The sequence below is a fragment of the Campylobacter sp. CNRCH_2014_0184h genome (assembly GCF_025772985.1).
In the GTDB taxonomy this organism is placed as follows: domain Bacteria; phylum Campylobacterota; class Campylobacteria; order Campylobacterales; family Campylobacteraceae; genus Campylobacter_D.
In genome coordinates this window covers 1-115,343 of the sequence record NZ_JAKMTB010000004.1, presented here as the reverse complement: position 1 = coordinate 115,343, position 115,343 = coordinate 1, and the positions used below count along the sequence as shown (strand labels likewise).

At 30.7% G+C, this 115,343-nt stretch carries 124 protein-coding genes, 3 tRNA genes and 1 pseudogene (1 of these 128 running past the window's edge); 51 read left to right on the top strand and 77 right to left on the bottom strand.

Annotated features, from left to right (window positions below; all coding sequences use genetic code 11):
- A protein-coding gene (locus L8X36_RS05400; RefSeq protein WP_412175673.1) for a cytochrome-c peroxidase crosses the window boundary here: on the top strand, positions 1 to 245 show its 3' end. Its footprint begins 679 nt before the window's first position; 245 of the gene's 924 nt are visible here — the last part of the coding sequence; its start codon lies off the left edge, out of view; it ends in the stop codon at positions 243 to 245.
- The gene (locus tag L8X36_RS05395) at positions 229 to 2,031 is read left to right on the top strand and encodes a methyl-accepting chemotaxis protein (RefSeq protein WP_263682905.1); all 1,803 of its coding nucleotides are present in this window, start codon (positions 229 to 231) and stop codon (positions 2,029 to 2,031) included. Before L8X36_RS05400 ends, L8X36_RS05395 begins: the two co-directional genes overlap by 17 nt.
- Before the next feature lie 16 nt (positions 2,032 to 2,047).
- Here the strand turns inward: L8X36_RS05395 and map are convergent, their stop codons facing one another.
- Positions 2,048 to 2,803, bottom strand: a complete 756-nt coding sequence (gene map, locus L8X36_RS05390; protein ID WP_263682904.1) for a type I methionyl aminopeptidase — start codon at positions 2,801 to 2,803, stop codon at positions 2,048 to 2,050.
- A gap of 171 nt (positions 2,804 to 2,974) precedes the next feature.
- Between map and L8X36_RS05385 the strand changes: the two genes are divergently transcribed.
- Positions 2,975 to 8,320, top strand: a complete 5,346-nt coding sequence (locus tag L8X36_RS05385) for a hypothetical protein (RefSeq protein ID WP_263682902.1) — start codon at positions 2,975 to 2,977, stop codon at positions 8,318 to 8,320.
- 30 nt (positions 8,321 to 8,350) lie between these two features.
- On the opposite strand, the gene L8X36_RS05380 is transcribed toward L8X36_RS05385, so the two are convergent.
- From L8X36_RS05380 to rpsJ, 29 genes are all read right to left on the bottom strand, one after another.
- Positions 8,351 to 9,718, bottom strand: coding sequence for an L-serine ammonia-lyase (locus L8X36_RS05380; protein WP_263682900.1), 1,368 nt, complete (start codon positions 9,716 to 9,718; stop codon positions 8,351 to 8,353).
- Between the two features lie 11 nt (positions 9,719 to 9,729).
- A complete protein-coding gene (locus L8X36_RS05375) occupies positions 9,730 to 11,013 on the bottom strand; it encodes an aromatic amino acid transport family protein (protein WP_412175027.1) in 1,284 nt (427 codons plus the stop codon).
- A gap of 99 nt (positions 11,014 to 11,112) precedes the next feature.
- Positions 11,113 to 12,141 (bottom strand): tRNA-dihydrouridine synthase, encoded by a 1,029-nt coding sequence (locus tag L8X36_RS05370; protein ID WP_263682896.1) that lies wholly within the window; start codon positions 12,139 to 12,141, stop codon positions 11,113 to 11,115.
- A gap of 226 nt (positions 12,142 to 12,367) precedes the next feature.
- On the bottom strand, positions 12,368 to 12,919 hold the full coding sequence (locus L8X36_RS05365) for a ribonuclease HII (protein ID WP_263682895.1): 552 nt from the start codon (positions 12,917 to 12,919) through the stop codon (positions 12,368 to 12,370).
- Positions 12,919 to 13,392, bottom strand: a complete 474-nt coding sequence (locus tag L8X36_RS05360; RefSeq protein ID WP_263679246.1) for a DNA-deoxyinosine glycosylase — start codon at positions 13,390 to 13,392, stop codon at positions 12,919 to 12,921. Before L8X36_RS05360 ends, L8X36_RS05365 begins: the two co-directional genes overlap by 1 nt.
- A gap of 54 nt (positions 13,393 to 13,446) precedes the next feature.
- Entirely contained in the window at positions 13,447 to 14,094 is a 648-nt protein-coding gene (locus L8X36_RS05355) for a ferritin family protein (RefSeq protein ID WP_012660833.1), read from the bottom strand.
- 83 nt (positions 14,095 to 14,177) lie between these two features.
- A complete protein-coding gene (locus tag L8X36_RS05350; RefSeq protein ID WP_256374651.1) occupies positions 14,178 to 15,209 on the bottom strand; it encodes a type II asparaginase in 1,032 nt (343 codons plus the stop codon).
- A gap of 115 nt (positions 15,210 to 15,324) precedes the next feature.
- Positions 15,325 to 16,065 (bottom strand): glutamate racemase, encoded by a 741-nt coding sequence (gene murI / locus L8X36_RS05345; RefSeq protein ID WP_263682894.1) that lies wholly within the window; start codon positions 16,063 to 16,065, stop codon positions 15,325 to 15,327.
- 41 nt (positions 16,066 to 16,106) lie between these two features.
- Positions 16,107 to 17,369 (bottom strand): preprotein translocase subunit SecY, encoded by a 1,263-nt coding sequence (secY, locus tag L8X36_RS05340; RefSeq protein ID WP_039667833.1) that lies wholly within the window; start codon positions 17,367 to 17,369, stop codon positions 16,107 to 16,109.
- Entirely contained in the window at positions 17,369 to 17,761 is a 393-nt protein-coding gene (gene rplO / locus L8X36_RS05335; RefSeq protein ID WP_039617163.1) for a 50S ribosomal protein L15, read from the bottom strand. The genes secY and rplO overlap by 1 nt, the downstream gene beginning before the upstream one ends.
- 3 nt (positions 17,762 to 17,764) lie before the next feature.
- Positions 17,765 to 18,208 carry a 30S ribosomal protein S5 gene (gene rpsE, locus L8X36_RS05330; protein ID WP_039617161.1) on the bottom strand — a complete coding sequence of 148 codons (444 nt, stop codon included), beginning with the start codon at positions 18,206 to 18,208 and terminating at the stop codon, positions 17,765 to 17,767.
- Positions 18,209 to 18,224: 16 nt separating this feature from the next.
- Positions 18,225 to 18,581, bottom strand: coding sequence for a 50S ribosomal protein L18 (gene rplR / locus L8X36_RS05325; protein ID WP_039617157.1), 357 nt, complete (start codon positions 18,579 to 18,581; stop codon positions 18,225 to 18,227).
- A 9-nt stretch (positions 18,582 to 18,590) separates the two neighbouring features.
- Positions 18,591 to 19,127 carry a 50S ribosomal protein L6 gene (rplF, locus tag L8X36_RS05320; RefSeq protein WP_039617154.1) on the bottom strand — a complete coding sequence of 179 codons (537 nt, stop codon included), beginning with the start codon at positions 19,125 to 19,127 and terminating at the stop codon, positions 18,591 to 18,593.
- 78 nt (positions 19,128 to 19,205) lie between these two features.
- Positions 19,206 to 19,601, bottom strand: coding sequence for a 30S ribosomal protein S8 (gene rpsH / locus L8X36_RS05315; RefSeq protein WP_039617152.1), 396 nt, complete (start codon positions 19,599 to 19,601; stop codon positions 19,206 to 19,208).
- A gap of 12 nt (positions 19,602 to 19,613) precedes the next feature.
- Positions 19,614 to 19,799: a type Z 30S ribosomal protein S14 gene (locus L8X36_RS05310; RefSeq protein WP_012660824.1), complete on the bottom strand. Its 186-nt coding sequence runs from the start codon at positions 19,797 to 19,799 to the stop codon at positions 19,614 to 19,616.
- Between the two features lies 1 nt (position 19,800).
- Positions 19,801 to 20,346: a 50S ribosomal protein L5 gene (rplE, locus tag L8X36_RS05305; RefSeq protein ID WP_012660823.1), complete on the bottom strand. Its 546-nt coding sequence runs from the start codon at positions 20,344 to 20,346 to the stop codon at positions 19,801 to 19,803.
- Between the two features lies 1 nt (position 20,347).
- A complete protein-coding gene (rplX, locus tag L8X36_RS05300) occupies positions 20,348 to 20,575 on the bottom strand; it encodes a 50S ribosomal protein L24 (protein ID WP_012660822.1) in 228 nt (75 codons plus the stop codon).
- A complete protein-coding gene (gene rplN / locus L8X36_RS05295; protein ID WP_012660821.1) occupies positions 20,575 to 20,943 on the bottom strand; it encodes a 50S ribosomal protein L14 in 369 nt (122 codons plus the stop codon). The genes rplX and rplN overlap by 1 nt, the downstream gene beginning before the upstream one ends.
- Positions 20,943 to 21,194, bottom strand: coding sequence for a 30S ribosomal protein S17 (gene rpsQ / locus L8X36_RS05290; protein ID WP_039617148.1), 252 nt, complete (start codon positions 21,192 to 21,194; stop codon positions 20,943 to 20,945). Before rpsQ ends, rplN begins: the two co-directional genes overlap by 1 nt.
- Before the next feature lie 9 nt (positions 21,195 to 21,203).
- Entirely contained in the window at positions 21,204 to 21,389 is a 186-nt protein-coding gene (gene rpmC / locus L8X36_RS05285; protein ID WP_012660819.1) for a 50S ribosomal protein L29, read from the bottom strand.
- The gene (rplP, locus tag L8X36_RS05280) at positions 21,376 to 21,801 is read right to left on the bottom strand and encodes a 50S ribosomal protein L16 (RefSeq protein ID WP_012660818.1); all 426 of its coding nucleotides are present in this window, start codon (positions 21,799 to 21,801) and stop codon (positions 21,376 to 21,378) included. The genes rpmC and rplP overlap by 14 nt, the downstream gene beginning before the upstream one ends.
- Positions 21,802 to 21,803: 2 nt before the next feature.
- Entirely contained in the window at positions 21,804 to 22,505 is a 702-nt protein-coding gene (gene rpsC, locus L8X36_RS05275) for a 30S ribosomal protein S3 (RefSeq protein WP_039617145.1), read from the bottom strand.
- A gap of 1 nt (position 22,506) precedes the next feature.
- A complete protein-coding gene (gene rplV / locus L8X36_RS05270; protein WP_039617143.1) occupies positions 22,507 to 22,881 on the bottom strand; it encodes a 50S ribosomal protein L22 in 375 nt (124 codons plus the stop codon).
- A gap of 9 nt (positions 22,882 to 22,890) precedes the next feature.
- Positions 22,891 to 23,172 (bottom strand): 30S ribosomal protein S19, encoded by a 282-nt coding sequence (gene rpsS / locus L8X36_RS05265; RefSeq protein ID WP_039617142.1) that lies wholly within the window; start codon positions 23,170 to 23,172, stop codon positions 22,891 to 22,893.
- Between the two features lies 1 nt (position 23,173).
- Entirely contained in the window at positions 23,174 to 24,004 is an 831-nt protein-coding gene (rplB, locus tag L8X36_RS05260; RefSeq protein ID WP_039617141.1) for a 50S ribosomal protein L2, read from the bottom strand.
- Position 24,005: 1 nt separating this feature from the next.
- On the bottom strand, positions 24,006 to 24,287 hold the full coding sequence (locus L8X36_RS05255) for a 50S ribosomal protein L23 (protein WP_039617139.1): 282 nt from the start codon (positions 24,285 to 24,287) through the stop codon (positions 24,006 to 24,008).
- A gap of 1 nt (position 24,288) precedes the next feature.
- On the bottom strand, positions 24,289 to 24,903 hold the full coding sequence (rplD, locus tag L8X36_RS05250) for a 50S ribosomal protein L4 (RefSeq protein ID WP_039617137.1): 615 nt from the start codon (positions 24,901 to 24,903) through the stop codon (positions 24,289 to 24,291).
- A complete protein-coding gene (gene rplC / locus L8X36_RS05245) occupies positions 24,900 to 25,475 on the bottom strand; it encodes a 50S ribosomal protein L3 (protein WP_012660811.1) in 576 nt (191 codons plus the stop codon). The genes rplD and rplC overlap by 4 nt, the downstream gene beginning before the upstream one ends.
- A 9-nt stretch (positions 25,476 to 25,484) precedes the next feature.
- Entirely contained in the window at positions 25,485 to 25,796 is a 312-nt protein-coding gene (gene rpsJ, locus L8X36_RS05240) for a 30S ribosomal protein S10 (RefSeq protein WP_012660810.1), read from the bottom strand.
- A 226-nt stretch (positions 25,797 to 26,022) separates the two neighbouring features.
- Between rpsJ and L8X36_RS05235 the strand changes: the two genes are divergently transcribed.
- Both L8X36_RS05235 and L8X36_RS05230 read left to right on the top strand, forming a co-directional pair.
- Positions 26,023 to 26,098 (top strand) — tRNA-Ala (locus L8X36_RS05235).
- Between the two features lie 18 nt (positions 26,099 to 26,116).
- A complete protein-coding gene (locus L8X36_RS05230; protein ID WP_263682892.1) occupies positions 26,117 to 27,178 on the top strand; it encodes an ATP-binding protein in 1,062 nt (353 codons plus the stop codon).
- On the opposite strand, the gene L8X36_RS05225 is transcribed toward L8X36_RS05230, so the two are convergent.
- From L8X36_RS05225 to coaE, 3 genes are read right to left on the bottom strand one after another with little or no spacing between them, the layout of a single operon-like run.
- Positions 27,175 to 27,882, bottom strand: coding sequence for a glucosaminidase domain-containing protein (locus L8X36_RS05225; RefSeq protein WP_263682890.1), 708 nt, complete (start codon positions 27,880 to 27,882; stop codon positions 27,175 to 27,177). The two genes, L8X36_RS05230 and L8X36_RS05225, sit on opposite strands and share 4 nt — an antisense overlap.
- Entirely contained in the window at positions 27,857 to 28,606 is a 750-nt protein-coding gene (gene dapF / locus L8X36_RS05220) for a diaminopimelate epimerase (protein WP_263663716.1), read from the bottom strand. Before dapF ends, L8X36_RS05225 begins: the two co-directional genes overlap by 26 nt.
- A complete protein-coding gene (gene coaE, locus L8X36_RS05215) occupies positions 28,603 to 29,196 on the bottom strand; it encodes a dephospho-CoA kinase (RefSeq protein WP_263682889.1) in 594 nt (197 codons plus the stop codon). The genes dapF and coaE overlap by 4 nt, the downstream gene beginning before the upstream one ends.
- Before the next feature lie 58 nt (positions 29,197 to 29,254).
- Between coaE and purM the strand changes: the two genes are divergently transcribed.
- Positions 29,255 to 30,244, top strand: coding sequence for a phosphoribosylformylglycinamidine cyclo-ligase (gene purM / locus L8X36_RS05210; protein ID WP_263682887.1), 990 nt, complete (start codon positions 29,255 to 29,257; stop codon positions 30,242 to 30,244).
- A gap of 25 nt (positions 30,245 to 30,269) precedes the next feature.
- Here the strand turns inward: purM and dcuC are convergent, their stop codons facing one another.
- From dcuC to L8X36_RS05175, 7 genes are all read right to left on the bottom strand, one after another.
- Positions 30,270 to 31,643 (bottom strand): C4-dicarboxylate transporter DcuC, encoded by a 1,374-nt coding sequence (gene dcuC / locus L8X36_RS05205; RefSeq protein WP_263682886.1) that lies wholly within the window; start codon positions 31,641 to 31,643, stop codon positions 30,270 to 30,272.
- Between the two features lie 59 nt (positions 31,644 to 31,702).
- Positions 31,703 to 32,356: a superoxide dismutase [Fe] gene (sodB, locus tag L8X36_RS05200; protein ID WP_263663712.1), complete on the bottom strand. Its 654-nt coding sequence runs from the start codon at positions 32,354 to 32,356 to the stop codon at positions 31,703 to 31,705.
- Between the two features lie 67 nt (positions 32,357 to 32,423).
- Positions 32,424 to 32,933, bottom strand: coding sequence for an anaerobic ribonucleoside-triphosphate reductase activating protein (gene nrdG, locus L8X36_RS05195; protein ID WP_263682884.1), 510 nt, complete (start codon positions 32,931 to 32,933; stop codon positions 32,424 to 32,426).
- The gene (locus L8X36_RS05190; RefSeq protein WP_263682882.1) at positions 32,905 to 35,184 is read right to left on the bottom strand and encodes an anaerobic ribonucleoside triphosphate reductase; all 2,280 of its coding nucleotides are present in this window, start codon (positions 35,182 to 35,184) and stop codon (positions 32,905 to 32,907) included. Before L8X36_RS05190 ends, nrdG begins: the two co-directional genes overlap by 29 nt.
- Before the next feature lie 131 nt (positions 35,185 to 35,315).
- Positions 35,316 to 35,930, bottom strand: coding sequence for a BspA family leucine-rich repeat surface protein (locus L8X36_RS05185; RefSeq protein WP_263682881.1), 615 nt, complete (start codon positions 35,928 to 35,930; stop codon positions 35,316 to 35,318).
- Positions 35,931 to 36,140: 210 nt separating this feature from the next.
- Positions 36,141 to 36,215: transfer RNA gene (locus tag L8X36_RS05180), tRNA-Glu, on the bottom strand.
- 69 nt (positions 36,216 to 36,284) lie between these two features.
- Positions 36,285 to 37,043, bottom strand: coding sequence for an exodeoxyribonuclease III (locus tag L8X36_RS05175; protein ID WP_263682879.1), 759 nt, complete (start codon positions 37,041 to 37,043; stop codon positions 36,285 to 36,287).
- A gap of 98 nt (positions 37,044 to 37,141) precedes the next feature.
- On the opposite strand from L8X36_RS05175, the gene L8X36_RS05170 reads away from it, so the two are divergent.
- The 4 genes from L8X36_RS05170 to pyrC are packed head-to-tail and all read left to right on the top strand — an operon-like array spanning position 37,142 to position 40,261.
- Complete coding sequence (locus tag L8X36_RS05170) at positions 37,142 to 38,674, top strand: phosphoethanolamine transferase (protein WP_263682877.1); 1,533 nt, start codon at positions 37,142 to 37,144, stop codon at positions 38,672 to 38,674.
- The gene (locus tag L8X36_RS05165; RefSeq protein WP_263682875.1) at positions 38,674 to 39,045 is read left to right on the top strand and encodes a diacylglycerol kinase; all 372 of its coding nucleotides are present in this window, start codon (positions 38,674 to 38,676) and stop codon (positions 39,043 to 39,045) included. Before L8X36_RS05170 ends, L8X36_RS05165 begins: the two co-directional genes overlap by 1 nt.
- A complete protein-coding gene (locus L8X36_RS05160) occupies positions 39,030 to 39,260 on the top strand; it encodes a helix-turn-helix domain-containing protein (RefSeq protein WP_263682873.1) in 231 nt (76 codons plus the stop codon). Before L8X36_RS05165 ends, L8X36_RS05160 begins: the two co-directional genes overlap by 16 nt.
- A gap of 8 nt (positions 39,261 to 39,268) precedes the next feature.
- Positions 39,269 to 40,261, top strand: coding sequence for a dihydroorotase (gene pyrC / locus L8X36_RS05155; RefSeq protein WP_263682871.1), 993 nt, complete (start codon positions 39,269 to 39,271; stop codon positions 40,259 to 40,261).
- 9 nt (positions 40,262 to 40,270) lie between these two features.
- On the opposite strand, the gene L8X36_RS05150 is transcribed toward pyrC, so the two are convergent.
- Positions 40,271 to 40,969 (bottom strand): class I SAM-dependent methyltransferase, encoded by a 699-nt coding sequence (locus L8X36_RS05150; RefSeq protein ID WP_263682869.1) that lies wholly within the window; start codon positions 40,967 to 40,969, stop codon positions 40,271 to 40,273.
- 60 nt (positions 40,970 to 41,029) lie between these two features.
- On the opposite strand from L8X36_RS05150, the gene L8X36_RS05145 reads away from it, so the two are divergent.
- The 3 genes from L8X36_RS05145 to L8X36_RS05135 are packed head-to-tail and all read left to right on the top strand — an operon-like array spanning position 41,030 to position 43,414.
- Complete coding sequence (locus tag L8X36_RS05145) at positions 41,030 to 41,866, top strand: metal ABC transporter solute-binding protein, Zn/Mn family (protein ID WP_263682867.1); 837 nt, start codon at positions 41,030 to 41,032, stop codon at positions 41,864 to 41,866.
- Positions 41,863 to 42,612, top strand: coding sequence for a metal ABC transporter ATP-binding protein (locus L8X36_RS05140; RefSeq protein ID WP_263682865.1), 750 nt, complete (start codon positions 41,863 to 41,865; stop codon positions 42,610 to 42,612). Before L8X36_RS05145 ends, L8X36_RS05140 begins: the two co-directional genes overlap by 4 nt.
- Positions 42,605 to 43,414: a metal ABC transporter permease gene (locus L8X36_RS05135; protein ID WP_263682864.1), complete on the top strand. Its 810-nt coding sequence runs from the start codon at positions 42,605 to 42,607 to the stop codon at positions 43,412 to 43,414. The genes L8X36_RS05140 and L8X36_RS05135 overlap by 8 nt, the downstream gene beginning before the upstream one ends.
- 9 nt (positions 43,415 to 43,423) lie before the next feature.
- Here the strand turns inward: L8X36_RS05135 and L8X36_RS05130 are convergent, their stop codons facing one another.
- The 3 genes from L8X36_RS05130 to rpmI form a co-directional block, all read right to left on the bottom strand.
- Positions 43,424 to 44,332, bottom strand: a complete 909-nt coding sequence (locus L8X36_RS05130; protein WP_263682863.1) for a DNA ligase — start codon at positions 44,330 to 44,332, stop codon at positions 43,424 to 43,426.
- The gene (rplT, locus tag L8X36_RS05125) at positions 44,310 to 44,663 is read right to left on the bottom strand and encodes a 50S ribosomal protein L20 (protein ID WP_039617097.1); all 354 of its coding nucleotides are present in this window, start codon (positions 44,661 to 44,663) and stop codon (positions 44,310 to 44,312) included. The genes L8X36_RS05130 and rplT overlap by 23 nt, the downstream gene beginning before the upstream one ends.
- Before the next feature lie 98 nt (positions 44,664 to 44,761).
- On the bottom strand, positions 44,762 to 44,953 hold the full coding sequence (gene rpmI, locus L8X36_RS05120) for a 50S ribosomal protein L35 (RefSeq protein ID WP_039617094.1): 192 nt from the start codon (positions 44,951 to 44,953) through the stop codon (positions 44,762 to 44,764).
- 142 nt (positions 44,954 to 45,095) lie between these two features.
- Between rpmI and L8X36_RS05115 the strand changes: the two are divergent.
- Both L8X36_RS05115 and L8X36_RS05110 read left to right on the top strand, forming a co-directional pair.
- Positions 45,096 to 45,389: pseudogene (locus L8X36_RS05115) on the top strand (ATP-binding protein); the annotation flags it as partial.
- Between the two features lie 124 nt (positions 45,390 to 45,513).
- A complete protein-coding gene (locus L8X36_RS05110; protein WP_263682862.1) occupies positions 45,514 to 46,686 on the top strand; it encodes an HP0729 family protein in 1,173 nt (390 codons plus the stop codon).
- Here the strand turns inward: L8X36_RS05110 and L8X36_RS05105 are convergent.
- Positions 46,617 to 46,904: a hypothetical protein gene (locus L8X36_RS05105; RefSeq protein WP_214118505.1), complete on the bottom strand. Its 288-nt coding sequence runs from the start codon at positions 46,902 to 46,904 to the stop codon at positions 46,617 to 46,619. The two genes, L8X36_RS05110 and L8X36_RS05105, sit on opposite strands and share 70 nt — an antisense overlap.
- Before the next feature lie 168 nt (positions 46,905 to 47,072).
- Here L8X36_RS05105 and L8X36_RS05100 point away from each other — a divergent pair, with 168 nt between their 5' ends.
- The 13 genes from L8X36_RS05100 (at position 47,073) to L8X36_RS05040 (ending at position 58,927) form a co-directional block, all read left to right on the top strand.
- Positions 47,073 to 48,287, top strand: coding sequence for a GTP pyrophosphokinase family protein (locus L8X36_RS05100; protein WP_263682861.1), 1,215 nt, complete (start codon positions 47,073 to 47,075; stop codon positions 48,285 to 48,287).
- Complete coding sequence (locus L8X36_RS05095; RefSeq protein WP_263682860.1) at positions 48,280 to 49,203, top strand: coiled-coil domain-containing protein; 924 nt, start codon at positions 48,280 to 48,282, stop codon at positions 49,201 to 49,203. The genes L8X36_RS05100 and L8X36_RS05095 overlap by 8 nt, the downstream gene beginning before the upstream one ends.
- A 20-nt stretch (positions 49,204 to 49,223) precedes the next feature.
- Positions 49,224 to 51,422: a hypothetical protein gene (locus L8X36_RS05090; protein ID WP_263666469.1), complete on the top strand. Its 2,199-nt coding sequence runs from the start codon at positions 49,224 to 49,226 to the stop codon at positions 51,420 to 51,422.
- A gap of 8 nt (positions 51,423 to 51,430) precedes the next feature.
- Positions 51,431 to 52,111: a hypothetical protein gene (locus L8X36_RS05085; RefSeq protein WP_263682859.1), complete on the top strand. Its 681-nt coding sequence runs from the start codon at positions 51,431 to 51,433 to the stop codon at positions 52,109 to 52,111.
- 29 nt (positions 52,112 to 52,140) lie between these two features.
- The gene (locus tag L8X36_RS05080; RefSeq protein WP_263682857.1) at positions 52,141 to 52,818 is read left to right on the top strand and encodes a hypothetical protein; all 678 of its coding nucleotides are present in this window, start codon (positions 52,141 to 52,143) and stop codon (positions 52,816 to 52,818) included.
- A gap of 16 nt (positions 52,819 to 52,834) precedes the next feature.
- Positions 52,835 to 53,116, top strand: coding sequence for a hypothetical protein (locus L8X36_RS05075; protein WP_263666472.1), 282 nt, complete (start codon positions 52,835 to 52,837; stop codon positions 53,114 to 53,116).
- A complete protein-coding gene (locus L8X36_RS05070; RefSeq protein WP_263682856.1) occupies positions 53,109 to 53,585 on the top strand; it encodes a hypothetical protein in 477 nt (158 codons plus the stop codon). Before L8X36_RS05075 ends, L8X36_RS05070 begins: the two co-directional genes overlap by 8 nt.
- Complete coding sequence (locus L8X36_RS05065; RefSeq protein WP_263682854.1) at positions 53,582 to 56,740, top strand: ATP-binding protein; 3,159 nt, start codon at positions 53,582 to 53,584, stop codon at positions 56,738 to 56,740. The genes L8X36_RS05070 and L8X36_RS05065 overlap by 4 nt, the downstream gene beginning before the upstream one ends.
- Positions 56,741 to 56,814: 74 nt before the next feature.
- A complete protein-coding gene (locus L8X36_RS05060) occupies positions 56,815 to 57,153 on the top strand; it encodes a hypothetical protein (RefSeq protein WP_263682852.1) in 339 nt (112 codons plus the stop codon).
- A gap of 48 nt (positions 57,154 to 57,201) precedes the next feature.
- Complete coding sequence (locus L8X36_RS05055; protein WP_263680350.1) at positions 57,202 to 57,396, top strand: hypothetical protein; 195 nt, start codon at positions 57,202 to 57,204, stop codon at positions 57,394 to 57,396.
- A gap of 71 nt (positions 57,397 to 57,467) precedes the next feature.
- Entirely contained in the window at positions 57,468 to 57,689 is a 222-nt protein-coding gene (locus tag L8X36_RS05050; protein ID WP_263682850.1) for a hypothetical protein, read from the top strand.
- Between the two features lie 38 nt (positions 57,690 to 57,727).
- Positions 57,728 to 58,039 (top strand): hypothetical protein, encoded by a 312-nt coding sequence (locus tag L8X36_RS05045; protein WP_263682849.1) that lies wholly within the window; start codon positions 57,728 to 57,730, stop codon positions 58,037 to 58,039.
- Positions 58,040 to 58,060: 21 nt separating this feature from the next.
- Complete coding sequence (locus L8X36_RS05040) at positions 58,061 to 58,927, top strand: helix-turn-helix transcriptional regulator (protein ID WP_263682847.1); 867 nt, start codon at positions 58,061 to 58,063, stop codon at positions 58,925 to 58,927.
- On the opposite strand, the gene L8X36_RS05035 is transcribed toward L8X36_RS05040, so the two are convergent.
- From L8X36_RS05035 to purB, 7 genes are all read right to left on the bottom strand, one after another.
- Positions 58,924 to 60,015 (bottom strand): DNA adenine methylase, encoded by a 1,092-nt coding sequence (locus L8X36_RS05035; RefSeq protein ID WP_263682845.1) that lies wholly within the window; start codon positions 60,013 to 60,015, stop codon positions 58,924 to 58,926. The two genes, L8X36_RS05040 and L8X36_RS05035, sit on opposite strands and share 4 nt — an antisense overlap.
- Positions 60,016 to 60,049: 34 nt before the next feature.
- Entirely contained in the window at positions 60,050 to 60,571 is a 522-nt protein-coding gene (gene infC / locus L8X36_RS05030; protein WP_039617082.1) for a translation initiation factor IF-3, read from the bottom strand.
- Positions 60,568 to 62,379, bottom strand: coding sequence for a threonine--tRNA ligase (gene thrS, locus L8X36_RS05025; RefSeq protein WP_263682843.1), 1,812 nt, complete (start codon positions 62,377 to 62,379; stop codon positions 60,568 to 60,570). The genes infC and thrS overlap by 4 nt, the downstream gene beginning before the upstream one ends.
- Before the next feature lie 106 nt (positions 62,380 to 62,485).
- Positions 62,486 to 63,292 (bottom strand): undecaprenyl-diphosphate phosphatase, encoded by an 807-nt coding sequence (locus L8X36_RS05020; RefSeq protein WP_263682842.1) that lies wholly within the window; start codon positions 63,290 to 63,292, stop codon positions 62,486 to 62,488.
- Positions 63,289 to 65,274 (bottom strand): OPT family oligopeptide transporter, encoded by a 1,986-nt coding sequence (locus L8X36_RS05015; RefSeq protein WP_263682840.1) that lies wholly within the window; start codon positions 65,272 to 65,274, stop codon positions 63,289 to 63,291. Before L8X36_RS05015 ends, L8X36_RS05020 begins: the two co-directional genes overlap by 4 nt.
- 15 nt (positions 65,275 to 65,289) lie before the next feature.
- The gene (locus L8X36_RS05010; RefSeq protein WP_263663691.1) at positions 65,290 to 67,665 is read right to left on the bottom strand and encodes a ribonucleoside-diphosphate reductase subunit alpha; all 2,376 of its coding nucleotides are present in this window, start codon (positions 67,663 to 67,665) and stop codon (positions 65,290 to 65,292) included.
- 17 nt (positions 67,666 to 67,682) lie between these two features.
- The gene (purB, locus tag L8X36_RS05005; RefSeq protein WP_263682838.1) at positions 67,683 to 69,011 is read right to left on the bottom strand and encodes an adenylosuccinate lyase; all 1,329 of its coding nucleotides are present in this window, start codon (positions 69,009 to 69,011) and stop codon (positions 67,683 to 67,685) included.
- 79 nt (positions 69,012 to 69,090) lie between these two features.
- Here purB and L8X36_RS05000 point away from each other — a divergent pair, with 79 nt between their 5' ends.
- A complete protein-coding gene (locus tag L8X36_RS05000; protein WP_263682837.1) occupies positions 69,091 to 69,993 on the top strand; it encodes an RluA family pseudouridine synthase in 903 nt (300 codons plus the stop codon).
- Here the strand turns inward: L8X36_RS05000 and L8X36_RS04995 are convergent.
- Genes L8X36_RS04995 through L8X36_RS04980 form a run of 4 tightly spaced genes read right to left on the bottom strand, consistent with a single transcriptional unit; the run spans position 69,990 to position 72,718 of the window.
- Positions 69,990 to 71,009, bottom strand: coding sequence for a radical SAM protein (locus L8X36_RS04995; RefSeq protein WP_263682836.1), 1,020 nt, complete (start codon positions 71,007 to 71,009; stop codon positions 69,990 to 69,992). The genes L8X36_RS05000 and L8X36_RS04995 overlap by 4 nt on opposite strands.
- Positions 70,999 to 71,109, bottom strand: coding sequence for a hypothetical protein (locus tag L8X36_RS04990; RefSeq protein WP_263671546.1), 111 nt, complete (start codon positions 71,107 to 71,109; stop codon positions 70,999 to 71,001). The genes L8X36_RS04995 and L8X36_RS04990 overlap by 11 nt, the downstream gene beginning before the upstream one ends.
- On the bottom strand, positions 71,106 to 72,176 hold the full coding sequence (gene rlmN / locus L8X36_RS04985) for a 23S rRNA (adenine(2503)-C(2))-methyltransferase RlmN (protein ID WP_263682834.1): 1,071 nt from the start codon (positions 72,174 to 72,176) through the stop codon (positions 71,106 to 71,108). The genes L8X36_RS04990 and rlmN overlap by 4 nt, the downstream gene beginning before the upstream one ends.
- Positions 72,177 to 72,184: 8 nt before the next feature.
- The gene (locus L8X36_RS04980) at positions 72,185 to 72,718 is read right to left on the bottom strand and encodes a purine-nucleoside phosphorylase (RefSeq protein WP_263682832.1); all 534 of its coding nucleotides are present in this window, start codon (positions 72,716 to 72,718) and stop codon (positions 72,185 to 72,187) included.
- 90 nt (positions 72,719 to 72,808) lie between these two features.
- On the opposite strand from L8X36_RS04980, the gene rsmA reads away from it, so the two are divergent.
- From rsmA to prfA, 6 genes are all read left to right on the top strand, one after another.
- Complete coding sequence (gene rsmA, locus L8X36_RS04975; RefSeq protein ID WP_263679292.1) at positions 72,809 to 73,636, top strand: 16S rRNA (adenine(1518)-N(6)/adenine(1519)-N(6))-dimethyltransferase RsmA; 828 nt, start codon at positions 72,809 to 72,811, stop codon at positions 73,634 to 73,636.
- A complete protein-coding gene (locus tag L8X36_RS04970) occupies positions 73,596 to 75,554 on the top strand; it encodes a ribonuclease J (protein WP_263682831.1) in 1,959 nt (652 codons plus the stop codon). The genes rsmA and L8X36_RS04970 overlap by 41 nt, the downstream gene beginning before the upstream one ends.
- A gap of 9 nt (positions 75,555 to 75,563) precedes the next feature.
- Entirely contained in the window at positions 75,564 to 76,325 is a 762-nt protein-coding gene (locus tag L8X36_RS04965; RefSeq protein WP_263682829.1) for a pseudouridine synthase, read from the top strand.
- 63 nt (positions 76,326 to 76,388) lie between these two features.
- The gene (locus L8X36_RS04960; RefSeq protein WP_187153653.1) at positions 76,389 to 76,529 is read left to right on the top strand and encodes a hypothetical protein; all 141 of its coding nucleotides are present in this window, start codon (positions 76,389 to 76,391) and stop codon (positions 76,527 to 76,529) included.
- A gap of 83 nt (positions 76,530 to 76,612) precedes the next feature.
- Positions 76,613 to 76,876, top strand: coding sequence for a 30S ribosomal protein S20 (gene rpsT / locus L8X36_RS04955; RefSeq protein WP_039617063.1), 264 nt, complete (start codon positions 76,613 to 76,615; stop codon positions 76,874 to 76,876).
- A gap of 6 nt (positions 76,877 to 76,882) precedes the next feature.
- On the top strand, positions 76,883 to 77,950 hold the full coding sequence (gene prfA, locus L8X36_RS04950; protein WP_263663683.1) for a peptide chain release factor 1: 1,068 nt from the start codon (positions 76,883 to 76,885) through the stop codon (positions 77,948 to 77,950).
- 9 nt (positions 77,951 to 77,959) lie between these two features.
- On the opposite strand, the gene L8X36_RS04945 is transcribed toward prfA, so the two are convergent.
- The 3 genes from L8X36_RS04945 to L8X36_RS04935 all read right to left on the bottom strand — a co-directional run bounded on the left by L8X36_RS04945 (position 77,960) and on the right by L8X36_RS04935 (position 81,805).
- Positions 77,960 to 78,538: a lytic transglycosylase domain-containing protein gene (locus tag L8X36_RS04945; protein WP_263682824.1), complete on the bottom strand. Its 579-nt coding sequence runs from the start codon at positions 78,536 to 78,538 to the stop codon at positions 77,960 to 77,962.
- A 68-nt stretch (positions 78,539 to 78,606) separates the two neighbouring features.
- Positions 78,607 to 80,178: a single-stranded-DNA-specific exonuclease RecJ gene (gene recJ / locus L8X36_RS04940; RefSeq protein WP_263682823.1), complete on the bottom strand. Its 1,572-nt coding sequence runs from the start codon at positions 80,176 to 80,178 to the stop codon at positions 78,607 to 78,609.
- Positions 80,168 to 81,805: a CTP synthase gene (locus L8X36_RS04935; protein WP_087699096.1), complete on the bottom strand. Its 1,638-nt coding sequence runs from the start codon at positions 81,803 to 81,805 to the stop codon at positions 80,168 to 80,170. The genes recJ and L8X36_RS04935 overlap by 11 nt, the downstream gene beginning before the upstream one ends.
- Before the next feature lie 100 nt (positions 81,806 to 81,905).
- On the opposite strand from L8X36_RS04935, the gene thyX reads away from it, so the two are divergent.
- Positions 81,906 to 82,538: an FAD-dependent thymidylate synthase gene (thyX, locus tag L8X36_RS04930; protein ID WP_039617054.1), complete on the top strand. Its 633-nt coding sequence runs from the start codon at positions 81,906 to 81,908 to the stop codon at positions 82,536 to 82,538.
- A 13-nt stretch (positions 82,539 to 82,551) separates the two neighbouring features.
- Here the strand turns inward: thyX and L8X36_RS04925 are convergent, their stop codons facing one another.
- From L8X36_RS04925 to dnaA, 7 genes are all read right to left on the bottom strand, one after another.
- A complete protein-coding gene (locus L8X36_RS04925; protein ID WP_039617052.1) occupies positions 82,552 to 82,761 on the bottom strand; it encodes an alkylphosphonate utilization protein in 210 nt (69 codons plus the stop codon).
- A gap of 9 nt (positions 82,762 to 82,770) precedes the next feature.
- Positions 82,771 to 83,418 (bottom strand): porin family protein, encoded by a 648-nt coding sequence (locus tag L8X36_RS04920; protein ID WP_263682822.1) that lies wholly within the window; start codon positions 83,416 to 83,418, stop codon positions 82,771 to 82,773.
- A gap of 53 nt (positions 83,419 to 83,471) precedes the next feature.
- The gene (gene queF, locus L8X36_RS04915; protein ID WP_263682821.1) at positions 83,472 to 83,858 is read right to left on the bottom strand and encodes a preQ(1) synthase; all 387 of its coding nucleotides are present in this window, start codon (positions 83,856 to 83,858) and stop codon (positions 83,472 to 83,474) included.
- A 16-nt stretch (positions 83,859 to 83,874) separates the two neighbouring features.
- Positions 83,875 to 84,867, bottom strand: coding sequence for an adenosine deaminase (locus L8X36_RS04910; RefSeq protein ID WP_263682820.1), 993 nt, complete (start codon positions 84,865 to 84,867; stop codon positions 83,875 to 83,877).
- Between the two features lie 8 nt (positions 84,868 to 84,875).
- Positions 84,876 to 87,194, bottom strand: a complete 2,319-nt coding sequence (gene gyrB, locus L8X36_RS04905) for a DNA topoisomerase (ATP-hydrolyzing) subunit B (protein ID WP_115644741.1) — start codon at positions 87,192 to 87,194, stop codon at positions 84,876 to 84,878.
- A gap of 9 nt (positions 87,195 to 87,203) precedes the next feature.
- The gene (gene dnaN, locus L8X36_RS04900) at positions 87,204 to 88,271 is read right to left on the bottom strand and encodes a DNA polymerase III subunit beta (protein ID WP_263682819.1); all 1,068 of its coding nucleotides are present in this window, start codon (positions 88,269 to 88,271) and stop codon (positions 87,204 to 87,206) included.
- 132 nt (positions 88,272 to 88,403) lie between these two features.
- Positions 88,404 to 89,732, bottom strand: coding sequence for a chromosomal replication initiator protein DnaA (gene dnaA, locus L8X36_RS04895; RefSeq protein ID WP_263682818.1), 1,329 nt, complete (start codon positions 89,730 to 89,732; stop codon positions 88,404 to 88,406).
- Between the two features lie 122 nt (positions 89,733 to 89,854).
- Here dnaA and ruvC point away from each other — a divergent pair, with 122 nt between their 5' ends.
- Positions 89,855 to 90,331, top strand: a complete 477-nt coding sequence (gene ruvC / locus L8X36_RS04890) for a crossover junction endodeoxyribonuclease RuvC (RefSeq protein WP_039619511.1) — start codon at positions 89,855 to 89,857, stop codon at positions 90,329 to 90,331.
- A 2-nt stretch (positions 90,332 to 90,333) separates the two neighbouring features.
- On the opposite strand, the gene L8X36_RS04885 is transcribed toward ruvC, so the two are convergent.
- Complete coding sequence (locus L8X36_RS04885; RefSeq protein ID WP_263682817.1) at positions 90,334 to 90,966, bottom strand: hypothetical protein; 633 nt, start codon at positions 90,964 to 90,966, stop codon at positions 90,334 to 90,336.
- Between the two features lie 120 nt (positions 90,967 to 91,086).
- Here L8X36_RS04885 and L8X36_RS04880 point away from each other — a divergent pair, with 120 nt between their 5' ends.
- Positions 91,087 to 91,707 carry a DUF305 domain-containing protein gene (locus tag L8X36_RS04880; protein WP_263682816.1) on the top strand — a complete coding sequence of 207 codons (621 nt, stop codon included), beginning with the start codon at positions 91,087 to 91,089 and terminating at the stop codon, positions 91,705 to 91,707.
- A gap of 34 nt (positions 91,708 to 91,741) precedes the next feature.
- Here the strand turns inward: L8X36_RS04880 and L8X36_RS04875 are convergent, their stop codons facing one another.
- From L8X36_RS04875 to L8X36_RS04860, 4 genes are all read right to left on the bottom strand, one after another.
- Positions 91,742 to 93,718 (bottom strand): DUF262 domain-containing protein, encoded by a 1,977-nt coding sequence (locus tag L8X36_RS04875; protein ID WP_263682815.1) that lies wholly within the window; start codon positions 93,716 to 93,718, stop codon positions 91,742 to 91,744.
- Positions 93,719 to 94,026: 308 nt separating this feature from the next.
- Positions 94,027 to 94,102: transfer RNA gene (locus tag L8X36_RS04870), tRNA-Val, on the bottom strand.
- Positions 94,103 to 94,147: 45 nt separating this feature from the next.
- Positions 94,148 to 95,338 (bottom strand): replication-associated recombination protein A, encoded by a 1,191-nt coding sequence (locus L8X36_RS04865; protein WP_263682814.1) that lies wholly within the window; start codon positions 95,336 to 95,338, stop codon positions 94,148 to 94,150.
- The gene (locus L8X36_RS04860; RefSeq protein WP_263682813.1) at positions 95,335 to 96,510 is read right to left on the bottom strand and encodes a YdgA family protein; all 1,176 of its coding nucleotides are present in this window, start codon (positions 96,508 to 96,510) and stop codon (positions 95,335 to 95,337) included. Before L8X36_RS04860 ends, L8X36_RS04865 begins: the two co-directional genes overlap by 4 nt.
- A gap of 131 nt (positions 96,511 to 96,641) precedes the next feature.
- Here L8X36_RS04860 and glmM point away from each other — a divergent pair, with 131 nt between their 5' ends.
- Genes glmM through hemJ form a run of 3 tightly spaced genes read left to right on the top strand, consistent with a single transcriptional unit; the run spans position 96,642 to position 98,870 of the window.
- Positions 96,642 to 97,979 (top strand): phosphoglucosamine mutase, encoded by a 1,338-nt coding sequence (gene glmM, locus L8X36_RS04855; protein ID WP_214116308.1) that lies wholly within the window; start codon positions 96,642 to 96,644, stop codon positions 97,977 to 97,979.
- Positions 97,972 to 98,427, top strand: a complete 456-nt coding sequence (lspA, locus tag L8X36_RS04850; RefSeq protein WP_263682812.1) for a signal peptidase II — start codon at positions 97,972 to 97,974, stop codon at positions 98,425 to 98,427. Before glmM ends, lspA begins: the two co-directional genes overlap by 8 nt.
- Positions 98,421 to 98,870: a protoporphyrinogen oxidase HemJ gene (gene hemJ, locus L8X36_RS04845; protein WP_263663669.1), complete on the top strand. Its 450-nt coding sequence runs from the start codon at positions 98,421 to 98,423 to the stop codon at positions 98,868 to 98,870. The genes lspA and hemJ overlap by 7 nt, the downstream gene beginning before the upstream one ends.
- 25 nt (positions 98,871 to 98,895) lie before the next feature.
- Here the strand turns inward: hemJ and L8X36_RS04840 are convergent, their stop codons facing one another.
- Positions 98,896 to 100,233, bottom strand: a complete 1,338-nt coding sequence (locus tag L8X36_RS04840) for a coproporphyrinogen III oxidase family protein (protein WP_263682811.1) — start codon at positions 100,231 to 100,233, stop codon at positions 98,896 to 98,898.
- A gap of 74 nt (positions 100,234 to 100,307) precedes the next feature.
- Here L8X36_RS04840 and L8X36_RS04835 point away from each other — a divergent pair, with 74 nt between their 5' ends.
- Positions 100,308 to 100,499: a mini-MOMP protein gene (locus L8X36_RS04835; protein WP_039627274.1), complete on the top strand. Its 192-nt coding sequence runs from the start codon at positions 100,308 to 100,310 to the stop codon at positions 100,497 to 100,499.
- An 18-nt stretch (positions 100,500 to 100,517) separates the two neighbouring features.
- Here the strand turns inward: L8X36_RS04835 and L8X36_RS04830 are convergent, their stop codons facing one another.
- The 5 genes from L8X36_RS04830 to ccoG form a co-directional block, all read right to left on the bottom strand.
- The gene (locus L8X36_RS04830) at positions 100,518 to 101,960 is read right to left on the bottom strand and encodes an efflux transporter outer membrane subunit (protein ID WP_263682810.1); all 1,443 of its coding nucleotides are present in this window, start codon (positions 101,958 to 101,960) and stop codon (positions 100,518 to 100,520) included.
- The gene (locus L8X36_RS04825) at positions 101,953 to 105,075 is read right to left on the bottom strand and encodes an efflux RND transporter permease subunit (protein WP_263682809.1); all 3,123 of its coding nucleotides are present in this window, start codon (positions 105,073 to 105,075) and stop codon (positions 101,953 to 101,955) included. The genes L8X36_RS04830 and L8X36_RS04825 overlap by 8 nt, the downstream gene beginning before the upstream one ends.
- Complete coding sequence (locus tag L8X36_RS04820) at positions 105,075 to 106,172, bottom strand: efflux RND transporter periplasmic adaptor subunit (protein WP_263682808.1); 1,098 nt, start codon at positions 106,170 to 106,172, stop codon at positions 105,075 to 105,077. The genes L8X36_RS04825 and L8X36_RS04820 overlap by 1 nt, the downstream gene beginning before the upstream one ends.
- Before the next feature lie 81 nt (positions 106,173 to 106,253).
- Entirely contained in the window at positions 106,254 to 106,880 is a 627-nt protein-coding gene (locus tag L8X36_RS04815) for a TetR/AcrR family transcriptional regulator (protein ID WP_263682807.1), read from the bottom strand.
- Positions 106,877 to 108,253 (bottom strand): cytochrome c oxidase accessory protein CcoG, encoded by a 1,377-nt coding sequence (ccoG, locus tag L8X36_RS04810; protein WP_263682806.1) that lies wholly within the window; start codon positions 108,251 to 108,253, stop codon positions 106,877 to 106,879. The genes L8X36_RS04815 and ccoG overlap by 4 nt, the downstream gene beginning before the upstream one ends.
- 185 nt (positions 108,254 to 108,438) lie before the next feature.
- On the opposite strand from ccoG, the gene rpsU reads away from it, so the two are divergent.
- From rpsU to L8X36_RS04765, 9 genes are all read left to right on the top strand, one after another.
- Positions 108,439 to 108,651: a 30S ribosomal protein S21 gene (rpsU, locus tag L8X36_RS04805; RefSeq protein WP_002780697.1), complete on the top strand. Its 213-nt coding sequence runs from the start codon at positions 108,439 to 108,441 to the stop codon at positions 108,649 to 108,651.
- Between the two features lie 41 nt (positions 108,652 to 108,692).
- Positions 108,693 to 109,298 (top strand): LysE family transporter, encoded by a 606-nt coding sequence (locus L8X36_RS04800; RefSeq protein WP_263682805.1) that lies wholly within the window; start codon positions 108,693 to 108,695, stop codon positions 109,296 to 109,298.
- A 72-nt stretch (positions 109,299 to 109,370) separates the two neighbouring features.
- Positions 109,371 to 109,988, top strand: coding sequence for a UPF0323 family lipoprotein (locus L8X36_RS04795; protein WP_263663661.1), 618 nt, complete (start codon positions 109,371 to 109,373; stop codon positions 109,986 to 109,988).
- 9 nt (positions 109,989 to 109,997) lie between these two features.
- A complete protein-coding gene (locus L8X36_RS04790; protein ID WP_039629230.1) occupies positions 109,998 to 111,170 on the top strand; it encodes a glutathionylspermidine synthase family protein in 1,173 nt (390 codons plus the stop codon).
- On the top strand, positions 111,170 to 112,102 hold the full coding sequence (locus tag L8X36_RS04785) for a D-2-hydroxyacid dehydrogenase (RefSeq protein WP_263682803.1): 933 nt from the start codon (positions 111,170 to 111,172) through the stop codon (positions 112,100 to 112,102). Before L8X36_RS04790 ends, L8X36_RS04785 begins: the two co-directional genes overlap by 1 nt.
- A complete protein-coding gene (locus tag L8X36_RS04780) occupies positions 112,092 to 112,583 on the top strand; it encodes a YajQ family cyclic di-GMP-binding protein (RefSeq protein WP_263682802.1) in 492 nt (163 codons plus the stop codon). Before L8X36_RS04785 ends, L8X36_RS04780 begins: the two co-directional genes overlap by 11 nt.
- A complete protein-coding gene (locus tag L8X36_RS04775) occupies positions 112,580 to 113,059 on the top strand; it encodes a hypothetical protein (RefSeq protein WP_263682800.1) in 480 nt (159 codons plus the stop codon). Before L8X36_RS04780 ends, L8X36_RS04775 begins: the two co-directional genes overlap by 4 nt.
- Before the next feature lie 8 nt (positions 113,060 to 113,067).
- Positions 113,068 to 114,780 carry an ATP-binding protein gene (locus L8X36_RS04770; RefSeq protein WP_263682799.1) on the top strand — a complete coding sequence of 571 codons (1,713 nt, stop codon included), beginning with the start codon at positions 113,068 to 113,070 and terminating at the stop codon, positions 114,778 to 114,780.
- 63 nt (positions 114,781 to 114,843) lie between these two features.
- On the top strand, positions 114,844 to 115,263 hold the full coding sequence (locus L8X36_RS04765; protein ID WP_263682797.1) for a PepSY-like domain-containing protein: 420 nt from the start codon (positions 114,844 to 114,846) through the stop codon (positions 115,261 to 115,263).
- Positions 115,264 to 115,343 lie beyond the last annotated feature (80 nt).

The following is a 115,343-nucleotide window of genomic DNA, read 5'->3' as shown; positions in this document are numbered from 1 at the left end:
ACTGGAAAGGACGCTATGAGATTACTCAAGATCCTCATGATCAATTTGTAGTAAAAGTACCAAGCCTTAGAAATATAGCCAAAACTGCTCCTTATTTTCATGATGGCTCCATGCCAACACTTGATGCTTGCGTGCAATTTATGGCTTATTATCAACTTGGTAAATTTTTAGAACAAGATGTGGTTGATGATATAGTTGCTTTTTTAAATTCTTTAACAGGAGAATACCATGACCCGCTCAAATAAAAAATCTTTTTCTTTTTTAAAACAATTCATCACTTTGTCTATAGTGGTTTTGGTATTACTTTTAACTTTGACTTTATTTATCTTTAATACCTACAACACCACAAAAAGAAATTCACTCATCATGGGTTCTTTTCAAAAATTAGAAATTCTAGATACCAAAATAGATGAGATTTTTAAAAATAAACTCAATTTACAAAACTATGACACTAGCGTTGCTTTAATACAAGATTTTGAAAATACTTTAGCAATTTTAAAAGCCAATAAAATAGACACTAAAAAAATACAAACGATTTTTGAGAAAAAAAATGCTCAATTACAGCATTTTAAATCAGCTAATTCTATTGCTATAAATTCAAAACTTTATCTTTATGAAATTCAACAAGAAATCATTAAACAAACAAACAAGCTAGCACTTACTGCTCAAGAAGCTAGACAAATAGAATCTATCGGGGATATATTAAGCATCATAGGAACTATGGATATACTAGAACCTTTAGCACAAAATCGTCTCCAAAGTTTAGTAGCAAATTTAAACACAAACGATCCACAGCTTCCACAAGAATTATTTGAACTTTTTAGCACACATTGTAAAATGATACTAAGTCAGATTAAAATTTTAAAAGATAATTCTCAAAGTTTTCTTGATCAAGAATTACAAAAAGAAATCATATCTCATAAAAATTTCATTGCTCAAGAAATTAATCTTAACAACAAATACAATCTTTACACCGCTATAGGAATTTTCTTATTCACCTTAGCTGTATTGATTTTCTTCATACTTTTAACATTAAAAAAAGTAATCATACCTATATCTTTACTTGAAAAACTAAGTGCAAACTTAGCTGGTGAGCATGCGAATTTAAGTGCAAGATTAGATATTGATAAAAAAAGTGAATTAGCAACAAGTGCTGGCTACATAAACTCTTTTATACAAATAGTGCAAAATTCGGTTTTAGAAGCTATACAAACTGCAAATTCAAGTCACAAAAGCTCACAAAAGCTTTCTCAAAATGCTGAAGTTTTACAGCAAAGCTCACTTTTACAACATGAACAAATTTCTAATGTCCATGAAATAAGTTCTATCTTAGAAAGCCATATAGACTTAACACAAAATTTAGCTAAAAACACTATAAATGATATGCATGGTATGCAAGAAGTAATGGCTAAAGTTGAGCTTACACTTAAAGAATTGGTAGAGCTTATATTGTTAAGTGGTGAAAAAGAACAAAGTGTTTTAAGTGCTATGGATATGCTAGTACAAAGTGCTGATAGCATAGTAGAAGTTACTACAACCATAAAAGACATAGCCGATCAAACCAATTTGCTTGCGCTAAATGCAGCTATTGAAGCAGCACGTGCAGGTGAACACGGACGTGGCTTTGCTGTAGTTGCTGATGAAGTTAGAAATCTAGCAGATAAAACCACAAAATCTTTAGTTGCCATAGAAACAACCGTAAGAACTATAGTGCAACAAATCAATGACAACAAAAGTTTGATGGATGGAATTCATCAATCCATGAATGATACCTCTAACAAAGCTAATATCTTACAAGGTGAGGTTGGAACTTCTATAGAAAAATTAAAAACAAGTATTCATTCTACTAAAATCATGGAAGAAAAAAGCGATGAATCAAAAGCTAAAATGAATGAACTAGAACAAAATATAGAAAAAGTAACTGAGCTTGCAAATTGTGTTAAAAACTACTCCCTTGATTTAACGCAAATTTCACAAGATGTTTTAGAAAATGCTTCTAAACTTTCAGAAAAATTAAAAACATTCGAGTAAGAAAGATTAAACTTTCTTACTTAGATAAAATATCTGCCTTACCATTTATAATAGCAACACAATGCTCATAATGAGCAGCATTTAAACCATCTTTGCTTCCTGCTTCCCAATTACCTTTTAAATGCACTGGCGTGCCATCTTTTTGACATACCATAGGCTCTATGCAAAATACCATGCCATTTTTGATTTTAGGTCCACTTTTTGCACTAGCACCTGGTTCTAAATAATTTGGAATTTCAGGCTCACCATGGGGTTTTTTACCTATACCATGACCACAATAACCCTTCAAAGGCACAAAACCTCTTTTAGCAATAAACTCACCAAGTTCATAAGAAAGCTCTTTAAAACGCATACCCTCTTTGATAATATCTATAGCATAATACAAAGCATCTTTAGCACAAGCAATTAAAGCCTCATCAGTAGCTGAAATTTTACCTATAGGTATAGTCCTTGCTGCATCCCCATAGTATCCATCTATGCAAGTACCTACATCAAGACCTAAAATATCGCCTTCTTTTAAAATACGCTCATCGCCTACACCATGAATGCAAGCTTGATTAAGCGAGATACAAATACTGCCTGGAAAACCATACAAACCTTTAAAAGATGGTTTTGCACCATGATCAAGTATAAATTTTTCTGCTTTGATATCAATTTCTTTTAAACTCATACCTGGAACTATGATAGTTTCTAGATAATCAAGCGTTCTAGCTACAAGCTCATTTGCTTTGCGTAGTTTTTCTATCTCTGCTGGTTTTTTGATTTCTATCATTTATATTTTCCTTAAAATTTTTGAAAATTTAGCATTTATGCGCTTTTAAAAGCTTTAAATTTTTATGTTGTAAATTTATTTTAAATTTATAAAAAAATATTTATAATCATAATATTTTAATTTATTATTTTAAATAGGAGTAAATGAATATGAATCGGACTTTAAATACCCATGGGGGGGGGGGATAGCCTTTCTAAAAATACAAAAGAATGTGAACTTTTAAAAAATTCTCTTAAATTTTCTACTTTAGTTTTAAGTCTTTCTTTAGCTTTTTCATCTACAGAATTAAATGCAGCTGGGGAAGGAATACATGGTCAAGATGGAGCATCTGTTTTAGAAAAAGGTCAAGATGGGGTTAATGGTAGTGCTTCTCAAAACGATATAGAAGAAATTTTTGATATTAAAAACAATAATCAAACCATCGAAATTAATACAAATGAACAAAGTAAAGCAAATGGAACAGCTGGACAAGCTGGGGAAGCTGGTAATAACGGAACAGATGGACAAACCACAGGCTATTCAGGCAATCAACAAATAGATGGATTTAATGGTGGAAAAGGATCTAATGGAAGTCATGGCGGTAATGGTGGTAATGGCTCTAATTTAGGTGATATAAAAATAACAGGTTACATCATCAAAGAAAAAACCAATCTTAGCGATAAAAGCTACACGTTAGTTTTAAAAGGTGCTTCTGGTGGTAATGGAGGTAATGGTGCTGATGGTAAAAACGGTGGTAATGGAGGTAATGGTTCTCACGCTAACTCAGGAGATTACGGAGATAAACCAACGCAAGCATTTGGTGGAAAAGGCGGTAACGCTGGAAATGGTGGAAATGGTGGAAATGGTGGAAATGGTGGAAATGGTGGATCTATAAGCGCTACTTTATTTCAAAACAATGCAAACAATCCATTTGAGCTTTCTGTAAAAGCCATAAATGCAACTGCTACAGGTGGTAATGGTGGTAATGGTGGTAATGGTGGTAATGGTGGTAAAGGAGGATCTGGAGGAAATGGTGGTAATGCCGTATCTGGTGGATATTGCACCCCTTTGCTTGGATGCTCAGCCTATGATGCTTATGGTGGAAATGGTGGTAACGGTGGAAATGGTGGTAACGCTGGAAATGGTGGTAACGCTGGTAGCGCTGGTAGCGCAACCATCACAGCTATAGATATAGATAACAATAACAATGCCATAGTAATGATAGATAATATCAAACTTTCATCTACTGGAGGAAACAAAGGGACTGCTGGCTTGGCTGGAGCTAGTGGAAATGGTGGAAGTCAAGGATGGGGAGGATCCAATACTTCTATAGTCGGAGGAACTCAAGGACGCCCTGGTGCCGCTGGTAGTGGTGGTGCAGGTGGAGCAGGTGGTAGTGGTGGTAATGCCGAAGATGCTAAAGATGCCATTGCTAATGGTATAGATTTAAGCAATAGTACTCTAACTTTAAGCAGCGTAAGCGGTAGTGGTATAACCATAGAAACAAATGCAGCCAATGCTAGCAATAAAGAAGCATTTGGTATCAAAGCAAATAACTCAACTATCATTTTACAAGATAATCTAACCATAACATCAAAAATAGACAATGGTGCAAATTCAAACGATAAAAGAGGTGCAAAATTTGAAAATAGCACTTTAAAATTTGATAACACCAATGGCTACAAAAGCTTTACAACAGACTCTTTAGTATTAACTGGAACTTCAAATACTTTCGATTTTCATATTGATTCAAAAAACAAGCAAGGTAATAAAGTTAGTGCAACAAATCTCACAAAAAGTGGAGATATAAAAATAAATGTCACAGATGATACCTTAGTCCAAGATATAAAAGATGGTGTTTATTCTGATTTAGAGGATAAAAAAACAATAGATATAAATCATGATATTTTCACAGTGACAAATGGAGGATTAAATGGTATAAATGTTAATCTTGAAAATAATGGAGTAGATACTAATGGAGAAAGATATCTCACAGAATATAAAACAAACACCACAGACACTGCTATAAAAGTAGATAGTGTTACCATAGATAAATCAAAAGCTGGAGTTGATGGCAAAGATGGAACAAGCCACAATGTTCAAGTTTTAAATCTAAACGGTGGTAAAACAGCTCTTTACTCTACAAATAACGCCGGAACTAAAGGTGGTGATGGTACAAAAGGAACCGATGCTAAGTTATATGGAGATGGTGGCCATGGCGGAGATGGTGGCCATGGACAAGGTTTTGTCATAAATGGAGTAAATGGCATAAAAGATGGAGAAACTTACACTATCGATAAAGATATTACCATAACAGCCAAAGGTGGAGATGGTGGTAAAGGCGCTGATGGTGGATATGCGGATGGGCCTGATCATAAAAATGGAAGAACACAAGCAGGACACGGAGGAAATGGTGGTAATGGAGGAAGCGTAGAATTGAATGGATTTTACGCTGAAGGAAGAAAAAATATTACTCTAAATTTAAATGCAAATATCACTCTAAATGCAACCGGTGGTAAAGGTGGAGATGGTGGTAAAGGAGCTAGTGGAGATAAAGGTTATGGTGGTGGAAATTTAACCATACTTGATCCAAATAGAGATCAAACAGCTATAGATGGCATAGATGGGACAAAGGGCGAGGATGGAACTGCAAGTGCTTATGGTATACACATAGCAAATGGCTCTATACTCAATCTTTTTTCAGATAAAGATATAACTATTGATGTAAAAGCCAACGGAAAAGATGCTAAAGCTAGTTCACTATATGCTGATAATGCGACTTTAAAAGTTGGAACAAACCTTACCTTAAAAACCACAACTAGTAATGGAGCTAGTGGTAATGGAGCTACATTTAAAGATTCAAGAGTTGATTTCATACATGAAAATGGGGAATACCACACATTAACATCTGATACCATAAAACTAGAAGGTAATAATAATTTTATTTTCAACACAAATTATAAAGAAAACCAAGGAGATAAGCTAAAAGTAGATAAGTTTGAAGTTGATGAAAATACCGGAACTCAAACTGTTTCCATAAGAGATCAAGAAATCAATAAACAATTAGAACAAGGTGGTTTAACATCAGGTAGTTGGAATACAGATATAGTGGTTATAGAGTCAGAAGAAGATTTTGATAGTGGTTTAAAATTTGAGTCTAGCGGAAGTGGAGGAGGATATGACACTATAGACAAAAGATATGGAGTGGAACTCTCAATAAACCAAACCAACAATCAAGTAATAATAGACAAAGTAAGCATAGCAGAAAGCAAACAAGGAGAACATGGTAAAAGTGGTATAGGATATAACTTTGCCAATACCACAGAACTTTCAAAAAACAAATCTTTTAAAGAAGCATTAACATTTAATCAAACCGGAAAAAACGGTGAAAATGGAACAAGCGGTAGCGATGCTTATCTTTATGGAAGTGGTGGAAATGGAGGTCATGGTGGCCATGGAGAAGGATATAGAGTATTTGGATATAACATCAAAAAAGACACAAAAGCGAGTAACTCTATAGTTTTAAATGATATCAATATAGATATAAAAGCTGGTAATGGCGGAAATGGAGGTAATGGCGGAAAAGGTGATGGAGCTGATCATAAATACAATAATGGTAGCGTAAACAAAGTCCAATCTGGTAATGCAGGACATGGCGGTAGAGGTGGAGATGCCATAGGTATAGCTGTTTTAAATCAATCAGGAAAAGAAATAAATATTGATTTAAATGGGGATATTAACATCAAAACTCAAGCTGGAAAAGGTGGCGAAGCCGGCAAAGTTGGAGATATTACTAATGCTACTATTATCAATGAAGATGCTAAGTACCAACAATCTCAAGCAGGAAGTATAGGCTATGATGGGCTTGATGGACTTTCCTATGCAGTAGGATTAGCAGATATTGGAGGCACTCTAAATATAGGCTCTAAGGATGGAAATGTTCACACCATAAAAGTTTCAGCTTCTACCCAAGCAGAAAACAAAGACAATGTTAAAGCTTATTCTATTTACGCAGATGGCTCAAATATAAACTTTTTATCTAGCATTAACTTAGAAACACAGATCAATGATAATGAAGTTGGTAATGGAGCTTACTTTAATAATAGTATTATAAATTTTGGGCACATTGACTTTCCTGTAAATAATACCGATAATACAGTAAAAAATTCAAAATACAACTTCAGAACAGTAACAAGTGATAAATTTACACTAGCTGGAGATAATTCTTTTGGTTTTTACACTGATCTAGCCAACAACACTGGAGATAGCTATGTTATAACAAAAGAAATTGATTTTAAAGCTTTAAATAAACTACACATTAAAATTTTAGACGATGCTAGTGCAGGATTATTTGATGATAAAAATCCTACCACACAAACAATCACTGGAAATCACACACTTATTGATTTAAGTCAAGTTGAAAATAAAAACAAGCTCAATTTAAAAGATTTTATTCTTGCTTCTAATCAAACAGTAGAAAAAGATCATGGCGCTATACGTTACACTATAACACCAAATATCGATCAAAATCAAAGCAATGGAAATATATATATTGATAGATTAGATGTAATCAATAATAACATAAGTTCGTTAGTAGATCCTTCAGAAATTGTTAAAGCTGTAATTGACAATGCATTTTTATTAAACAGAATGCACCTTTTTAATCAAAACCAACTTTCTGAAAGATTTAGATTGCTTAAAGAAAATGAATATTCAAAAGGAGGAATGTGGACACAAGCTTATAATTCACATTTTAATCAGCACACCAATGTTTATAGTCCTAGAGAAATAGACAGTATTTACACAGGAGTAAAATATGGTTTTGATGAAATTATAAATTATCTTAACTTTAACATGATGACCGGTGTTCATCTAGGATATGGAACCTTACATTCTAATCTAGACAAATTAAGCAGTTCTGAAATTAATAATTTTTCAACAGGTATGTACTCTGCAATGTTTTGGAAAAATGGAGTATATCTTGAAGCAGACTTTGCTATAGATCATTACAAAAGCAAAATATCAGCAAATCAGGCAGGAAGTTTTGAAACCAATAGTGCAAAATTCGATAATCTTGCGTATTCTGCTGGTTTTGCACTTGGAAGAAAATTCTATTTACCAAATAATGCATTCTTAGATGCTTATATGGATATTGATTTTACCTATTATCAAGATCACGATGTTAAAACATCTAATGGCATAAGAATGCAACAAGATGATTATAGAAATCTTGGTATTATGGCATCTGTTTTAGTTGGTCAACAATACAATGAAGGAAAATCTATGGTTTATCTAAAAACAGATTTCGGACAATATTTCTCAGATGCCAAAGATCAAGGCAAACTCCAAGATCCATTAACTGGAAATTGGGATTACAAAACAGCAGATTATTCTCATGCTTTTGCCAATGCTATAATAGGATTTAAAGCAAAACCTAGCAATAAAACCGAAATATCTTTTGAGATAAATCGTTACTTTATGGAAGACATGGATGCAAACTATGGTTTTAGAGGAGAATTTAGATATCTATTTAACTAAAAATTCTTGAAGATTTTAAATCTTCAAGAATTAACATACACTTGTAAGATTAGTAGCTAAACCACCTAAGGAAGTTTCTTTGTATTTTGAGTTCATATCCTTGCCGGTTTCATACATAGTTTTTATAACCTCATCAAGACTTACTTTTGGAGTTGATTTTCTACTCATTGCCATTCTAGCAGCTGAAATAGCTTTAATCGCTCCAAAGGCATTTCTTTCTATGCAAGGAATTTGCACTAAACCACTTACTGGATCACAAGTTAATCCTAAATGGTGTTCCATCGCAATTTCAGCAGCATTACAAGCTATCTTTGCATCAAAACCCATCACAGTAGCCATAGCTCCTGCTGCCATAGAACTTGCACTACCAATTTCAGCTTGACAGCCAGCTTCAGCACCACTTATGCTTGCATTTTTCTTATAAAAAGAACCTATTAACATAGCAGTTAGCAAAAAATTAATAGCCTTTTCATCATTAAAACCAACCGTATGGTTTTTAAGATAAAGCATTACAGCAGGCACAACAGCACAAGCTCCATTAGTTGGAGCAGTTACTACTCTAGCTCCACTTGCATTTTCCTCTGCAATAGCAATAGCATATAAAGAAATAAAATCAATAATCCCCAAAGGATCGCTTGTCATAGCCAAACGCTCATTAAGCCCTTTAGCACGGCGCTTTAAGTGCAAATTTCCTGGAAGAAAATCTGAACTTGGATGAATACCATTATAATAAACTTCTTGCATTACTTCCCAAATTTCTAAACAATAAGCTCTAATTTCTTCTTTGGTATGAAATTGAAGCTCATATTCATAAGAAAGTTTTGCTAGATCCCATGATTTTTCTTCACAAATTTTTAAAGCATCGCTTGCATTGTTAACATCAAGTTCTAATTTAGTATGTTTTTGCTCACAAGCTCCATCTTTGTGTTTTTGAAGCTCAGCTTCACTCATAACAAAACCACCACCCACTGAATAATAAATTTCTTCAGCAATGATTTCTCCATTTTCATCATAAGCGCTTACTTTTAACCCATTTTCATGTAAAGGTAAAAAGTCTTTTTCAAAAATCAAATCTTTATCATAATCAAAATTTAATTCTTTTTGAGCATTTAAAACCAAAATTTTATCTTGTAAAATTTTATTAAACACACGATCTTGCAAAGCAGCGTTGAGTTCTTTTGCTCTTAAGCCACTCAAACCCCATATAATAGCCTTATCACTTAAATGGCCTTTACCAGTAAGTGATAAAGAGCCATAAAGTTTGATTTGAATTTTTGTAATTTGTGTGATTTTATCTTTAATCTTTTCACAAAACATATTACCCGCTAGCATTGGCCCTAAAGTGTGAGAAGATGAAGGACCAACACCAACTTTAAATATACTTAAATTACTACTCATTCACTAACACCTTAAAAAGTATAAATTACAGTGATAATTGTCAAAATACCTGTGATAAATACAAATGCATCTAAAGCTTTATTTTGGAATTTTTTCATTTTAGAAACAGTGTAAATTGCAATCATAGGCATTAAGAATAAGATTGCAGCAATAATTGGACCACCTAAGCTTTCAATAAAACCTAAAATGCTTGGATTTACATAAGCAGTAATTAACATAACAATATACATTACTAAAGTAGAATAAACTGCGATTTTTTTCAAATCAGGATTTTCATTGCCTGCTAATTTGCAGCATTTTCTAACTATACCATAAGCACCTTCTCTAGCACCAAAATAATGACCAAAGAATGAACTAGAAATTGCTAAAAATGCGATTAATGGACCACCATAAGAAATAAATGGATTATCAAGCTTATTAGCAAAATAAGAAAGCACAGGTATGTTTTGCGCTCTTGCTTCAGCAAGTTCAGCTGGAGTTAAAGAAAGCACACAAGATACCACAAAAAACATAACAAAAGCAAGTAACATTACAGAAGTTCTAAGTAAAATTTGATTTGCTTTTTGTACTGAATTTTCAGGATATTCTCTTTTTACACTTAGAGAAAAAGTAGAAATAGCCGGTGAGTGATTAAACGAAAACACTAAAACTGGTAAAGTTAGCCACACTATAGTGATAAATTCTTTCGTACCAGGAATAGCACTAAAACTTTCAAATGACCATTGTGGAATAAGATATAAAGAAAATAAAAATAAAATAGCACATAAAGGATACACAAGCCATTCGCATACTTTAGTGATTAATTCTTCACTAAAAAGCATAATAAGCATAAAAATACTTACCAAAACAAAAGCAAAAAGCGCTCTATAAAAAGGAAGTAAATTAGCTATAGTTTTTCCTTGTTCATTAACACTTGTTTGATACATAGCACTAATTGCACTTGCAAAAGAACCATTTGGATCTAAAAGCGGTAAGAATTGATTATAAATAAAACTCTCAAAAGTATTAGTTATACCTACACAATATGCTAAACAAATTGGGAAAATTGCAAAGAAATAAAGCACAGAAATAAAAATACTTACTTTTCTACCAAAATACTCTTCAGCCGCATGAGTAATGTCTTTATCATTACCATTTGCTTGGCATACAAAACGACTTAAAGCCCTATGGCTTAAATACACCATTGGAAAAATAATCAAAGCCATCACAACAACTGGCCAAAAACCACCAACACCCGCCTTAATAGGTAAAAATAAAATCCCCGCACCAACTGCAGTCCCAAAAAGAGAAAGCATCCAACGCGTATCAAAAGAATTCCACTTAAGATTATCCACATTTTCTCCTTGTAAAAAATAATAAAAAAAGCTTTTACCTAAAAAACTTTTTGTATTATTTTACAAATACGCTCTGGAGTAATTTGGCATAATTTTTTTTCTTTCATTTAAAGCAACTGCGGCTTCATTTGCAAAATTTGGATTTCTTAGTAATTTTCTACCATAACAAACCAAATCACACACCCCACCCAAAAGCAAAGCCTCGCCTTCGCTAGCACTATTTATAAGACCTACACAAGATATAGGAATTTTAACAACTTCTTTTAAGGCCTTAGCATAAGGAGCTTGATAAAGTGGTGCTATGTTTGGCACTAAAGAAGGTTTATTGATATTTCCTCCTGCTGAAACATCTAACATATCAATACCTAATTTTTCTAAAATCAAGGCAAGTTTTTTACTATCTTCTAAATTCCAACCACCTTCTTGCCATTCCGTGGCTGAAATTCTTACAAATAAAGCAACATCAACTTCTTTTTTTATGCGCTTAATGATATCACACAAAAGACGTATTCTATTTTCAAAACTACCCCCATATTCATCACCTCTTTGATTTGATAAAGGCGATAAAAACGAGCTAAGCAAATATCCATGAGCACTATGAAGCTCTACTGCATCATAACCTGCTTCTTTAGCTCTTTTAGCACTTTGAATAAATTCTTGCTCAATTTGTAAAATTTCATCTTTGCTTAAAACATGAAGTTTGGAAAATTTTTCACTAAAAGCTATATTGCTTGGGGCTTTTGATATGGCTTCTTTACACGAATTTTTACGGCCACTGTGATTTAGCTGAATGGCAATTTTAGCACCAAAATGATGACAAAGCTCAACAAGCTCTTTATGTCCTTGAATTTGAAAATCTCCCCAAAGACCAATATCATTATCAGCTATTTTTGCATTTTCATTAATCGCACAAGCTTGAACTATGATAAGCCCAACACCACCCAAAGCTCTGGCTCCATAATGTATCAGGTGAAATTGATTAATCTTACCATCTAAAACTTGTGTTTCATACATATCCATAGGGGGCATTACAATGCGATTTTTTACATAAAAATTTCCAATCTTTAGCTCACTTAAAAGTAAAGACATAATACCCCTTGAAATATTTTTATATTACTATAATAGAAAAAAATTAATTTTTCTTAAAATACATTGTATTTTTAATTGATATTGTAAAATTTAATAATTAATTATCAAAAAAATATTTTTTGAATATATTTTTTTATCTTAATAATAATATTTCAAATGTTAATTTTTCTATTTTTTGTCAAAGAAAATGAAAATTTAAAATAAAAAAGTGTAAAAACCACACATTTTAATCAAATAAGCTTTTCTCAAAACACTTTAGCATAAAGCTTTTGCGGTGCAAGGGAGAATAACCAAATGCTTTAATCTTTTCTATATGAGCTTTTGTGCCATAACCTTTGTGTTTATCAAAATCATAATGATTATATAATTTAGAAAAATAACACATTTTTTGATCACGACTTACCTTGGCTAATATACTAGCTGCCGAAACTTCTTGTACTTTCATATCAGCTTTAATCATGGTTTTTATACCTAAAACTCCATAATTTAAATTTCCATCATATAAAATCTCATCTTGGTTAAAATGTTTTTTGATGATTTTTAAAGCCAGCTGTAAACACTGACTAAGCCCTAAAGTATCAATCTGCAAAGGCGAAAAAGCAAGGATTAAAAAATTTGAGCTAGAAAGAATTTGCCCATATAATTCTTCTCTTTTTTTTGCGCTTAATTTTTTAGAATCAGCCAAACCATCAATATTTTTTAAAAGCTTGCAAGCTCCTATGTGCATATCTCCAGCCAAAGCCCCGCGTCCAGCCTCATCTACTCCAACTAAAGCCATTATCTTTCCTTTATAATGCTATATTTTTCTACTAAATTTTCTAAAGAATAATTCATATTAGCAGGAGAGCTTGAAGGGAGTTCAAAAAATTCTTGCTCAGGATAAAATTTAGCAAAATATTTACTTGCAACTTTACCTAATACACAAATTTTTTCTATATTTGCCTTATCTAAAATCATATTTATATCATTTGCTTTAGCATAAGAAATAGTTTTATCATCTGAATTTTTTATCTTACAACTTGCTATAACATCCCAAAGTGCTATATGATTTGCTTTTAAAAAAGCTTTTTGAACTTGTACTGTTTTTAACTCACACTCAAATAATATTTCAAAAATACGCCAAAAACGATTTTTGCTATGTTGATAATAAAAATTTTCTTCTCTTGATTTAATAGATGGAAAAGAACCTAGTATTAAAACTTTTGAGTTTTCATCAAAAAAAGGTTTGAAAGGATGAGTTAGAATTTGCATATTAGACCTTGATAAAAATAAAATATTTTATCATTTTTATCAAGGTTTTTAAAATTATCCTAAAAATTCGCGTTTGAAGTATTCTTTTGGAGCTTTACACAAAGGACAGGCATTTGGTGCTTTTTTACCACGGTGTATATGCCCACAAACTTCACAAACCCATAATTCTTCTACTTCTGAGTTAAAGAAATCTTCTTCTTCAAGCATTTTTTTAAGCGCTAGATATTCTCTTTCATGTTCAATTTCTACTTTACCTATAGCTGTAAATAATCTTGCTATATTTCTTTTGCCCTCATCTTCTGCGATTTTTGCAAAATTTGGATACATAGTAGTATGCTCATAGTTTTCGCCCTCTGCTGCGCAGATTAAATTTTTAGCAGTTTCTTCTAAAGCTTTACCATCTACTAATTCATGATAAGCTTTAAATTCAGCTCTTGCGTGCCATTTTTCATTTTCTGCAGCTTCTCTAAAATGTTTTGCAATAGCATGCCAACCTTCTTCTTGAGCAATATCTGCAAATAAATCATATTTATTTCTTGCCATAGATTCTCCAGCAAAAGCTTTCATTAAATTTACAGCTGTTAAATCTTTAGTAATACACTCCATTTCTTGACCACAGCAACTAAGCTTTCCACCACCTACATTTTGTACTTCTACTTCATTGCCACATTTTTGGCATTTATAACTTTCATATTGTTTCATTTAATATCCTTGTGATTAATTAAGTAAGATTTTTATTGAAAAATCCACCCAAATGTTATTTTAGCATTTGGGTGTTAAAGGTTTTAGTATTTTAAGAAATATTCTTGGATTTTCTTAGGATCACTTGTTTTAGTTAGGGCAAGCATTAATAACACTCTAGCTTTTTGAGGACTCATATCACCTGTATCAATGAAACCAAGTTTTGCATCAGCATCACTTACTGCAACTCTACCAGCTACTACGCGTGAGCTTACTGCTACATTAAGACCTTTTTTAAGCAATTCTTTTAAAACATCTTTTTGATAATCATGAATACTACCAGCACCTGTTCCAGCTACAACTATACCTTTGGTTCCATTTTCAAACAAAGCTTTTGCTGCAACACCGCTACCATCATTTGCATAACTATAAAGAATATCTACTTTTGGTAATTCTTTTAGTTTGCTAACATCAAATGGAGATTTTTTGGTGTGTAATTTTGTATTAGTATTATAGAAAAATGCTTTTCCATCTACTATATAACCCATATCACCCATATCTGGTGAACTAAATGCATTTACATTTAAACTATGAGTTTTCATAACGCCTCTAGCACTTTGAATTCTATCATTCATAGCCACCATTACGCCTTTATTTTTTGCTTGAGGATTTGCTGCTAATGCCACAGCGTTGTAAAGATTTTTAGGACCATCTGCACTAATTGCAGTTGATGGGCGCATTGCACCAACCAAAACAACAGGCTTATCGCTTTTTACGGTTAAATTTAGGAAATATGCAGTTTCTTCCATAGTATCAGTACCATGAGTAATTACAACTCCATCTACATCAGATTTTAAAAGTCTATTAACTTCTTTAGCAAGTTTTAGCCAAATTTCATTTGTCATATCTTTGCTATCAATATTAGCAATTTGATCTCCGCTAATTACTGCCAAATCTTGAATTTGAGGTACTGCCTTAATCAAAGCATCAACCCCCAAAACTCCAGCTGTATAACCTGTAGTAGCTACTGAACTATCAATCGAACCAGCGATAGTTCCACCTGTAGCTAAAATTGCAACTTTTGGTTTTGCTTCCAAAATTCCTGCTCCTAAACTTAGTGCCATAGCTGCACACATTAACATTTTTTTCATGTTAGTCCTTTCATTAGAAATGATAAAGATTATAATGCAACTATGTTTAAATAAAAATAAATTATAAATATAAAAAATACTTTAGTAAATAACCATTAATTTAAAGCCATAAATTTGCAATTTTTTTTAGTTTTTCTACATCACTTGAAGCATAAAATTTGATATTAGCTTCTTCTTGGATTGATGCTAAGTTAAATTCTTGCTGTAATTGCAAAGCTATAGCCTCACCCGAATGAATAAGTTTTGTGTTTTTACCAAAATACTCTTCCAAAGAATGAGCGATTAAGGGAAAATGTGTGCATGCTAAGATTAAAGCATTAGGATGAAATTTGAGCTTATTAAAATAATACTCAAAAGCAGCTTTTAAAAAATCTCCTTGAAAAATCCCTTCTTCAACCATAGGTACAAAAAGCCCAGTTGCTTTTTCTTCCACTTTTAAAAAACCTTCTTTAATTAAAGCTTGTTTATAAGCGTGAGAATCCACGGTAGCTTGTGTTGCAATGACTAATATATTAGAGTCTTTATCTTCTAAAGAGTTTTTAACTGCTAAAACTCCTGCTTCTATAACTCCAAGAACCGGAAATGGTGCATTTGCTTTTAGAATTTCTAAAGCATGTGCGCTAACTGTATTACACGCAATAATAAGCATATCGACTTTTTTTTCTTTGAAAAATTCTAAAGCTTCTAGGGAAAATTTAATGATAGTTTCTTTATCTTTAACCCCATAAGGCACTCTTGCAGTATCCCCATAGTAAATATATTCTTTAAAAAGTTTTGCTTGAAGTAAAGATTTTAAAACACTAAGCCCACCTACACCGCTATCAAAAACGCCTAGTCTCATCAAAATCCTTTAAAAAGGAAGAAAGTAGAAAATCTACTTTCTTATAAGCCTACTGCACTTAAAGTTTGGTATTTATTCATATAAATTTGAGCTTCGATTTTTCTCATTGTATCAAGTGCTACTTGAACTACAATCAAAACAGAAGTTCCACCAAAATAAAAAGGCACACCAAACAACTTCACAATAAGCCATGGTAATGTAGCTACAAGCCCTAAATAAATAGAACCTGACAAGGTAAGTCTTGACGCTACTTCATTAAGATAATTTGCAGTTCCTTCACCTGGTCTAATACCTGGTATGAAACCACCTTGTCTTTTAAGATTTTCAGCTATATCTTTTGCATTAAATACAATTGATGCATAAAAATACGCAAAGAAAATAACAAGTAAGAATGTTAAAATATGAAAGAAAAATCCATTTGGATTTAAAAAGTCATAAATTTTTAACACATATTCATTTGTACTTGTTTGTAAAATAGTACTTGGAAACATCAAAATCGCACTTGCAAAAATAGGAGGAATAACACCACTTAAGTTGATCTTAATAGGTATATAGTTCATAATACGTTTGTTTTGATTTTGCATGATTACTTTTCTTGAGTAAGAAATAGGAATTCTTCTTTCTCCAAGTTCTACTACTATAATAGCCCAAATAGTAAGTAAAATTACAACTAAAATGGCAATGATAGTCAAGAAATTCATCTCACCTGTATTTACCAAATTTACTGTTCCACTAATTGCACCTGGAATTGTAGAAACAATACCACCAAAGATAATTAAAGAAATACCATTTCCTATACCGCGTTGAGTGATTTGCTCACCTATCCACATCAAAAGCATGGTACCTGCAAGCATAGAAACAGCAGAAAGTGCGATAAAAGTATTCATATCAATCATAATGGCTGATTGACCTGCTTTTCCATGAAGACTTTGTAAGCCTATAGAAACGCCTATACTTTGTATCAAAGTGATAGCTATAGTAGCATAACGGATAATTTGCATATATTTTTGCATACCATCGCGTTCTTTTTTCATTTTTCCTATATTAGGAAAAGTTGCCGCTAAAAGCTCCATAATAATCGAAGCAGTAATATAAGGCATAATGCCTAGAGAGATGATGCTAAGTCTTTCAGCAGCACCTCCACTAAACATATTAAACAAGCCTAATGCATTAGATGCATTAGAATCAAAAAATTCCTTGATAACACTGACATTAACCCCCGGAACTGGAACATAAGCTAATATTCTATAAGCGAATAAAAAAGCTAATGTTATGAGAATTTTATTTGTCAATGTTTTATTCATTATTTTTGTCCGCTAAAAGTAATCTTCTCGTCTTTAATTTTACTAGCAAGATCTTTAGCGCTTGCTCCAATAAGCTTAACTTTATTTACATTTTTTGAAAGCTTATGAATGCTATTGATTGTTTCAAATGTAATTTCGCTAAGCTCTTTGATTGCTGTGATTTTTTCAACATTAATCACATAAGGTTTTTCAAATTTAGAAGTAAAGCCTACCTTTGGTAAACGTCTTTGAAGTGGTTGTTGACCCCCTTCAAAACCTCTTTTTTCATTATAACCTTTTCTAGCAGTTTGGCCTTTTCCACCTTTAGTAGAAGTTTTACCCATACCACTACCTTGACCACGGCCTATTCTTTTGGTTTTATGTGTTGAACCTGGTGCTTTTGTTAAATTCATCGATTATCCTTTAAGCATTGTAAGTGCTTTGATAGTAGCACGCACAACATTTGCTGAATTATTTGAACCTAAAGACTTAGTTAAAATGTCTTTAATACCTGCAAGTTCCACGATAGGACGCGTTGAACCACCTGCAATAACCCCTGTACCTTCGCTTGCTGGCTTAAGTAAAATTCTACTTGCGTTGTATTTTACTTCTACATCATGAGGGATAGTTGAACCTTTTGTTTTAACTTCAACAATGTTTTTAAAAGCATCATCAACTGCTTTTCTTATAGCATCTGGAACTTCTTTAGCTTTTCCATAGCCCACACCAACTAAACCTTTTCTATTTCCAACGATAACTAAAGCAGTAAATCTAAATCTTCTACCACCTTTAACAACCTTAGTAACCCTGCCGATATCGACGATTACTTCTTCAAATTCTTCTCTATTATATTTTTCCATCGATCTTCCTTTTGGGTTATAGTTTGATTCCGTTTTCTCTTAGTGCTTCAGCTAAAGCTGCAATCACACCATGGTATAAATAACCATTTCTATCAAACACTGCTTCTTCTATGTTTTTAGCTTTTAAAACTTTTGCAAATTCAGCTGCTATTTTTTTAGCGCCTTCTTTATTTGCTTTAACACCAATTTTTCTTCCATCTACTGCTGCTAAAGTTACTGCTTTAACATCATCGATAGCTTGGATATATAAAGTTCTGTTTGATTTGAAAACAGAAACTCTTGGAAGAGCTTGTGTTCCTGAAATTTTTGCTCTAATTCTTTTTTTTCTTTTAATTCTTAAAGATATTTTTCTTTTTAATACATTTGCTCTCATATTCTATCCTTACTTCTTAGATGTCTTACCAGCTTTGCGGATAATACGCTCATCTGAATATTTAACACCTTTTCCTTTGTAAGGCTCAGGTGGTCTAAATTCACGAATTTGAGCAGCAACTTGACCTACCACTTGTTTATCACTACCTTTGATAATAACATTGTTTTTATCAACAGTAATTTCTATGCCTTCTGGAATAGCATAGTTGATAGGATGAGAAAAACCTAAAGCAAGTTCAAGAACTTTACCTTTTAACGCAGCTTTATAACCAACACCGTTGATTTCTAAAGTTTTGCTAAAACCATCAGTTAAGCCGATGATGATGTTTTGAGCTAAAGCTCTATAAGTTCCCCAATAAGCTCTACTTTGTCTATCTTCACCTTTAGGAGAGAAAAGAATTTGTCCTTCTTTAATCTCAACATTAACATTTGCTTTTGTATCAAGCTCTTTTGCTAAATTTCCTTTTTTGAATTTTAGCAAGTTACCTTCTAATTTTACTTCTACTCCACTTGGAATAGCAACTGGTTGTTTACCTATACGAGACATTCATTTTTCCTTTTTACTTGTCTACGATATGACTACTTTATAAGAATGGATACCGAATACCATAAAAAGTAGAAACTCTTACCAAATAGTACATAAAACTTCGCCGCCAACGCCTGCTTTGTAAGCTTCGTCGTTAGCTAAAACACCTTTTGAAGTGCTTACTACGATAGTACCATAACCGTTTTTAAATCTTTTGATCTCATCTTTGCCTTTATAAACACGACGACCAGGTTTAGAAATACGCTTAACTTCGTTAATTACGCTTTTACCTTTTTCATCGTATTTTAAAACTACATTGATGAATTTCTTTTTATCCTCTTCAATAACATTAAAGCTTTCAATATAGCCTTTAGCTTGGAAAATTCCAAGTAAAGCTTCGATAACTTTAGAATGCAAAAGTTGAGTAGTTTCTAATCTTCTCATCCCTGCATTTCTAATTCTTGTTAGTGAATCTGAAATTAAATCATTTATCATGGTTCTTTCCTCTTACCAACTTGCTTTTTTAAGACCAGGAATTAAACCTTCATTTGCCATTTTTCTTAAGCAAACTCTACAAATTCCAAAATCTCTATAAACTGAATGTGGTCTTCCACAAATTTGGCATCTAGTATACCCTCTAACGCTAAATTTAGGTTTGCGGGCAGCTTTTGCAATCATTGATTTTTTAGCCATATTACTTTCCTTTTGCAAATGGCACGCCAAATAATTCTAATAATTTTTGTGCCTCTTTATCTGATTTTGCTGTTGTAACGATAGAAATGTTCATACCATGAGTTCTTAAGATTTTATCATATTCAACTTCTGGGAACATTAACTGCTCATCTAAACCAAAGTTATAGTTTCCTCTTCCATCAAAACCATCTCTTGGAAGACCTCTAAAGTCTTTAACACGAGGAAGAGCTATAGTAATAAGCTTATCTAAGAAAGCATACATATTGTCTTTTCTTAATGTTACCATTACACCTACTGGGAAGCCTTCTCTCACTTTAAAACCAGCAACTGATTTTTTAGCTTTTGTGATAACTGCTTTTTGTCCAGCGATCAATGAAATAGTATCTGCAACATTTTGTAATACTTTTTGATCTTTTGCTAATTCCCCAGCACCTACGCTGATTACAACTTTTTCAATAAAAGGAATAAGCATAGGATTTTTGATATCAAATTCTTTTACTAAAGCAGGTTTGATATTTTGAGTATATTTTTCTTTTAATCTCATCATCTTATTCTCCTGCCTTTGCTACATTTGAAATATCCATTGGCATTTCTTTATTGATAAAACCGCCGTTTGGATTTTTATCACTTGGCTTAACAGCTTTTTTAGCGATTTTGCAACCCTCAACAATTACTTTATTTGTTTTAGGAAATACTGCTAAAACTTTACCTGTTTTGCCTTTGTCATCGCCTGCGATAACTTTTACCATATCATTCTTTTTAATTTTTAATTTCATTACAACACCTCCGGTGCTAGTGAAACAATTTTCATAAAGCCACCATATCTTACTTCACGACCTACTGGTCCAAAAATACGCGTTCCGATAGGCTCTCTTTTAGCATCAAGAATAACTGCTGCATTTTCATCAAAACGAATTAAAGAACCATTATCTCTATGAATTTCTTTTTTAGTTCTAACGATAACTGCTTTTACTACTTGACCTTTTTTAACTTTACCATTTGGTAGAGCTTTTTTTACAGATGCAACGATTACATCACCAACAGTAGCGTATCTTCTTTTACTACCACCTAAAACCTTAATACACATTAATTCTTTTGCACCGCTATTATCAGCAACTGCAAGCCTAGTAAAACTTTGAATCATTACTCAACTCCTGCTGATACTATAGTTTTTAAGCGAAATGATTTTCTCTTAGAAAGTGGTCTACATTCAATAGCAACTACAGTATTTCCCACTTTAAGTTCATTTCTTTCATCATGAATTAAATATTTTTTAAAGCGTTTTACGATTTTTCTGTATTTTGGGTGAACCACTTTTCTTTCAACCAAAATTGTTGCTGTTTTATCTCCAGCAATTTGAACAACAACGCCTTGAATTTCTCTTTTAAATGCCATTTTCTATCCTTATTTTAAAGCGCTAATTGCAGTATTGATTCTAGCGATGTCTTTTTTAACTTCGCTAATCTCTTTAGGATTAGTTAGCTGCATTGTTTTTAGCTTTTGTCTTAAAGTAAATAAAAGCACCTTTTTTTCTTTTAGCATTGTTGCAAGCTCACCTGCTGTTTTATCTTTAATCTCAGTATATTTCATTTTGGCTCTCTCTTGTAACAAACTTAGTTTTAAATGGCAACTTGTGCATCGCTAAAGTTAAAGCTTGTCTTGCCATTTCTTCATTAACCCCTGCCATTTCATAAATGATACGACCTGGTTTAATGTTCATTACCCATTCCTCAACTGCACCTTTACCTTTACCCATACGAGTTTCTAAAGGTTTTTTAGTTAGAGGTTTATCTGGGAAAACTCTAATCCAAGTTTTACCTTGTCTTTTTACAAAACGAGTTAAAGCAATACGAGCTGCTTCGATTTGACGTGAATTGATACGGCCAGCTTCAGTTGCTTTTAGGGCAAAATCACCAAAAGTAAATTCAGTCCCTCTGTTGGCATAACCTCTGTTACGCCCTTTCATCATTTTACGATATTTTGTTCTTTTTGGCATTAACATGATTATTTACCTCTTCTTGCTCTTCTAGTTTTTTTAGCTGGAGCGTTTTCTTCGGTTTTTTCAGGTTGAACACCCTTTTGTAAAACTTCACCTTTGAAGATCCATACTTTAATACCTATGTTTCCATAAGTAGTGTGTGCTTCTGCAAAACCATAATCGATTTTTGCTCTTAAAGTGTGAAGTGGAACACGACCTTCTAAGTACCATTCAGTTCTTGCCATTTCAGCACCACCTAAACGGCCTGAAACTGAAACTTTAATCCCTTTAGCACCTGCTTTTTGCGCTCCTTGAATTACTTTTTTCATTGCTCTTCTAAAAGCAATTCTTTTTTCAAGTTGAGTAGCAACACTTTCAGCTGCAAGCTGAGCTGAAGCACCTGCTTTTCTTTCTTCTTTGATATTGATATTAACTTCTTTTTTGATTAAATCTTGAAGTTCTTTTCTTAAAATATCAACATCACTACCTTTTTTACCAATAATAATCCCTGGTCTTGCAGCTACAACAGTTACTCTTAATTTTTTCGCTGTTCTTTCTACAAGAATTTGGCTAATTCCTGCATAATAAAGTTTTCTTTTTAAGAAAGTTCTGATTTTATAATCTTCACCAATATTTTCTGCTAAATTAGCTTTTGTAGGAAACCATCTTGATTCCCAATTTCTATTAATTCCTAGTCTTAAACCAATCGGATTTACTTTTTGTCCCATATTAGCTTTCCTTTTTCACTGATGCTTTTTTAGCTTTTGTAGTTTTTTCAGCACTTGCTTCTACTTTACTAACTTCTACCAAAATGTGTGAAGTTGGCTTTCTAATACGACTAGCACTTCCTCTAGCTCTTGGTCTAAATCTTTTTAAAACCGCACCAGCATCAACACGACAACTTGAAACAACAACTTCATTTGCTTCAAATCCGCCATTTGCTACAGCACTTGAAATAGCATTTGCTATAAATTTAGCACCTTTATTTGGCATAAATTTCAAACTAGCTAATGCAAGCTCTGCATTCATACCTTGAACTTCTCTAGCAATCAATCTCGCTTTAGTTGGAGATAATCTTATGAATTTAATTAACGCTCTACTCATAAATCTCCCTTACTTACCTATTTTTTTCTGAACAGAGCCTTTGTGACCCTTGAATGTTCTAGTAGGTGCAAATTCACCTAATTTGTAACCGATATGATTTTCAGTAACATATACTGGGATAAAGCTTTTTCCATTATGAACATTAAAAGTTAAACCTATCATATCAGGTATAATAGTGCTGCGTCTTGACCAAGTTTTAATTGGCTTACCATCGTTAGCTTTTTTAGCAGCGATGACTTTTTTCATTACATGGTCATCAACAAAAGGACCTTTTTTTAGTGACCTAGCCATCTTACTTTCCTTTTCTTCTTGAAATTATTAGCTTATCGCTAGCTTTTTTACGGCGAGTTTTAGCACCTTTAGTTGGTTTACCCCATGGAGTAACTGGATGACGGCCTGAATTTTTCTTACCTTCACCCCCACCGTGCGGGTGATCAACTGGGTTCATCGCAGAACCTCTTGTTTGAGGACGAATACCTCTATGGCGATTTCTACCAGCTTTACCAATAGTCACGTTTGACCATTCTTCATTACCAACTTCACCGATACTTGCCATACATTCAGCTAAAACTTGTCTCATTTCACCACTTGCAAGTCTTAAGATAACGTATTTTTCTTCTTTACCCATTAATTGAGCATAAGCACCTGCTGAACGGATCATTTGACCGCCTTTGCCTGGTTTTAACTCAATATTGTGTACGATAGTACCCACTGGGATATTTCTTAATTTCATTGCATTACCTGGTTTAATGTCAAGTCCGCTTTCAGCAGCACAAACAACATCACCAACACTTAAACCTTTTGGTTGTAAGATGTATCTTTTTTCACCATCTCTATAAGAGATTAATGCAATACGACAATTTCTGTATGGATCGTACTCGATTGCTTCAACTTTACCTTCAATACCAAATTTTCTTCTTTTAAAATCTATAATTCTGTAAAGTTTTTTAGCACCTGCTTCTTTATGACGGCTTGTGATTCTACCATTATTGTTACGACCTGCATGAGCTGGAAGTTTTACAAGCAATGAACGCACACTAGCTTTTGCTGTGATATCATCAGAGCTTACACCTGTGATGTATCTTCTACTTGGAGTATATGGTTTATAAGTTTTAATTGCCATCTTATGCCTCCGAACTTTCTAAGCTCACACCTTCTGGTAGCTTAACATAGAATTTTTTAAAGCTATTTCTTTGACCTTCACGACCTCTAAAACGCTTTACTTTTCCATCCATTTTTAAAGAATTAATTCTTACTGGAGTTACACCAAAATATTCTCTTAAAACTTCTTTTAGACCATTTTTAGTCATTTTTGGAGAAGTTTGAATAACTACAACACCTTGCTCTTGAAGGTTTAAGCTTTTTTCAGTGTAAAGTATTGTTTTTATATCAGTAATATCTGCCATTTTAACCCTCTTTTACGATAGATTCAAGCGCTGCTTTTTCAATGATAACAGCATTAAATACAGATACTAAATAAGCATTTACTTCGCTAATATCAACTACATAGCAATTTGCTAAGTTTCTAAAAGCAAGAAGTGTTTTTTCATCTAGTAAATCTTTTACAATTAAAGCATCTTTTAAACCAAGCTTTTTAATAACTGCATTTGCATCTTTTGTTTTACCGCTTTCAATGCTTAAACTATCTACTGAGAATAATGCATTGTTTTGTGCTTTATCAGCCAATGCTCTTTCAAGCGCTAAGCGTTTTTGTTTTTTATTAACTTTTTGGAAATAGTTACGATTGTTTGTAGGACCAAATGCCACAGCACCACCAACCCAAACATTCGTTCTTGTTGAACCTGCTCTTGCACCACCACGACCTTTTTGTCTCCATGGTTTTTTACCACCACCGCTTACATCGCTTCTACCTTTAGTATGAGCTGTGTTTGCTCTAAGGCTAGCAAGATAAGATTTTACATATAAATAAAGGTTGTGAGGATTAACTTCTGCATATTTTGCTGGAAGATCGAGTTCACTAGCTTTTTCAAATTTATCATTTAAAACAGTTACTTTACTCATTTTGCAATCCTTATTTTACCCATAGCACCATTAAATCCTGGTACTGCACCTTTTACTACTAAGATGCCATTTTCTTCATCAAATGAAACTACTTCATTTTTAACAGTAACTTTTACATTACCATAATGACCTGCCATTTTCATACCTGGTTGAACACGACCTGGCCATTCGCGGTTACCGATTGATCCGTGACGTCTGTGGAATCTTGAACCGTGACTTGCAGGACCTCCGGCAAATCCGTGTCTTTTAACAACCCCACTATAACCTCTACCTTTAGAATTAAAGCTTACTTTTAAAATAGAAGCTTCTTTTAAAGGATTAAGATCAATATCACCTGCTTCTGTGTTTGCTACTTCTAAAGAAGCAAATCTATTATATTCAGCTGAAAGATTGTATTTTTTTTGCTGACCTGCAATGCATTTATTATTTGCTTTGCCTTTTACATAAGCAACCAAAGCTTTTCCATTTTCTACTTCACATACTTTAGTTTGAACAAGTTTAAGTAAGGTTACAGGAATGCTTGGTGTGCTGATTGTTCTACTCATACCAATTTTTTCTACAATGTATTCCATATTCTATCCTTATTTACCCATAGCTCTTACTTCAACATTGACCTCTGGAGCCAAGTCAAGCTTAGTGAGTGAATCTACTGTATCTGGAGTAGCTGCTACAATATCAAGCATACGAGCATGAATTCTCATCTCAAATTGTTCGCGTGAATCTTTATTGATGTGTGGAGATTTCAAAACTGTGTATCTTTTGATTTTTGTAGGCATTGGCACTGGACCTCTGATGTCAGCACCTGTTCTTTTAACAGCTTCTACAATTGCTGCAACTGTGCGATCTAGAACTCTGTGGTCATAAGCTTTTAGCTTAAGCCTGATTCTTTCCATATTTTTTCCTTTGTAAAGAACTCGTTAGACCCATAAGAATCTAACCACCATATAAAATGATGTTGAGATTATATAAAAACATACTTTGCTATGTCAAGAAATTTATACATTTTTTTTAATTATTTTCCTTTTAAAAAGGATAAAAATTAAATTTTATAAATTTTACAAGATTTTTTATGCATTAAGAAAATCTAAGAAAAAATATAGTATGATTTCAAAATCTAAAGGGGCATTAGCTCAGCTGGGAGAGCACAACGCTGGCAGCGTTGGGGTCAGCGGTTCGAACCCGCTATGCTCCACCATTTAGTATAAAGAAATCTATGAAATCACTACAATTTTTTTACGATAATTACCCAAAATTTCAAAAATTTGATGAAAGAAAAATTCAAATCCAAACCCATAAAAACATCATCATAAAAGGTGGTTTTGCAAGTGGTAAGAAAAATTTGATTTTAAATTTTTTATCTTTGTATAAAAGCGAAAATATACTCTTTATTGATTGTGATGATTTAAAATTTCAAGCAAGTGCTTTAATAAATTTAAATTCGTTTTTAACTTATAATCCACAAATTAAATTTTTAGCACTTTGTAACTTTACTCATGATTTTGACTTTGCTAGTTTAAAACATCTTAATTTGCAAATCATAATAAGCGTTTGTGATAGTAATTTTTGCTTAGATCAGTTTGAAGAACTTCATTTAGATTATTTAGACTTTGAAGAATTTTTAAGCTTAAATAAAAAATATGCTGATACCAAAACCATGGTAAGTTATTTTTTACACACAGGGCGCAATGTGATTTTAAATCACAATTTTAACACAAACTCATCATACTTAAAAAGCTTTTATACCCCATTAGAACTTACCATACTCAAACAAATTGCCTTAGAACTTGGGAGTGAATTTAGCGTTAATGAGTTATTAAAAACTCTAAAAAACAGTATAAAAATTTCCAAAGATACCTTATATAAAAGCATAGAAAAACTAGAATCAAACTACACTTTGTATTTTGTAAAAAATCTTGAAAAGAATTTAAAAAAAGTATATTTTTGGGACTTTTCACTAAAAAATTCTCTAAGCATACAAAAAGACTTTAGTACTTTGTTTGAAAATTTAATTTTAAGTGAGTTGTTTAAATTTAAACAAAAAATTTTTTATACTAAGCATTTTGATTTTTACTTACCAAGTCTTAAAAATGCATTTTTATGCTCACCCTTTAAAGATAAAGATTTACTTAGCTTAAAAGTCAAAAAAATCCTTAGTAAAAATCAACTTGCACTTTCAACTATTTATATCATCACGCTTTCACAAAGAGATGAGTTTTTCATTGAGGGGGTGCGCGTGATGATTTTGCCTTTTGATGAGTGGGCTTTGGGTAATTAATCTAACTCATCAAGCTTATATTGCTCGATGATAGATAAAATAAGCTTAGTGTAATTACTTTTAATCTCTGAATATTTTTCTAAATGACTTGCCGCTTCTTTGCCATCAAGTTTTTCATTTTCACTTATCGCATTCCACCGCCAAGCTCTAAATTCCTTATAAGCATCGTGGCGATTTAAATTAAGCAAGTATGAATCCACACTTTCTTGTAAGCTATCAAATATACGAATTTTGTGAGTTTTACCCTCGCCTCTTTCCTTTGGCACTAAACCTTTTTCACCCCAAGTCCATTCTCCAAATAAATTATTTGCCTCTTTAGCAAAACGACTTGTACCAGTTGCACTTTCAATAATAGCTTGAGCTATAGCTAAAGACTTCGGTACCTTTTGGACACGCATTTGATATTCTTTGTGATCATATAAATTTTTAACACGGTATTTTTCTTTTAAAGACCATAGTTTTTGCACAGCATTAGTATTTAGCTTTCTAAAATTATTCTTTATAGCCTCTTTAAAGAAAAATTCTATAAATTCTTTTTCCTTTTCTATCTCTTTAAAAGAAATATCCAATAAAGCATTGATTTTTTTGATAAAAACCTCACGCTTTTCTTTTATACTTAAAGCATAATATTGCTCATCAAAACCTGCTATAAATTCAGCTTTTAAAAATAAAACACTACTAAGCAAAATTATAATCAGCTTCAAAACAGCACTTTACCTTTCCTCTAAAAAATATTTGATCTTCTTCTAATCTAAAATACAAACTTTCATTACTTTTTGGCTTTACCAAAATATCATCTTTTACTTCTTGATTTAAATACGCTAGATAAAAACAAGCCCCCATACCCGTACCACAAGCTAAAGTCTCATCTTCTACTCCACGTTCATAAGTTCTAACTCTTATAAATTCATCATCTTCTACTTTAGCAAAGTTAACATTTGCATTGTATCTTTTACGCACTTCTTTGCATAAATTTACATCAAATTCGTTTAAATCATCAACAAAGGTTACTATATGCGGAACACCAGTATTACAGCCTTGCCAAATTCTACCTTTATACTCAAAAGCTTCTTTAATATCCTTTACCCCGCTAAGTTTGATTTCAACTATATCATCATCAACAAAAGATTTTATAAGTCCTGCACCGGTTAAGAAATTTAAATATTGAGATTTTTTCAAATAATGATGAGCAAAATGAGCTGCTGCGCGTGAGCCATTACCGCACATACTTGCCTTGCTCCCATCACAATTATAAAATTCCCATTCAAAATCATATCTATCATGAGGCACAACTACTATAAGCCCATCAGCGCCTATGCCTTCATAACGATTACAAAGAATTTTAGCTAATTCGCTACGATCTTTTTTTTCACTATCTGCAAACACCACAAAATCATTCCCGCTAGCACAGTACTTGTAAAATTTCATTTTTCAACCTTTAAAGTGTGTTTTAAAAAATTTAGCACATTTTTCTCAAAATTTTCATAACCTGAGGTATTTTTTATCACAAAATCTGCTTTTTTTAGTTTTTCTTCTATATCAAGTTGTAAATTAATTCTTTTTAAGGCTTCGTTTTCATCTAAATTATCTCTTTGCATTAGTCTTTGAAGCAAAAGTTCTTTTGGAGCATAAATTAATATACTTTTTCCTAAATTTTGATAGTGATTGTTTTCAAAAAATAAAGGCAGTTCTATAAAAAAAGCCTTGTTTTTTTTATCTAAAATTTGAGCTTTTTGTAAAATAACTTCTTTGATTTTAGGATGTAAAAAATCTTCTAGCTTTTTTTTAGCATTTAAGTCATTAAATACAATAGCTCCAAGTTTTTTTCTATCTATTTTTCCTGCTATGATTAAATCATCGTTATCAAAAAGCTTAGCTATGGAATTTGCATTTTCATTTAAAAGCTCATGAGCTATCACATCTGCGCTTAAAGTATCAAAACCCAAATTTTGAACTATTTTTATAAAGCTTGACTTTCCACCCGCTATACTTGAAGTTACAAAATAAGCATTTTGCATAATTTAGCCTTAAAACATTTTTAGTTAAAATACCTTTTAAATTCTTAAAGGAAGATAAATGAATATAAGCTATGAAGATGCGGGCGTAAGTATAGACAATGGCAATGCTTTTGTAGAAGCAATCAAGCCTTTAGTAAAAGAAACTTTTAATGAAAATGTTTTAGGTGGCATAGGCTCTTTTTCAGGTGCTTTTGCTATGCCAAGTGGTTTTAAAAATCCTGTTATGCTAGCAGCAACTGATGGAGTGGGCACGAAGTTGCGCCTTGCTATTGATAGTCAAAAATTTGACACCATAGGTGAAGATTTAGTAGCAATGTGTGTGAATGATTTAATTTGTAATTTTGCCACACCTTTGTTTTTTCTAGACTATTATGCAACTGCAAAGTTAGATGTAGAAGTAGCTAAAAAAGTCGTAGCAGGAATTGCTAATGGTTGTAAAAAAGCAAATTGCGCCTTAATAGGCGGAGAAACTGCTGAAATGCCTGGAATGTATCATAGCAATGATTTTGACTTAGCAGGTTTTTCAGTGGGTATGGCCGAAAAAGATGAAATCGATAGAAGAAATTTTGTAAAAAATGGAGATATTTTACTAGCTCTACCTAGTAGTGGGCTTCATTCTAATGGATATTCTTTAGCTAGAAAAGTACTATTTGAAGCACAAAAGCTTAAGTTTGATGATAAAATAGAGGGTAAAAATTTAATCGATATTTTACTTGAACCTACAAGAATTTACGTAAAAGACTTTTTAAAATTAAAACCATTCATCAATGCACTAGCTCATATAACAGGTGGTGGTTTAGTAGAAAATTTACCTAGAGTTTTCCCGAGAGGAATAGGCGCAATCATCAGAAAACATCATCTAAAAACTCCTGAAATTTTTTACCAAATAGGCCAAAGTGTAGAAGAGGCTGAAATGTATAGAAGCTTTAATATGGGTGTGGGTTTAGTTATGGTGGTAGATCCATCTAATGTAGGAAAAGCTTTAGAAAGCTCGGACGCTTATGTAATAGGCGAAGTTGTATTAAATGAAGGGGTTGTTTTAGAGTGATAGCTTTTAAGCTATCACTCTAAATTTATGCAAAATACCAAGCTATTAGGATATTTAAAGCCATTCCTACAAGCAACATAGGAGTAGATCTTTTAACAATGGCTATAGGATCTAATTTTGCAAAGCCTGCTAAGGCTAAAATTCCACCCGATATTGGCGAGGCAGCACGCCCTAAACAAGAAGCAATCTCAAGTGGCAAAGCTAGTGAGATAGGATTAATCCCTAGTTTTTGAGCAATATCTGGAGCAAGTCTTCCAAAAGCATTAAAAGCAGCAATCCCACTACCCATAATCACACTTGCAAAATACACAATAAAGCTTAAAACTATAATAGTAAGCAATACAGCAGAAGCCCCCATAGAAGAAACTGCTAAGGCTAAATGTTCTATACCCTTTAATGCTTTAATACCTTCTGCAAAAATAGAAGCTGCAATGATAATACAAACAACACTTACAAAAATTTCTGCCATAGCTTTTAGTATCACCATCAAATCATCTGCAAGTTTTTTTGCGTCTTTATGTCTAGCATACTCTAAAATAAAAACCAAACTTATACTTAAAAAATTGGCGCTCACCACATCTAGCTTCACTTTGTATCCATATAAATTTGCAAAATAAGCACCAAATAAAAACACTATAGGAAGCCAAGGTAAGAAAATATAAAATAAAGGACAATTTGGGTTTTTTATTTCCATATGTTCGATATTATCCACAACGCCTTTTGCTAAGTCTTTTTTATCCATATAACTATAATAAAACGGAATAAGCAAAGCTATCACAACAACATAAGCTATAACAGGATAAATTTGGTATTCAAAAAACATAGCAACAACATTTTCAATGCCTACCATATCTGCTAAATTTATAGAATTTCCATCTTTAGGACCATAATCAAGTGCAATTAATGATAAAACCGATACAGCAGTGATAGGACGAATTCCTATGGCGATTAAAACAGGATAAATCGAAGCAAGCAACAAAAGTAACAATCCTGTGTAACTTGAAATAACTATTTTTAAAGCCATACCCACTACAAAAGTTCCACTTAAAACTAGGTATTTATTTTTAATCTTGCCTAGCGGTTTATTTGCTACAAAAGCTAACTTTGCCGAAGCATTAATGTGCTTCATATAGGCTGCAAAACCTGCAACAGACATTATAATAAGCCCCACACCAGCTAAATTTGTCTTAAAAGTTTGAGTTACAAAACCAAAGACATCAAAAACAGGATTTCCTAAGCTTTGTTTTAGCACAGACTCACCAGTTGCTAAAGAAATGATGATTAAGATAATAATACCTGAGAGAAAAAAAGTAAAGATAGGATTGTATTTTTTAAGAATAAAATAGGCTACTAAAAATACACAAAATAAAGTAGCCACGACAGAAAGAAAAACCTCCATAAAACCTCCTAATTTTTGTATTTAGTCTATTTTACGGGGTTTTTCTTAAAAAAACTTGATTATTTTACAGGGTGAAGTTCGTTTGCATAGAAGCTTACTGAGTTCATACCTTCTTTAATAGCCCATTCATAAGCTTTTGCTACAAATTCCCAGTTAATGTGCGCGTAGAATTTTTCTAAATACGCAGGGCGTGCATTACGGTGATCTACATAGTAAGCATGCTCCCATACATCAACTACTAAAAGCGGAACTTTACCTTCAGTAATAGGTGTAGCAGCATTGCTTGTAGCTACTAGTTCTAATTTTTGATTTTGAGTGTTATAAACTAACCAGAACCAACCAGAACCAAATACCCCTGTAGCTCCTTTGATAAATTCTTCTTTTAAATTTTCCATAGAGCCAAAGTCTTTTTCAACTGCTGCTTTAAACTCATCACTCAAAGAACAGCCACAGCCACAGCATGTTTTTGGCTTAATGCAATCAAAATAAAAGTCATGATTATACACTTGAGCAGCGTTGTTAAAAACTCCACCATTTGAATTTTGTATGATATAAACTAAATCTTTTCCCGCAAATTCAGTATCTTTGATAAGATTGTTTAGGTTATTTACATAAGTTTGGTGGTGTTTGCCATGATGAAATGCGAAAGTTTCTGCACTTAAAAAGTCTCCAAAAGCGTCTGCTTCATAAGGTAATTTTCTTAATTCAAACATATTGTTCTCCTTTTTTAAATTTATGGATATTCTAACATAGTTAAATTAAAAAAGACTAAATGAGTCTTTATTTTTCAAAAAGTATTACTTTGCCTTGCTCTAAGCTTTTTGCTACATCGATAATGCGTTGATTTTTACTACCTTTAAATTTTAAAGATAAGTCTTTTTGCTCTAAAATAAACTTCCCATCTATCAAAACATCAGCCAAGATAAGCAATTCTTTCATAGCTTGCTCTTGTAATAGCTCTTCATAAGTAAAACCTGTATATATGGTAAGATCAAGCCCTAAAGCCTTAATGTGCTTTGCCAAAATGCTTAAATTTTTTGCTTGCATAAAAGGCTCTCCACCACTAAAAGTAACACCTTGAAGCAAAGGATTTTTACAAATCTCATCATATAAACTCGCTAAATCTTGCAAATATCCTTTGTTAAAATCGTGCGTTTGTGGGTTATGACAGCCTTTGCAATGATGAGGGCAACCTTGAGTAAAAATCACATAACGCAAACCATAGCCATCGACTATGGATTCTTTTATAACACCAGATAATCTAAGAAAAATCGTGTTTAATTCTTGCATGAACTTCAGCTTTTTTAGCGTCATTAAAACGATCAAGCGTTCCTACTAAATAGCCTGTGATTCTTCTTATGCGTTCGAATTTAATATCATCTTCTTTTCTATGACACTTTGGACAAAACTCATCTATCACACCACTATAACCACACACTGGATCTCTATCTAGTGGGAAATTAATCGAGCCATAGCCTATATTGCTTTCTTTCATGCATTTTATAATGCGTTCAAAACTTTCTAAATTCTTACTCACATCGCCGTTTAATTCTACATAAGTAATATGCCCGCCATTATTTAGCTCATGATATGGGGCTTCGATTTGAATTTTTTCATATATACTAATAGGAAAATCCACAGGAATATGAAAAGAATTAGTATAAAATTCTTTATCGGTTATGCCTTTTAAAATGCCGTATTTTTTTTGATCTAGCTTTAAAAACCTTCCACTTAAGCCTTCAGCCGGGGTAGCTATGAGTGAAAAATTCAGTTTGTCTTTGAGTGCTTTTTCATCGACAAATTCACGCATAAAACGCACGATTTGCAAGCCAAGCTCCCTTGCTTCTTGGCTTTGTCCATGATGAGAACCTATCAAAGCTATTAAACTCTCACAAAGTCCTATATAACCTATAGCCAAAGTTCCATGTGCGATAACTTTTTCTACGCTATCATTTTCTTTTAAAGTATCTGAATCTATCCAGATTCCCTCGCCCATTAAAAATGGGAAATTTTTAACCTTTTTTAGACTTTGAATTTTATATCTATGAAGTAATTGCTCATATACAAGCTCTAATTTTTCTTTTAAAAGTGAGTAAAAAAGCTCTAAATTTCCTTTAGCTTCTATAGCTAAACGCACAAGATTTATACTGGTAAAGCTTAAATTTCCCCTGCCACTTGTGATTTCTTTACTCTCATCATAAACATTTGCCATAACCCTAGTTCTACAACCCATATAAGCTACTTCACTATTATAATCGCCCTTTTTATAGTATTTTGCGTTAAAACTTGCATCTAAAAAGCTAAAATTTGGAAAAAGTCTTTTAGAAGCACATTCTATGGCAAGCTTAAAAAGCTTGTAGTTTGGGTCTTTTTCATTATAATTAACACCCTCTTTTACTTTAAAAATTTGCACAGGGAAAATCGGTGTTTCGCCATTTCCTAAGCCTTTCATCGTGGCTTTGAGTAAATTTTCTATCACCATTTGCCCTTCAAAAGATGTATCGGTACCATAATTTAGCGTACTAAAAGGCACTTGGGCTCCTGCTCTTGAGTTCATAGTATTAAGATTATGCACTAAAGCTTCCATAGCTTGAAAAGTCGCATCTTGGGTTTGCTTTAATGCTCTTTTATAAGCATAAGCATTTGCTTGCTTTAAAAAGTTCTCATCGCTATTTAAATCAAGCCTCAAAAGCTCTTTGAAGCATTCTGTTTCGCTTGAAGCTTGAAAATTAGCATTTTTAAAGCATTGCTCATCTAAACTTTGTTCTAATTTTATTTCAAAAAAAGCAATTAGGGCCTTTTTATACTCTTTTTGAAAAGTCTTTGCCACGCCTTTTGCCATAGCAAAATCAAAATTGGGTATAGACTGGCCTCCATGCATTTCATTTTGATTAGCCTGCAAGGCAATGCAAGCTAAAGAAGCATAAGATCTGATATCATTTGGCTCACGCAAGCTTCCATGTCCTGTGCTAAAACCATTTTCAAAAAGCTTTAATAAGTCTATTTGACAGCAAGTTTGTGTTAGCATATAAAAGTCTTTATCGTGTATGTGTATATCGCCGTTTTTGTGTGCATTTGCGATATGTTTTGGCAAAATACACTCATCTACATAGTATTTTGCACCTTCTGAGCCATATTTTAACATCATACCCATAGCGCTATCTGAATTAATATTTGCATTTTCTCTTTTTAAGTCAGCTTCTTTAGAATCTTTAAAAGTTAAATCATCATATAAACTTAGCAAATCATAGCTACCATTGCGAATTTGTGCTCTTTTTTGGCGATATAAAATATAAGATTTTGCAGTATTGACTAAGGCATTTTTGATTAAAACTTCTTCAACTTTATCTTGAATTTGTTCTACTTGTATGTGTTTTTCATCCAGTAAAGCTACAACATCATCACAAAGTTTATCTAAAAAATCATTATTTAATTTTTCATCTGTGGAATTTATATTGGCTTTGAAAATAGCATTTTTAATTTTAAAAATATCAAATGCAACTTGGCTTTTATCTCTTTTTATAATAAATTTTATTCTCATGGAAATTTTCCTAAAAAATAATCTCTAAGCACTATAAAATAGCACTTTTAAAAGATAAGTTTAGTACAAAAACTTGATGAAAAACTTAAAGAAATAAAAGAAAAATTCACACAAAAAATGTGTGAATTTGATTATTTTAACTCCACGCCTTTTACAGCATAAAGTTTATCAATACCACGATTTCCAAACATTTTATCAGTATTACAATCTCTTTGGATATTCCACTCATCTAGCTCGTGGTGAAAATTTTTACAATTATGGAAAAGATAGGCCATGGTAATTACATTTTGCACATCCCAGCTTGCCACATTATGCTCATACGCATGGCAGTTTTCAAAACAATGTGCCATTCTGACTACATTAGAGGTTTTCCAGTGCAATAAAGAATGATTAAATTTAACACAATTAAAAAACATATAAGACATATCTTTTAAATTTTGTGTATTCCACTTTGATAAGTCTTTGTTGAAATTTTTGCAGTTAAAAAACATACTTGCCATATTTTCGACATTTGAAACATCCCAGCGCGATAAGTCTGCATTAAAACTTTCACAACAATAAAACATATAAGACATATCTTTAGCCTTAGATACATCCCAACGCTCAATACCCAAAAAATCTTTTCTAGTAGAACAATAAAAAACGAATGAAAAATCTTCTATCAAAGAAACATCAATATCTCTTAGAGAAATTCTTTCATTGTGCACCAAATTCATCAACTCATTTTTGTTTTTAACTTTATACATTTTGTTCCTCCTTTTTGTATATTTTAAAAAACAAGTGTGAAGTCAATATAAATTTAATGAAATTAAACAAAAGATTTGGAATATTAATAATTATTAATTTAAAATTAACTTAATATAAATATATATTTACAAAATAATAAATAATTATAAATAAATAGATGAATTTTGATAAAAAATGAAAAAAATAATACTGTGGAGAAAAATATAGAGTGGTGACCCATACGAGACTCGAACTCGTGTTACCGCCGTGAAAGGGCGATGTCCTAACCGCTAGACGAATGGGCCAATTTGCAGTTTGAAGACAAAATTATAGCAATTTTTACTTAATAATTATTTAAGACATCAAAAAATGCCTTAAATATCTATTTCTATCCCTACAGGAGCATGGTCTGAACCAAAAATATCATCTCTTATGAAGGCATTTTTGAGCTTATCTTTTAAGCCATTAGAAATGAAAAAATAATCAATCCTCCAGCCTACATTTCTTTCTCTTGCTTTCATTCTATAGCTCCACCACGAATACTTTTCTTTAACATCGCCATTTATATGTCTAAAAGTATCAATAAAGCCTAATTTTAGTAAATCATCTATCCAAGCACGCTCAATCGGCAAAAAGCCTGAGGTTTTTTCATTGGCTTTTGGGTGGGTTAAGTCTATCTCGCGGTGAGCAGTATTTACATCTCCACATATTATGATTTCTTTACCTTCTTTTAAAAGCTTATCTAAATACACTAAAAAATCATTATAAAATTTCATTTTAAAGTTTAAACGCTCTTCATCTTTTTGACCATTTGGAAAGTAGATATTAAACAAAACTATATTTTTAAAGCTATGTTCTAAAACCCTACCCTCATCATCATCAAAAAATTCACATTTTTTGACTTCACTATCAAAATTACACAAGCTCATTACACCTGAATACCCTGCTCTTTTAGCGCTATTTGAATACATATGTTTAAAAGGATACTCATAAATTCTTTTTGGAAATTTATCCTCGTGTGCTTTGATTTCTTGAAAACCTATAAAATCGATTTCTTCTTTTTCAATCCAATCAAGTGCATTTTTATCACAAATTGCCCTTAGGCCATTTACATTCCATGATAATAATTTCATAAAATACCTTTACCAATCTTCTTTTGTTGCTATTTTATATGTGATTTATTAATTTTATTCAAATAGACTAAGTTTTTATTTTATTCCAAAGGAAAAAAATGCACCTAAAACTTTCATGGACAAAATTTACCTTGCTTAATACGATTTTTATCATGGCGTTTAATTTCCCGTTGTTTGAGTTTGTATATGAAAAGATAGATCAAAATACTATGCTTTTTAGTGTGTTTTTTGGAATTTATTTTTTCTTGGTTTTGAGTGTTTTATCTTTGGTATATTTTCCCTATATCATCAAAATTTTAAGCATATTTTTACTTAGCACTTGTGCTATTTGTAGTTATTTTGTTAGCAATTATGGGGTTTTAATCGATGATCATATGATACAAAATGTCGTTGAAACAGACAATAGAGAGTTTTTTTCTTATTTTAATTTTTCCTTTGCTTTGTATATTTTAGTCTTTGTGATTTTTCCTAGTTTGCTTGTGATTTTTACTAAGATTGATTATCAAAGATATTTTTTCAAAAAAAGTGTATTATTTTTGACTTCTTTGGTATTTTGCTTTGCTTTAGTAGCTCTTAGTTCAAAAACACTTTTGCCTTTTTTAAGATCACATAATATCGTTAGAATGTATAATTTGCCATTTTATCCAATATACTCAAGCATAGAATTTACAAAGAAAAAACTAGCAGGTAAAAAAGAACTAACTATCATTTCAAATGATGCAAGTTTAAAAGATATCAATACAACTAAGCTTATGATTTTAGTCATAGGTGAAACTGCTAGAGCGAGTAATTATTCTTTAGGTGGATATAGTACAAATGATACGAATTTTTATACTAAAAATGAACCAAATTTAGTATATTTTAGCGATGTAAGCTCATGTGGAACGGCTACTGCAAGAAGTTTGCCTTGTATGTTTTCAAGACACAAAAGAGTAAATTTTGAAGATGGATTATACGAAGAAAATGTTTTAGATATCTTGCAAAAGGTTGGAGTACAAAGTGTTTGGTTTGGTAATAACTCAGGGGGCTGTAAAGGAAATTGCGATCGTATAAAACACAAACTCATTGCAAAAGATTATGATGAGAGCTTACTTGAACTTGTAAAGCAAGAACTTGAAAATACAAATTCAAACAAAATCATCGTTGTACATTTACAAGGCTCACATGGGCCAACTTACTATAAACGCTATCCAAATGCATTTAAAAAATTTATGCCAACATGTGATACAAACGAGCTAAATACCTGCTCACACGAACAAATCATAAACACCTATGATAATACTTTACTTTATACAGACTTTATTATAAAAAGCCTTATAGATATGCTTAAGCAAAATCCTACCAAAGAAGCTTCTTTGCTTTATTTATCAGATCATGGGGAGAGTTTGGGTGAAAATGGAATTTATCTTCATGGTATGCCTTATTTAATAGCACCAAAAGATCAAAAGCATATACCGATGATATTTTGGAGTAAAGATAGTAAATTAAGCCAAGATTTACAAAGCAAAAAAGACTATAAACTTTCTCAAGATAATCTTTTTTCAAGTTTGCTCGGGTATTTTGGTGTAAATAGCAAAGAATATGAGGCAAATTATGATATATTTAGCAAAAATTTAAAGGAAAATCCTTAATGAAGCCAAAATATTCTTTATTTAAAAATGCAAGCTATGCCTTTAGTGGAATTAAATTTTTACTCCAAGATGAAATGGCTTTTAGGATAGAATTTGCCATTATTTTACCTTTGATTTTTGCAAGCTTATTTTTACCTGTGAGTTTTTTAGAGCATTTTGTGCTTGTATTTGTTTTGGTACTAATTTTAATTGTAGAAGCGCTAAATTCTGCTATAGAAGCTTGCGTGGATCTTTGCACGAGCGAATTTCACATCTTAGCTAAAAAAGCAAAAGATTGTGCGAGCGCTGGTGTGTTTTTTAGCGTGGTTTTAGCTATAATTATCTGGAGTTTTATTCTTTTTGATTTGGTTAGAGAATGGATGATAAAGTAAAAATACTATGTGCAAAAATATTTGGTAAAAAACGCTTTGAAATTTTAGAATTTTTAGCCCTTCATGCTGATGAAGATGGCTTTGTCTTTGCAAACATAGAAGAACTTTCTAAACAACTAAACATCAGCAAACCTACCATCATTTCTACTTTTAAATTTTTAGAAGAAAAAGCTTTGCTTGAAAAGCTCAAAAACGGCTTATATAAGCTCAAATAGGAGATAAAATGACACTTAAAAACCCTTTGGATATGCATTTACATTTACGCGATGAAAGCATGCTTGAACTTGTAGCTCCATTTAGCGCAAAAGACTTTAAAGCAGGGGTTATCATGCCAAATTTAATCACCCCGCTTACCGAAACAAACGCATTAAAAGCTTACAAAGAACGCATTTTAAAAGCATGTAAAAATGAAGATTTTACGCCTTTGATGACTTTATTTTTTAAAGACTATGATGAGAAATTTTTAGAAAAAGCTAAAGATGAGCTTTTTGCTATCAAGCTTTATCCTGCAGGTATCACTACCAACTCAGATAATGGAATTTCAAGCTTTGATATAGAAAAGTTAAAACCTACGCTAAATGCTATGAGTGAATTAAACATACCTTTGCTTGTGCATGGAGAAACAAATGATTTTGTAATGGATAGAGAAGCAAATTTTGCTAAAATCTATGAAAAATTAGCTAAAAACTTTCCAAAATTAAAAATCGTAATGGAGCATATTACCACTAAAGTTTTGTGTGATTTGTTAAAAGATTATGAAAATTTATACGCAACTATCACTTTACACCATTTGATGATAACGCTTGATGATGTAGTGGGTGGCAAGATGGATCCGCATTTGTTTTGCAAGCCTATTGCAAAACGCTATGAAGACAAAGATGCTTTATGTGAGCTTGCTTTTAGCGGTTATGAAAAGGCTATGTTTGGAAGCGATAGCGCACCTCATCCATTACACACTAAAGAATGCTGTGGGTGCGCAGCTGGAGTATTTAGTGCGCCAGTGATTTTACCTGTGTTGGCTGAACTTTTTGAAAAACACTCAAATGAAGCAAATTTACAAAAATTTATTTCAGATAATGCTTGTAAAATCCATAATCTTAAATTTGAAAAAGATAAAATCATCACTTTAGAAAAACAAGAATGGCAAGTAGTGCAAAAATACGGCGATGTAGTGCCATTTATGGCAGGAAAAACTTTAAATTTCAAGGTTATTTAGCCTTGAAATTTAATCAATAATTAAAAGTTTTATCTTAGCTTCTATAAGCTCTTCTACCTCATCTTTTACAAAGCTTTCTAGCTCTTGTTTATTTGCATTAACACCATTCATACTCAAATGCCACAAGGCATTTTCTATCGCACTTTCTTTATCTCTTTTTACTACTCTAGTTTCGTTAAAAACTTCACTTTCATAAGGGATATTTTGCGCATTTAAAAAACTTTGTAAGTCACTTTCATAAAAACCTTTAAAATGCGTGTTAAAATGCTCAAATATAGGATCTAAAAAGCTACTTTTGCGCCTACTTGCCCAGCCTAAATACACCTTTTTAGAAGCTAAGCTTAAAAAAGCTTTATAGTCTTTTTCATTTTGCAAAGCAGGAGACATACTTAAAAAGGCTAAGTCAAATTTCGTGTTATTGTTTTTATAAAAGTTTTCAAAATCCAAATTTAAAGTTTTTACATTTGATATAGCATGAGTTTTTGCATCTTCTTGTAAAATTTCAAGCATAGCACTAGAGCTATCTACACCCAAAATACTTTTTGCTTTTTGTGCTAAATGCAAAGTCCAAACACCACTCCCACAGCCTATATCTACTACGCTTTTGCCTTGCAAAGACCCAAGTTTTGCAAAAGTAGCTTTTTGAATTTCGTTTAAATTAGGATTATACCTTGCATAGCTTTTTGCTTTTTTATTCCATAAATTCATCTTCACTCCTTATTTTTTCTAATATAGTATAATATTTTTTTGTTTTTAGAAAGGAAAATTATGCGTGTATTGTTTTTGTGTTTGATTTCATTTTTAAGTATATATGCCAAAGATTTGGTAAGTGTTAGTATAGCCCCACAAGCTTACTTTGTAAAGCAAATTGCTAAAGATACTTTAGATATTAATATAGTCATACCACCTAATGCAAATGAGCATACTTTCGAATTTAAACCAAGTGGTATTTTAAAACTTGAAAAAAGCGATATTTACTTTACAGCCAATTTAGAATTTGAAAAAATTTGGATTTTAAAACTTAAAGATAATCTCAAAAATACCAAAATCATCTCTACTCAAAATGGTATTGATTTTATACCTTTGCAAGAGCATGCTCACGAAGGACACCATCATCATGGAGATGACCCTCACACATGGCTTGATCCACTTTTAGCAAAAACTCATGCTAAAAATATCACTTTAGCACTTATAGAACAATACCCACAAAATAAAGCATTTTATGAGCAAAATTTAGAAAATTTCTTAAAAGAAATGGATACATTAAATTTACAAATACAAGCTTTATTTAAAAATGTAAAAAACAAGCATTTTCTAGTCTATCATCCATCTTGGGGGTATTTTGCCAAAAGATATCATCTAAGTCAAATTCCTGTAGAAATAGAAGGCAAAGAACCTAAGCCAAAAGACTTAGCCAAGCTTGCAAAACTCATACAAAAAGAGCAAATAAAAGCTATTTTTGTACCTAAAGGAGCTAATAACAATACTATTGAAGCTATGGCGAGTAATTATAATCTTAAAATCATAGAACTTGATCATTTGCCAAGTGATTATAAAAATGAGCTTTTAAAAGATGCAAAAAATATAGCAAGCGTTTTACAATGATAAAAATCAATATTAAAAATTTAAATTTTTCATATAACCAAGATGAGGTTTTAAAAAATATCAACCTAAACTATGAAAGCAAAGACTTTTTAGCCATAGTAGGGCCAAATGGCGGGGGTAAATCTACACTTTTAAAACTCATACTAGGCTTACTAAATAGTCATAAAAATATAAACTTTGAAAACTTAAGTTTAAAAGATATAGGTTATGTCCCACAAAATACTTTAGCTAATCCAAACTTTCCAGTACGCGTGCTAGAAGTGGTGATGATGGGAAGGGTGGATAAAAAATTCTTTGGTTTTTATACCAAAAAAGATCAAGAGCAAGCCTTGCTAGCCTTAGAAAAAGTAGGTATGAAAAATTTTTGGGATAAAAAAATCAACGAACTAAGCGGAGGTCAAAGACAAAGAGTTTACATCGCAAGAGCTCTAGCAAGTGAATGTAAACTTTTAATCCTTGATGAGCCTACTGCAAGTATAGATACCAAAGGCTCGGTGCAGATTTTTGAGCTTTTGAAAAAATTACACGAAAGTGGGGTTGGCGTGATAGTAATATGCCATGATTTAAATGTAAGCTTAGCTTATGCAAATAAAATCGCATATTTAAACAAAGAATTATTCTTACATGAAAACACCCCTGAAAAAAAGGCGCATTTACTAGCGCATTTAAGCCAAAATCACACGCATTTTTGTGATGTGGAGCTTAGCTTGGAGCAGTGTTGCTGTGAAGGAAAAAACCATGCTTGAACTTTTATCTAGCTCTTTTATACAAAATGCTTTTTTGGCTGCATTTTTAACTAGCATTGCTTGTGGGATTATGGGAACTTTGATCATGATCAACCGCTTAAGTTCTATGGCAGGAGGCATTACGCATGGGGCTTTTGGGGGTATAGGCATAGCATTTTATTTTGGTTTGCCAGTACTTGTTAGTACGAGTTTATTTACGCTTTTTTTAGCCTTACTTGTAGCGTTTTTAGTACAAAAATATCCTTTTAGAAGTGACAATATAGTCGGTGTTATATGGGCTTTTGGAATGGCTGTTGGTATCATACTCATAGACTTAACCCCTGGGTATAATGGTGATTTAATGGGGTATTTGTTTGGTAGTATTTTGTCTGTACCTACGCAAGATATAATTTTATTTGCAGTGATTGATGTGATTTTTATCATTTTAGTATTGCTTTTTTATCGTCAATTTGAAATTCTAAGCTTTGATAAAGAATTTGCAAGCTTAAGAGGGGTTAAAACCAATCTTTTTCATTATCTTTTAATCGCAATGATGGCTTTTTGTATCGTTATAAGTATCAAAGTAGTAGGACTTATACTTGTGATAGCTTTACTTAGCATACCTGCATTTATCGCCGAGAGCTTTTCTAAAAAGCTTGGTCAAATGATGATCATCTCTGCGCTTTTGAGTATAAGTTTTTGTGTGATAGGACTTTTTGTGAGTTTTTATTATAATCTTGCAAGTGGAGCATGCATTATAGCTAGCGCTTGTATAGCTTTTGTGTTTTATCTTTGTTTTAGTGCTTTTTTAAAGAGAAGTTGAAATTTACTTTTACTTTAAAACGCTATTTTCATGCACTCTTAAAAAACTGGCAAATTTTGGCTTGCCATTTTTGGTTAAGCCGTTGTATTTAAAAGTAATGATAGCACCAACTGGCGGAGGATTTAAGCGATCGCTTTCTTTAAAGCCCGAGCCTATCTTAAAACTTACTTTTTTACCCTCAATCACTGCTTCACAAAGCAAAGATCCCATTTTGCCTTCAAATTTTCCCTTACCTTTAAAATGCTTTTTTACAACACATTCTGTATCATCAAAAGGTTTTAGTTTAAAAGCATTGTTTGATCTTTTCTTTTCATAAGGTGCGTTGTTTAATCTTATGATCACGCCCTCGCCTTTATGCGAAATGATATCTTGGTAAAACTGCTTTAAATGATTTTTATCTTTAATGCGAATTTGTGGGATGATTTTTATAAAATCATTTGGATTTTTAGCTAAATACTTTTTTAAAACTTCTAATCTTGCTTCTAAAGTACAAGGATCAAGCTTAAATTCCTCGCAAGCATTTGGCACATCAAAGACATTATAACTTACTTTTTGCCAAAGTTTTTCATCAGGGTTTTCTTGGCGTATTAAAGATGAAATTTCTTCAAAAGAAGCTCTTTTTATCCAAAGCTCTCCATCTAGCTCAAATTTAGGAAAGTTTTTTGTGAAAAATGAAGGGAGTTTTATAGCATTTCCTGCTCTTGTTTGCATAGACTTACCACTCCAAAGTCCTCTTACGCCATCGAGTTTTTCGCTCATGAGATAATGGCTTAAATTTACATCTTTAAATGCTTTTTCATCATAAACTTTAAAAAGCAAAATATCTTTAGCAAAAAGAGAATTTAAAAAGAGAGTAAAGAGAAAAACAAGGCTTATAAAAAGCCTTGCAGTAAGATTAAAGTGCTTTTTTAGCAGCATCTGCGATTTTAGCAAAAGCAGCTGCGTCGTTCATCGCTAAATCAGCTAAAATTTTTCTATCAAGCTCAATGCCTGCTTTTTTAAGACCATTTATAAATCTTGAATAACTAATATCATTTAGTCTGCAAGCTGCATTGATACGCACTATCCAAAGACGACGGAAATCACGTTTTTTGCGGCGTCTATCACGATACGCATAAACCAAACTTCTTTCTAATTGTTCTTTAGCTTTTCTAAAGTGTTTGCGGCGACCACTATAAAAACCACGCGCAAGTTTTAAAACTTTTTTATGTCTGCGGCGTCTTACAACACCTGTTTTTACTCTTGCCATATTTATCCTTTCACAAATTGGCGTTCGTTAAACGAATCTTGCCCTTTAAAATAAGGGGAGTTTGAATGACTTTCGTCAAAAACTAAATTTAAGCGAGCTTAAATTCCTAACATTTTTTCAACCGCTTTAACATTGGTTGAGTGAACATACTTAGAAGTGCGAAGATCACGCATTCTTTTAGCAGGTTTTTTAGTCAAAATGTGGCTTCTATAAGCAGCGCCTCTTTTGATTTTATTTTTACCTACTTTGAAGCGTTTAACAGCACTTTTAACGCTTTTCATTTTTGGCATGTGTATCCTTTGGATCAATTTTTTCATAAAAGAAAGCTATCATTTTACTACAACTATGCTTTAGAAAAATTAAATTCATTTCTTAAGAATTTTTCTTTAAAATTAAGTAAAATATCAAAATCAAACATTTTCAAGGAAAACCATGAACAATCTTTTAATCCTTTATAATCCTTACTATCAAGATAATGTCATCAAAGAGCATTTACAAATTCTACTTGATAAAGGCCAAGTTGCTTTTGCCAAAGTAAAATCAAAAATCAACGATCAAAACAATTCTTTTGAAAAAGACTTAGATGAAATTTATACTAGCACTAGTAAAGATAGTCCTTTACAACTTTTTTTAAGTGATTATGCGAATTTATTTGTAGCAAAGGTCATAAAGGTAAGTAAAAGTTTAGATGATGAGAATTTATTGCCAAGTTATTATTTGGATCAATTTTTTCATAAAAGAAAGCTATCATTTTACTACAACTATGCTTTAGAAAAATTAAATTCATTTCTTAAGAATTTTTCTTTAAAATTAAGTAAAATATCAAAATCAAACATTTTCAAGGAAAACCATGAACAATCTTTTAATCCTTTATAATCCTTACTATCAAGATAATGTCATCAAAGAGCATTTACAAATTCTACTTGATAAAGGCCAAGTTGCTTTTGCCAAAGTAAAATCAAAAATCAACGATCAAAACAATTCTTTTGAAAAAGACTTAGATGAAATTTATACTAGCACTAGTAAAGATAGTCCTTTACAACTTTTTTTAAGTGATTATGCGAATTTATTTGTAGCAAAGGTCATAAAGGTAAGTAAAAGTTTAGATGATGAGAATTTATTGCCAAGTTATTATAAAGAAAAGAATTTTAACATCGAGCAATATTTTATCATAGAAGATTTAAGAGAATTAGTTCGTGAAGATTTTACAACTGTTAAAAATCATTATCTATCAAATTTTACCACACCAAATTATAAAAATAATTCTTATGCTATTTATGGAAATTCTTATATATATCCTTTAATCATCAAACAAAAAAATGAGATTGATTATTTTTTAGATGAAACAAAGTGTTATTTAAACGTTTATAAAAGTCAAGAGTATCTAAAAATTCAAGATATTTATAAAAAATACATCTTTGGAAATGAGCTTTTTCACCTTTTACATCCTGATAGCATTAGCAATATAATATACGCTGAAATGGAATTTGATGAAAACAAACAAGATCCTTTGTATGATTTTACCTCTATCATCGTTAAATACTCTAAAACCTTAGAATATGAAATTTATGATTTTTGTAAAAAAGTATTTTTGCAACTTTGCCAAAAAGATGAAAGCATAAAAAATATAAGCTATAGCGTACAACAAAATGCTTATACATTAAGTGATTTTTTTAAACATAAACCAAATATAGGCACGATGAAGTTTTTACTTATCAATAAACAAATTCAAGACTTACTTGAAATAAAATGTAAAAATTTTATCATTTATGAGCTTTGCAAGCACATGAATACCTTACAAGACATAAGAAACACAGCTGTACATGAAAAAGCCTCATCGCTAGAGCAAACTAAGAAGTTAAGAAATCTCATCTTAGGCATGGATACTTTTAGCATTTTAAAAGGAATTTTAATACAAAAGCAAAGATTAGATGATAAGCAAGTATTGCAACATCACAATACTTGCTTATCAAGAAGTGCTGATACTACCAACCCCACAAAACCACATGCGCATAAACCATAGATAAATACTTTCTCTTTTTCATTTTTATACATATAAATTCCCCATAAAAACAAAACTACCATTGATAAACTTGCCAAAACATCCCCGCCTATAAACTCAACAACTCCATACACAACACAAATACCAAATACAAACATAGCAAACATAAAAAACATCAAAAACAAACTAATATGTAAAAACACCATTGCTACCATACATAAAAGCGCAACTATTACCATTTTAAATCCTTTCTTTTTTTAAAATGATACAAATTTCACATGTCAGCTTGTGTCATGACACAACCTGTCATAAAGCTAAAATATAATTTGTTAACAAAGTTAAATATCTTGACAATGGGGGGGGGATTTGTATAATTTTTATTTTAATTTTAACGGAGAAAAAATATTATGATGTCTTTAGATGATACTTCTGTAACAAAAAATAATGGTATCGATACAACCTCACACTATAACATCGAACAAACAGTAGATGAATATAAGAGCAAGTGGAATTCATATGAATCTTTTAGATGTATTTTGGTTGAATACATTGATAAATTATTAGATAATGCCATAAAAGAAGGCAAGGTTAAACTTGATAAAAATGCCATAGAAATAAAATCAAGAACAAAAGCAATAGATAGTTTCAAAGGTAAAATTTCAAGAGATGATAAAAAATCAAAATATAAAAACCCTTTAGATGAAGTCACTGATTTAGTTGGGGTAAAAATTTTACTCACCTCTTTAAAAGATGAAAACATCTTATATGAGCTTTTAAAAATAGAACTCAAAGACAATATCGACTGGAAAAATAGCGTAGATAAAACACAAGATATCAAAAAAGAAAGAAAATTTGGTTACCTTGGAAGACATTTAGTTATAAGCTATGATGATAAAATGCTAAAGCTAATTGAGGATAAAGATAAGTATAATAGCGAGGATTTTACAAATTTCAAAGCAGAAATTCAAATCAAAACTCTTTTACAGCACGTTTGGGCTGAAGTAGAACACAAAGCTAGATACAAAGCAGGCGAAGAACTTGATGATGATAAAAAAAGATATTTTGATCGTTTGGCTGCTTTGATAGAAGTTGCTGATGATTTATTTAAAGATTTGGTAGAAGAAACCGAAAAAATGAATAAAAAATCAAGAAAACGCATCGACAAAGAACAAGATGAAGCAAATGAACAAGATAATATACAAAAAGAACCAAAAGTATTTATCAGCAGTAAAAACATAGCATTTTATTTAGCAAATGAAAAGGTGAAAGAAAAATTTAAAAAACTAAATAAAGAAAATGTTCTTTATGTTTTATATGATGAAGAGCCTAGTTTAATCAGTGCAAATTTTATAGAACTTTTAAAAACTATAAACATCTACCACACAAAAGATTTAAATTCATTATTTAATGATGAGAATGAAAAAATACTTTATGAATATGCACAAAAAATACTAAGCATGGATAAATCCCCAAGCAGATTACCAAAATTATCCATCATGCAAATTTTAGCTTATGCAAAAGCAAATCAAGAGCAAAAGGAGAAAATAAAAGACAAAAAATTAATATTTGAAAGAACTTGTCGTATTATAGATAAACTAATAAAGGGAGAAAACAATGAGTGAATTTAACACCTATAGCATTAGCATTAAAGATAAAAATGGTATGGGTTTTGAGGGTGAGTTGATCAATAAAAAAGAAGTTGATCATGCTTTGCAAAATCTAAATAAAGAGCTAGAAAAAACTTCAAACGATCTTAAGAAAGCTCAAGAAGAATTAAAAGATTCTAAAGAGAAATTGTTTCAATCTCGGACGAATTTAGATACAACTTCAGAAACACTAAAGAAAACTCAAAATGAGTTAGATTCTGAAAAAGAAAAACACACTGCGTGCGAAGTTAGATTAAAAGACAAAATAAATGAGCTAGAAAAAACTCAAAGTACATTAGAAAAAACTCAAAATGAGTTAAAAGATGAAAAAAATAAAGCCAATAACTTTAAAGATAAATTAAGCAGTGCATTAAATGCATTAGAAAAAACTCAAAATGAATTAAAATCCAAAGAAGAAAAACTTAATGAGTGCGAAGCTGGATTAAAAGATAAAACAAACAAGCTAGAAAAAACTCAAAACGAGCTAGATAATATAAAAGAAAATACATATTTTTCTTTATACGAATACTATCAAGCAAATAAAGAAAATTTAAGAGAGTTTAATAGCAATGGTGTTAAAGATCAATGTGAGTTTCTTGTTAAAACATTAAATTTAGATAGTTTAAAAAATCTTCACTTTATAATCAAAACAAAAACACTAAGAGAAAGTAGTGATTTGCAATATTATGTTGATTTTTTTGAGAAACTATATAAAGCCTTGGAAAAATATCATGATAATTTAGAGCGTTTTGAAACAAAAGAAGGTGAAAAATTTAATGATCATAAGCATGATAAAATCCAAGGTAATAGCCAAGGCAAAATCAAAAAGGTTCTTTTTGTAGGTTTTAGAATATCAAATAACACATATAACTCACTTGTTGAAGTGGAATAAATAAATTTAAAAGGAAAAAAATGGAACAAACAAAAAATATCAAAGAAATTATTTTACATAAAGACGATGGCTTACTTCAAGCTATAGAAGGCATTAGAAATGGCGATGAAGTAGAGCTAAAAGAAATACAAAAAATTCTTTTAGAAGTTGATTATCATGCAGTAGGATTGGATGAATATGATTTGGGTTTATTAACAGATATCAATAGAGGTCATTGGGATATTTATAGAAGATCGGAAGAAACTTCTAATACCAAAACAATCAAAATAAAAGATGGAGACTTGATCGCTAGATCACCTTTACTAGACATCAAAAAAGGTGTAGTTGCTATTGACTTTGGAACCAAAAGCACGGTAGCTGGATTTTTAGATGAAAGATCTCACAAACAACTCATCCGTATAGGAAGTGGCAATAGAAAAGAAGAAAATAAAAACGATTATGAAAATCCAACAATAGTTGAGTTTGCGGATATTGATAGTTTTATGCGAGCTTATAATTACTGCAAATCACGCCCTTATACAAAATTTAATGACATCTCAGTCTCTCATGCTGCTTTAAGCAATTTAAATAATGCTGAAGATGAGGATTTTTATAGATTTTTCTCAAATTTAAAACAATGGGCAGGAAGCAGTGAAAATAAATTTCGCATAAAAGATAAAACTGGATTAATAAAAACACTAAAAGACTTTGTAGAATGTGATGATAAAGATTTAAATCCTATAGAGATTTATGCTTATTATATAGGAAGATATATTAACAATATGTATAGTGGTATATATTTAGAATACTTGCTTTCTTTTCCTGTTAAATACTCTTTGCAAGTTAGAAATAAAATCAAAGAAAGCTTTGAAAGAGGAATCAAAAGATCTATACCTTTTGCTGTTCTTTGTAGTGAAGAATTTAACCAAAGATTTAAAGTGATCTTAAGCGCAAGTGAGCCTGCTGCTTATGCGATAAGTGCGCTAAAAGAATATGACTTTGTAAAAAAAGACATGGAAGAACCTGTGCATTATGGTGTGTTTGATTTTGGTGGAGGGACTACTGACTTTGACTTTGGTATTTTAAGAAAAAGCAAAGGCAAAAAATATCCTTATGATATAGAACATTTTGGTGCTGATGGAGATCAATACTTAGGTGGGGAAAATTTACTTGAGTATTTAGTATATGAGATCGTAAAAACAAACAAAGAAGAACTTATAAAAGAAAATATATCTTTTACCAAGCCTGCAAATGCTCAAACTTTTGGAGGACATGAAAGTGTTATAAAAGATTCTCAAGAAGCTAGAAAAAACACTTCAATTCTCAAAGAACTACTCAGGCCTTTATGGGAAAATGTAGAAAATTTTAAAGATTTAAAAAACATAAATGAGTTATTAAAAATTGGAAAAATAGAAGAGGATGGCGATGGTTTTTACAAATTAAACATATATTTAAATAGAAATGATGATGGAGAAAATGATACAAAAGAAATGTCTTTAGTATTTGATCCACAAAAATTACTCTCTATCCTTGAAACAAAAATAAATGAAGGGGTTGATAAATTTTACCAAGCTTTCAAAAAAGCATCTCAAAAAATGGAAGGTTTAAAAACTTTAAATATTTTCTTAGGCGGAAACTCTTCTAGATCAAAACTAGTAAAAGATGCTTTTGAGAAATTAATAAACAAAGCAAAAGAAAATGGAGATGTAACAGAATATAAAATTTTCCCTCCACTTGGAACCCAAGAAGCAGATGAAATGATAAAAGATCTAAAAGGAGAAGAAGCTTTAGAACAAGATCTATCTAAAAAGGTAACTTGCAAGACAGGGGTTGTTTTTGGCTTGCTTGATGGTAGAAAAAGAGGAAATTTCAACATTATTTCAGAAGTAGGTGTTGATGATGAGGCTAAGTTTAACTACTATATTGGTAAAGATGATGGTGAGGGAAATTTTGAAATGATCATCGATAAAGACAGCATAGATGTAAATAGTGGGGAATTAAAACAATTATTTGATTATGCTGATATTGATGAATTTGAAATTTATTACACTAAAGACTCAAGAGCTAGTACAAACAAACTTCCTCTTAGTGAAACAAGCATGACAACCTTGCGTCTTGATAAAGAATACGCAGAAGATGATGCAATATGCATAAAAATAACAGGCCCTGACACTATAAAACATTGTGTTTGTAAAGAGGGAAAATCTATAAAAGAATTTGATGAAACGAAATTAAAATAAGAGATAAAATGGAACAAGCAAAAATTATTGACATGCGCCAACGCATTAGTGAATTTGCAAACATTGTAAATAGTGCTTGCGTAATTAGTGGATCTATTTTAGCTCTTGCTGAAAAATTTTTAGGCGATAAATATCCGCACTTAAAAACCGCATCAATCATCATAAGTATAATAGGACAAATCGCAGGATTGTTTAATAAAGATGATAATGTCGAAGATCTTGGTGCAGCCATGAGACAAAGCAATAAAAAACCTGAAGATTTTGATAGTATTAATGCTTATATTGATTATCTTAAGAGTGAAATTAAAGCAGGAAATATTAATCTTAATGAAGAAAAAACAGATATACAAAAAGCCGTTGATACAGCTTTAGGTTCAGGTTTAACCATAAAAGCTTTAGATGAAAAATACTCTTTAAAAACAAGTGCTGAATTTTGGAATTTCACTGCGAAAAAAGTGGATGAAGGCAAGCTTGATGCAACAGATGTTAATTCTTTATTAAAAACTGCAAGTGAGAAAAAGATTGATGTTAATGATGTAGCAAATTATGTAGATGATAAAAAGCTTGAAAGTGGAGCAAGTAAAAGTGAAATTTCTGCTTTTATAAAAGAAAGTTTTAAAGAAGCTAATCCAAGTTTAAGTGATGATGATGTTACAAGCAAATTTAATACACTTGTAAGAAAAGATTAAAAATAAAAATTCAAAACAAAGGAGACAAAATGGGATTTTGGGATACTGTATGTAGTATAGGTAGTGCAATAGTAAGTGGAATAAGTAGTGCATGCAAAGCTATAGGTGGGGCTATTATGGATGGAATTGGAAAGCTAGCTGGAGCTATACTTCCTCATATTGGAACCTTATCAAGCATTTTAAACATAATAGGACAAATCGCAGGATTGTTTAATAAAGATGATAATGTCGAAGATCTTGGTGCAGCCATGAGACAAAGCAATAAAAAACCTGAAGATTTTGATAGTATTAATGCTTATATTGATTATCTTAAGAGTGAAATTAAAGCAGGAAATATTAATCTTAATGAAGAAAAAACAGATATACAAAAAGCCGTTGATACAGCTTTAGGTTCAGGTTTAACCATAAAAGCTTTAGATGAAAAATACTCTTTAAAAACAAGTGCTGAATTTTGGAATTTCACTGCGAAAAAAGTGGATGAAGGCAAGCTTGATGCAACAGATGTTAATTCTTTATTAAAAACTGCAAGTGAGAAAAAGATTGATGTTAATGATGTAGCAAATTATGTAGATGATAAAAAGCTTGAAAGTGGAGCAAGTAAAAGTGAAATTTCTGCTTTTATAAAAGAAAGTTTTAAAGAAGCTAATCCAAGTTTAAGTGATGATGATGTTACAAGCAAATTTAATACACTTGTAAGAAAAGATTAAAAATAAAAGAGACGAAATGAGAAATTGGAATTTTTGGAATGGTTTTAGTTTGCATAGCAATATTGAAGAAGAAGAATACATAGAAAGGAATGCTAAAATACGCATTCCTTTAAACCAGCAAACATACACTTTTAAAGAAGATTATACTCTATATAATGAAAAAGATTTTTTTGATTTTAATAAAAATTTAACGACTAATACAAATCTTAAAACAATAAGCAAAGCTAAAAAAATACAAATTAAAAAATTTGTCACTCAACTTGAAAAGTTAAAACAAAACAAGGAAAAGAATGATTAGAAATTTATTTTTGATAAACAATGAAAAAATAGCAGTGTTTAGATATAGAAACGAAAACATAGAACCTATAAAAAAAGAAGGTGAAGTTTTTTTTACCATAGATGAGGATTTTTGGATTTGGTGGAAAAAGACGGTTGAATATATCAAAGATGATGAACTTGATCTATGTTTTGTATGGAATAAAAAAAATGAGTTGATTTTTAATCATTCTTTTTTTGTTGAAAATTTAGAAGATACTATATGGAATATAAGCATAGTAAAAAAGGTACTAAATAAATACATACCACATTCTAAGCTTATCAATAAACAAGAAACGCATACACAAAATTCATTTTATACTAATGTTTCTTTGCAAGATAAAGTTTCAAAAGATGTTTGTATAGAAGGGGCTTTAAAACAAGAAACAAAAGCACAAAAATATTTTAGAGAGCTAATGGAAAAAGAAGCAAAAGAAAGGAAAAGCAAATGAAAAAGACCATAGAAACCATTACACTTCATACAAATAATTTATATTTAAATCATAAAACAAATATCACCACACTTAAAACAGATGAACTAGATATAAGCGATGTGGCTTTATATAAAGTAGATAGCATTACCTTTAAAAAAGATGCACCAAAAAGACAAGCTTTGGAAAACGTTTTAAGCACTCTTAGAATAGAAGGTGTTAATTTTATATATTTAATTTTAGGTAATGATGAGGGTATTGAGTTTTATTATGGTATTAGTAGAGATTATTCTAAATCATCGCCAAGTTTAAATATACAAGAAATAGGAGAATTTTTACTATGTCCTAGCATAAAAGGAAATTTTAGAGGTAGTAAAGTAGAAGTTGTCACAGGAGAATCTAAAAGAAAACTTTTAGACAAAATTACAAATAATCAATACCAAAGTATCATAGAAGGTGTTCCTGGTATTTTAGAAAACAAAGATGAATTCCAAGGGGTAGATAGACTTGCAGATACTATGGGGATAAATTCTGAATTTGGCTTTATGATCATAGCTTCTTTGGTGGATGATAAAACTATAGCAGATATTGAAAAAAATATATTTGATATTTATGATATGCTAAGTCCTATGGCAAAACAAAGCAAGCAAGAATCACAAAGTAAAAATTTTGGTACCAATGAAAGTAAAACCACGGGTACTAATGAAAGTAAAAGCATAGGCACTAGCGAAAGTAAAACCACGGGTACTAATGAAAGTAAAAGCATAGGCACCAATGAGAGTACAAACACAGGAACAAATGAAGGTGAAAGTAGAAGTGAAGCGATAAATTCTGGAGAAAGTAAGCAAAGTGGAACTAGCGAAAGTAAAACCTTTGGAACTTCTAGTGGATCTAGCGATAATGGAAGTAGTTATTCTACAAACAAAGGAAGCTCTGAATCTAAAAGCACAACTACAAATAGTAATATAACAATCACTGGTGGAAAAAGTCAAACTATATCAAAAAACATTGGAAATAGTGAAAGTAAAACCACAGGTACTAATGAAAGTAAAACCACAGGTACTAATGAAAGTAAAACCTTTGGAACTAGCGAAGGAACTACAACAGGTACTAATGAAAGTAAAACCACAGGTACTAGCGAAGGAACTACAGAATCTACAACAACCACCACAGAATCAACCAACAAACAAATGCAAGATTGGGTAAAATACATAGATGAAATTTTACTACCTAGAATAGACTATGGCAAAGGAAAAGGACTTTTTACAAGCTCTATGTTTTGCTTTGCAAATTCAAAGGCTGTTTTACAAAAACTTGAAAATACCATTATATCTTTATTTAGCGGAGAAAGTGGAAACAAACTTCCACTTAGAGCGTTTTTACTAGATAATGGCAAAAGACTTCATGCTTTTAGAAATTTACAACTACCAAAAATACAAATGAATCAAGACGATGAAAAAATTTCATCATTATTTTCTCAAAGCTCACATTCTCTTGGAAATTTAATAAGCTCTAAAGAGCTGAGTTTAATCGCAGATTTACCGAAAAAAGAGGTGGTAGGTTTAGAGCTTAATGAGGAAGTTGAATTTGGATTAAACTATAAACAATTTTCTCAAGAAAATTCTTTAGTTCTTGGAAAATTAATACAAAGTGGCAATATTACAAACAAAGAAGTAAGTATAAACAAATTTGAGCTTGATAAACATATATTTATCACAGGTGTAACAGGAAGTGGAAAAACAACAACTTGTCAAAATATACTCATCAACTCAAACAAACCATTTTTAGTAATAGAACCTGCTAAAACAGAATATAGAATTTTAAAAAACATCTATGATGACTTGCTTATCTTCACACTAGGAAATGATACATTATCACCTTTTAGACTAAATCCTTTTGAATTTTTTCCTCATGAGAGCATTACTTCAAGAGTAGATATGATAAAAGCTAGTATAGAGGCTGCATTTGACATGGAAGCTGCTATACCTCAAATCATAGAAAGTGCAATATATGAGTGCTATAAAGACAAAGGCTGGAATATATCTACCAATAAAAATGAAATTTATGAAGAAAGTGCCTTTGATGAAGGGGTTTATTCTTTTCCGACCTTGCAAGATTTAATCGAAAAAATAGAAGATGTAGTAAAAACTCAAGGTTTTGATGAGAGATTAAAAAATGATTATATAGGTTCTATTAAAGCTAGATTAAATGGGCTTTTAGTTGGATCAAAAGGCTTTATGTTAAACACTAAAAGATCAATAGATTTTAGAAAGTTGCTTGATAAAAAAGTAGTGTTTGAGCTTGAAGAGATTAGAAATGGTAATGAAAAATCTTTAGTAATGGGATTTATACTTACTAATTTTGTAGAGGCCATCAAAGCAAATTTCAAAACTAGCCAAAATAAACATGGCTTAAAACACATACTTTTAATAGAAGAAGCACATAGATTATTAAGTAAGTATGAAGCAGGAGATAGTTTAAATAAAAAACAAGGTGTTGAAGTATTTACTGACATGCTTGCTGAGATTAGAAAATATGGCGAATGCTTAATGATAGCTGATCAAATTCCAAACAAGCTCACCCCAGAAGTATTAAAAAATACAAACACAAAAATCGTTCATAGAATTTTTGCTGCAGATGATAAAAAAGCTATCGCAAATACCATGGCTTTAGAAGATGAGCAAGCAGAATTTTTAAGCAAACTAGATATAGGAACAGCTATTGTCTTTTCAGGTGGATTTTCTAAAGCAGTAGCTGTAAAAATCAACCAAAGCTCAAATACAACTTCAAATGAATTGATAAATGAAGAAATAATCCAACGCAATATTTACAATTTCTATGCTAAAAACTATAAAGATGGTGTTATACTTGGCTCAGCTTGGCTAGAAAATGCAGACGCTAAAATGATAGAAAACTTATTAAACCTTCAAAGAAGAAATATAATGAAAGCTTTAAAAGATCACTACGACAAAAAGCAAAAAATTGCGCCAAAAATTTTAGAAAATTTAAAACCTATTGCTCAAATTTTTGATCTTACCTTCTTAGCAAGATTTTTTATACTTGAAAACAATCTTGATGAGAATAAGCTTGATATAGCTTATGATTTCTTGTATAAATATCTAAACAACTCTATAGAAAATAAAGATGTAGAGCATTTTAAAAATAATTTATTTTAATACTTAAAACGACACAACCTGTCATAAAGCTAAAATATAATTCCTTTTGTAAATCAAAACAAAAGGAGTTATTTATGGGAAAATTAGGTTTTATTTTAGGTGGAGTTGCTTTAGCTGCAACTGGATATGGATTAAAAAAATGGTATGACAAAACCAAAGAAGAAAATGCATACTGGACTGATGATCCAAAAGACATAGCATGTGAAATGCTTGGGCAAGCCGCTGAAAAAGTTTATAATGTAGTTGATGCGGTGGATGATAAATTTTTCAACGAACCTTTGGTTGTTTCAGATTTATTTGGTGGAAAAGAAGCCATAGAAAACAACCCTGAACTCAAAGAAAAATACGAGCAAACATGTGCTAATATAAAAGAGATTTTTAAAAACACAAATCCAAGCGAAATAAAAGAGTAAAAAAATGGATAATTTTTAACAGCTCATAAAACAAAAAAAAGGAAATTAATGATACGCCCTATGCCGTTTAAAAAAGTATGTAAAAAATGCGGGTATTCTAAAGTAATAGTTCCAAAATCTGACGTTATGTCTTTTAGTGGTGAAATTTTTTCTTGCCCAAAATGCAAAGAACCTCTCCAAAGAAAAAACGCTAATGCCTTAGAAATGGCATTTGGCACCATACTAAGTGCTTTTAAAAGATAATGCTTAGCTTATGATACAAGTTGTCGTAAGGCTAAATATAATTCATTTTAGTTGAGATAAAGGAGTTATTTATGGCGGTTGTAATTGGTATTATAATCATGATAGCTACTGCTATATGGGCTATTGCCTGCGGAGCTTTTTGGGCTTTACTTGTATTTGTAGTGTGGTGTGTTATTTTGCCAAGTTTATTTTTAATAGAAAAATACGGAATTACAAATGTAGCGGTGTCTTACGTGCTAATTTTAGCAGGTATAATGGTGCTTGTAAGGATAATCAAAAGCAATAAAACTTAAGCAAATACATAATAATATTGCAAATTTTAAGGAGTACCATGCTAAACAAACTACCTCAACTTTTTTCATTGCTTTTTAGCTATAAATCAAACATCTTTAATATCATCTCAAAACCAAAGCAAGCTTATACTTACACTAAGCTTGCTTTAGAACTAAAAGAGCTTTATGAAAAAGAAAAAGAAAATGACAAAACCGAAGCTGCTTTTATCATCCTAGATAGAGTGCTTAAATTTAAAAAAGAAAATCCTGATGATTTTAGTGATTTTTTAAAGCTTATTCAAGAACTTTTAACTACCTATGAAAACGATCCAAAAACAATCAAACAAAACATCAAAGATTTGCTAAAATAAACAAAAATAAAAAGGTTGTATATGGAAAAAGACAAGCTTTCTACGCGTTTAGTTTCTATACTGCAGTGTTTAAACAATGGCGAGCGTTTTAGCTTAGAAGAGCTTGCACAAGAATTTAATGTCAGCATTCGCACCATACAAAGAGACTTGCATGAACGCCTTGCTTTTATTCCTATAAAAAAAGAAAATGGAAAGTATTTTTTAGAAGGCTATGTTTTAGGAAAATTAAGCTTTAAAGATATACAAAATTTTGCTATTTTAAGCGGTATAGGTAGGCTTTATCCTAGTTTAGATAAAGAGTTTTTAAACGACTTGCTTAATGAAAAAATCAACAAAGCCTTTTTAGTCAAAACCCAAAGCTATGAAACACTTGATAGAGAAATTTTTGAAGAACTAAGTGCAGCTATCATAGCAAAATACCCCATTAGTTTTTACTACAAAGAAAAACACAGAAAAGCTAATCCATACAAACTCATTAATATTAATCACATATGGTATCTTTTAGCAGATGAAAACGATACTTTAAAAACCTTTACTTTTTCTAAAATCACACAACTAAAAGTAGAAAAGAAAGAAATTTTTACCCCAAAAGAAGAGTTTTTAAAACAAATTCAAAAAGATCAAAGTAATTGGATTAGCAAAGAAAATAAAGAAGCTATTTTAAAACTTGATAAAAAAGCTAAAGAATATTTCTTAAGAAAAAATGCCCTTACTAAATACAAATTTATAGATGAGGATGAGAATTTCATTTACATCAAGGCATTTTATACTTATGATGATGAGCTTTTAAATTTAATAAGATATTGGATACCATATATTAAAATAAACAAACCTATTGCTTTAAAAGAAAAGCTTTTTGAGCAATTAAATACATACATGCAAGATTAGCGTTTTTTTAATACATAGAGTTGTTCTTGTATATGCATAGAGCGTTTAGAAAGGTTTCTACTAGCTCTAAAGGCATTATACTTTTGCTCAAGCACAAAGCATTCTCCAAGACTTTGAAGTCTTTTTATGAAATTTTCTTTTTTTACAAAACCCTCACAATTATAAGAAAGCAATACAATCTTAGCTTTTAAATCATTTATCAAATCAAACAAAGCATCTTCAGCTTTTTTTTCTTTGTTAAAAGCACTGCGGTTCCAGTCTTTTGGTATGCCAGAAACCTTTGAAATTTCCTTTGGCTTTTTATAATTAGCGATTAAATTTAACATAAAATAATTTGATCCATAAGGGTGTTGATTATAAGGTGGGTCTAAATACGCTACATCAAAGCTATCAAGCTCTTTAGCTAAAATATTTGCGTCTTTTTGAAAAACCTCATACTCACAAGTAAAATTTGAAAAAATAGGCATTTTTAAAGCTATATCACCCTTTATACGACTAAGCGCATTTGCTCCATTTCCTCCAAATTTTCCCACTCCATTTTTATCTTTATAAAAGCCTTTAAAAACCCCGCTTGTATTTGCATGCACACTTGCTTCATAGATAAGCGGTGCGATAAAGTATTTTTGTATATTGCTTGGCAGGCTTGAAATTTTTTCTCGCATAGAGTCTAAATACATCGCATTTTTAAGCGTGTAAAAAACTCTTTCATTCTTTTGGATATACTCATCATCATTTGGTGCATAAAGCTTGCTTATAAAGCCTTTTTTGAGTTTTAAATCAGAAATTAAAAAATCATAATATTTTTGTAATTCTTGTAAAAATTGTGCATTTTGATTGCTTAAATAACACTCATTGATGATTTTAGAATAATCTTCCAAATCATTTGCCATGATAAAACTCGCATAAGGCCTCACAAAACGCGAAACTACCCCAGAGCCACTAAATACATCACAAAAACTAAATTTGTCTTTTTTAAGCTCATTCTGTGCGAATTTAAAGCCTTGATTTAAAAACTCAAGCAAAGATCTTTTATTACCAAGATAAGTTATGATTTGTTCTTTTAAAAATTGTGGATTTTCTTCTAGCATAAGTTTAAAATACAAGCCTTAAAAAGGCTTGTGATTATTTTTTCTTTTTAGGAGTTACTAGCATATTTACATAGCGTCCTTCGAGCAAAGGCTCTTTGTCTCTATCTGCTATATCTTCAACCATTTGCCAAATTTTTTCAAGCAACGCCACCCCTGCTTCAGGAGAGCCCATCTCACGACCTTTTAAAAACACTCTAAATTTCACATGCTTGCCTTGCTCTAAAAACTCGCTTGCATGTTTGACTTTATAATTAATGTCATTTTGAGCGATTTTCACAGAAAGTTTGATTTCTTTTATATCAATAACTTTTTGTTTTTTCTTTGCTTCTTTTTGTTTCTTTTCTTGTTGATAACGGAATTTTCCATAATCCATTATCTTACATACAGGTGGTTTGGCTTCAGGGGCTATCATCACCAAATCAAGCCCTAGTCTATTTGCTATATCTAGCGCTTCATCACTACTAATAATGCCATAAACCTTGCCATCATCACCTATACATCTGATCTCATCTGCTTGAATTTCTTCATTTAGCAATACTTCTTTTTCTTTACTCAAAAGCGTACCTCACTTAATTTCTCCTTTGTTAGGGTTATAAATTCATCTAAAGTCATTGTTTTTTGCTCTTTTGCTCTTCTATCTCTTAAAGCCACACTTTTGTTTGCTACTTCTTCATCACCTAAAACAAGTATCATAGGTACATGTGCTTTTTCAGCGGTGCGGATTTTTTTATTTAAGCTTTCATTTTTATTATACACTTCACTATCAATGCCAAGTTCTAAAAGTTTTCTTGCTATTTCTTTTGCATAATCATGATGATTTTGTGAAATAGGCACTATAGCTACTTGAGTTGGTGCTATAAAAAATGGCAACTCACCCGCACAATGCTCTACTAAAATTCCTATAAATCTTTCAAAAGAACCCAAAATAGCACGGTGAAGCATTACAGGTTGTTTTTTCTCATTATCTGCGTCTGTGTATTCGAGTTTAAAACGGCTTGGTAAGTTAAAATCTACTTGTATAGTTCCACACTGCCATTTTCTTTTTAGCGCATCAGTGATTTTGATATCGATTTTTGGACCATAGAAAGCTCCACCACCCTCATCAATGCCATATTTTAAACCTTGCTCATCTAAAGCTTCTTTTAAAGCCTTTGTAGCTATATCCCAAATTTCATCATCGCCTATTGCTTTTGCTGGGCGTGTTGAAATTTCCATTTCATAATCAAACTCAAAAGCCTTCATCAAAGTATCAACAAAGCTTAAAATTTCCAAAACTTGTTCTTTTATCTGACTTGGCATACAAAAAATATGCGCATCATCTTGAGTGAATTCTCTTACCCTAAAAAGCCCGTGTAAAACTCCACTTTTTTCATGGCGGTGCACCACGCCATATTCAAAAAATTTCAAAGGTAAATCACGATAACTTCTAACATCACTTTGATAAATTTTAATATGCCCTACACAATTCATCGGCTTAATGCCATATTCTTGCTCATCAATTTGCGTAAAATACATATTTTCTTTATAGTTTGCATAATGCCCACTAATTTTCCACGCATCAGCTTTTAAAAGTTCAGGCCCACGCACAGGCTCATAACCTCTTAATCTATGTGCTTTATATAACAAATGCTCTAATTTGCTTCTTAATTTTGCACCATTGCTAAGCCATATAGGAAGCCCGCCGCCTATTTCATCATCAAAGGCAAAAAGCTTCATTTCATTACCAAGTTTTCTATGATCTCTTTTTTTAGCTTCTTCAATGATTTTTAAGTATTCATTTAAACTTTCTTTATCTGCAAAGGCAGTACCATAAATTCTTGTGAGCATTTCTCTTTTTTCATCGCCACCCAAATACGCTCCTGCTACACGAGTAAGCTTGAAAAATCTTAAATACCTAGTATTTGGCACATGAGGCCCACGGCATAAATCTTCAAATTCACCTTGCTTATAAATACTTACTTTTCCATCAGGAATTCTTAGTAAAACTTCTTGTTTTAAATCATCATTAGCAAATTTTTCTTTAACCTCAGTCTTTGAAAGTTCGTATTTTATGATGTCTAGTTTTGCTTCTGCTAGTTCTTTCATTTTCTTTTCGATCTTGCTTAAATCTTCTTCTGAAATCTTACTATCAACTCTAAAATCATAATAAAACCCATCTTCTATCACAGGTCCTACAAAAAATTTAGCCTCTGGATATAGACTTTTAATCGCTTGAGCCATTAAATGCGCACAAGAGTGGCGGATAACTTCTAAACTTTCTTTAGAATTATCAAAATAAATCGGAGTTAAATTTGTATCATTGTTAAAACTTTGAGTATCTATCAAAGTTTCATTATTTGCATATGCAATTATATCTTTTGTCATTTCTACCCTTAACACTCACTAACCTTGTGAGCTTAAATTAAAATATAAGACTAATTTTAGCTATGAAAAACTTAAACTTTTTTTAAATAAAGGATGTTTTTATATTTCAAACACCCGTTCTTGATATATCTAAAGCACCACTCATAAAAAGGTATAAAAATACAAAACCTAAAATTATCCTATAAATTCCAAAAGGTATAAAGTTTATCTTGCTAATTAATTTTAAAAATATTTTAATTACCACAAAAGCCACTATAAAAGCTGTTACAAAACCTATAGCTAAAGGAATGAAATTATTCATATTACTTAAAACCTGTGGTTCTTTATAAATGCTATAAGCTGTTGCAATAATCATGGTAGGAATTGCAAGTAAAAATGAAAATTCAGAAGCCACTTTACGATCAAGCCCAAGCAATAAGCCGCCTATGATACTTGCTCCACTTCTTGAAGTACCTGGTATGATAGCAAGAGCTTGGGTCAAACCTATCAAAAAAGCTTGTTTATAACTTACCTCATCTAAAGAGTGGATTGTATAGTCTTTTTTTCTATGTTTAAGTTCTATGATGATAAAAACAATCCCACCAATGATTAACATAGTAGCCACGGTATAGCCATTAAATATTTCTTTTAAAAACTTATATGCTATAAAACCCACCCCACCTGCAGGCAAAAAACCCACAGCAAGTTTTAACCAAATATCAAGTTTTTGAGTTAGTTTTTCTTTAAAAATAAAAATCACCGCTAGTATAGAACCAAGCTGAATGATGATAAAAAAACTTCTCCAAAAATCATCTATATTTAAACCCAAAATTTCAGCACCCAAGATCATATGCCCAGTAGATGAAACAGGTAAAAATTCTGTCAGACCCTCAATGATTCCTAAAATCAAAGCATAATAATAATCTAAATTCATTTTTTAAGCACTCTTCTTGCAAAAATTAGCATAATCGCTATAAATACTACAAAACCTATAATCCCATCATCTTTAAATGAAGTTGCAATAGCAAGCGGATCTTCAGCTCCACCTCTACTAATAGAAAGCACGGTTAAACCAGCTATTAACACTCCAAATAAACTCTCACCTACTATCAAACCAGAGGCAAATAAGGTTCCTTTTTGCTCATGCTCTTGAATGAGTTCTTTTTTATGAGCATTTTTAGCATATCTTTGATCCAAACGCTTTTTAATTAAATATGCCAATAATCCACCTATAAACAAAGGCATATTAACAGCAGGTGGTAAATATATACCTATACCCACAGCTAAAGGTGGTAAAGACATATTTTTCTTTCTTAATAAACGATCGACAATGATTATACCAACACCCACAAAAGCTCCTGCTATAATATAACTCCAATCAATGTTAGCGTTAAAAATACCTTGAGCTATAGTGCTCATTAAATTTGCTTGTGGTGCAGCAAGTGCATTTGCCTCATCCATTCCTTCTCTTGGCATTGCACCCACAAAACCATAAGCTTGGTATAACAAATTTAACACAGGAGCTATAGCCAAAGCTCCAAACACACAGCCTATAATCAAAGAAACTTGTTGTTTCCAAGGAGTTGCACCTACTAAATAACCAGTTTTTAAATCTTGTAAATTATCATTAGAAATAGCAGCAGTTGCCAAAATAACACTAGTAGTAAATATAGCAAAAGCAATAGCAAATTTAGACATTAAAGGATCGCTAAATAAATCTACTTGATAACCCAAAAGTAAAATAATCAAAGAAGAAATCATAATCCCAATTAGTCCTATACCTGAAATAGGAGAAGATGATGAACCCACTAAACCTGCCATATATCCACAAGCAGAAGCTACAAAAAAGCCTATAAAAATAGCTACTAAAGTTCCTACTAAAGCAAAAAGAATTTGATAGCCACTTGCTAAATTTGAATCAGCCACAAAAGCATAAAATGAAATAAATAAGCCTATACACATAAGTACAAATAAACCTAGCATAGCTTTTAAAGATAAATCCATATCTTTAGGATCTTGTGAAAGATTTAACGAGGTTTTTTTAAGCATATTTTTCATGCCATCATATACAGGTTTTGCAAGTTCTATTAAAGTCCATAATGCTGCTATGGCAATAGCTCCTGTGCCTATTAAACGCACTTTTTGAGCCCAAATTTGATTAGCTATATCAAGCGCACTTAAACTCGCGTCAAAACTTTCTTTAGCAGAAAAATATGGCACAAAAACCATCCAAGCAAGCACCATACCCACAAGCAACGCAACACCTCCGGCTATACCTACTAAGTATCCAGCACCCAAAAGCGCTACTGAATAGCCCATAGAAAAGCCAAAAGTCATTTTTTGCCAAATGAATGCAAAACTACTTCCACTTGAAAGTAGTTTAAAACCGCTTGAAAAAAGACTTATCACAGAAGCAAAAACCACGCCAAGTGTGATTTCTTTTAAGCCTACTTTTCCTTTTTTATCAGCTTGGTCTTTATTAGCTACTTTTAAGATTTCAGCAGCAGCTCTTCCTTCAGGATAAGCTAATTTACTCTCTACCACCATAGCTCTACGCAAAGGTATAGTAAAAAGCACGCCCAATCCACCTCCACAAAGACAGAGCATAAAAGTAAGCCAAAGTGGAAATTCAAACCAATATCCACACATAAAAAGACCTGGTATAACAAAAATCACAGCCGAAAGCGTACCTGCGGCTGAAACTTGAGTTTGAACCATATTATTTTCTAAAATATTAGAGTCTTTAAAGATTTTTAAAACAGCCATTGCAATCACAACAGCAGGAATAGAAGTAGAAAAAGTAAGACCAACTTTAAGCCCCAAATATACATTTGAGGCAGTAAAAATAATCGTTAAAATACTTCCTAGTATTATACCCCTAAGCGTAAGCTCCGGTAGTGAGTTTTTTGTATGCATTTTGTTTCTCCATTTTTATTGACAACCTTCACATTCTATAGTTCTATCAACCACATCATCATTTACTTTTTGACTATCAGGGCTTTCGCTTCTTAGATAATAAGTTGATTTAACACCTAATTCCCAAGCAAGTTGATAAATTTCATTTAAATATCCACCGCTTGCCTTATCTAAAGAAACAAAGATATTTAATGATTGACCTTGATCAATCCACTTACCACGAATCGCTGCTGCTTTTACTAAGATTTTTTGATCAAGCTCATAAGCAGGGGTATAATACTGCCAAGTATTAGCACTTAGATTTGGCACCACAGTTGGTATCATACCGCTTAAGTTTTGCTCAAACCATTTTCTTTTATATACAGGCTCAATTGTTTGAGTAGTACCCACTAAAATAGAGATAGAAGAAGTTGGCGCTATGGCCATTAAATAACCATTTCTTATACCATCTCTTTTTAGTTTTTCTCTTAATTTTTCCCAATCACACTCACTTTGATCAAATAAACCTTCACTTGCGGTAAGCTTTTTGGCATTTTCGTTTGCTACATCAATTGGCACTATACCTTTACTCCAATTTGATCCTTCAAAGTCAGGGTAGCTTCCTTTTTCTAAGGCTAAATTTGAGCTAGCTAAAATAGCCTCATAGCTAATCATTTCCATAATGCGATCAATTTTTTCAAAATGTTCATTAGAACCCCAATAAATTTGAGCTTCAGCTAACATTTGCGCTTCACCCATCACACCAAGTCCTATAGCGCGTGATTTTAGGTTGGTATTTTTAACCTTTACATGAGGATAAAAATTTAAATCAATCACATTATCAAGCATTCTTATAGCTGTTGGTACTACTCTTTGGATGTCTTCTTTGGTATTGATTTTACTTAAATTTATACTTGCAAGATTACAAACTGCGGTTTTTCCTTCGTTTTTGTATTTTTCTACTATATAAACTTTTTTACCATTAATACTATCTAAAGTAGAAACTTTTTTAGCAAGCTTTTTATATCCTCCATCTATTGTAAGCTCTTCATCCTCATCTAAATGAAGTTCTGTTTTATCATCAAATACGATTTTGATTTGATAATAATTTGGTTCTGTATTTTGAAAAATTTCTGTACATAAATTTGAACTTCTTATAATTCCTGCATGGGAATTTGGATTTGTTCTATTTGCGCTATCTTTAAAACATAAAAACGGCAAGCCACTTTCAAAATAAGATAAAAGTATTTTTTTCCAAAGCTCTTTAGCATCAACAATTTCTTTGACTATGCTTTCATCTTTTTCAAATTCTTCATATTTTTTCTCAAATTCTTCACCGTATAAATCACACAAACTTGCTGTATCAGCAGGATCAAAAAGCGTCCATTTGTCATTTGCTCTTACTCTTTTCATGAACAAATCATTAATCCACAAAGCAGGGAAAAGCTCATGCGCTCTTCTTCTTTCTTCACCTGAGTTTTTACGCAAATCTAAAAAGTCATTAATATCCATATGCCAAGGTTCAATATATACAGCAATTGCACCTTTTCTAGTACCAAGTTGATCAACAGCTACTGCTATATCATTGGTGATTTTTAAAAATGGTATGATCCCACCTGCTGCATTTTTATGCCCATCTATGCTTCCGCCCATAGCACGCACCTTAGACCAATCCCAACCTATACCACCGCCAAATTTAGATAAAAGTGCCATTTCTTGATAAGAATCAAAAATCCCTTCTATATTATCAGGCGTGCTTCCTATATAACATGAACTTAATTGATGTCTTGTGGTTCTTGCATTTGAAAGGGTTGGGGTTGCAAGCATTACTTCAAAAGTTGAGATTAAATCATAAAATTTCTTAGCCCAAGTTTGAGAATCTAACTCATTTTGCGCTAAAAACATCGCAATAGCCATAAACATTTGCTGTGGTAATTCTATAGGCATGCCTTTAGAATCTTTAATCAAATATCTATCATACAAAGTTTTTATACCAAGATAAGTAAATTGCAAATCGCGTTCTGGCTTGATATAAGCATTAAGATCATCTAAATCGTATTTTTCTTTTAAGCCGATTAAAATCCTACCTTCTTTTTCACCTTTTTCAAGGTATTCTCTTAAATGTTTATAACCACTATAACCACTTACTTTTTTATACAAATCATATAAAAATAATCTTGCAGCAACAAAGGTCCAATTAGGTCTATCAATATCTATTTTATCTACTGCTGTTTTTATGAGAGTTTGTTGGATTTCTTCTGTTGTTATGCCATCACGAAATTGAATTTTTGCATCCACTTCAAGCTCACTTTGGCTAACATTTTCTAAATTTGCCACTGCATCGGTGGTATATTTTTTAATCTTGGAAACATCTAACTCTTCAGTTCTACCATTTCTTTTTAATACTTTCACTCACAACCCCTAGTTTATTATTTAAAAGTTCTTGCAAATATTTTGTCTACATTTTTTGTGTAGTAGTTATAGTCAAAGCAATTTCTAATATCTGCTTCACTTAAAGACTTTTTCAAATCCTCATCAGCTAATAAAGCTAGCAAAAACAAACTCTCACCTTTTTCATTTAACGCAGGCTTGCCATTTTGTAAATCAGCCCAAACTTTCATAGCATTTCTTTGAACGATCTTGTAAGCTTCTTCTCTACTTATACCTTTAAATGGAAGTTCAAGCAACACTCTTTGAGAGAATACAAGTCCTCCGGTTAAATTTAAATTTTTCATCATATTTTCTGGATACACCAAAAGCTTTTCTATCACACCGCATAATCTTGAAAGCATAAAATCAGTCGTGATAAAAGCATCAGGTAATATAAATCTTTCTACACTAGAATGTGATATATCTCTTTCGTGCCACAATGCTACATTTTCTAAAGCAGGTGTTACATAAGCTCTTATCATCCTGCAAAGACCGGTAATATTTTCACTCAAAACAGGATTTCTTTTATGAGGCATAGCTGAGCTTCCTTTTTGTCCTTGAGAAAAATATTCTTCAGCTTCATATACTTCTGTTCTTTGAAAATGGCGGATAGCAACAGCGATTTGCTCACAACTTGAAGCTAAAATAGCTAAAGCCGAGATAACCTGTGCGTAACGATCTCTTTGTATAACTTGGTTTGAAACTGGTGCTGGCTTTAAATCTAAATTTTTACAAACTTCTTCTTCAAATTCAAGCGGAGCATGAGCAAAATTTCCCATGGCACCGCTGATTTTTCCATAGCTAATCACTTCTTTTGCATGAATGATTAAATCTTTTGCATGAACTAGCGAATCATACCAAATAGCCAAAACCAAACCAAAAGTTATAGGCTCTCCATGAATTCCATGGCTTCTTCCTACCATTAAGGTATTTTTATGCTCATATGCTCTTGTTTTAATCGCTGCTAAAACTTGATCTAAATCTTGCAAGATTAGTTCTAAACTATCTTTAATCTGCAAAGCAACTGCAGTATCAATACAATCTGAACTTGTCATCGCATAATGTACAAAACGACTTTCCTCGCCTAAACTTTCACTTACACTAGTTAAAAAAGCAATAACATCATGTTTGGTAGTTTTTTCTATTTCATCTATTCTTGCTGTATCAAATTTTGCATTTTTTATAATTTTTTCACAATCATCATCTTTAATAAGATCAAGTTTATTCCACGCTTTCACAGCAGCTAATTCCACTTTTAACCATGCGTCATATTTTGCTTGCATGTCCCATTTTTTAGCCATGATTTCTCTACTATATCTTTCAACCATTTTCAAGACCTTTTTTTATATAATTTTTTATGAAAAAATAGCTTGAATTTTATTATAAATTACCTAAGAAAGTTATTAAATGGCATATATAAAAAAGAAACTAGCAAATAATGGAAAAAAGGCATTTAGACTACTTATGGATGAGTTAAAAATCTCTATGCGTGAAGCACAAAAACTCATTGATAAAAAAAGACTATTTTGTAATGGAAATTTGGTAGAAGAAAAAAACAAATTTTTAGATGGATTAGTGGAATTAATCGTATATGAAAATAACCCTAAAGGATTGGAAATAGTTTTTGAAAATGGAGATTTTGCCGTCATAGAAAAACCAAGTGGGGTGCTAACTCATCCTAATGGACGCAATTGTACTTATAGTCTTTGTGATGAAATTTGGCATTTATGGGGTGAAAAAGCTTGCGTAGCTCATAGATTAGATAAAGAAACAAGCGGGCTTTTACTCATAGCTAAACATAAAAATGCACAAATTGAGTTAAAAACCATGTTTGAAAAAAGATTAGTGCAAAAAAGCTATCTTGCTCTAGTAAAAGGAAAAACTAAAAAAGAATTTATAGTAGATAAAAGTATGGATTTAGCTAAAGACTATGATGCAGTAAAAACTAGAATGCATATTTGTGAAAATGGCAAAGAAGCTTTAACGCAATTTTACACTTTGGAATATTTTGAAAATTTAGATGCTAGTTTAGTTTTAGCTAAACCTCTAACAGGCAGACAACATCAAATAAGACTACATTTGTTTCATGTGAAACATAAAATTTTAGGTGAACCTTTATATGGTTTAGAAAAAACACAAATAGAGCAAATACTTGATGGAAAAATGAGTGATATAAAAAGAGCTCACATCACAGGCGCTAAAAGACTGCTTTTACACTCTTCTAGCTTAGAATTTACATATAAAAATCAAAAATTTTTGATACAATCTCAAAAAGATATAAAAGATGAGTTTTTGAAAAATTTATCTTAGTCTTTTTCTAACTTTAAAACCTTATCAGTTTGGATTGCAACTGCAATTTGCTTAGCTGGTTTACCATAATCTCTACAATAATCACAAGATTTGTAAAAATCTTGAGAATAAAATTCAAAAAATCTTTCTTTAGAATTCTCTAAATTTAAAAAATCACCATCAAATTCTTCAAGCCCTTTTAAGCGAGATAAGGAGCTTGATATAGGGCAAACAAAAATAGCGCCTTTAGGTGCTAATTGTTTATTTTCTAAGCCCTCAGATGTCATCAAACTTACACATGGCATTTGACAATTACGATAATTTTTGATTATATCTTCTTTACTTCTACCACGTTTATAAATTTTTTCAGGATCACTCCAAGTAGAATTTTCACCACTAGAGTCCATAGAAAATGGAATTTTATTTTCTTTTAATTTTCTTAAAATGCTTTCTTGCTTTAATGGAATTTTTAAATTTGGTGATCTTTTGTAATCTGAAATCGTAATTTTTCTAACTTTATTAGATTTTTTTAACTTACTCATCAATTCATCTTTAAAATCAATAGTTGCATTAGTGACTAAAGAAAAAGTTAGTATTTTCTTTTGAACATCTAAATAATCAATCAATTGTGGTAAATCCTTAAACAACAAGGGTTCTCCACCTATGATTCTAACTCTTGCGATAGAATCTACCTTAGATAAAAGTAACTCTAATGATTCTATAATGCCCTCTAAAGTACAAGCATATTGATTTGATGGTGAAAAATACTGCATTAAATTATTACATGATTCACAACGCAAAGTACATCTTGTAGTTAAAACTAATTCTAAATAAGGAATATCCACCTTACCCTCTAAAACCCTCTTTTCGAAGTATTTTTTCAAATAAAATTTTTTCATCAAAGCAGCATAAGGAACTTTAAAAATTCTAGCAATTCCTCTTTTGCCATTTAAATACGAAAAATACCAAGAAATATTTGGCTTTATATATCTATTTTGAAATAATTGATTTTCTAATAATTGTTTTTTATCTACCATTGTTTTTCCCTTCATTCTTTAATACATAAATAATCCCACCAAGTCCTATGATCACCACTATACTTATAAAAATAAGCTGAGCTATATCTAAAAAAGTCATTGTTTACTCTGCCTTTCTTTAAGCTGTCCGCATGCAGCTGAAATATCAAGTCCTTTACTTTCTCTTATCGTACAAGTAACACCTTTTGCACTTAAATAATCTTGAAATTTAACCGCATTTTCAACACTTGGTCTTTTATATAAACTTCCTTCGTGTGGATTAAAAAGTATTAAATTCACTTTAGCTTTTATGCCATTTAAAAGTTTGACTAGTTCTTTTGCATGTTCTATTTTATCATTTATACCATCGATTAAAAGATATTCAAACATCACTCTTTTACGCTGATCTATAGGAAAATTTCTCACCGCTTCCATAATGCTTGCTATATTATAAGCTTTATTAATAGGCATTAATTCACTTCTAAGCTCATCATTTACAGCATGGAGCGAAATAGCCAAAAGCACACCCAAATTCATTTCTCCAAGCTCTTTAATTTGCTTTGCCAAACCACTTGTACTTATAGTTTGTCTTCTAGGGCTTATCGCTAAGGCATCATTATCGGCTAAAATCTTAACTGCCTTAGAAACATTTTTAAGATTATCCAAAGGTTCTCCCATACCCATATAGACTATATTAACCCTTCTTTCATAAGGTATGTTGTTGTGTTTTTTAATCCATAAAATTTGTCCTACTATTTCTCCTGCAGTCAAATTTCTTTTCAAACCACCTTTAGCAGTAAGACAAAAACTACACCCACTTTTACATCCCACTTGAGAGGAAACACAAATAGTATATCTTGCATGTTTGATGATTTTTCCATTTTCATCTACAAGTTCTTCTTTCATTGGTAGCAAAACAGCTTCTATTTTTTTACCATCTAAAAGTTCAAAAAGATATTTTATACTACCATCTTTGCTTTTTTCATCTTTCACACATTTTAGAGGTGAAAAATGAAAATTTTCTTGCAAGTACACTCTAAAATCTTTTGGCAAAGACGACATTTGTAAAAAATCATCTGCATATTTTTTATACACCCATTCAAAAATTTGCTTTGCTCTAAATTTTGGTTGGACTAAATTTTCTAATTCTTCTTTAGTAAAATCTAATATATTTTTTAATTCACTCAATTTTTTTCCTATATAAGTTTTTTATCTAACAAAAAATCTTTTAATAATTCTTTTGCCTTTTGATGGTTTTTTAAAAAATCCTCATGTGCAAATTCATTACAAAAATTTGTCGCACATAAATAACAAATTCCTTCTATCCCTTGCATTTTTGCACAAGAAAGCACTGCGTATGCTTCCATATTTTCTATATGTACACCCTTTTTAAAAAATTCTTGGGCGATATTTTCATCTTTACAAATATAATTTGAAGAATTAATCATAGTTTCATGTGAAACATTTAATCTAATCTCATTTGCTATAGGCGTATAAAAACTATCAAATAAATCTGCGTATTCTAAATTCGCTGCGTTAGAACTTTCATAAATATCTAAAATTTTTCCTTCTTGGTAAATTCCGCATGTACCTATAAAAATCACTCTATCTACTTTTACTTGACTTAAAATTTTACCTAAAGAAAAAGCAGAATTAACCAAACCTATGCCTATACTTTGTGCAAATTTAAAATCCTCATTTCCTCCTGCACATACTATAAGATTTTTCAAAAATTAACCTTTATAAAAAATAATTCAAATTTTATCTAATTAACGCTTAAAATAATGCTATAATTAATATTTTTTAGATAGAATAAATTTATGATAAAAGCAAAAAAACATTTTGGACAAAATTTTTTATGTGATAAAAGCGTGGTAGATAAAATCATCCAAGCCATACCCAAAGATACTAAAAATATAGTTGAGATTGGGCCTGGCTTAGGTGATTTAACGCAAGAACTTTTGAAAATCCCACAAGCTCATATTAGAGCTTATGAGATTGATAAAGATTTGATTCCTATTTTAAATAAAAAATTTCAAAATGAGATTGAAGGTGGAAATTTTGAGCTTATCCATCAAAATGCAAGTGATGCTTTTGATCAAGGAAGTTTAAGCGATAAAGAGTACTTTTTGGTAGCAAATTTACCATATTATATTGCTACAAATTTGATTTTAAAAGCCCTAGAAGATCAAAATTGTCTTGGGCTTATAGTAATGGTGCAAAAAGAAGTGGCACAGAAATTTTGTGCAAATGAAAAAGAAAGTAATTTTTCGGCTTTAGGGGTGCTTTGTGCATTGATATGCCAAAGACAAATGCTTTTTGATATACAACCACAAAGCTTTAATCCTCCACCAAAAGTTACTTCAGCTGTAATGAAGTTAATAAAAACTACTCATTATCAGCAAAAATGTGAAAATATAGAAGCTTTTAAAGAATTTCTTAGAGCTTGTTTTCAAAATCCTAGAAAACAACTCTTATCTAATTTTAAAAATAAAAAAGAAAAAATTTTAAAAGCATTTGAAGCACTAAATCTCTCTTCTACCTCAAGAGCTCATGAAATTAGCGTTGATTCATACCTTAAAATTTATGACTATTTAAAGGATGACTATGAGCGAAGAAAACAAAACTCAAGAGCAAAACAAAACTAAAAGATTTAATAAATTTAGAAACAAAAGAAAAAAAGATTCACAAAATCAAGAACAAAATAGTGAAATTAAAAACGGGACAAAAATAGAAAATACTCAAACTGAAGCTAGCGAAGAAAAAAAGAAAAAGAAAAAAAATAGAAATTTACCTTCTAAATTAAGCGGTAATGAAGAATGGCAAATAGAACTTGCCAAAAGCATAGAAGCTAATAAAATCATGCACGAGCTAAGACTCCACCCTTTAAAACACAACAACTCAAGCGAACATAAAATTCGTATTACACCTTTGGGTGGACTTGGAGAAATCGGTGGAAATATCACTGTTTTTGAAACCAACAACGATGCGATTATCGTTGATATAGGTATGAGTTTTCCAGATGGAACCATGCATGGAGTAGATATTATCATACCTGATTTTGACTATGTAAGAAAGATTAAAAACAAAATTCGCGCTATCATCATCACTCATGCTCATGAAGATCACATTGGTGCTGTGCCGTATTTTTTCAAAGAATTTCAATTTCCTATCTACGCAACACCTTTAGCACTAGGTATGATTTCAAATAAATTTGAAGAACATGGTTTAAAAGCTGAGCGTAAATGGTTTAGACCTATAACAAAAAGACAAATTTATGAAATAGGTGAATTTAACATAGAATGGATTCACATAACCCACTCTATCATCGATGCTTGTGCTTTAGCTATTAAAACTAAAGCAGGAACCATCATACACACTGGCGATTTTAAAATAGATCAAACACCAATTGATGGTTATCCAACGGATTTAAGTCGTTTAGCTCAATATGGCGAAGAAGGCGTGCTTTGTCTTTTAAGTGATAGCACAAACTCATATAAAGAGGGTTATACAAAAAGTGAAAGCTCCGTAGGACCTACTTTTGATCAAATTTTTGCCAAAACTAAAGGCAGGGTGATCATGAGCACCTTTAGTTCCAATATCCACCGTGTATATCAAGCTATTAGCTATGGTTTAAAATATGGCAGAAAAGTGTGTGTTATAGGACGTTCTATGGAAAGAAATCTCTATACCACTATGGAACTTGGCTATATCAAACTTGATAGAAAAATTTTCATTGACGCTGATGAAGTAAGCAAATATAAAGATAATGAAGTACTAATTGTCACTACAGGAAGTCAAGGTGAGACCATGAGTGCTTTATATAGAATGGCAACTGATGAACATAAATTTATCAAAATCAAACCTAGCGATCAAGTTATCATTTCAGCTAAAGCAATACCAGGCAATGAAGCAAATGTTTCTGCTGTGCTTGATTTTCTTTTAAAAGCAGGGGCCAAAGTAGCCTATCAAGAATTTAGCGAAATCCATGTAAGCGGACATGCTAGTATAGAAGAGCAAAAACTCATGCTAACTTTGGTAAAACCTAAATTTTTCTTACCAGTGCATGGAGAGTATAATCATATCAATAAACACAAAGAAACTGCTCTAAAATGTGGTATACCTGAAAGAAATATTTACTTAATGAGTGATGGGGATCAAGTAGAGCTTTGTCAAAAATACATCAAACGTGTAAAAACAGTTAAAACAGGAAAAGTCTTTGTAGACAATCAAATCAACAAACAAATCGCAGATGATGTGGTAATTGATAGACAAAAACTAGCAGATAGCGGTATAGTTGTCATCATTGCCCAGCTTGACAAAGCAAGTAAAACACTAATTAATAAACCAAGAGTATTTAGTTATGGCTTGGTAGCTGATAAACAAGATGGAGCATTCTCAAAAGAAATGAGTGATGTTTTAAGTCAATTTTTCCCAAATGTAAAAGATGAAATTTTAGATAATCCAAAAGTTTTAGAAGCTCAAATTAGACAAGTACTAAGAAAGCATATTTTTAGAAAAATCAAAAAATATCCAACCATAGTACCAACTATTTTTGTGATGTAAAGAAAAATTATGAGAATTAATAAATTCATCTCACATAATAGCAAATATTCTCGCCGTGAGGCTGACGAGCTAATCAAGCAAGGCTTAATAAAAATCAATAAAAAAACAGCCTTACTAAGTGATAGTGTAAATGCTGAAGATAAAGTTTTTATCAATGGTAAAAAACTCCATAAAAAAACACAATTTTCAGTCATTATTTATCACAAACAAAAAGGTGAAATAGTTAGTAAAAAAGATGATAGAGGTAGAAAAACCATCTATCATACCCTGCCAAAACAATTTAGCACTTGGCTTAGCGTGGGAAGGCTTGACTTTGCAAGCGAGGGATTGCTTTTGTTAACTGATTCACCTGTGATAGCAGATGCGCTTATGCATAGTGATTTAGAAAGAGAATATTACCTAAAAGTAAAAGGTAATATAGATAAAAATGTTATCGAAGCAATGCAAAATGGCTTAGAAATTCAAAATGAAAAAAAAGGGGCTCATGCTAAAACTAAAATAACCTCAATGAGTTTTGCTCCATTTTTAGGCTTTGAAATTTTTGGCTCAAGTGGTGGCTATACAAAGCTAAAAGTAATCATTAATGAAGGTAAAAATAGAGAACTAAGACGCTTTTTTGGGCATTTTGATTTAGAAGTGATGGATCTTAAAAGAGTAGCTTTTGGAGCATTAGATCTTGGTATGTTAAAAGCAGGAAAATATCGTTATTTGGAAAATGGTGAGTACGAAAAACTACGCGATTTTTTAAAGACAAATAATATAAAATATTAAATTCACATTATTTCCACAAAGAATTTTTATAATTTTTCAAAATATTTAAAAAAGGAAAAATTAATGAAAATTCTAACTACTCTTTTTAGTGCAATTATGGTTTTTATTGCAGTCACACATGAAGAAACTCTTGCGGAAAAATTAGAAAATCAATGTCAAGATCAAAAATCTTGCATAGTAAAAGCCATGAATATGATTAATTGATACTTTAAAATTACTTAAATTAATTAAATTTTAATTTTAATCTTGTATAATTAGCAATTTAATTTATATAAAAAAGGAAAATTATGGCAAACCATAAATCTGCTGAAAAAAGAGCAAGACAAACTATCAAAAGAACTGAAAGAAATAGATTTTATAGAACAAGATTAAAAAACATTACAAAAGCGGTTCGTGAAGCAGCAGCAAACAATGACAAAGAAGCTGCACAAAATGCACTAAAAGTAGCTAATAAAAGCATTCACGCTATGGTAAGCCGTGGATTTTTGAAAAAACAAACTGCATCACGCCGTGTGAGTAGATTAGCATTATTGGTAAATAAATTAGCATAATTTTTAATGTTAGCTGATAAACTCAAACCTTTTTTAACACGCTTTGATGAGCTAAATACTCTTCTTAGCGATGTTAATATCTCTAATGATATTTCTAAAATGACAGCTCTATCTAAAGAGCAAAAGAATTTAGAACCCATAGTAGAAAAAGCAAAAGAATACCTTAAAACTTTAGATGAAATCGAAGAAAATAAAATTCTTTTATCTGATGCAGAACTAGGGGAGCTTGCAAAAGAAGAGCTTAAAAATCTCGAAGTCTTAAAGCCACAACTTGAAGAAGAATTAAAAATTCTTTTATTGCCTAAAGATCCAAACGATGATAAAAATATATTTTTAGAAATTCGTGCTGGAACAGGAGGAGATGAAGCTTCTTTATTTGTTGGGGACTTAGTAAAAGCCTACATACGCTATGCTGAAAATCGTGATTACAAATACGAAATCGTAAGTTCTAGCGAGGGTAGTGTAGGGGGATTTAAAGAAATTATCATTCTCATCAAAGGAAATGGAGCTTATTCAAGACTAAAATACGAAGGTGGCACGCACAGAGTTCAAAGAGTACCTGAAACAGAATCTCAAGGTAGAGTTCATACTTCAGCTATTACAGTGGCTATTATGCCTGAAGTTGATGATGTTGAAATTCAAATCAATCCAAATGATTTAAAAATCGATGTAATGCGTAGTAGTGGCCATGGAGGACAAAGTGTTAATACCACAGATAGTGCTGTAAGAATCACTCACATTCCAACAGGTATAGTTGTAGTAAATCAAGATGGTAAAAGCCAACACAAAAACAAAGAAAGCGCCATGAAAGTCTTAAAAGCAAGACTTTTTGAAATGCAAGAACAAGAACGCTTAGCTAAAGAAAGCCAGGCAAGAAAATCTCAAGTTGGAAGCGGTGATAGAAGCGAACGCATACGCACTTATAATTTCCCTCAAAATAGAATTAGCGATCATAGAATAAATCTTACTTTATATAGACTTGATGCGATTTTAGAAGGTGGTCTTTTTGATGAGATCATCGAGCCATTAATCGCTTATTACCAAGCAGAAGCTTTAAAACAAGAAAATTTATAATTTCTTGTTTTAATTATTACTTGCTAGCAAAATTCTGTATTGTTCTTTATCTACATTCATCAAAAGAGAGGCGAGTTTAAAAGCTCTGAATTTTTCCATTATAAAAAGATCTTTACTATCTTTTAAAACTATAGCAACTAAATTTTTCATCACTTTATCAAGCCAAATATTTTTATATTTATCATTTGCTGAATGATACCTTCCAATAGCATTCCAACTAAAGCCATGTTTTTGTATAATCTCATGAAGTAATCTCGCTGCTATGTCGATATTTACACTAGCTTTTGTAATCTCACTCTCACTAATCCCATAGCGTTTTAAATGAATGCTATTAATTTGCATTAAGCCATAATCTCTTGTTTGATTTTTATTTTTGCTAGTGATATTATGCTTATAAGCTGCATTTTCTGTTAAAGCTATAGCCTTAAGTAAAGCCATAGGTATGTTATATTTTCTAGCTGCAGTTTTAAAGTCTTTATCGTACTTATAAAAATCTTCAGGTATATAAGTATCACCTATAAAAATTTTGGTATCAAAAGCAAAAGTAAAATTAAAAAATACTACTAATAATAAAAATTTTTTTAACATTTTACTCCTTTAAAGTACTTATACTATAGCAAATTTATAAATAAAAACTATGTAGCTAAGTTAATGAATTATCTAAGAATTTCTTTTATAGTAAGTTGTGGGGTGATTAATCCTCTAAAATTATTTTTAGAAACACTAGCTATAAGATCAATGCTTTCTCCAAGCTCTGGCTCATAGTCAAAGTTAAAAAACAAAGCTTCTAGAGTTTTATTTCCTTGAGTTAAAATAAGCTTCATATGATTTTCATCTTTACCTAGCTTTCTTTTATTTTTTACAAAAAGCTTATCAAATTTAAAATATGGCCTTGGATTTTTATGCCCAAAAGGCTCAAAAAATTCTAATATCTCTAAAAGCTCAAAATCAACTTCATTTGGATCAATACTACCCAAAATCTCATCAGCATTATAAAAGTCATCTTTAGGGATATTTTGACAAATTTCATAAAGTCTGCTTTTAAAAACACCAAATTTTTCAAGCTCTACTAAAACTCCAGCTGCACCTTTATGTCCGCCATAGCTTAAAACAAATTCTTTAGCTTGTTCTATAACATTTAAAATATCTATCCTACCCACACTTCTAACGCTAGCTTTAGCCTTTTGCTCACATTCTGAAAAAACAAAGGCAGGTTTGTTAAAATGCTTTGCCAAACGACTTGCAACTATACCCAAAACACCTTCATGCCAATTTTGGCCATTGACAATAATCACAGGATCATTTTCATCAACTTGTTCTAAACACTGCTTAAAAAGCTCGCGTTCTTCATCTTTACGGCTATTATTATAAGTAATGATTTGTTCTAAATAACCCATAACCTCATCAATATTTTTAGAATGTAAAAATTTATAAGAAATAATCGCATCATCCATTCTTCCTGCACTATTAATCAAAGGTGCGATTAAAAAGCTGATATTGTCAAGTTCAAATTTATCCTTACCAAAATACTGCTTAATCGCTTTAAATGCCACACGCTTTGAATCATTAATACACTCTATACCTTTTCTAACTAAGGCTCTATTTAAATCTCTAAGCTCCATCATATCTGCGATAATTGCAATTGATAAAAGCTCTATAAATTTACACATATTATAATTAATCTTACACACTTCTTTTATAGCAGCGACTAAATACCAAGCCACTTGAGCCCCACAAATTTCAATATCAGGAAAATCACAATCTTGTTGTTTAGGATTAATGATCGCATAAGCTTTTGGTAAAGTAGCTGGAGGCATATGATGATCGGTAATGATTAAATCAATTCCTTTTTGTAAACAAAGCTCTGCTGCATCAAAAGCTGCTATACCATTATCTACAGTGATGATTAAATCTACTCCATCGAGTTCATTGATGATTTCTTCATTTAGACCATATCCATCTTTAAAACGATTTGGAATTTTTACCACATAGTCATATCCGATATCATCAAAAAATTCAGATAAAATCACACAAGAAATCACCCCATCTACATCATAATCCCCAACAATAGCAAGCTTTTGATTTTTTTCAATCGCTTCTTTGATACGTAAAGCACCCTTATAGACATCTTTTAAACAAGATGGCATAGGTAAATCACAAAGCTTTACATGCGTATCATTGATAAAACGCTGGTGTAAAATTTCTTTTATTTTGGCTTTATTTAGCATGATTTGTTAAAGATGCCTTGATAAAAGAAAAAATAGCCGGATTAACTCTAACTAAGCGTGAAGTAAATTCAGGGTGAAACTGCACTGCTAAGAAAAATGGATGATCTTTAAGTTCCACAGCCTCAACCAAACCTTCATTTTCCCCGCTTATAATAAGCCCATTTTTCTCAAACATTTCTTTGTATTTTGGATTGGCTTCATAACGGTGGCGGTGGCGTTCTTTTACGCTTTTTTGATTATCATAAACCTTACTTAAAAGTGTATTTGGCTTGATATGACACTCATAAGCCCCAAGACGCATAGTTCCACCAAGTGGAGTTTTACTTGTTCTAATTTGCTTTTCTCCACTTGCGTCAATAAATTCATCAATCAAAAAGATGATAGGATTTTTACAATTTGGATTAAACTCATGAGAATTTGCATCTTCAAGTTTTAAAACATTACGTGCAAATTCCACTAAAGAAAGCTGCATACCCAAACAAATTCCTAAAAATGGAATTTTATTTTCTCTTGCATATTGTATGGCTTTGATTTTTCCTTCTACCCCACGATAACCAAAACCACCTGCCACTAAAATCCCACTTACGTCTTTAAAACTTTCTTCGATATTTGCATTTTCTAATTTTTCACTATCGATCCATTTTAAATTTACTCTCGCATCAAGTGCTGCGCCTGCATGGATAATGGCTTCTGTTAAACTTTTATAGCTTTCTTTTAAATCTACATATTTTCCTACAAAAGCAATACTAAGTTCATTACTTGGAGCGATGACTCTTTTTACTAAAGAATCCCATTCATTCATATTTGGCTTTAAATTTTGAAGATCTAATAAACTTGCAATAGAGTTTAAAATATCTTGTTTTAAGAAATTTAATGGAATTTGATAAATACTAGCTGCGTCCACACTTTCTATAACGCAGTTTTTTTCAACTCCACATGAAATTGCAATTTTGTCTTTTAACTCTCTATCTAAAGATTTTTCACTTCTACAAATGATCATATCAGGGCTTATACCTATACGGCGTAATTCTCCCACGCTATGTTGAGTTGGTTTTGTTTTAAGTTCTCCTGCTGCTTTGATAAATGGCACTAAAGTTAAGTGAATATTAATAGCGTTATATTTACCCACTTCAAGCTTTAAAGCTCTAATAGCTTCTAAAAATGGTAAGCCTTCTATATCTCCTACTGTACCACCTATTTCAACGATTAAAATATCTTTATCAACTCCAGCCTTTTTAATGCGATCTTTTATCTCATCAACTATATGAGGGATTACTTGTATAGTTTTTCCTAAGTAATCTCCTCTTCTTTCTTTTTCTATAACACTTTGATAAACTCTACCTGTTGTGAAGTTATTATCCTGAGATAAGCTCTCATTTAAAAATCTCTCATAATGTCCTAAGTCTAAATCTGTCTCAGCTCCATCATCTGTAACAAACACTTCTCCATGCTCTAAAGGACTCATAGTACCAGGATCTACATTGATATAAGGATCTGCTTTTAAAATACTTACTTTTAAACCTGAATTTTTCAAAATCGTAGCTATAGAAGCCGCTGCTATACCTTTTCCTAATGAGCTTAAAACACCACCGGTTACAAAAATATACTTAGTTTGTTTTAATTTCATAAAATAACCTTAATTTCTTTTTTTGAAATTATAACGAATAAAAAATTTTATTTTTATAAACATTTGTGTAAAATTCAATTATTTTTGAAGGAATTTTTCGATGAAAATCACATTATTAAACCATACTCCACTTTCTGTATGCTCTCATGCGACAAGAACATGTTGGCAAAGTTTTGACAAAGGCGATTGTGGTGGCGAAAAAGATAAAGAATTAATCGATCGTGTGGGAAATAAATTCAAACATGCTTCAACCTTAGAGCATTTAAACTATACTTTTTATATACAAGGTATTTCAAGAGCATGCTTACAAGAAGTTGCAAGACACCGCCACACTAGTCCTAGTGTAAAAAGCACAAGATATACTTTAAAAGAACTAAGAAATGAAAGTGAATTTAAAGAAAATGACTTTGAAAATGCTAAAAGATACTTGGTATTAACTGGAAATGAAGTAGTAGATAATGCAAGTATTAAAGCTTTAGAAAATTTGCGTTTGATTTTGCAAAATAGCATTAGTTTAGACATAGCAAAATACTGCTTACCAGAAAGCTATAAAACAGAATTAACTTTAACGATTAATGCAAGAAGTTTGCAAAATTTTATTACTCTAAGAAGCTCAAAATCAGCTCTTTGGGAGATAAGACAACTCGCAAATGCTTTATTTGAAAATTTGCCTGAGGAACATCAATTTATTTTTAAACATTGTGTTTATCAAGAAGAAAATTCCCAAGATTGATTGGGAATTTTTACTATATTTTTTTAAGAAATTCAGTTTTTAAAACAATCACACCAAATTTATCTACTTTAGCTTCAATTTCGGTGTCTTTGTTTGTAAGTTTAATATTTTTTATAGTCGTGCCACGCTTTAAAGTAGTGCTTGCACCTTTAACCTTTAAATCTTTCACAACACTTACACTATCACCTGCATTAAGCTCAGTTCCATTTGCATCTTTTGGCATGAATTCTCCTTAAAATTTATAAGTATATCCTAGATATAAACCATAATTTGTTTGTTTAGGATCGTAAAAGTTTGAACCTACCATATTTTGATAAAAATTTCTTGTATTGTAATGAGTTTGCTCAGCCTTAAAACCAAACTCGATTTCATTTGTTTGATTTAACTCATATAAAGCACCGATTTTTGCCCCATACGTATAACCATCAAAGTCTTGAGATAAAGATAAAAAGCTTGTTTTTAAAGTCATATCCGTTCTTGCATAACCACCATATACACCTAAAACTGCTCTTGTTTTTTCAAAAATTTTTGGAGTAAAATCATAACCAAGTAAAAACTTATGTGTGGTAAATTCTCCATCAATTTTTAATCTTGTAGTATTGATTACATCACTAAATTCACTTGAATAATTATAAGCACCATAAAGTCTATGATTTTCACTAAAACGATAACCAACTCTTAAACCAAAAACAGGAACATCACCTTCTAAATCACCGTTATATTTAATATTTTTTGTTTTACTATGGTCAAGATCAGATTTTACCTTAGTATGAAACCATCCCGCATCAATACCTAAAAGTAAACCTGAATTTTCATCTGCTAAAGCTAAATTTGAAACCAAAGCAACACTTGCAACTAAACTAAATAATTTTAATTTCATATTTTCCTCCTTTAAAATAAGACTTAATATATCCTTTTATTTTTAATAAAAATTTAATTTTGTGGCACTACTAAGTCAGATCTGCATTCAATCACAGTATGCACATTACCACGAGGGTTAAAATCACCTACTACTTTTATCCATTTTGGATCAAGTTTTTCTTTTAAAGTATTGTAAATTTCATTAATACTTGCTTCATGTGAAACATTTCTATACATAAAGGTATTGATATAAAGTTTGATTGCTTTAAGTTCTACTACTAATTTATTTGGAATATATTCTAAGTAAATAGTAGCAAAATCAGGATACCCGCTACGTGGACAACAACACATAAATTCAGGCAAAGTGATTTTAATCACATAATCATTTTTAGCATCATTTGGCCAAACTTCCATATTTTCAACATCAAATTCTTTGATTTCTTTTTCACCATATCTCATTTTTTATCCTTATAAATTAATTTTGTTCTTTTATTAAATTTTTAATTTTTTCTTTCTCTGTTTTTTGTAAAAAAGAAGCATTTACAGCATTAATACAAAGTTTTTTAACCTCATCTTTACTAAGCTTAAAAGTTTCATCTAAGGCTATAAAATTTTCTAAGATATATCCACCAAAATACGCTGGATCATCTGAATTTACACAAACACAAAGATTTTGTCTTAAAAGTTTTAAAATATTATGTTCTTGCATATTTTGAAAAACTTTTAATTTTATATTTGATAAAGGACACATTGTTAGTGGAATTTGACTTTTTGCTAATTGTTTTACAAGCTCTAAATCTTCTTCACACCTTATTCCATGATCTATTCTACTTACACCAAGCTCTAAAGCTTGTTTGATATACTCACTACTTCCTTCTTCACCCGCATGCATAACTAACAAAAAACCTTCTTCTTTAGCTTTTTGAAATAAATTTTTAAATTTAAAAGGAGGATTATTGATTTCGGAACTATCAAGTCCTATGGCTTTGATTTTATCTTTATATAAACAAAGCTCATCTAAAGTTTTTAAACCCTCATCCTCACTTAAATGCCTTAAAATACAAGCGATTAAAAAACTTGAAATTCCAAATTCTTCTTTTGCTTTTTGTAAAGCTTGCCAAATTCCTTCTATAACATCTTTTAAAGGTATATTTCTAGTAGTATGAGTTTGAGGATCAAAGAAAATTTCAGTATGAACTACATTTTGTTTTTTTAACTTTTTCATATAAGCAAAGGTTAAATCATAAAAATCTTGCTTGGTTTGTAAGACATTTGCACCTTGATAATATATATCTAAAAAATCTTGTAAATTTGAAAAATCATAAGCTTTTTTTATCTCATCTTCGCTTTTATATTTTAAAACGATGTTATTTCTTTTAGCTAATTCAAACATCATTTTAGGCTCTAATGAGCCTTCAATGTGTAAGTGTAATTCTACTTTTGGGATATTTTGTAAAAAAGTTTTCATTTTAAAAATCAAACATCTAAATGTTTAACATCTTTAGCATGAGCTTGTATGTACTCACGGCGTGGTTCTACATCATCACCCATGAAAAGGTTAAAAGTATCATTTGCTCTTTGAGCATCTTCTATGGTGATCTTTAACAAACGACGATTACTTGGATCCATAGTTGTTTCCCAAAGTTGTTCAGGATTCATTTCACCAAGACCTTTATAGCGTTGTATATAAGCACCTTTTTTAGCATTTTTTTCAACTTCATCTAAAATTTCTAAAATGTCTTTATCAAATTTTAAATCTCTATCTTTGATTTTTTGATAAATATAATTTGCCTCTTCATATAAAGGATTAGCAAATAAATCATCATTGATGATAAGTTCTTCTAAACCATTTTCAGTTTGTACATAGACACGAATTTCATTTTCATTGATGTATGAATTTAAGATATTGTGATTTTGTTTTTCTAAAAATTCTTTTATGACTTTAAATAATTCTTCATTAGAAGCTTTTATCAAATCAGGATTTTCTATCAAATACCTAATCACTGAAATTACATTAAATCTTTTTTCTAATTCTTTTAAAACACTTCTATAAGCTGCAACGATTTTTAGAAAATCTTTTAAATCATTTAATCCTATACCCTCATAAGTAGAACTTTCTATACCTGTTTCGATTAAATAATCATTTAAAGCTTTTTCATCTTTTAGATAAATTTCTTTTTTTTGTCCTTTTTTATAGCGGTATAAAGGTGGTTGAGCTAAATAAATATGTCCATTTGTTACAAGATCATTCATAAAGCGGAAGAAAAATGTCAAAAGCAAAGTCTGTATGTGAGAACCATCCACATCAGCATCGGTCATGATGATGATTTTATGATATCTTAGTTTTTCTATATCAAACTCATCACCGATCCCACAACCAAAGGCTGTGATCATATTTTGAATTTGTTCACTTTTTAAAATTTTATCTAGTCTTGCTTTTTCAACATTGAGTATTTTACCTCTTAAAGGTAAAATCGCTTGGAAAGTTCTTTCTCTACCTTGTTTTGCAGAACCTCCCGCACTATCACCCTCAACTAAATAAATTTCGCTTTCACTTGGGTCTTTACTTTGACAATCAGCTAATTTTCCTGGTAAAGTCCCTACACTTGAACTTTCTTTTTTACGGGTTAATTCTCTAGCTTTTTTAGCTGCTTCTCTACCACGAGCTGCCATTAAAGCTTTATTCATGATAGCTTTTGCTTCAATAGGATTTTCTTCAAAATATTTTGTCAAATACTCAAAAGAAGCCTTAGAAACTATAGGTCTAACATAGCTTGAACCTAATTTTCCTTTAGTTTGTCCTTCAAATTGCGGCTCAGGTACTTTAACACTTACAACCGCTATCAAACCTTCTCTTACATCATCACCTGTAATTTTAGAGTCTTTCTCTCTAGCACTAGCATTTGCCTCAATGTAATTACTTATAACACGAGTTAAGCCCATTCTAAAACCTGCTTCGTGCGTTCCACCATCTGGAGTTTTGATATTATTTACAAAAGAAAGTAAATTTTCACTATAACTATCATTATAAAGCAATGCTACTTCAACATTTACATCTTCTTCATCTACATTGAAAAATATTGCCTTAGTTAAAGCTTGTTTTTTATTTAAATCTGTAACAAACTGACTTATACCACCTTCAAAATGAAAGCTTTCTGCTTTTCCTACGCGGTTATCTTTAAAATTTATAGTAATTTTTGGATTTAAATATGCAAGTTCACGAAATCTTTTAGCTAAAATTTCATAATCAAAATCAGTCACTTCAAAAATTTGATCATCAGGCCAAAATTCTATGATTGTCCCTGTTTTTTTACTTTTACCTATGGTTTCAAAATTACTTGTAACTTTACCTTCTGAAAATTCTTGGCGATAAATTTCTCCATCTCTATGTACTGTAGCAACTAATTTTTTTGATAAAGCATTTACAACGCTTACACCAACCCCGTGTAAACCACCTGAAACTTTATAAGTATCTTTATCAAATTTTCCACCCGCATGAAGCACGGTTAAAACTACAGTTAAAGTAGGGATATTTTCAGTAGGGTGAATTCCCACAGGAATCCCTCTACCATTATCACTTACTATACAAGAACCTTCTGTGGTAATTTCTACATTAATCGTATCACAAAAACCTGCCATAGCTTCATCGATAGAATTATCCACTACTTCATAAATCATATGATGAAGACCGCCTATGTTGGTATCACCTATGTACATACCAGGGCGTTTTCTAACAGCTTCTAAGCCTTTTAAAACTTTAATATTTCCTGCGCCATAATTTTGATTTTCTTGCATTTATTTTCCTTATAAAATAACTGGCATAATTACAGTTTGTAATTCTTCACTTGAAACTAAAAATGCCATATGAGGTTCATTTATGCTAAGTTTGAATGTTTCGCTTTCAATAGAATTTAAAAAGTCAGTGATGAATTTATTTTTAATGCAAAGATTAAATTCCTCATCTATATTAAGTTCCATTTCAAGTTCAGTTTTTGCTTCCATATTATCTAAACTGATACCTTCAAATACAAGTTTATTTTTATGGAAATTTAATTTCATTTTTTCAGTAATTACATTGATTTTTTTCAATGCATCCATAAATTCTTCAGTTTTAAAAATAAATTCTTTTGTAATATTTTTTGGAATTACTCTTTCATAATCAGGGAATTTATCATTAATAAGTTTTGTGAAAAACTCAAAATTATCATTTTTTGCAATCAATATATTTTCATCATAATAAATTTCAATTTTTTCAAAAAAGATTTTTTGCATTTCTAAAATAGCTTTTTTAGGGATACAAAGGTTAAATTCTTTTTCATTTGTTTTATTAAGTGTGAAAACTGCTAAGCGTTTTGTATCTGTTCCTACGAAACTAATGTGAGTTGTTTTTATATCAAGTAAAGCACCATTTAAAGAATACTTTGGATTATTTGTATCAACTGCAGGTAGGATTTTTTTCAAAGATCTACTTAAATCACTTGAATCAATATCAAATTTATCTTTTCCTTCAGTGCTTGGGAAATTTGGAAAATCTTCATAATTAAACATAGGAAGTTTATATTTAGTTCCTTTTTGTCTAATAAAAAGGAAATTTTCTATGGTTTCTAAGACTACATCTTCGTTATTTAAACTTTTTATAATATCTAAAATACTTTTAGCATTAGCAGTTGCAAAACCTGCACTTTCAACTTTGATTTTTTTGATTTTATAATTAATACCTATTTCATAATCACTTGCTCTTATGATTAATTTATCTTCAACTACTTCAAAAAGTAAGTGAGAAGCGATATTGCTTGAGTCTTTTTTATCTACATAAGAGTTAGTTAAAACTATGGCAGATTCTAAAGTGTTTTTGTTAATGCTAATTTTCATTTTTACTTCCTTTATTTTTTAAATTTATTTTATCATAATAATAGGCAATGTGAAAATGTGAAATGCTTTTTAAAAGTCTTTTTTTATAGAAATTTTACTCGTAGAATAAAATTTTTTGTTTTTCACTTTTATTCACAGGGTGCTTTTTATTTTTGTCAAAATTTTATTTCTTAATTCTTCTACTATGGCTTTTAAGTTTTCATTTTCACTCATTAGTTCTTGAATTTTTTTAATATTATGTGAAATGGCGGTGTGATCTTTCATATTAAAAAATCTAGCAAGTTGAGGCATAGACATAGTCGTTAGCTCTCTTGCTAAAAATATCACAACCCTTCTTGCCATAACGATATTTTGTGTTTTTTTATTTGATTTTATATCATTAGGTTTAAGATTATAGCTTTTTGAAACATCAGCAAGTATATCTTCAACACTGATATTTTCTTTTGTTTCTTTAATGTGATCTTTCATAAAGCTTTTAACGATTTCTAAAGTGATTTCTTGGTTAAAAAGTCTTGCTTGGGCATTTAAATTTGTAATCATGCCTTCTATTTCTCGGATATTATCTCCCATTGAAGTAGCGATGTAGCTTATGACTTCGGGTTTAAGATAAATAGCATTAAATTCACATTTTTTCTTGATAATTGCGATTTTTGTATCAAGTTGAGGTGGAGTGATATCTGCAATGATCCCATTTGCAAAACGACTTTTTAAGCGTTCTGTTATGCCCTTTAGCATATTTGGAGGATTATCACTTGTCATGATGATTTGTCCAAATTTTTCTTTGATTTCATTAAAAGTAAAGAAAAATTCTTCTTGAATTTTGTCCGTTTTACCTAAAAACTGCACATCATCGATGAGTAAAACATCGCAATTTTTATATTTTTCATGGAATTTACTCATGGTTTTGTTATTTAAATGCATGGTAAAATCATTGATAAAATTATCACTTGTAGCATAAATAACCTTATATCCATTATCCAAACACACATTTCCGACAGCTTGAAGCAAGTGAGTTTTTCCAAGTCCTGTAGGGCCATAGATAAAGATAGGGTTGTATAACTTTCCAAGTTTGCTTTTATCGGTTATGGCTTTGCAGGTTGCATAGGCAAATTGATTAGAATCTCCTACAACAAAACTTTCAAAAGTAAAAGAAGGGTTTAAAATAGTACTTTGAAATTTAATCTGTGAAATATCTGTAGAAAAATGTTTTTTCTCTACCTTTTGATCATTTGTGATGATTTTAACTTGAGGATTAATTCCTGTTTTTACTTCATAAAAATAAGCTAGTTTTTGTGCATATTTTGTTTGTATAAATTTAGCCAAAAAATGATTTGGTGCGATAAATATTAAGATATTATTTTTACTTAATTTTTCACTAAATTGTAAGTGAGAAATGTAAGTATTGTATTCGTTATTGCTAATTTCAGTTTTAAACTCAAGTAAAAAATCTTTTATATTCATTATTTTTCTTATAAATTATGATGTAAAACTTAAAATTCTAGCTTATTTTTTATAAAAAATGGTTAAAATTATTCACATAAAAATTTAAATTTCACATCTATGTGAATAAAAAGGTGAAAAGTTTGAAAGTTTTAGGGATAGATCCTGGTTCTAGGTATTGTGGATATGCTATTGTAGAAAGGATTAATAATAAAAATCAACTCATAGAAGCAGGTCTTATCAAAATCAAACCTAATGATTTGCAGTATCAAATCACAGAATTATGTGAAGGACTTGATTTAATCTTTAAAAATCATCAATTTGATGAGGTAGCTATAGAAGATATATTTTTTGCTTATAATCCAAAAACGGTTTTAAAACTAGCACAATTTCGTGGAGCTTTGAGTTTAAAAATCTTACAAACCCATGGAGAATTTGCAGAATACACACCTTTGCAAGTAAAAAAAACCGTAACAGGTAAAGCAAAAGCTACTAAAGAACAAGTAGCTTTTATGGTGAAAAGATTGCTTGGAATTTCAAAAGATATCAAGCCACTTGATATCACAGATGCTATTGCGGTGGCTTTGACGCATTTAGCAAATTTGAGAGTGAAAAAGTAATTTTATTTTCCATTTCCTATAAAATAAATTTCAACATCATGTAAAAGTTTTTCACATACTGCTGAATCAGTACTTTTTTCTACTACTAGGTTGATGTGATTTTTGGTATCTCTAAAGCTACCTGCAGATTTTGAATTTTTTAATTCTAATTTTTGATTATCTTTTAAATATTTGATAGTGATTACAAACTTATGTGCAGCACTTGCTTCGCCTAGGTTAGTTTCTATTAAAACATTCATATTTGATGCTTTTGCTAGGGTTGCTTGGGTTTTATTGATAACTTCTTTCATTCTTCTATTGAGTTCTAAAATTCTTGAAATGAATTTATTATCTATACTTTCAAATGCGATTTTTAGTTTATTCATGATTTCTTGATTAGTTGGTTTATCAGGAGCTACATACACCATATATAGGCCGTTTTTAATATCTACTTTTGTGCTTTTTGTATCACGCCCACTACCAAAAATTTTAATATAAATGGCATTATCAAGATATACTCTATCTATCATAGGCCCATAAATTTCATATTCTCTTTTTCTTACGATTACTTCTCTTGCGGCTACTTGAATTTTTACTGAACAATCATGAATTATAGGTTCCATTTCTTTTTTTATCTCAAGTAGTTCTCTAAGCATTTTCCATCCTTGTGTATTTTTAAATAAATTATAACAAAAAAAAATTGAATTTTTTTGTTAATTTTAGTTTGTGATATTTTTATATATTTTTGATTTTAAATTAAAAATTTAAGGAAAAAAATGAAAATAAAAACTATAGTTTCAAGTTTAGTTTTAGCAAGTGCTTTATTTGCTGCAAATTCTCATCATGCTCATCATGGAGCTTCTGGAAGTATTTCATCACAAATCATGATGAGTATGCATGAACCTATGATGAAAAATCCTTTAGTACAAAGCAATGACATAGAAAGAGATTTTTTAGCTAATATGATCCCACATCATCAAGGTGCTATTGATTCATCTAAGATTTTGTTAGAACATACAAAAAGTGAAGAGATGAAAAAAATCGCTCAAAATATCATCAAAGCTCAAGAAAAAGAAATCCAAGAATTTCAAGAAATTCTAGATAAAAATCTTTATACAAAAACTCAAATTGATGAAGAAACTTATAAAAAATTCGTTCAAGAAGAAAAAGAGCTAATGCAAAAAATGATGATTTTAATGAGTTCGGTTAAAGAAAGCAAAAACATTAATAAAGACTTTCTAGAAGCGATGATAGCACATCATCAAGGCGCGGTAGATGCTTCAAAACAAATTTTATTTTACTCTAAAGACAAAACTATCATTGATATAGCGAAAAAAATCATCTTAGATCAAGAAAAAGAAATTCAAGAATTTACAAATTTATTAAAATATATGTAAAAATATATCAAGGAAATATTCCTTGATATGAGTGTTATTTGATGGTTTTTATAAAATTTAATTTATCGTTTATATTATTTATTAAACAATATTTATCTATTTCCCAATGATTTATTAAAAATTCAATTAATTTATTTGTTCTTTCATTTATTTCTTCAATTCCCCATTCTTCTTTTTCATTTATTTCTTGCTCAGAATAAGAACCGTTTTTATAACCGATAAATTCTCCATCTTCTCCATTTTTTTTGATATAGAAATTTTTGTTATTTAATTTGGAATTTTTAGCTTTTGATAATGGAATTAAATTTCCTAAAGAATTAATTATATATTTATAATCATCTGAATTAACTTGTTTTAGTTTATCTACCCAATAATTATCTGTAGGTGTTTGAGGTAAAATATGCTCAATACTATGATAATCTTTTTTTGAATTTATATATTCTTTCCAATTGATTTTAATTGTATTATTTTTACTTTTATGTTGAAGTGATAATTCATATTCAAATAAGAAATATGATAAACCAGTCCAACTATAATAACCATCTTTATTTTTAAATTTGTCTTTTAAATAAATATAAAATTGTTCAATATCAACATATGAAACAAGCCACCAATTAATTCCAGAATATTCATCATTTTTTAAATCATATACTCCTATGATATCTTTAATAGAAATATTTGATTTATCATTGTGATAATATTGGTTTGCATAGTTATAAAAAGTACTATCACCGGTATTTGATCGTCTTTTTGAAATTTCAAAAATTAAAAAAATAAATTTTTCTATCATTTTAAGTAAATCACAAATTTCATCATTATTAAATGTATTATTTTTACTAAATACAGCCATTAAAAGTGGTGCAAAAGATCTATAACCTAGTCTATTTAATTTATCAAGTAATGTTTTTACTTCTTCGGTGTAATTAGATTGTTCAGGATTAAAAAGATAATACCAATGTTCAATACTTGTGCTAAGACTTAAAATGTAATCATTTATTTCTTTAATAGTTAAAGGATTATCTATATTTTTTCCTAGTATCCTTTTACAAACAAATATTTCTTCTAATAACGATACAATATAATCATTTCCTTTTTCTCTACTGTATTTAAAATACATAATCCAGTGATTTTTAAGAAAAACATCATCATTTAAAGGTTGTAATTTATTTTTTCCTAGGTATTCATATATTTTTTTCCAACATTCATTAATTTTTCTTCTTAAAGAAAATTTATCTTCATCTTCAAATTTTGTAGATAAATAAATTAGTCTATTTTTTAATAATTCTAAATTAGATAATTTTTTACCTCTATTGTTCATGGTTTCAAAAGCAATGAATACATCTAAATCATTGGATATTTCATATACATTAAATAAAAGCTGTTCAGTTATTTTTTTAAAGAGATTTTCTTTTTGTTTTAATGTAAAATTATTGATTTTTTCTTTAAAAAATTTTTTTGCATTTTCTAGATTAGCTGTGTATAATGTTTCATTATTAGTATTTGATATGCTTTGATTTTCAAAAATTTTTGTTTTTAAAAATTCATAACTCGGGTTATCTGCTGTATATCCAAAATAATATAAATATTCACCATTTTGATTTGATTTTGCAATATATTTTTTATACAAATCATTATATTCTTCATCACTAAACCATAGAGTTTTATCTTTTATTTGTTGTGTTTCTTTTATATTATTTAAAATTACTGAAATTAAAATAATGCTTGTTGTTATTCTTTGCTGTCCATCTACAATATAAAATACATTATCTGACTTATATGCTCCATAATCTATTTTCCAATATTCAATCTTTTCTTCTTTTTTTTCTTGCGTAACTTTTTCTAGTGTTAAAACTCCCATATAATGGGTTTTATCATTTTCTAAATTTTCCAAATCTTCCCAAAAATCTTTTAATTGATTATACTCCCAAGCATAACCTCTTTGATAATCTGGTATTCTTAAATATTTTCCATCAAATACATTTTTTAGTGATTTTAATTCATTAGTAGCCATAATTATTCCTTATATAATTTTATGATTAATATTGTAAAAATTTACAATAAAATTGTGTTTTATATTACCTACAGCTTTTTTGTATTGTTTATCACTAGGTTTTAAATTTCTAATATCTTTATCTTGTAAGCTTTTTTTGCTATGTTTGCCATTATTTTCCTTTAAAGAACCCTAACAATGAGCTTAATTAATTGAAAATAATTATAACACAAAAGAAATTAATTGAAATCAAAGATCATTTAGCTTGTTTATATATGGCATTTTGAAAGCATTTTTTGGAAATTAAAGAAATCGAAAGAAGTAAAAAATGGTGGCTCCGATTGGACTTGAACCAACGACCACCACCATGTCAAGGTGGTGCTCTACCAACTGAGCTACGGAACCAAAAAATGAAAATTATATAAAAATATTTTTACATTGTGCTTAAAATCACTTTTTAACTTTTTTCATATCGTTTAGCCATAAGTCTAGCTGCGCTTCAAAACCTATGCCTTTGCTATGATAAAATTTCAAATCTTTTTCTAGATATCTTTGCTTAACCCAGCCACCAAAATCATGCGGGTAAAGGTAGTTTTTTCTTTGTGGGTTGTTATTATCAAGATAAGGGAGTATTTTTAAAGCTGGGTTGTTTTGCACATAATTTAGCGCTTCATTTATAGCAAGATAGCTTGAGTTTGACTTGGGCGAACTTGCTAAAAATACCACACATTGAGCTAAGATGATCCTAGCTTCAGGATAGCCTATGTTTTTTACTGCTATGAGTGTGCTTGTGGCTAGATTAAGTGCTTGTGGGTTTGCATTTGAGATATCTTCGCTTGCAAATATCACTAATCTTCTAGCGATGAAATCCGCACTTTCACCCCCATCGATCAGCCTCGCAAGATAATACAAACTCGCATCTATATCACTTCCTCTTAAGCTTTTTATCATAGAACTAGCTAGTTTATAGTGTGTGTCTTTACTTGAAGTGCCATCGCTTAAAACATTTGCTCTTAATTTTTTTAAAGTTTCAAGCGTGATATGAGTACTATCTAAAGCTAAAGCAAACTCACATAAATTTAAAAAGCTTCTTGCATCATTTGCACTAGAAGTGATTAAAAAGTCTTTGGCATCATCATCGATTTTACATTGGAGTTTTTCTTGCACCTTTGTGGCAAGTTTTTCTAAGTCTTTATACTCTAAACCTTTAAATTCAAAAAGCATACTTCTGCTTCTTATGCCTGAAGTTAAAGTAAAATAAGGGTTTTCAGTGCTTGCACCTATGAAAAGGCATTTTTGATTTTCCAAAGGGATTAAAAGCATTTCTTGCTGGGTTTTTGAAAGCCTATGCACCTCATCGATAAATATCAAAGGTTTGTATAAAGAATTTTCATAATTACTTAGTATTTTTCTAAGCTCTTCAAGTTTAAAATTTCCTCCATCAAACTCATAAAAGTCTAGTTTATACTCATACGCTATAGCTCTTGCAAAAGAGGTTTTTCCACAACCTGCTGGACCAAAAAATACACTATGGGGGAGTTTTGAAACTTGTATGAATTTTTTAAAAATTTCTACTAAATTTTCTTGTCCTAAAACCTCATCTAAAGTTTTAGGACGAAAAGTTAAGCTTAAATTTGTCATTGTGGATTTATGGTAAGTCTTTCACCATTAATGATAGTTGTAACATCACTTTTGTTAGAATCATCATAAATAAAATCAAGCACATAAGAGCCATTATTATCTACAAAATAAGTATCAAAATTTGCAAAATCAGGCCAAATTTGACTTGGAAGAATTTCAGTGTTTGCGTGAAATTGTGATTTTATATTATTTTCAGTGAAAATAGTTTGCCCATTTGCGTCAAATTTTTTACCTTCTTTTTCAAAGCTTAGGTTATTTAAGATGATTTGTGGGTTTGCTTTTAAAAACTGACTTGCTAAAAGCATCATAGAAAAAATATCAGTATTTGAGTTTTGCACTAAGCTATCATAAGCTTTTTTAGAAAGATTATTAAAATTCATATCTAAGTTAATGTTATTTAGCATAAAGTTTTCATTTGCAAGGTTAAATTTAGCTAAATCTAGTTTTAAAACACTATCATAATCGTTTTGAGCATTTTGAGCTGTTTTTGCAAAAATTTTTAATTTATCAAAGTCAAAAGCAATAGAACTTATAAAATTAACACTATCAATGCTTATATTTTGCTCACTATTTCTACTAGGGCTAAAAATATCATTAAAACTTAATTTTTGTATAGGAAATTCAGAAATTTTGATATTTTTTGCTTCTAATTTTTCTTCATGAGATAGTTGTTCTAATAAAACATAACCTAGATTAAGCTCCATATTTTTTACAAATTCCTCAGAACCTCTAATCTTAAAAGATGTATTATTTAAAACTAAATTTGTATCATTGCGGGTGAAATTGATATCGTTTATTTTTGCATTGATGTTAATGTCTCCACCTTTTGCACTAACTAAGATTTTAAAGATTTCTTCATTTGGGAAAATGCCTTTTAAGTCTTCATTTTCATTTAAAATAGAAACGATGGCATTATTACTTGCAAAAAAATTATTAGAAAAATCTACATTCACTTTAAAACTATAAGGTAAGTCATTTAGTGTAGCTATAAAACTTCCTTTGGAATTTAAAAGTCCTTTGGTATAGTTAGCATCTTCAACGCTGTAATATGGTGTATCTTGACTCATTTGAGCAAATATTTTTCCATTGATAGTGTTAATGTAAGAAGCTGAGGCAAAAAACCCTATAACTAATAAAACAACTACTACAACACCTGCGATGATTTTTTTCATTCATTTTCCTTAAGTGAAATTTTAAAAATTATATATTTTTATTACTAACTAATGCTTATAAAATTCTCACATTTATACATTACTTAACTTTTTTTCTTATAATTGCACTATTTAAAATCAAAGGTAAAAAAATGAAACTTTTTGGAACAGATGGAGTACGCGGTAAAGCAGGGGAATTTTTGGATTCGTTTTTAGCTATGCGTTTGGCTATGGCTGCTGGAATTTATTTTAAAGACAAAGCCCTTACAAACAATATCTTAGTAGGAAAAGATACAAGAAGAAGCGGTTATATGATAGAAAATGCTATCGTTTCAGGACTTACTTCTATAGGTTATAATGTTATAGAAATAGGTCCTATGCCAACACCTGCTATTGCGTTTTTAACTGAAGATATGCGTTGTGATGCAGGGATTATGATATCAGCTTCGCATAATCCTTACTATGATAATGGTATTAAATTTTTTGATGCACATGGAAATAAACTTGATGAGCAAGCAGAAGCAAAAATAGAAGAAATTTATTTTAATGATAAACTCATAGAAGAAGCAAGAACAACAAAATCTCAAATTGGTCAAGCAAAAAGAATTGATGATGTAATAGGAAGATATATTGTTTCTATAAAAAATTCTTTTCCTAAAGAGCTGACTTTAAAGTCTTTGCGCGTTGTTTTAGATGTGGCTCATGGGGCTTCTTATAAGGTAGCACCTACAGTTTTTAAAGAACTTGGTGCAGATGTGATTGTAATCAATGATAAGCCAAATGGTTTAAATATCAATGAAAATTGTGGGGCTTTACATCCTTTAAATTTGGCTTTGGAAGTAAAGAAATTTAGAGCAGATGTGGGCTTTGCTTTTGATGGGGATGCAGATCGTTTGGTTGTTGTGGATGAAAAAGGCGAAGTAGCTCATGGAGATAGTCTTTTGGGTGTTTTAGCTTTATTTTTGAAAAAACAAGGCAAGCTAAAATCAAGCGTGGTTAGCACTATAATGAGTAATGGTGCTTTAAAAGAGTTTTTAACTAAACATAAAATCACACATGAAACTTGCAATGTAGGCGATAAATATGTACTTGAAAAACTCAAAGAATGTGGTGGAAATTTTGGTGGGGAACAAAGCGGGCATATTATCTTTAGTGACTATGCAAAAACTGGAGATGGTTTGGTAGCTGCTTTACAATTTAGTGCTTTAATGCTTAGTGAAGCAAAAAGCGCAAGTGAAATTTTAAATCAAGTTAAGCCTTATCCACAACTTTTACATAATCTTAAAATTTCAGAGAAAAAAGACTTAAGCAAGCTTGCAGGCTTAGATGAGTTGAAAAAAGATTTAGAAAAAAAAGGAATTGCTAGTTTGTTTAGATATTCAGGTACAGAAAATTTAATACGCTTATTGCTTGAAGCAAAAGACATTAAGCTTTTAGAAAAAGAAATGAAAGCTGTGGAAAGCTTTTTTATGAAAGCGTTGAATGCTTAAAATCCTGCCTTTAAAATTTTGGCTTGTTTTTGCTTTGATTTTTATACTAGATCAAGCAAGCAAGTATTTGTTTTTACAAGGGCTTGAGTATAAGGGTGAATTTTTTGATTTAGTTTTAACCTATAATACTGGTGTGGCCTTTTCAATGTTTGCATTTTTGGGAGAGTATTTAAAATACATACAGCTTGTTTTTATTTTGGCTTTGTTTGGGTATTTACTTTATCAAAAAGAGTTTCTTAAAACACATTTGATCGCTTTTGCCATTATGCTATCTGCTGGGTGTTCTAATTTACTTGATCGCTTTGTGCATATAGGTGTAGTGGATTTTGTATTTTGGCATAAGTGGTTTGAATTTGCTGTGTTTAATTTAGCTGATGTGATGATAAACATTAGCGTAGCTTTGATTTTAATAAAAGAAATTTTTAATAAAAAAGGAGAAAAATGTTAGATTTTTTGAATGAATGGTATTTATGGATTAAAATGGTGCATTATTTGGCTTTTGTTTCATGGATGGCTGGAATGTTTTATTTACCAAGACTTTTTGTCTATCACACAGAGCATAAAGACAATAAAGGCTTTGTGGAAGTGGTGAAAATTCAAGAAAGAAAATTGTATTTTTATATCCAAACTCCTGCTATGATAGCTACTGCAATCACTGGAAGTTTAATGATGATGGCCAATAAAGATGTGTTAATGGTAGGTGGATATATGCATGCTAAATTAACCTGTGCTTTACTTTTAATCATTTATCATTTGCAAAATTATTATTATTATAGACAACTTCAAAATGATACTTGCAAAAAAAGTGGGAAATTCTTTAGAGCTTATAATGAAATTCCAACAATATTATTTATAATCATCGCTATTATGATGGTGGTAAGACCGTTTTAGTAAAAAGCCTTTTTTTAAAGGCTTTTTATCCTTTAAACTCCATACTTTTAAAATCAAGTGGATCAACATTTTCTTGCATGATATTAATGCGTTCTTTATCTTGTAAGCGTTTATCATCTCTAAATACAGCACGCACTAAATCCATACCTGTGTAAAAATCTTTCATTAATACCATAAACAAATAACGTCCAAATTCACTTGTATATAAAGTATTGTTTTCTTTTTTTATAGCTTTACTTAGTTTAAGGCCTAAAAGCTCGATGAAAAGATCTTTTTCTAAATTACAATCTAAAGTTTTATTAAATTTATCAATTTCGATTTTACCAGTAAACATTTCGGTTAAAAAGACATATTTGATGATTTCTTTTTTACCAAAATTAGCTTTAGCAATATTTGCATTTTGTTTTTCTTTGATGAGTTTAGAATAATCATTTAAATTAAAAGCATTGATTAAAAGTTCTCCATCTAAAAAGCTAAAAGCCCCACTTCCCACGCCTAAATACTCATGATGGCTACTTACATACTCATCATTAAAGCTACTTTTTTCTAAAGAAAATGACCATGCATTATTTCTTTCATAATCTTTGAAAAAATCTACAATGATTTTATAAAACTCAAATTCATTATCTTTAAAACTTACTCCTAAAGTTTTTGCGATATTATCTTTGGTTAAATTGGATTTCATCAAAGGATAAGTTGTGATTTGTTGAGGTTTTAAACTTTTTGCTATTTCTAAATCATTGAGTAATTGCTCTTTAGTTTGAGAAGGAAAATTAAAAATCAAATCAAGACTCATGATAGGAAGCACACCTATGGCTTTAGAAAGTTTTTCTTGAAGTTCTTTACTTGAACCAAATTTATGATATCTTGCTACTTTTTTTAAAGTATCATCATCAAAACTTTGTATACCGCAACTTAAACGATCTATAAGCCCTTTAAACATTTCTAATTTTTTCGGGTCAATATGGTTTGGATCGGTTTCACAAGAAATTTCTTTAATATTAAATAATTTTTTGCAAAGTTCTAAAGTTTTAGCAAGCTCTTCTTCGTTGATCAAAGTAGTGCCACCACCCACATACATAGAAGTAAAATCAAATCCTTTATCTTTGATTTGTTTGATTTCTTCTCTTAAACTTTCAAAATATCTTTTTGCTAAATCTTCATTGTAATAATACTTATGAAAGCTACAATATGGGCAAAAAGTATGACAAAATGGTATGTGAGCATAAAGCATATAAGATTTTTTTGGATTAACTTTTTTTTCTTGTCCTTCTTTTAAAAGTTTCACATCAAAACCATTTTCTAAAGATTTTTGCATAGCTTTGTGTGAGTAAGAAAGAGCTAGGTTTTGTAAAAAATTCATATTTTTCCTAAATTTTCATTTTGTAGTTATTTAAAAAGACTATAATTGTATCATATTTTTACAAAGGCTTTATAATGAAAAAGATTTTTATAGCATTTTTTGTATTTTTACTAGGACTTATAAGTGTGTCAAATTCTGCGCCTTTAGATGAAATTTTCCAAGATGTTAATGTTTCAGGCAGTATGCGTTATCGTTTTGAGCATAATAGCCCAAAAGATAGAGGAAATAATAATTTTAATCAAAGAATTCAAATTCAAATGCATTAACAACTAAGCCTTAAAGACTTAGTTGTTATAAAAGTTTTCCTTTAAGTTTTCTTCCATAGCTTTGATGTTTTCTTTTGATTCTTCTTTAGCGTTAAATCCTCCACCAAAAGCTTTCATAACATCTACGATAGAATTTGCAAGCTCATAAGATGAGTTAGTATAAGAAAGTTTAGCATTTAGGTAATTTCTTTGATCTTGTAAAAAATCAGCCAAGTTAATCACACCATTTTCATATCTTAAGGTAGAAATTTCATAAATTTTACTTTGGGCTAGAAATAAATTTTTATAATTTTGCTCATTTTCATAATAGCTTTGGCGGTTAAATAAAGCAAGTCTTATTTCCCCAAAGGCTGTTTTTAAGGTGTTTTCATATTGTAAAAATGCTTCATCTTTGGTAAGTTTTGCAATATTAACATTATTCATAATCTCACCCCAATGAAAAATCGGCATTGCAAAATTTCCAGCTACATTCCAAGTATTGCTTCCATGTTTGACTAAAAGATCTAAATCATTACTTTGAAAGCCCAAAAGTCCTGTTAAAGAAAGGTTTGGTAAAAATGCAGTTCTAGCTACTCCAACAAGATAGTTTTTTTCTTCTAAAGTTTTTAAACTAGCTTGCACATCAGGTCTTTGAAGTAAAATTTCACTGCCAATGCCCTCAGGTATGCTAAGCTCGTATTGTCCTATTTTTTTATACTCTATGCTATTATAAAGTATATCATCAATATCATTTGAAGTTAAGATTTTTAAAGCTTTAGTATTAGCTTCTTTTTGAATTTTAGCATTTGTGAGTAAAACTCTTGAATTTTCAAGCTCAGCTTTAAATTTGTTAAGCTCATACTCACTAATCACTCCAAGTTTAAAATGCTCTAATTTTAACTCATAAGTTTTTTGATAACTTTGGGTTGTTTCTTCTAAAATTTTTACTTGCTCGCTTAAGCTTGCTAGATTAAAATAAGTTTTTACTACATTAGAAATTAAGCTTAATCTCGCACTTTCATAGTCAAACTCACTAGCTTGTAATTTTGCTTTTGAAGCACCATAAGTATCTCTGTATTTGCCCCATAAATCTACTTCATAGCTTAAATTTAAACCCATGTTAAAATCATTACCATAGACAAATTCATTACTTTTGTTGCTTGGAGCATTAATGCTAGTTTTTCCTCTTGCTCCACTAGCACTTCCATCAAGCTTAGGAAGCAAATCACTTCTTGCTATACCTAAAGTTTCATAAGCTTTTTGTAAATTCATATATGCAATTTGCAAGTCGTTATTGTTTTTTAAAGCTTGATCGACTAAGGTGTTTAAATAATTATCATCAAAAGCTTTCCACCATTGTTTATTAATGCTAATGTTTTGATCTAAACTTTTAGTGTAATTTACATCTTTGATTTCTAAATTTGGTTTTAAACTACAAGCTGTTATTAAAAAACAACTTGCAAAAATTATTAACTTATGCATTGATTTTACCTCTTTTTTTATCAAGCCATTTATTAAAACTTTCTAGTAAATAGAAAAATAAAGGTACAAAGAAAATGGCTATAGTAGAAGCTGCTATCATACCCCCTATGACACCCGTGCCTATTGCATGACGACTAGCGCTTCCTGCTCCATAAGCAAAGTATAAAGGTAAAATACCACAAATAAATGCTAATGAAGTCATTACAATAGGTCTAAATCTTAATTTTGCTGCGCTAATAGAAGCATCAAAAATACTCTTTCCTTTTTTAAGATGTTCTTCCATGGCAAACTCAACAATCAAAATGGCGTTTTTAGCTGAAAGACCTATTAAAAGTAAAAGCCCTGTTTGAAAATATATATCATTTTCTAAGCCTCTAAGCCATACAAGAAGTAAAGAACCAAATACCGCAAAAGGTACAGCAGTGATTACCGCTAAAGGCATGAGCCATCTTTCATACTGAGCTGCTAGGATTAAAAATACAAATAAGAGTCCTAGTACAAAAGCTACTTGACCTGCACCACTACTTGTGACTTCTTGATAAGCTGAACCTGCCCAGGCAATAGAATAATCCTCTCCCAAAGTTTCTTTAGCAACTTGAGCAATAGCATCAATTGCTTGTCCTGAAGTATAACCAGGAGCAGGATCGCCTTGCACTAGTGCTGATGGAAACATATTAAAGCGTTTTACATCATCAGGTCCAACCCCTCTATGAAGCGTTAAAACGCTATCTAGGGCTACCATAGAACCATCATTTGCTCTAACAAAGATGTTTTTTAAAGCATTTTGAGTATTTCTAAAATCTCCAATGGCACTAATATTTACACGATAATTTTTCCCAAGCATAGAAAAATCATTTACATAATAAGTTCCTATAGTAGCATTTAGTGTACTAAATACATCAGCTAAATTTAAACCATAAAGTTTTACTTTATCACGATCAATTTCTAATTTTAATTGTGGGAAATTAGTATCAAGCGTTGTTCTTACGTTGTTAAGCTCAGGACGTTTGTTTGCTGCTTCAACTAATTTATTTACATCTGCTTGAATTTCATCATAGCTTTTACCACCACGATTTTGTGCATACATTTCAAAACCACCAGTTAAACTTAAGCCTTGGATTGGCGGTGGATTAACAAAGAAAGTTTGGAAATTTGGATTTAAAAAGTATTGTTTGTTATACATTCCTGTTAAATCAAAACTACTAGTATCTCTATCGTTCCAATCTTTTAAATTCACAAACATTGCACCGGCATTTTCTTTTAAAGAGCCTGTGAAAAGATCGTAACCTATAAGACCTACAATATTTGTTATGTTTTCATTTTTGCGTAGTTCTTCTGCCATAGCATCCATGGATTGAGTGGTTCTATTAAGAGAAGATGCTGCAGGTAGATTAACAATAGTTAAAAAATTTCCTTGATCTTCAGCTGGAACAAGTGAGTTTGGTACTAATTTAAATAATCCATATAAACCACCTATTAAAAGAAAAAATATTATAACAAAACGTACAGTTCTTTTAAGTATATAAGCTACTCCGGCTCCAAAAACTTCAGTAGACCAATCAAAAATATCATTAAATTTTTTCACAAAATAAAATGGTTCACCTTCATTTCTTCTTAAAAAGATCGCACACAAAGAAGGAGTTAGAGTTAAAGCTACAAAACCTGAAATTGTAACTGAAATTGCAAGGGTTATAGCAAATTGTCTTTGAATTTCTCCCACAAAGCCAGATATAAATGAAACAGGTATAAATACTGCACAAAGTACAAGAACGATAGATACAACAGGTGCAGCAACTTCATCCATGGCTTTAATAGCTGCTTCTTTTATGCTTATATTTGGATCTTCATGCATGATTCTATCGATATTTTCAACCACAATAATCGCATCATCAACAACAATACCAATGGCCAAAACTAAAGCAAAAAGCGTAAGTAGGTTAATACTAAAACCTAAGACATATAATCCTGCAAAAGTTCCTAAAATAGAAACAGGCACAGCAATCATAGGTATGATAGTTGAGCGGAAATTTTTTAAGAATAAATACATTACAATCACAACTAAAATAAGTGCTTCAAAAAAAGTTTTTACCACTTCTTTAATAGAAGCTTTAATAAATATAGTTGTATCATAAGGCACTTTATAAGCTAAGCCCTCAGGAAAACTTTTAGAAAGTTCTTCAAATTTTTTCTGTACCAATTCAGCTGTACTTACTGCATTTGCTCCAGTTTGTAAGAAAATCAAAATAGGAGTTGCATCATTTCCATTTAATCTACCATTGAATGTATATTCTCTTGAGCCCAAAGAAACTTCAGCCACATCTTTAAGTCTTAAAAAAGAGCCATCGCTATTTGCTCTTATGATAATATCTTCAAATTCTTTGGTGTTTTTTAACCTTCCTTGCATAGTTACTGAATACACATAAGGAGATCTTTCTACTACAGGCTCTTGACCTATCTTACCAGTAGCATATTGAGCATTTTGCTCACTAACTGCAGCGATAACATCAGTTGCAGTAACTTGGTATTTGTTTAATAAATCAGGATTAAGCCAAATTCTCATAGAATAATTTCTTGAGCCAATAGCTACAGCATTACCCACACCAGGAACCCTAGCAAGATCATCTAAGATATTTAATGCAGCGTAATTATATACTTCAAGTGAATCCATAGAACCATCAGGAGAATACAAAGTAGCAACTTCTAAAATGCTTGAACCAGTTTTTCTTACACTAACACCAGTTTTTTTAACATCTTCAGGTAGTTTTGCCATAGCAGCTGAAATTCTATTATTAACATCAACTGTTGCTTGGTCAGGATCTGTACCTATGTTAAAATACACACTTAAGCTCATATCGCCTGAAGAGCTTGAAGTTGAATCCATATAAATCATATTTTCAACCCCATTGATTGCGTCTTCAAGAGGAATAGCCACTGTTTGAGCCACTGTTTGAGCATCAGCACCTGAGTAATTTGCACTTACTTTTACAACGGGTGGAGTTAGAGAAGGGTACTGCTCCACAGGTAAAGAATAAAGCCCTATAATCCCTGCTAAAGAAATGATAATAGCTACAACAGAAGCAAATACAGGTCTTTCTATAAAAAATTTAGAAAACATTATTTATTCTCCATTACGCTAACGCTTGCACCAGGTCGGATTTTTTTGAAGTTATTTAAAATCACTTTATCGCCATTTTTTAAGCCCTTGTCGATGATTGCTTTATCAGAAGTTTGATAGATAACATTAACAATAGTTTTAACTACTTTTCCATCTGCTAAGGTATAAACATAAGTAGCACTATCATCTTGCAAAAGTGCAGCTTGAGGAATTTCAAAACCATCTTTTTGAACAAAACCACCAACATGAACATTTGCAAAAGAACCAGGCATTAAGCTTGAGTTATTATTATCAAAAATAGCCTTTGCTTTTACTCCACCACTACGAGTGTCTATAACGCTATCTATAAAATACAATTTTCCATTGAAAAGCTCACCGCCAACATTAGCTTGCACTTGGATATTTTCTAATTGCCAGTTGCCACTTTGAATATTTTTATTCATATTGATTTTATCTACATCAGAAATATAAAAGTCTGCAAAGATTGGATTAATGTTTGTAATGCGTACAAGCTCAGTTGATGAAGCATTTACATAATCACCCACATCCATTAGCGCATCTCCTAAAACCCCATCAAACGGAGCGCTTACCACGGTGTATTTTAAGTCCAATCTTGCATTAGCAAGCTTTGCTCTAGCACTTTCTAAATTAGCCTTGGTAGAATTAAATTTAGCCAAACTTGCATCAAATTCTTTTTGTGAAATAGCATTTTTTTCTATTAGAATTTGATCTCTTTTGAAATTTTTTTCAGCATCATCAAAATTTGCTCTTGCGACTAAAGCATCTCCATAAGCCATATTTACAGTTGCTTGGTATTTATCAGGCTCTATAAGAAAAAGTTTATCGCCTTTTTTGACAGCTTGGCCACTTTTGAAATATTTTGCTTTGATTTCACCGCTTACTTTAGGCTTGATCACCACATCTAACTCAGTGCTTAATCTTGCAGGATAGGTAAATTCTAAAGGTAAATTAGCACTTTGCATAGTCATAATACTTACAGGTTGAGGAGGGAGTTGTTTAACTTGTGCGTTTTTATCATTTGAGCATGCTACAAATATCAGCGAGGCACAAGCTAGAGTTAAAAGTTTTGTTTTCATTGGTTTCCTTAAATTATTTATTTAGCTAAAAAAGTAATTTATATTACAAAATTGTATGATTGTTATTCTATCAATCTTTGGTTAATTAAAATTAACAATTCCTTGAGTAAAAAGCTTAACAACTTTTTTTGCATGATTTTGTTGCTCTTTTTTACTCATTAAAACCTTATTTTCAAAAGTACTTTGTATAAAAAAGGTTCCCCTAAGCATAGCACAAAATGTATAGCTTAAAAATTCAGCATTTTTGGCTAAATTTTCATTATTTTCTTCTTCAAATCTTTTTTGAAGAACATATTCTACTTCTTTTCTATTGCTTCCTTTAAACCACTTCCCAAAATCAAATTTTTCATTATAAATTTCAGAATATAAAAGCCTTACTATAGCTATGGTTTTAGCGTCATTAAAAATTCCCAAATAAGCTTTAGCAAATTGATATAAAAATTCTTCTAAATTAGCATTGGGTGAAAGTTGCATATTTTTTTTCAAAATAGCTAGAAAATGATTTTCTGCAAAATCATTTAAAACCGCTTCAAATAAACCTTCTTTACTTTTAAAATGCTCATATACACAAGAAAATGAACCACCAGCTTGCTTGATAATATCTTTAAGATTAGTTGCTTCGTAGCCGTTTTCTAAAAACGACTCCGCAGCAATTTGTTTGATTTTTTCAAGCCTTGCTTGAGATTTTGAAGAAAGTTTTTTTATCATTGGTGTTTTTTGTGCTCTATAATTGAGTTTTTAGGATAGACAAAATTACTTTCTCTTGTGATTATGATATTTTTATCATCAAGCGCATATGCTTTAATAGTTAAAGGTATCACTGTATCTTTTCTATCATTATCAGCTAGTTTTTTAGTAGCTTTTAGTACAACTATTTGTTTATCTTTTTCTCCAGCTTTTAATTTAAAAGGTTTTTTTGGTCTAATGATTTCTAAACCATCATCAATGCCTTGTAATTTCACATCAAAATAATACTCATGAGCTTTATTATCAGTGTTTTGGAATAAAAATACATAAGCATTGCTAATAATTAATTCTCCATCATGCGCTTTTCTAATTTGATAAAGCTCGCTAGAACGATTAATATTTAAAAGCATATTTTCTTTTTTGCTTCCCATTAAAACTAAAGCCGCAAAAACACCACATAAAACTACTAAATATCCGATAGTTCTAAATCTAAAATATTTTACCTTCTCTCTTGTTTCAATAGCTTTTGCACTAGTCCAATTAATCAAACTAGGGCGATCAAATTTAGCTTGAATTTTCGAGCAAGCATCAGCACACTCAAGACAATTAATACACTCAAGTTGCATTCCTTGGCGTATATCTATATGTGTAGGGCAAATTTTTACACAGGCTTCACATCCTATGCATTCACCTTGTGGTGGTTTTTGATAAAGTTTGGTATGCCCATCATAAATCACTCCACCTCTTTTATCATCATAAATGACTTGAACAGTATTATTGTCAAACATTACAGATTGAATTCTTGCATAAGGGCATACATAAACACAAAATTTTTCACCCAAATACACTATATCAAAAGTAAAGGCCAAAGAAGCACAAAACAAAATTCCCAAAAGCAATAAATGATCAGCAGGGTTTTGAATATATACAAAAAAATCTTCAGGTGGTACAAAATACCATAAAAATGCACTCATCATTAATAGAGAAAAAAGATAAAAAATCACAATGCTTAAAGCTTTTTTGATAAAAAATCCATCTACTTGTTTTTGTTTGTTTGCTGTGCTTTTGTGTATTTTAAATATTTTTGTTTGCAATAAATCTCTATAAATAACCCTAGCAATGGTTTGAGGACAACTCCATGCACACCAAATTCTTCCTGCTAAGGTAGTAACAAAAAGTATGGTTAAAAACATACCCATAATAAGAAATGGCATTAAATAAAGCTCTTGGGTATCAAAAGCTATAAAAAATAAATTAAGTTTTTTATGATCAAAACTTAATAAAAAGAAATGATTTCCATTGATTTTGATAAAAGGCAAAGCAATGAAAATAACCATGGAAACGATATAAGCTATATATCTTTTCTTAGTATAATTAGTGACACAGGCACTCATTTTGACTTCCTTGTAAAATATTTTTTTTAATTGTAATACTAGAAAAATTAAACCAAACTTTGTCTTAATTAAGAATTTATGTTTAATTTTTATTTATGTAATTATTACAAAAATAAATTTTATTTTCAAGTAAAATTATGGTATAATCAAAACTTTCAAATTTTTAACGAAAGGTGGTGAGGGTCGTGCCAGGAATCAAGGTACATCCTAACGAGTCTTTTGATGAAGCGTATAGAAAATTCAAAAAACAAGTAGATAGAAATCTAGTTGTTACTGAAGTTCGCGCAAGAAGATTTTTTGAACCTATGACTGAAATTCGCAAAAAACAAAAAATTTCAGCACGCAAAAAAATGCTTAAAAGACTTTATATGCTTAGACGCTACGAGTCAAGACTCTAATACCAAAAAGCCGAATTTTCGGCTTTTCTTCGATTATTTTTATGTTTCTTTGGATTTTAATCATTCATTTTTTTGGACTTATTTTACCAGGACCTGATTTTTTCTTAGTAAGTTCTTGTGCTTTAAGAGAAGGTATTAAAAGTGCTTTAAAAGCAAGTTTGGGTGTGAGTTTGGCCATGAGTGTGTGGATTATACTTTCTATACTTGGTTTGAGTGTGATTTTTCATCAATTTCCATTTTTGCAAATCGTTTTATCAAGCTTTGGAGCTTGCTATCTTTTGTATTTATCTTATGGGATTTATAAAAATACAAAAATAGGTAATATAAAAGTTCAAAAAACTCATATATCTGCATTTTTAAGTGGCGTTATAACAAATTTATCAAATCCAAAAGTTATTTTTTATTTTGCTAGTGTTTTTGCAAGTTTTGATTTTGCTCAAATGCGATGGATGTTGATAGTATTAGTGTTTGTTTTGATCTTAGAAACCATAATTTACTTTTCTTTGATTTCTTTATTATTTTCAAAACCTTTCATGGTAAGAATTTATCAAAAGAATTTAAAACTTATTGATTATTTAAGTGCTTTTATATTTTTTGCTTTTGCTGTATTTATTTTAAGTAGTAATTTAATGATTATGATAAATTAAAGCAATTAATTTTTATTAATACTTTTTTTGTTAAAATCTTATTAAGTTAAACTTATAAATTTAGGAAAGATTATGAAACATATAAAAACTATACTTAAGCTTAGTATGATAAGCGGTATTGCTGCTATAAGTGGCGGTGCTTTAAGTGCGTGTAGCAACAATACAAATGATTCTAATAATGCATTAAGCCAAGCAGCAAATACCCAAGGTGCTTTTGTTATCATTGAAGAAACCGCTCCAAATCAATACAAAATCAAAGATCAATTTCCAAGTGATGAAACTAGGGTGGTTTTAAAACAACTTGATGGCACAGAAAGAGTTTTAAGCAAAGAAGAAATGGATAAATTAATCCAAGAAGAAGCTGCTAAAATAGACAATGGTACTTCAAATTTAACAAATCCAAATAATGCTCAAATGAGTAGCGGAGGACTTTCTTTAGGTGAAACATTGCTTGCAAGTGCAGCTGGTGCTATACTTGGTAGCTGGATAGGTTCAAAGCTTTTTAATAATCAAAATTTTGCAAATCAACAAAGAGGAGCATTTTCAAATCAAAGTGCTTATCAAAGAAGTGTAAATAGCTTTAATAAAGCAAGTACAAGTGCTACTTCAGGCTCAAGTGCGAAAAAATCAGGCTTTTTTGGTGGTGGCTCTAAGGCTACCTCAAGTTCTTCTAACTCTTTTGGATCTTAAGGGTAAAAAATGAATTTTTTAAAAGTAAATCCTTTAGAAAAATCATATTTAGATCAAATTGGCTTTTCATGGCATACAGATAATGATGGAAGTGATTATTTAGATTCTAATTTAGTTTGCGTGAGGGAAAATGAAGCAAATGCGTATTATGAAGCAGTGAATGAGCTTTATGATATGTTTGTGGCTGCTGCACAAGAAGTGATTGATAATGATCGTTTTGATGAGCTTGGAATTCCTTTTAATTTGGTTGATGCGATTAAGATGAGTTGGGAAAATGATGTGCATTGGCATTTATATGGTAGATTTGACTTAGCAGGTGGACTTGATGGTAAGCCTATAAAGCTAATAGAATTTAATGCTGATACTCCAACATCTTTATTTGAAAGTGCTATTTTACAATGGGCTATTTTAAAGCAAAATAACCTAGATGAAAGCTCGCAATTTAATAATATATATGAAGCCTTAAAAGATAATTTTAAAAGACTTATCACTTTAGAAGAAGATGTAAGTGAGTTTGAAAAATATTATGAGGGTTGGAAGATATTATTTTCTTCAATTGCAGGCAGTGATGAGGATATGATCACAACCAAACTTTTAGCACACATTGCTAGTGAAGCAGGTTTTGAGAGTGAGTTTTCTTTTATAGATGAAGTAGAATTTTCGCCCGAAGGTGTTTTTAAAAATGATGTAAATTTTGAGTATTTTTTCAAACTCATTCCTTGGGAGAGTATAGCCATAGAAGAGGGTGAGCTTGCTATGCTTTTAACTCAAATCATGCAAAATCAAAAAGCAATCATTTTAAATCCTGCTTATACTTTACTTTTTCAAAGTAAAGGTATAATGAAAATTTTATGGGAGCTTTATCCAAATCATCCTTTATTGCTTGAAACAAGTGATCAACCTTTAGTGGGTAAAAAATGTGTTAAAAAACCTGTTTTTGGTAGAGAAGGAGCCAATGTTTCTATTATAGAAGCTAATGGAGATGTAAGTTTTGAAACAAAGGGAGATTATCAAAATAATCGCTTTGTATATCAAGAATTTGCTGAGTTTAACAAAAATGAAAATGATTATTATCAAGCAGGAGTTTTCTTTGCTTATGAGGGTTGTGGATTAGGTTTTAGAAAAGGTGGTTTGGTGCTTGATAATTATTCTAAATTTGTAGGACATATAGTAAAAGATTAATGAAAATAGTATGCTTAGATACTGCTACCTTAGGTAGAGCGGATTTAACGGTTTTTGAAAGTCTTGGCGAGTTTGTAAGTTATGACTTAACTTCTAAAGATGAGGTTATTGCAAGAATAGCTAATGCGCAAGTTGTGATGATAAATAAAATCATCATTGATAAAAAAGTGATTGATAGCACCAATCTAAAACTTATTTTACAACTTGGTACAGGGGTAAATAATATAGATGTAGCTTATGCAAATTCTAAAGGTATAGTGGTAAAAAATGCAGCTAGTTATTCTACAAAAAGTGTTTTAAGCCATACATTTGCCTTGCTTTTTGCTTTTTTAAATCAAATTCCATATTATGATAAATGGAGCAAAGAAGGCAAATGGTGTGAGAGTAAAATGTTTTGTGATTTTAGTAAGACTTTGCATACTTTAACTGGTAAAAAACATGGTATTATAGGACTTGGAGCTATAGGTAAGGAAGTAGCTAAGGTTTCTCAAATGTTTGGTTCTAAAATTTGTTATTATTCTACCTCAGGGACTAATAATAATGATGAATATGAAAAAGTAAGCCTTGAAGAGCTTTTAAAAACTTGTGATGTAATTAGCATCCACGCACCTTTGAATGATAAGACAAAAAATTTATTAAGTAAAAAAGAACTAATGCTTTTAAAAGATGAGGCTATCTTGATTAATGTAGGACGTGGTGGGATTATTAATGAAGTAGATTTAGCTCAAATTATGGATGAAAAAAATATTAGAGTAGGGCTTGATGTGCTTGAAGTAGAACCTATGGTTGAAAATCATCCTTTACTTGGTATAAAAAATAAAGAAAATTTAATTATCACTCCACATGTTGCATGGGCTAGTGAAGAATCCATACAAAATTTAGTCCAAATCGTATTTAATAATCTTAAGGAGTTTATAGAAAATGGCAAGTGAACATAGTTTTGATATTAGTGGGGAAATTGACAAGCAAGAGTTAAAAAATGCTTTAGAACAAGCTAAAAAAGAGCTTGATAGTAGATATGATTTAAAAGGCATTAAAAGTGAAATAGAGTTAAATGAAAAAGAAAGTGTTTATAAGCTTACTTGCTCTAGTGAAGCAAAGCTTGAAGTGTTAAAAGATATTGTTATTTCAAAGCTTATTAAAAGAGGGATAAACCCTAATGGTATTAAAGAGTTAAGCAGGGAAAGTGGAGCAAATTTTAGACTGAATTTAAAAGTTAATGACGCTATTGATACTGATAGTGCTAAGAAGATTAATAAAGCTATAAAAGATAGTAAGCTAAAGATAACTTCAAGTGTTAGAGGCAATGAAATTCGCGTAGTTGGTAAGCAAATTGATGATTTACAAAGCGTGATGAAAATAGTAAAAGAGTTAAATTTAGAACTTAATCTTAGTTTTAAAAACCTTAAATGAAAACTTTACTTCAAATAGTTTTTTTGTGTTTTGTGTGTGTTTTTTTAAGCTCTTGTGCTTTAAAAAGCAAAACACAAGCACAAAGTACTTATGTTATTTTAAAAACTCCAGAGTTTAAATTTGCTGATTATGGTTTTTTATATGAGGGAAAAAAATTTACAAGTTTAGAGCTTTATAGTGCTTCTAAAGCCTTACTTGAATTAAAAATTAGCGATAAAATTTGTGTTAATGGCATATGCTATGCAAAAACTTTTTTTAATAACAGATTTTTTAATAATGAATATTATGATGATTTTTTACAAGATCTAATCTACAAAAGACCTATTTTTTATGGAAAAAATAAACAAACTACTTCTTGTGGTTTTACTCAAAAGATTGTAAGTAAAAATTATGATATTTTTTATGAGGTTTGTGATAAAAATATGAGTTTTAATGATAAAAAATCCAAAATCAAATTTAGCATAAAGTCAATATAAAGGAAAATATGAAAGATTTAAAACTTTTTCTTAATGATACTTTTAAAAGCAATATTTATAAAAACTTACAATGCAGTGAAGATGAAATTTTAATTTTAAAGCATTTATGCAAAAATTATTTGCAGGCAAATGCAAGTATTAATGCTTATAATCTTCTTAGCGAAGTTTTTAAAAATGATGAGTATGAGTATTTAGATCATTTAAAAGATCTTAAAAATCTTATAGAAAAAGGTTTTATTGTTCAAATTTTTTCTGATTTTAAAGCAAGTAAAAACTCAAGCTTGCTTTTAAATTTGCTACAATGTGAGTTAAGTTTAAGTGAAGTTTTCTTGCAAGTCTTAGAAAATAAAACCATACAAGATTATATGCAAGATCAAATTTATGAAGATCATATTGCATATTTAAAAGATGAATTTTTTAAAATCGAGCTTTATCAAAGATTGCGTTTTTTTGCTAAAAGTTCTCAAAGCAAGAATATTAAAAAAGATATAGCTATATTTGAAGCATACATTAAAGAGCGTTTAAAGAAAAGTAAAATTTCTAATGTTTTAGCAGAGATTTTTAAAGAATATGCTTTAAATGATAAAGAATGCTTGATATTTATTAGTTTGTTAAAAGAAGAGTATTTGCTAAATACTGAAAATTCTTATAGTAGAGATTTTAATTTTTTGCTTCATTTAATTAGCGAGGATGAGGCTCAAAAGCAAGAAAATAAAGCCTTATTAGAAGAAGATTCTAAGCTACTTGGTTCAAATCTTTTAGAATATGATGAATTTGTTAATTCTTTGGGTGATATAGCTAAGATTTTTTATTTAAGTGATGATATTTTACAAAGAATTATTAATTTTAAAGAACCAAAGAAAAATAAAAAAATTAAACTTCAAAATTTGGTTAAAGAGCAAGATATTTTTGAGCTAATCGAGCCAAATACCAATATAGATGATGTTATTATGCCTCAAAGTACTAAAGATTTATTAGAAAGCATATTAAAACAACAAGATAAAAAGGTTTTAGAAAGATTAAATAAATGGGGTATAAAAACTAATAAAAATATAGAAGCTAAGATAATTTTCTATGGCCCTGCTGGTACGGGTAAGACTATGAGTGCATTAAGCATGGCAAAAGCTATGAAAAAATCCATTTTGAGTTTTGATTGCTCGAAAATTTTAAGTAAATATGTGGGCGAGAGTGAACAAAATGTAAGAAAGATTTTTGATACTTATAAAGAGCTTTGTCAAACAAGTAAGCAAAGCCCTATTTTACTTTTAAATGAGGCGGATCAGTTTTTAAGTACTAGAGTAGAAAGCAGTGGCGGTGCTGATAAAATGCATAATCAAATGCAAAATATTTTTTTGGAACAAATCGAGCGATTTAGTGGAGTTATCATAGCAACAACTAACTTTTTAGAAAGTTTAGATGTGGCTTTTTCAAGAAGATTTGAGTATAAAATAGAATTTAAAAAGCCAAATTATGAACAACGCTTAATGATATGGCAAAAAGCTTTACCTAAAAATGCTAAATTTGAAGGTAGTTTTGATTTAAAAAAATTAGCCTCATATGAATTAAGTGGAGCTCAAATTGTAATGGTGATTAAAAATACGGCTTTAAAAGCGGCTATTTCTAAAGATGGTGTTTTTAAAATGAGCGATTTTTTACATACTATAGAAAAAGAAATAGAATCTTCATTTGATAAAAATAAGATAGTTGGCTTTAAAAATTAAAATTCACACAAATTTCACAAGCAAATAATATCATTCTTTCAACTTTTATTTAAAGGAGAAAAAATGAAAATGAAATTAATGTTAGCTGGTTTAGTTTGTGCAAGTTCTATGTTTGCAGATATGATTGTTAGTCCAAGTGCTTTACCTCAAAAGGCTCAAGAGTTTTTAAACACTCATTTTAAGGGCGTAAATGTAGGTTATGTAAAACAAGACGTGGATTCTTACGAAGTAAATTTGGTTGATGGAACAGAAATTGATTTTATCATTAATGGAGACTGGAAAGAAGTTGATGGTAAATACAAAGGCATTCCAACAGGATTTATCCCAAAAGAAGTTGTTGCAAAAGTACAAGCAGCGCAACCAAATGCAGCTATTGTAGAAGTAGATAAAAGAATTAATGGTTATAAATTCAGAACAAATAATATGATGGAAATTTATACAGATTTTAAAGGTAATATTTTAGGTCAAAAATTTGATGATTAATCACTTAATCCTTTCAACAAATCAAACTAAACCCATTAAGGGTTTAGTTAATTATTTAAAACTTTTTCTTTCTAGCATCT

Bases quoted from the DNA above. Each gene is read 5' to 3' on its own strand.
- L8X36_RS05395 (WP_263682905.1), top strand. From the start codon at position 229: ATGACCCGCTCAAATAAAAAATCTTTTTCTTTTTTAAAACAATTCATC.
- map (WP_263682904.1), bottom strand. From the start codon at position 2,803: ATGATAGAAATCAAAAAACCAGCAGAGATAGAAAAACTACGCAAAGCA.
- L8X36_RS05385 (WP_263682902.1), top strand. From the start codon at position 2,975: ATGGGGGGGGGGGATAGCCTTTCTAAAAATACAAAAGAATGTGAACTT.
- L8X36_RS05380 (WP_263682900.1), bottom strand. From the start codon at position 9,718: ATGAGTAGTAATTTAAGTATATTTAAAGTTGGTGTTGGTCCTTCATCT.
- L8X36_RS05375 (WP_412175027.1), bottom strand. From the start codon at position 11,013: ATGCTTTCTCTTTTTGGGACTGCAGTTGGTGCGGGGATTTTATTTTTA.
- L8X36_RS05370 (WP_263682896.1), bottom strand. From the start codon at position 12,141: ATGTCTTTACTTTTAAGTGAGCTAAAGATTGGAAATTTTTATGTAAAA.
- L8X36_RS05365 (WP_263682895.1), bottom strand. From the start codon at position 12,919: ATGGCTTTAGTTGGAGTAGATGAGGCTGGACGCGGGGCTTTGGCTGGA.
- L8X36_RS05360 (WP_263679246.1), bottom strand. From the start codon at position 13,392: ATGCAAATTCTAACTCATCCTTTCAAACCTTTTTTTGATGAAAACTCA.
- L8X36_RS05355 (WP_012660833.1), bottom strand. From the start codon at position 14,094: ATGAAACAATATGAAAGTTATAAATGCCAAAAATGTGGCAATGAAGTA.
- L8X36_RS05350 (WP_256374651.1), bottom strand. From the start codon at position 15,209: ATGTGTGCAGCTATGGCACTAAGTTTAGGAGCAGGAATTTTGGAAGCA.
- murI (WP_263682894.1), bottom strand. From the start codon at position 16,065: ATGAGACTAGGCGTTTTTGATAGCGGTGTAGGTGGGCTTAGTGTTTTA.
- secY (WP_039667833.1), bottom strand. From the start codon at position 17,369: ATGAATAAAACATTGACAAATAAAATTCTCATAACATTAGCTTTTTTA.
- rplO (WP_039617163.1), bottom strand. From the start codon at position 17,761: ATGAATTTAACAAAAGCACCAGGTTCAACACATAAAACCAAAAGAATA.
- rpsE (WP_039617161.1), bottom strand. From the start codon at position 18,208: ATGGAAAAATATAATAGAGAAGAATTTGAAGAAGTAATCGTCGATATC.
- rplR (WP_039617157.1), bottom strand. From the start codon at position 18,581: ATGAGAGCAAATGTATTAAAAAGAAAAATATCTTTAAGAATTAAAAGA.
- rplF (WP_039617154.1), bottom strand. From the start codon at position 19,127: ATGTCTCGTATAGGTAAACAACCAGTTGCTATTCCAAGTGGAGTAGAA.
- rpsH (WP_039617152.1), bottom strand. From the start codon at position 19,601: ATGATAAATGATTTAATTTCAGATTCACTAACAAGAATTAGAAATGCA.
- L8X36_RS05310 (WP_012660824.1), bottom strand. From the start codon at position 19,799: ATGGCTAAAAAATCAATGATTGCAAAAGCTGCCCGCAAACCTAAATTT.
- rplE (WP_012660823.1), bottom strand. From the start codon at position 20,346: ATGATGAGATTAAAAGAAAAATATACTCAAAATATCAAACCTGCTTTA.
- rplX (WP_012660822.1), bottom strand. From the start codon at position 20,575: ATGAAATTAAAAATTAAAAAGAATGATATGGTAAAAGTTATCGCAGGC.
- rplN (WP_012660821.1), bottom strand. From the start codon at position 20,943: ATGATTCAAAGTTTTACTAGGCTTGCAGTTGCTGATAATAGCGGTGCA.
- rpsQ (WP_039617148.1), bottom strand. From the start codon at position 21,194: ATGGCATTTAAAAGAGAAATTCAAGGCGTTGTTGTTCAAATTGCTGGA.
- rpmC (WP_012660819.1), bottom strand. From the start codon at position 21,389: ATGAAATATACTGAGATTAAAGATAAAACAGCAGGTGAGCTTGCAACA.
- rplP (WP_012660818.1), bottom strand. From the start codon at position 21,801: ATGTTAATGCCAAAAAGAACAAAATATCGTAAAATGATGAAAGGGCGT.
- rpsC (WP_039617145.1), bottom strand. From the start codon at position 22,505: ATGGGACAAAAAGTAAATCCGATTGGTTTAAGACTAGGAATTAATAGA.
- rplV (WP_039617143.1), bottom strand. From the start codon at position 22,881: ATGAGTAGAGCGTTAATTAAATTCATAAGATTATCTCCAACTAAAGCG.
- rpsS (WP_039617142.1), bottom strand. From the start codon at position 23,172: ATGGCTAGGTCACTAAAAAAAGGTCCTTTTGTTGATGACCATGTAATG.
- rplB (WP_039617141.1), bottom strand. From the start codon at position 24,004: ATGGCAATTAAAACTTATAAACCATATACTCCAAGTAGAAGATACATC.
- L8X36_RS05255 (WP_039617139.1), bottom strand. From the start codon at position 24,287: ATGGCAGATATTACTGATATAAAAACAATACTTTACACTGAAAAAAGC.
- rplD (WP_039617137.1), bottom strand. From the start codon at position 24,903: ATGAGTAAAGTAACTGTTTTAAATGATAAATTTGAAAAAGCTAGTGAA.
- rplC (WP_012660811.1), bottom strand. From the start codon at position 25,475: ATGGAATACATTGTAGAAAAAATTGGTATGAGTAGAACAATCAGCACA.
- rpsJ (WP_012660810.1), bottom strand. From the start codon at position 25,796: ATGGAAAGAATCAGGCTTAAGCTAAAAGCTTATGACCACAGAGTTCTA.
- L8X36_RS05230 (WP_263682892.1), top strand. From the start codon at position 26,117: ATGAAATCACTACAATTTTTTTACGATAATTACCCAAAATTTCAAAAA.
- dapF (WP_263663716.1), bottom strand. From the start codon at position 28,606: ATGAAATTTTACAAGTACTGTGCTAGCGGGAATGATTTTGTGGTGTTT.
- coaE (WP_263682889.1), bottom strand. From the start codon at position 29,196: ATGCAAAATGCTTATTTTGTAACTTCAAGTATAGCGGGTGGAAAGTCA.
- purM (WP_263682887.1), top strand. From the start codon at position 29,255: ATGAATATAAGCTATGAAGATGCGGGCGTAAGTATAGACAATGGCAAT.
- dcuC (WP_263682886.1), bottom strand. From the start codon at position 31,643: ATGGAGGTTTTTCTTTCTGTCGTGGCTACTTTATTTTGTGTATTTTTA.
- sodB (WP_263663712.1), bottom strand. From the start codon at position 32,356: ATGTTTGAATTAAGAAAATTACCTTATGAAGCAGACGCTTTTGGAGAC.
- nrdG (WP_263682884.1), bottom strand. From the start codon at position 32,933: ATGCAAGAATTAAACACGATTTTTCTTAGATTATCTGGTGTTATAAAA.
- L8X36_RS05190 (WP_263682882.1), bottom strand. From the start codon at position 35,184: ATGAGAATAAAATTTATTATAAAAAGAGATAAAAGCCAAGTTGCATTT.
- L8X36_RS05185 (WP_263682881.1), bottom strand. From the start codon at position 35,930: ATGTATAAAGTTAAAAACAAAAATGAGTTGATGAATTTGGTGCACAAT.
- L8X36_RS05175 (WP_263682879.1), bottom strand. From the start codon at position 37,043: ATGAAATTATTATCATGGAATGTAAATGGCCTAAGGGCAATTTGTGAT.
- L8X36_RS05170 (WP_263682877.1), top strand. From the start codon at position 37,142: ATGCACCTAAAACTTTCATGGACAAAATTTACCTTGCTTAATACGATT.
- L8X36_RS05165 (WP_263682875.1), top strand. From the start codon at position 38,674: ATGAAGCCAAAATATTCTTTATTTAAAAATGCAAGCTATGCCTTTAGT.
- L8X36_RS05160 (WP_263682873.1), top strand. From the start codon at position 39,030: ATGGATGATAAAGTAAAAATACTATGTGCAAAAATATTTGGTAAAAAA.
- pyrC (WP_263682871.1), top strand. From the start codon at position 39,269: ATGACACTTAAAAACCCTTTGGATATGCATTTACATTTACGCGATGAA.
- L8X36_RS05150 (WP_263682869.1), bottom strand. From the start codon at position 40,969: ATGAATTTATGGAATAAAAAAGCAAAAAGCTATGCAAGGTATAATCCT.
- L8X36_RS05145 (WP_263682867.1), top strand. From the start codon at position 41,030: ATGCGTGTATTGTTTTTGTGTTTGATTTCATTTTTAAGTATATATGCC.
- L8X36_RS05140 (WP_263682865.1), top strand. From the start codon at position 41,863: ATGATAAAAATCAATATTAAAAATTTAAATTTTTCATATAACCAAGAT.
- L8X36_RS05135 (WP_263682864.1), top strand. From the start codon at position 42,605: ATGCTTGAACTTTTATCTAGCTCTTTTATACAAAATGCTTTTTTGGCT.
- L8X36_RS05130 (WP_263682863.1), bottom strand. From the start codon at position 44,332: ATGCTGCTAAAAAAGCACTTTAATCTTACTGCAAGGCTTTTTATAAGC.
- rplT (WP_039617097.1), bottom strand. From the start codon at position 44,663: ATGGCAAGAGTAAAAACAGGTGTTGTAAGACGCCGCAGACATAAAAAA.
- rpmI (WP_039617094.1), bottom strand. From the start codon at position 44,953: ATGCCAAAAATGAAAAGCGTTAAAAGTGCTGTTAAACGCTTCAAAGTA.
- L8X36_RS05110 (WP_263682862.1), top strand. From the start codon at position 45,514: ATGAACAATCTTTTAATCCTTTATAATCCTTACTATCAAGATAATGTC.
- L8X36_RS05105 (WP_214118505.1), bottom strand. From the start codon at position 46,904: ATGGTAATAGTTGCGCTTTTATGTATGGTAGCAATGGTGTTTTTACAT.
- L8X36_RS05100 (WP_263682861.1), top strand. From the start codon at position 47,073: ATGATGTCTTTAGATGATACTTCTGTAACAAAAAATAATGGTATCGAT.
- L8X36_RS05095 (WP_263682860.1), top strand. From the start codon at position 48,280: ATGAGTGAATTTAACACCTATAGCATTAGCATTAAAGATAAAAATGGT.
- L8X36_RS05090 (WP_263666469.1), top strand. From the start codon at position 49,224: ATGGAACAAACAAAAAATATCAAAGAAATTATTTTACATAAAGACGAT.
- L8X36_RS05085 (WP_263682859.1), top strand. From the start codon at position 51,431: ATGGAACAAGCAAAAATTATTGACATGCGCCAACGCATTAGTGAATTT.
- L8X36_RS05080 (WP_263682857.1), top strand. From the start codon at position 52,141: ATGGGATTTTGGGATACTGTATGTAGTATAGGTAGTGCAATAGTAAGT.
- L8X36_RS05075 (WP_263666472.1), top strand. From the start codon at position 52,835: ATGAGAAATTGGAATTTTTGGAATGGTTTTAGTTTGCATAGCAATATT.
- L8X36_RS05070 (WP_263682856.1), top strand. From the start codon at position 53,109: ATGATTAGAAATTTATTTTTGATAAACAATGAAAAAATAGCAGTGTTT.
- L8X36_RS05065 (WP_263682854.1), top strand. From the start codon at position 53,582: ATGAAAAAGACCATAGAAACCATTACACTTCATACAAATAATTTATAT.
- L8X36_RS05060 (WP_263682852.1), top strand. From the start codon at position 56,815: ATGGGAAAATTAGGTTTTATTTTAGGTGGAGTTGCTTTAGCTGCAACT.
- L8X36_RS05055 (WP_263680350.1), top strand. From the start codon at position 57,202: ATGATACGCCCTATGCCGTTTAAAAAAGTATGTAAAAAATGCGGGTAT.
- L8X36_RS05050 (WP_263682850.1), top strand. From the start codon at position 57,468: ATGGCGGTTGTAATTGGTATTATAATCATGATAGCTACTGCTATATGG.
- L8X36_RS05045 (WP_263682849.1), top strand. From the start codon at position 57,728: ATGCTAAACAAACTACCTCAACTTTTTTCATTGCTTTTTAGCTATAAA.
- L8X36_RS05040 (WP_263682847.1), top strand. From the start codon at position 58,061: ATGGAAAAAGACAAGCTTTCTACGCGTTTAGTTTCTATACTGCAGTGT.
- L8X36_RS05035 (WP_263682845.1), bottom strand. From the start codon at position 60,015: ATGCTAGAAGAAAATCCACAATTTTTAAAAGAACAAATCATAACTTAT.
- thrS (WP_263682843.1), bottom strand. From the start codon at position 62,379: ATGACAAAAGATATAATTGCATATGCAAATAATGAAACTTTGATAGAT.
- L8X36_RS05020 (WP_263682842.1), bottom strand. From the start codon at position 63,292: ATGAATTTAGATTATTATTATGCTTTGATTTTAGGAATCATTGAGGGT.
- L8X36_RS05015 (WP_263682840.1), bottom strand. From the start codon at position 65,274: ATGCATACAAAAAACTCACTACCGGAGCTTACGCTTAGGGGTATAATA.
- purB (WP_263682838.1), bottom strand. From the start codon at position 69,011: ATGGTTGAAAGATATAGTAGAGAAATCATGGCTAAAAAATGGGACATG.
- L8X36_RS05000 (WP_263682837.1), top strand. From the start codon at position 69,091: ATGGCATATATAAAAAAGAAACTAGCAAATAATGGAAAAAAGGCATTT.
- L8X36_RS04995 (WP_263682836.1), bottom strand. From the start codon at position 71,009: ATGGTAGATAAAAAACAATTATTAGAAAATCAATTATTTCAAAATAGA.
- L8X36_RS04990 (WP_263671546.1), bottom strand. From the start codon at position 71,109: ATGACTTTTTTAGATATAGCTCAGCTTATTTTTATAAGTATAGTGGTG.
- rsmA (WP_263679292.1), top strand. From the start codon at position 72,809: ATGATAAAAGCAAAAAAACATTTTGGACAAAATTTTTTATGTGATAAA.
- L8X36_RS04970 (WP_263682831.1), top strand. From the start codon at position 73,596: ATGAGCGAAGAAAACAAAACTCAAGAGCAAAACAAAACTAAAAGATTT.
- L8X36_RS04965 (WP_263682829.1), top strand. From the start codon at position 75,564: ATGAGAATTAATAAATTCATCTCACATAATAGCAAATATTCTCGCCGT.
- L8X36_RS04960 (WP_187153653.1), top strand. From the start codon at position 76,389: ATGAAAATTCTAACTACTCTTTTTAGTGCAATTATGGTTTTTATTGCA.
- rpsT (WP_039617063.1), top strand. From the start codon at position 76,613: ATGGCAAACCATAAATCTGCTGAAAAAAGAGCAAGACAAACTATCAAA.
- prfA (WP_263663683.1), top strand. From the start codon at position 76,883: ATGTTAGCTGATAAACTCAAACCTTTTTTAACACGCTTTGATGAGCTA.
- L8X36_RS04945 (WP_263682824.1), bottom strand. From the start codon at position 78,538: ATGTTAAAAAAATTTTTATTATTAGTAGTATTTTTTAATTTTACTTTT.
- recJ (WP_263682823.1), bottom strand. From the start codon at position 80,178: ATGCTAAATAAAGCCAAAATAAAAGAAATTTTACACCAGCGTTTTATC.
- L8X36_RS04935 (WP_087699096.1), bottom strand. From the start codon at position 81,805: ATGAAATTAAAACAAACTAAGTATATTTTTGTAACCGGTGGTGTTTTA.
- thyX (WP_039617054.1), top strand. From the start codon at position 81,906: ATGAAAATCACATTATTAAACCATACTCCACTTTCTGTATGCTCTCAT.
- L8X36_RS04925 (WP_039617052.1), bottom strand. From the start codon at position 82,761: ATGCCAAAAGATGCAAATGGAACTGAGCTTAATGCAGGTGATAGTGTA.
- L8X36_RS04920 (WP_263682822.1), bottom strand. From the start codon at position 83,418: ATGAAATTAAAATTATTTAGTTTAGTTGCAAGTGTTGCTTTGGTTTCA.
- queF (WP_263682821.1), bottom strand. From the start codon at position 83,858: ATGAGATATGGTGAAAAAGAAATCAAAGAATTTGATGTTGAAAATATG.
- L8X36_RS04910 (WP_263682820.1), bottom strand. From the start codon at position 84,867: ATGAAAACTTTTTTACAAAATATCCCAAAAGTAGAATTACACTTACAC.
- gyrB (WP_115644741.1), bottom strand. From the start codon at position 87,194: ATGCAAGAAAATCAAAATTATGGCGCAGGAAATATTAAAGTTTTAAAA.
- dnaN (WP_263682819.1), bottom strand. From the start codon at position 88,271: ATGAAAATTAGCATTAACAAAAACACTTTAGAATCTGCCATAGTTTTA.
- dnaA (WP_263682818.1), bottom strand. From the start codon at position 89,732: ATGAATATAAAAGATTTTTTACTTGAGTTTAAAACTGAAATTAGCAAT.
- L8X36_RS04885 (WP_263682817.1), bottom strand. From the start codon at position 90,966: ATGCTTAGAGAACTACTTGAGATAAAAAAAGAAATGGAACCTATAATT.
- L8X36_RS04880 (WP_263682816.1), top strand. From the start codon at position 91,087: ATGAAAATAAAAACTATAGTTTCAAGTTTAGTTTTAGCAAGTGCTTTA.
- L8X36_RS04875 (WP_263682815.1), bottom strand. From the start codon at position 93,718: ATGGCTACTAATGAATTAAAATCACTAAAAAATGTATTTGATGGAAAA.
- L8X36_RS04865 (WP_263682814.1), bottom strand. From the start codon at position 95,338: ATGACAAATTTAAGCTTAACTTTTCGTCCTAAAACTTTAGATGAGGTT.
- L8X36_RS04860 (WP_263682813.1), bottom strand. From the start codon at position 96,510: ATGAAAAAAATCATCGCAGGTGTTGTAGTAGTTGTTTTATTAGTTATA.
- glmM (WP_214116308.1), top strand. From the start codon at position 96,642: ATGAAACTTTTTGGAACAGATGGAGTACGCGGTAAAGCAGGGGAATTT.
- lspA (WP_263682812.1), top strand. From the start codon at position 97,972: ATGCTTAAAATCCTGCCTTTAAAATTTTGGCTTGTTTTTGCTTTGATT.
- hemJ (WP_263663669.1), top strand. From the start codon at position 98,421: ATGTTAGATTTTTTGAATGAATGGTATTTATGGATTAAAATGGTGCAT.
- L8X36_RS04840 (WP_263682811.1), bottom strand. From the start codon at position 100,233: ATGAATTTTTTACAAAACCTAGCTCTTTCTTACTCACACAAAGCTATG.
- L8X36_RS04835 (WP_039627274.1), top strand. From the start codon at position 100,308: ATGAAAAAGATTTTTATAGCATTTTTTGTATTTTTACTAGGACTTATA.
- L8X36_RS04830 (WP_263682810.1), bottom strand. From the start codon at position 101,960: ATGCATAAGTTAATAATTTTTGCAAGTTGTTTTTTAATAACAGCTTGT.
- L8X36_RS04825 (WP_263682809.1), bottom strand. From the start codon at position 105,075: ATGTTTTCTAAATTTTTTATAGAAAGACCTGTATTTGCTTCTGTTGTA.
- L8X36_RS04820 (WP_263682808.1), bottom strand. From the start codon at position 106,172: ATGAAAACAAAACTTTTAACTCTAGCTTGTGCCTCGCTGATATTTGTA.
- L8X36_RS04815 (WP_263682807.1), bottom strand. From the start codon at position 106,880: ATGATAAAAAAACTTTCTTCAAAATCTCAAGCAAGGCTTGAAAAAATC.
- ccoG (WP_263682806.1), bottom strand. From the start codon at position 108,253: ATGAGTGCCTGTGTCACTAATTATACTAAGAAAAGATATATAGCTTAT.
- L8X36_RS04800 (WP_263682805.1), top strand. From the start codon at position 108,693: ATGTTTCTTTGGATTTTAATCATTCATTTTTTTGGACTTATTTTACCA.
- L8X36_RS04795 (WP_263663661.1), top strand. From the start codon at position 109,371: ATGAAACATATAAAAACTATACTTAAGCTTAGTATGATAAGCGGTATT.
- L8X36_RS04790 (WP_039629230.1), top strand. From the start codon at position 109,998: ATGAATTTTTTAAAAGTAAATCCTTTAGAAAAATCATATTTAGATCAA.
- L8X36_RS04785 (WP_263682803.1), top strand. From the start codon at position 111,170: ATGAAAATAGTATGCTTAGATACTGCTACCTTAGGTAGAGCGGATTTA.
- L8X36_RS04780 (WP_263682802.1), top strand. From the start codon at position 112,092: ATGGCAAGTGAACATAGTTTTGATATTAGTGGGGAAATTGACAAGCAA.
- L8X36_RS04775 (WP_263682800.1), top strand. From the start codon at position 112,580: ATGAAAACTTTACTTCAAATAGTTTTTTTGTGTTTTGTGTGTGTTTTT.
- L8X36_RS04770 (WP_263682799.1), top strand. From the start codon at position 113,068: ATGAAAGATTTAAAACTTTTTCTTAATGATACTTTTAAAAGCAATATT.
- L8X36_RS04765 (WP_263682797.1), top strand. From the start codon at position 114,844: ATGAAAATGAAATTAATGTTAGCTGGTTTAGTTTGTGCAAGTTCTATG.